We start from the raw sequence: 115,343 nt of genomic DNA on the forward strand, positions 1-115,343 counted from the left end.
GACGCTGGCTGCCGGTGGGCGGTATGCGCCGCTGCGGTGGACCTCACCCCCTAGCCCCCTTTCCAAAAGAGAGGGAGAACCAGCTCTAGCTGTAGATGAGAATACTAGCTCTAGTTCTACCAAGTCGTTAGGCTCCCCCCTCTCCCCCGGAGAGGGGGGCCGGGGGGGTGAGGCAACTACGACTAGCAAACCACAAACTAGTCCCTCTTCCCTTTTGGAGAGGGGGCCGGGGGGTGAGGTTTCACTGATTTCCGAATCCGCCGCTTTTCTCACCACCGACATCCTCAGCCAGCTCACCCGGCCCGACTTGCCCATCAACGCGGCCAGCAGTATGCGCCTGCCCAAGATTGCCTGGAAAACCGGCACCAGCTACGGCCGCCGCGACGCCTGGAGCATCGGCTACAACCGGCAGTACACCATTGGGGTGTGGGTGGGCAACTTCAGCGGCCGGGGCAGCCCGGCCCTGACGGGCGCCGACGTGGCCACGCCCCTGCTCTTCGACCTGTTTAACGCCTTGGCGTACAACTCGCCCAACGACTGGTTTGGGCCGCCCGCCGCCCTGGACTTCCGGCTCGTGTGCGCCGAAACGGGCTTGGTGCCAGGCGAAAACTGTCCCAACCAGCTCATCGACTACTTCCTGCCCGGCGTGAGCAGCGGGCGGCGCTGCCAGCACCTACGCCAGGTACTGGTGGCGGCCGACGGCAGCTTTGCCTACTGCCGGGCCTGCGCGCCGGCGGCGGGCTACCGCCAGGGGCTGTACCCAAATCTGCGGCCCGAGGTGGCGGCTTTCAAAGAAGCGCAGGGCCTGCCGTACCGCCGCCTGCCCCCGCACAACCCGCTCTGCCAGCTGGTGCAGGGTGGCGCCGAGCGGGCCCCCACCATCACCTCGCCCGCCGCCAACGCCGAGTACGTGCTCAGCCAGCGCGAAAACCAGCTGCTGCTGCTCAGCTGCACCACACCCAGCGAAGTGCGGCAGGTGTCGTGGTACGTCAACGACCAGTTCCTGAAGACGGTGCCGGCCACCGAGCGGGTATTTTTCAAGCCCGCGCCCGGCGCGCTCAAAATATCCTGCGCCGACGACCACGGCCGCAACACCGACGTGCTGGTGACAGTAGCGGAGCTGGACTGAGCACACCACAGCAGCGCGAAACCTGGTGCTGCCGCAACTCCAACAGCCGTAAAAGCTGAATCTGTTTTGACAGTCAAAGGCCCGTCATGCTGAGCCCCGCGAAGCATCTGGCGTGCTGAGGTTGTGGTGTGGTAGCTGTCCTGCTGAGCTTGCCGAAGCATCTCTACCCCTGACTAACTCCAATCGTGGGAACGAAGCGGGAGAGATGCTTCAACTGCGTTTAGCGTAATGGGCTTTTGACTGTCAAAACAGCTTTACTAAGATTCTTACTTTAGAGGAATTACCAGCCCGCGAGAAGACCAAAATAGTGCGCCTCTACGACGTGCTGGTAGCTCGACAACTAACTCAACCAGATTCCGGGCAGCACATCGGCTGCTTCTGCTGGCGCAGCCGTGCTGGCGCGTGTTTTTGCTTTGGCTGCCTAGCCCTTCCCGGCCAAGTTACGTATCGGAGTAGCTGCTTTGCTTCTGCGTATGAGACACTTAAACCAGGTTCTTTGGCTGCTGATGGGCCTGCTGCTGCCGGCGCGGCTGGGTGCCCAGCCTACGGCTCCGCCGCCGGGCACTCAGCCCCTCACCCTGCCGCAGTGCCTGCTGTTTGCCCTCCAGCACCAGCCCGCCGTGCGCCAGGCCCGCATCGATGAGTCGATTGGGGAGCGGAACATCCGGCTGGGCTTGGCCGAGTGGCTGCCCCAGCTGCGGGGCACGGGCGCTTACACCCGCAACATTCGGCTGCCGGTGGCCGTGCTGCCCAACTTCGCCGACCCCTCGGCGCCGGCTCAGGTGCGGCGCATCGGACTCAACAACACGTCGAACCTGGGGCTGGAGCTTAACCAGACCTTGTTCAGCAACGACGTGCTGCGGGCGGCCCGCGCGGGGCGCTACATCCGTCTGCAAGCCAGCCAGAACACCACCAGCACCCAGATTGACGTGGTGACGGACGTGAGCAAGGCCTTTTACGACATCCTGCTCACGGGCGAGCAGCTACGGGTGCTCGACGAAGCCATCCGGCGACAGCAGCGCCAGCACCAGGACGCCCGCGCCCAATATGAAGCAGGCCTGGTAGACAAAACCGACTACAAGCGCGCCTCCATTGCCCTGAACAATGCCGTAACGGAGCGCAAAGCCACGGCCGAGCTGCTGAAGGGCAAGTACGCCGTTCTGCGCCAGCTCATGGGCCTGCCCTCGGAAAGCCCGCTGAGCCTGACTTACGACACGCTGCAACTGGTGCGCGAAACTCAACTCGACACCCTGGAGCCCCTGGCTTTTGAGCGGCGCATCGAGCTGCAGCAGCTCCAGACCCAGCAGCAACTCCAGCGCCTCGACATCGACTACTTCCGGTTTGGGTTTCTGCCCTCGCTGGGCGGGTTTGCCACCTACAACAAGGTCTACCAGAACAATAACTTCTCTGAGCTGTACAACCGGGCCTTCCCCACTTCCCAGGCCGGGCTGCAGCTGGCTTTGCCCCTGTTCACGGGCACCCGCCGCCTCCAAAACCTGCGCATCGCCGAGCTGCGCAACGACCGGCTGGAGCTGGCCATCCTCAGCACCCGCAATCAAATCAACGCCGAATACCAGCAGGCCCTGGCCGCCTACAAGGGCGCCCTCGCCGACCTGAACGCCCAGCAAACCAACCGCCAGGACGCCCGCGAAATCTACACTATCATTCGCCTCCAATACCGGGAAGGCATCAAAACCTACCTGGAGGTCATCGTGGCTGAAAACGACCTGCGCACGGCCCAGCTCAACTACTTCAACGCCCTTTACAACGTGCTGGCCGCCAAGCTCGACGTGCAGCGCGCCATGGGCACGGTGCCGCTGACGTTTTAACTGTCATGCCAAGGCAGTCAGAACAACAACCCTGTACTCCTTTACCCTAAGCTGCTTTCTGTGTGGATATGAAGCATCCTATTCGGCTCCTGGCGTGCGCGCTGAGCCTGCTTTTCGGGGCCGGCTGCGCCAATAAAGACGCCGACCAGCCGGCTGGTCCGCCCCTGGCCACGCCCGTGACGCTGGTGGCGGCCCGCGTCACGGAGGCGGTGTACTACGACGAGTACCCGGCTACGGTGGTGGCCATCAACTCGGTGGAGCTGCGCAGCCAGGTGGCCGGCTTTATCACGGGCATCTTTTTCCGGGAGGGCGAGGTGGTGCCCAAGGGCAAAACCCTGTACGAGATTGACCGGCGCCGCTACCAGGCCGCCTACCAGCAGGCCCTGGCCGGCCTGCGCAGCACCCAGGCCACGGTCGAAAATGCCCGCATAAACCTCCAGCGCTACGAGCGCCTAGCCCAGCAGGACGCCATTGCCCGTCAGATTGTGGACAACGCCCGCACGGCCTACGCCACGGCCCAGAGCCAGGTGGCCGCTGCCCAGGCCGGCGTAGCTGCCGCCCGCACCGACCTCGACTATTCGTTGATTAAAGCGCCGTTTGCGGGGCGCATTGGCATTTCGCAGGTGCGGCTGGGTGCCCAGGTCAGTCCCGGCGCCACCCTGCTCAACACCCTCAGCGCCGAAAACCCCATGGGCGTGGACTTCGTGGTGCCGGAAACCGAGCTGGCCCGCTTCACCGACCTGCAGCGCCAGCCACCACCCCGCCCGGACTCCACCTTCCGGCTGGTGCTGCCCGGCGGCACGCCTTACCAGCAGCCCGGCCGCCTGCTGGCCATCGACCGGGCCATAAACCAGCAGACCGGCACCATCCAGATTCGGGTGCAATTTCTGAACCCGGAGCGCCGCCTCACCGATGGCATGAGCACCGTGCTGCGCGTGCTCAACCGGCAGTCGGGCCGCCGCGTGGTGGTGCCTTACAAGGCCGTGGTGGAGCAGATGGGAGAGAACTTCGTGTTCGTGGCCGGCGACAGCAGCAAGGCCTACCAGCGCCAGGTGCAGCTTGGCCCCCGCCTGCGCGACCAGGTAGTGGTGCTAGAAGGCCTGCGCGAAGGCGACCAGGTAGTAACCGAGGGCCTTCAGCGCCTGCGCGACGGCGGCCGCATCCAGACGGGCACCCCCGCCCAAGCCCAGGCTGCCGCCGGCGCGGCTCAGGGCGGCCGGTAGTGGCCGGTTCGCCAGGCTTGCTACCAGCAACTATCCGTATTCACCGACGAAAGCAACCCCAGCCAATCGTCAGGCTTCCCCTCTCTTGTGGAAAGGGGCCGGGGGGTGAGGTCCTTACCTTATGATTGCAGAAACCTTTATTCGGCGCCCGGTTACGGCCATTGTTACCTCCCTGGTGCTCGTGCTGGTAGGGGCGCTGGCCATCCTGAACCTGCCCGTGGGGCAATACCCCGAGATTACGCCGCCCACCGTGTCGGTGAGTGGTATCTACACCGGTGCCGACGCCCAAACCGTAGAGCAAACCGTGGCCACGCCGGTGGAGGTGCAGGTGAATGGCACGCCGGGCATGACCTACCTGCAAAGCAATAGCACCAGCAACGGGCAGATGAACATGACGGTGAACTTCGAGGTAGGCACCGACATCAACATCGCCGCCCTCGACGTGCAGAACCGCGTGGGCATTGCCCTGCCGGCCCTGCCCCAGGAGGTGCAGCGCCTGGGCCTTACGGTGCGCAAGCGCAACCCCAGCATTCTGATGCTGGTGGCCCTATACGCACCCCGCGGCACCCACCACACCACCTTCCTCGACAACTACGCCAACGTGTTCGTGCGCGACGCCCTGCTGCGCACCAAAGGCGTGGGCGACATTGTGAGCCGGGCCGACGACTTCTCGATGCGGGTGTGGCTCAACCCCGACAAACTCTCCCAGCTGGGCGTGACGGCCCAGGAAGTCACGGCCGCCATTCAGGAGCAGAACGCCCAGATTGCGGCCGGCTCCATTGGGGCCCCGCCCCAGCAAACGGGCCAGACCTTCGAGTACATCGTGTTTGTGAAAGGGCGCCTGAACAGCACCGAGGAGTTCGGCAACATCATCGTGCGCACCCGGCCCGACGATGGCTCGGTGGTGTACCTGCGCGACGTGGCCCGCCTGGAGCTAGGCAAGTTCAACTACGCCAACAACTCCTTCGTGGACGGCAAGCGCGCCGCCTACCTGCTGGTCTACCAGGCCCCCGGCGCCAACGCCCTCGAAACCTTCGAGAATGTAAACGCCACCATGGAGCAGCTCAAAAAGCAGTTCCCCACCGACCTCGAATACGTGGTGCCCTTTGAGGCGGCCACGGTGGTGCGGGTGTCCATTGAGGAGGTGCTGCACACGCTGGTGGAGGCCCTGGTGCTGGTGGTAGTGGTGGTATACCTGTTTTTGCAAAGCTGGCGCTCCACGCTCATTCCGGTGCTGGCCATTCCGGTGTCTATCATCGGCACGTTCATCCTGTTTATTCCGCTGGGCTTCACCATCAACACACTCACCATGTTCGGCTTTGTGCTGGCCATTGGCATTGTGGTGGATGATGCTATTGTGGTGGTGGAGGCCGTGGAGCACAACCTGAACGAGCGGGGCATGAACCCCACCGAGGCCACGCTGGCCGCCATGCGCGAAATTTCGGCGCCGGTTATTGCTATTGCCCTGATTCTGGCCGCCGTGTTCGTGCCGGTGGGCTTTATTCCGGGTATCACCGGGCGCCTGTACCAGCAGTTTGCCATTACCATTGCCATATCGGTGCTGATTTCGGCCTTTGTGGCCTTGTCTCTGACGCCGGCCCTGTGCACGCTGCTGCTCAAGCCCCACCAGCGCACCGCCGAGTCCAGGGGCCTGGACCGGCTGTTTTTCCGGTTCAACGCCTGGTTTGAGCGCGTCACGGAGCGGTACGGCCGGGGGGTGCAAACTGGTATCCGGCACGCCCGCCTGGTGGTTATCCTGCTGATTTGCCTGGTGGTGGGCACGGGCCTGCTGTTCCGCAACAAGCCGTCGGGCTTTATCCCCACCGAGGACGAAGGACGGATTATTATCACCTTCAACTTGCCCGAGGCGGCCTCCACCGAGCGCACCGTGAGCACGCTCCAGGAGATAATGAAGGAGCTGAGCCAGGTGAAGGGCATCCGCCACTACGCCGCCCTGGGCGGCCTCAACGCCGTGAACTTCTCTTCCAAGTCGAACAGCGGCACGGTGTTCTGCCAGCTCCAGCCCTGGGCCGAGCGCGAAGACAAAGAGTTGCAGCTGCAAGGGCTGATTGCCACTGTGCAGCGGCGCCTGAGCCGCCTCCGCGAAGCCAACATTGTGGTGCTCTCGCCCCCGGCCATTCCGGGCCTGGGCAACACGGGGGGCTTCTCGTTTGTGCTTCAGGAGCGCGAAGCCGGCGGCGACATCCGCGCCTTCGACACGGCCCTCCAGGGCTTTCTGGGAGCCCTGCGCCAGCGTCCCGAAATCACGGGGGCGTTTTCCTTTTTCACCGCCAACACGCCCGGCTACCAGCTCACCATCGACCGGGAAAAAGCCAAGAAGCTGGGCGTGTCCATTGCCGACATCGGCACGGCCCTGCGTACCTACCTGGGCTCAGCCTACGTCAACGACTTCACCCTCTACGGCCGCAACTTCCGCGTCGTCACCCAGGCCGATTCCCTGTACCGCGGCGACATCAGCAACCTGGGCCAATACTTTGTGCGCAATGCCACCGGCGGCATGGTGCCGCTAAGCACGCTCACCTCCTACCGGCGCACGGAGTCGGCCCCGCTTATCTCGCACTACAACCTGTTCCGCTCGGCCGAAATCAACGGCAGCGCCGCCCCCGGCTTCAGCTCCGGCGACGCCATCCGGGCCTTGCAGGAAACGGCGGCCCGCACCCTGCCCCAGGGCTACGGCTACGAGTTTTCGGGCCTGAGCCGGGAAGAGCTGCTGGCCGGCGACCAGACGGTGTACATCTTTGCCTTGTCCATCGTGTTTGTATTTCTATTCCTGGCGGCCCTGTACGAAAGCTGGTCGGTGCCGTTTTCGGTGCTGCTGGCCGTGCCAGTGGGCGCCTTCGGGGCCATTCTGGCCCTCACCTTCTTGCCCCGCCTCACCAACAACGTCTACGCCCAGATTGGCCTGATTACGCTCATCGGCTTGTCGGCCAAAAATGCCATTCTCATCATCGAATTCGCCAAGGAGCGGGTAGACAAAGGGCAGCCCCTGGTGGAAGCCACGCTGGAAGCCGTGCGCCTGCGCCTCCGGCCTATTGTGATGACCTCGCTGGCCTTTATTCTGGGCGTGCTGCCGCTGGTATTTGCCTCCGGGGCCGGGGCCCAGAGCCGCCAAACCATTGGCTGGACGGTGCTGGGCGGCATGTTGGCGGCCACCAGCCTGGCTATTTTCATCGTGCCGGTGCTCTACGTGCTCATCACCCGCGCGGCCTACGGCAAGCAGAAGCTGGCCGAGCTGGAAGCCAACTACCGCCCCGACGAAGAGCACCCCGCCCCGCCGCCCGCCGGCCCCGCGGCCCCGCGGCCGGTTTAGGTGCCTGCGTGTACTGGCTACTCCGCCGTTGACCCCACCTGCTTCCCATGCCGCTTGCGGCGTGGGAAGCAGGTGGGGTTTGAAGCATTGCTCTCAGACGATGCCGAAGAACTTCTGACGCTGCACCAGGCCGTGCTTCCTGGACCCTGTTTGCTGCTCAGCTGTTTTCGGGCGGATGGTGGGCCGCTGCGGGCCTGGTTGCACTTGGCACAGTGCTTGTACCCTGAGACATCAGCAAGTACAAGTGTCCTGAAATCTTACCATCGTAGCCATGAAAAATAGTAGTTGGATTTTGGTTGTGGCCCTGCTGTTGACGGCCGTCTTCTCGAATGCAGCCCGTGCGCAGGAGCGCAAAAAATGGAGCCCCCAGGCCAAGGGCGCCGTAATTGGTGGCCTTGGCGGCGCGGCAGCCGGCGCCATCATTCACAAGCGCAACCGCCCGGTGGGTGGCGTGGTGGGCGGCGTGGCGGGAGCCGGCGTCGGCTACGCCATCGGCAAGCGCACCGACAACAAGCGCAAAGCCGAAGCTGCCCGCGTAGCCGCTGCCAACCGCGCCGCCGCCCAACGAGCCGCCGCGTACCGGGCTGGCGTAGCCCGCGGCTCGGCTTCGGCAGCTAAGTCGAAAACGGAAGCTACTACGGCGCCGGTGGTGGCGTCGGCGCTGGCAGCCGGCACGGGCGCGGCCCTGCTCTACGATGCCAACGGCAACCCCATCACCTACGCCGCCAACGGCTCCGCTACGGGCGCGGCCTACCTGCCCAACCACGAGTACGGCAGCCGCGACGCCGCCTACCCCGAGTCGCAGGTGCGCCGCAAGAGCTGGTAAGCGGCCAGCCGTTTGCTCTCCGAAAACCCAGGCCCCGCGGGCTTGGGTTTTCTGGTTCTCTCCTCTTTCCTGTTTTCACTACACAACCTGTTTTATGATACGAGCTTCTGTGTTTGCCATGCTCGGAGTGGCTTTTTTCAGCTCCTGCACGCCGTCTGCCAAGAAAGACGAAGCGGCCGTGAACGTACACGCCCTAAACCAGCAGTTTATCACGGCCTGGAACAGCCGCAACACAACTCAGATTGACACCCTGCTGGCCGACGACGTGCAGTACGCGCAGGGCGAAGCGCACTACAGCGGCAAGCCGGAGGTGGCGGCTAAGTGGGTGCGCGAAACGGTAGGCACCATCCGCGACCTGCGCCTCACCCCTTCCAGCTTTGGCGCCGATAATAGCCTGGCCTATGAGGCCGGTACCTACGAGGTGGAGGTGCTGCCCGAGCAAGCCAATCAGCCCCGCGGGGAAGGTGAGGGCAATTTTATCCTGCTCTGGAAGAAAGACGCGAAAAACGCCTGGAAGCTCAGCTACGTTCAGCTGGAAGGCCTGCCGGTGCGCGTTAAGTAAGCTCTTCACCAGCGTCCGGGGGGAGGCAATACAGCAGCGTGCCTGCCGGTAACGGCCCGGCGCCTTCGTGCGTGAGCAGCAAGGCGCGGCCGGTACTGGCAGGTGCCCCGGCCGCGCCCGGCCGCGTTACCTCCTCCACACTGCCCAGGCCTGTTGCCTCCTCGCCGGAAGGCAGCACAAGCCGCACCGGTAGTGTGGTGTGCAGGCCGTACGCAGCCAAGGCGGGAGCGGGCGGCACCGGCAGCACCAGCACCCCCAGGCCCGTGAGCGGAAAGCTGGTTTCGACCTGCATCAGCAACTGATTCTGCATGGCAGGTAGTACGACAAAACGCCCTGCCAGGGCGTTTTTAGGGTTCAAGCTCCTCTCACCACCTGCTGCAACTGCCCGATGCGTACAGATTTGCGGACCCGCTTACTTCTGGCTTCCGCGCAAAAGCCACGTAGCAGCTCTGCAAGGTTGCTCAGGAAAGCCGGGCGGGCGGGAACTCACTGCCTGGCCAGCACCTCACTGCGAAACTCACACGTCTACCGGCGCCTGGGCCGGGTACGCTTCGCCATCGTACACCGGCGCTAAGTCCGTGGCCTCTTCCTCGGTGAACAGGCGGGAGCGAATCAGAAACCGTACGCCCAGCGGAATTTCGAGCGAGAAGCTGGCCCCGCGGCCCTTCGTAACATCTACCGTAAGCTGCGTGTGCTGCCAGTACTCAAACTGACTGGCACTCATGAAAAAGTCGCAGCCGTGAATGCAGCCCAGCCACACGTCGTTGCTGCCCACCCGAAACTCGCCGGCCGGAAAGCACATCGGCGACGACCCGTCGCAGCAGCCGCCACTCTGATGAAACATCAGCGGCCCGTGCTCCTGACGCAACACATCAATGGTGGCCTCGGCGGCAGCGGTAACCAGAACGCGGGGAGTGGGCATGGAGGAATGAGTGACTGAGCAAATGAGTGAATGAATGAAGGTAAAAGCCTGTCCTGCTCTATCTGGCGTCCGCTTGCCTGCGGCGACCTTGGGTTCGGCTGTGCGGACGCCAGATAGAGCAGGACGGGCTGGTGGCTTTCTGTTAGGGGCTTAGAAGAAGCCTAGCTTTTGCTGGCTGTAGCTGATGAGCATGTTTTTGTTCTGGCGGTAGTGGTTGAGCATCATCTTGTGATTCTCGCGCCCGAAGCCCGACTTGTGGTAGCCGCCGAAGGGAGCGTGGGCCGGGTAGTGGTGGTAGCAGTTCACCCACACGCGGCCGGCCTCGATGGCGCGGGGCACCTGGTACAGCTCGTGGGCGTCGCGGGTCCAGACGCCGGCACCCAGGCCGTAGAGCGTGTCGTTGGCAATGGCAATGGCCTCCTCGGTGGTGCGGAAGGTAGTCACGGACACCACCGGCCCGAAGATTTCCTCCTGGAAGATGCGCATCTTGTTGTGGCCGCGGAAAATGGTGGGCTGGATGTAGTAGCCCTCGGCCAGGGCCCCGTCTTCCTGCGAATACGCGTCGCCGCCGGTCAGCACCTCGGCACCCTCGGCTTTCCCGATTTCCAGGTAGCTCAGGATTTTCTCGAACTGGTCGTTGCTGGCCTGGGCGCCCATCATGGTTTCCATGTCGAGCGGATTGCCGAGCCTAATAGCCTTGGTGCGCTGGATGACGCGCTCCATGAACTCGTCGTAGATGTCTTCGTGCACCAGCATGCGCGAGGGGCAGGTGCACACCTCGCCTTGGTTTAGCGCAAACATGACGGCGCCCTCCACGGCCTTGTCGAGGAAATCGTCGTCGGCATCCAGCACGCTCTTAAAGAAGATGTTCGGCGACTTGCCGCCCAACTCCATCGTGACGGGGATGATGTTTTCGGAGGCGTACTGCATGATGAGGCGGCCGGTGGTGGTTTCGCCCGTGAAGGCCACCTTGTTCACGCGCGGCGACGAGGCCAGGGGCTTGCCGGCTTCCAGCCCAAAGCCGTTCACCACGTTCAGCACCCCGGCCGGCACTACATCCTGAATCAGCTCCATGAGCACCATAATGGAGGCCGGCGTCTGCTCGGCGGGCTTTACCACCACGCAGCATCCTGCCGCCAGGGCCGGGGCTATTTTCCAGGTGGCCATCAGCAGCGGAAAGTTCCAGGGGATAATCTGCCCCACTACCCCGATGGGCTCGTGCACGTTCATGCTCACGGTGGTTTCGTCCAGCTCCGAAACGGAGCCTTCTTCGGCCCGGATGGCGCCGGCAAAGTAGCGGAAGTGGTCCACGGCCAGGGGCAGGTCGGCGGCCAGGCACTCCCGGATGGCTTTGCCGTTTTCCACGCACTCCACGGCGGCCAGGTGCTCCAGGTTCCGCTCCATGATGTCGGCAATCTTGAGCAGGATGTTGCTGCGCGTAGTGGCCGAGGCGTGCTTCCAGGTTTTGAAGGCTTCGTGGGCGGCGTCCAGGGCCAGCTCAATGTCTTCCTTGGTGCTGCGGGCCACCTTGCAGAAGGCTTGCCCGTCGATGGGTGAAGGATTGTCGAAGTACTGCCCCTTCACCGGCGCGACCCACTTGCCGCCGATAAAGTTGTCGTAGTGGGACTTGAACTGGGGCCGGGCAACGAGGGTGGTAGGTTTTTCTAACGTTTCCATGCTGTGGGAGTTATGGAGTTGAACACTCTCACCAAGCTAGCTGGATAAACTCCGGAAATAGCTGTATTATTCTCTCAGAAATGCTGCCTATTGTCGCAGATTTTCTTTAGCTGCAAGCCGTACGCTTCGAGCTACAGGCTGCGAGCTTGCTCCACCATTGCTTGTAGCTTGAAGCGTACGGCTTGCAGCTTAACCACCGCCGCCATGCCTCACCTGCCCGCTCCGCTTGCCCTGCACCAGCCCGACCAGCTCACCACGCTGGTTGAGAACCGCACCGTGTACACGCTGGAGGCTTTTGAGCTGAACGTGTTTGAGACGCACCGCGCCGCCCACCGCGTGCCCCTGAGCCTGGGCCACGTGGTGCTGACTACCATGCTGCGGGGCAAGAAGGTAATGCACCTGCCCGGCCGCCCGGCCTTCGACTACTTGCCGGGCGAGTCGGTGGTGGTGGGCCAGGAAGAAACGATGGTTATTGACTTTCCGGAGGCCACCGAAGCCGCACCCACGCAGTGCCTGGCCGTGGCCATTCCGCAGGAAACCATCCGCCAGACCGTGGACTTGCTCAATGAGCACCACCCCCGCGCCGAGGAGCACCTGCCCTGGCACCTCGACACCGATAACTACGCTCACTTCCAGAACACGCCCGAGCTGACCGGCACCCTGGAGCGCCTCGTGCAACTCTCGGCCCGCGACACCGGCCGCGTAAAAGATGTGCTGGCCGGCTTCACCATCCAGGAAATGCTGGTGCGCCTGATGCAGACCCAGGCCCGGCAGCTGCTCTTCCACAACTACCAGCAGCACACCACGTCCCACCGCTTTGCGGCCGTGGTGCAGTACATCAAGCAGCACCTCACCGAGCAGCTCACCGTGGACAAGCTCAGCGCCCTGGCCTGCATGAGCAAAGCCACGTTCTTCCGGGTGTTCAAGCGGGAGCTGGGCCTTACGCCGGTTGAGTACATCATCCAGGAACGCCTCACCGAAGCCAAGCGCCTGCTGCGCAACCCCCTGGTTTCGGTAGCCGACGTCTGTTTCCGGTCCGGCTTCAACAACACGGCCTACTTCCAGAAGCTGTTCAAGCAGTACGAAGGCGTGACGCCGGGCTTGTACAAGAAGCAGTGTGTGGCAGCGGGGTAGTATGTATTTTTGATTGCATGTCTACTCTGATTTCAGCTCTTCCTTTTCAGCATCAGGTTCTATTAGCCGCGCTGACTTGTGAGAAAATACTGCCTTTATATGCAGCTTTTACGGAAGCTGAATCGTGGGGTAGTTTCGGCGTACTTCAGCAAGCTACTTCTGCCTTATTTGATTTCGCTATCAATGATACACTTATTGATACCGATGCTATCCAGGGAAAACTAGCAGCAGTAGTACCTGATTTGGATGAGTGCTCCTCTGAATTGGCCTCCTACGCTCTTGACGCCTGCACAGCACTCAGCGAGGCTCTACTTTTCATAGAAACACGCAGCTATACATACTTACAGCAGCATCTCACAGCTGTTACAGACTGCATCGATATGTTTGTGCAGATGCACCGCGACCTAGATCCAAACCAACCAGATTTAGATGTTATTATTACCGCTGACCCGTACATGCAGCAGGAGTTGACTAGGCGCGAAACTTTAGTTGTAGCACTGCATCAAGTACCAACTCTGACGTCTGAGTTGCTGGAGCATCTCAGGCAACTAAACGGTACCGAGCCCCTCGTGCGACTTGAGATGTTACCGTTGAGTTGACACCCAATCCACTCGGTAGTTTGGACTACAACCTCTTTGCAGAGGCTAGTTTTTGAACCTAATCCTTTTCGCCGTGCTTTGTACGGCGTTTTTTATGCAAAAATCAGTTGTTGGAAGAGGTACAGTAGTAACCTCAGATGCAGCACGCCTCTCCCCTACCCTGGTGTGGCTTATGGCCATCAGCTGCGGGCTGGTGGTGGCCAATATCTACTACAACCAGCCCCTGCTCACCGAAATCGGTCGCACCTACGGGCAGCCTGATAAGCAGGTGAGCCTGGTGGCAACGATAACGCAGGTAGGCTACACGCTGGGCCTGCTGCTGCTAGTGCCGCTCGGCGACCAGCGGGAACGGAAAAGCCTGATTATTTCCCTGATTCTGTGCGCGGCCGCGTGCATGGTGGGCGCGGCTCTGGCGCCCACGTTTGGGGTGCTGGTGGCGGCTAGCCTGCTGCTGGGGCTGTTTTCGGCGGTGCCGCAGCTGCTGGTGCCGCTGGCTGCGTCGTTGGCGTCGGATGAGGAGCGGGGCCGGGTGGTGGGCAAGGTGATGAGCGGGCTGCTGATTGGGATTCTGCTTTCGCGCACCATCAGCGGCTACGTGGGGGCGCACTTTGGCTGGCGCACTATCTTCTGGGCTGGGGCTGGGGTGATGGTGGGGCTAGCGGCCGTGCTGGCCCGCATGCTGCCGCGTAACCAGCCGTCGTTTGCGGGTTCTTACGCCAGTCTGCTTCGCTCCCTGGGCACGCTCACGCGGGAGTTGCCGGTGCTGCGCCGCTCGGCTCTGGTGGGGGCCTGCATGTTCGGGGCCTTCAGCGCGTTCTGGACCACGCTGGTCTTCTTCCTCGACCAAGCCTACGGCTACCACAGCGACGTAGCCGGTCTGTTCGGCGTCATCGGAGCCAGTGGGGCCCTGGCTTCGCCCCTGGCCGGCCGCTCCGCCGACCGCCAAGGCGCCGACTACGCTCTTACCATCGGCATTCTGATATTTCTGGCTGGCTACGTATTGCTGCTGCTCGGGGGCACCCACCTGGCCCTGCTGGTGCTGGGCGTCATCATCCTCGACGTGGGCCAGCAGATGACCCACATTTCCAACCAGTCCCGCGTCTTCTCCCTGCGCCCCGAAGCCCGCAGCCGCCTCAACACCGTGTACATGACGTCCGCGTTTCTGGGCGCCGCCCTCGGCTCCCTGCTCGGCGCCCAGGCCTGGGCGCATTTCCAGTGGCCCGGCGTGTGTGGTGTAGGGCTAGTGTTTGCTGGCGCGGCGTATGGGGTGAATCGGTGGTACGGGCGGGGTGAGGTTGGTACAACTTAAACCAGTTGGTATTACTGCCATGAGGCGTGACAGCAGGTAAGCAATGTGCACTGCAAGCGCAATAGCCTACTGTGCCCATTGCTAGGCACTAGAAGAGATGTTACGCAGATTCGCAGGCTCTACGACCTAAGCGCCTCGGATAAGATACACCTGGCGGCAACCTATACCACCGGCGACCTACCCCTGCGCATCGTCTTAACTTAGTGATGCTAAATCTAAATATTACATAGGCCTCTTCTGTTTGTATTTCCCTTTACACTGAGCAAGAGTTTAGTTGGTTTGGCCCACCTGATTTATTCGAAAGAGATGGATAAGAACTGTTGTATGTGCTGTAAGACCATATCGCCCTCTTCTTCCTGCGGGACATGGCCGCACGTGGGTAGCTCCACTATAGTCGGCTGGCGGAAAGCAGTGGCAAACCGCCGCAAATAAGCAGGGCCAAAAAACTTGTCTTGCATGCCCCAGAGTAGCAGCACTGGATGGTCACGCAGTTGAGGCAGTTGCTGCCAGAGCATGCCGAACCATGATTGCTCGTGGAGCAGCGCCTGCGCAAAGCCTACTGTCCCATTGCGCTCCTTGGCCTGGCTGAATGGCGCGGTGTAGTGTCGCCGTAACGCCGGCGTGAGACGCCGTGCTCCAAAGGAACTAGGCAACAAAAAAAGTGGGGAGAAATTAAACCACCGATACAGCCACGGTAAGAGTGGACTGGCCAGTACCGGACGCATCTTTACGAACTCTGGTGCTTCCGAAGCATCCCACAACCAAGAGTTGAGTATAACCAAACGGCGCACGTTGCGAGCTTGCTGCACCGCGTAAGCCAGCCCAATGGGCCCACCGAAATCATGGACGATAAGCGTGATGGCGCGCAAGCCCAGGTGCTCAATCAGGTGTTCCAGGTTGTGGGCGTGCTGTTGGGGCCGGTAGTCGTAGTGTTCGGGCTTGTCGGAGAGGCCAAAACCAATGTGGTCCAGGGCTACGCAGCGGTAAGAGCTTGCCAGCCCCTTGATTTGCTGCCGAAACTCGAAGGACCATGATGGGGTACCGTGCACAAACAGGAGCACTGGACCTTGGCCTTCGTCCACGTAGTGCAGGCGCTGCCCATCAGGCAAGGACAGGTAATGCGGGGCGAAGGGATACTCTTGCGTGTTAAGCCAGGGAAATAATGTAGCAGGCATGGGGCAGCGGAGTTAGAGAATGCTGCCGTAAAAGTGGTCCGGTATTGTTAGTCTAAAGTTGGTATAGACCAACATTCACAAGACCACGGAATTGTAGAGCTTACTGAAGTTGGTAGGGTTGATGTGTAGGTAACTTGCCAAGTATTTATGCGGCACGAGTTGAAATAAATGCGGGCTGCGGTGATAGAAGGCTCGCAACCGTTCGGCAATGGGCAAGGTGCGCAGCTCCAAATGGCGGTTGATGATACCAGCCAGTAGGTGTTCGGTCAACTTGCGAAAGATCCGCTCCAGGGCGTGGCTTTCGTCCAGCTGTTCCAACACATCGGCATAGGGAATGGCAAGAAACCGACTATCGGTGAGCGCCTGTAAGTGGTAGCGGGAGGGCTCCTGCAAGCAGAAGGACTCAGGAATGCCACTCAAAGACGGGGGATAGGTGAAGGCGATAACGTGCGGAGTGCCCTCATGATCCAGATACGACATCTGGACTCCCGCCTCGACAAGCAATAAATCGCGCTGCACCTGACCTTGCCTGGTAATCAACTCACCGCGGGCAACTACTTTCTCGCGCCCGGCACTAAGTAGCCGCTCGACTACCCTACGGTCAACGGGACTTACGGCGTTAAAGAAATCGAAGTATTCAACACATTCCATGTTACGCTTGAACCAAACCTGTAACCAAGGCCATTGTTCGACCCTACGCTTCCATCCGCTCCATGCACTGCTTCAGACTCTCCCGCCAGTGCGGAATGGCTATGCCTAGCTGGGTTTTGGCCTTGGTCTTATCCATCACTGAATAGGCCGGGCGGGTGGCTTTGGTAGGATACTCGGCGGTACGAATGGGCACAGTGCGAGTAGAAAGGCCGCCCAACTCAAAGATGGCCACCGCAAAGTCGTACCAAGAAGTAACGCCTTCGTTGCTATAGTGGTAGATGCCGTACTGCTGGTTTTGCGTCTCGATGATGTGCAGCAGGCAGGCGGCCAGGTCGATGGCGTAGGTGGGCGTGCCTACTTGGTCCCAGATAACGCGCAACTCGCCCCGCTCCCGGCCCAGCTTGAGCATGGTTTTCACGAAGTTGTTGGCGTACTCCGAGTACAGCCAGCTGGTACGCAGGATGAAATACCGCTCGGTGTGCACGGGAATTACCTGCTCACCTTCCAGCTTCGTGAGGCCGTACACGCTGATGGGCGCGGCTTCGTCGGTTTCGGTGAGGGGCTGGTTGCCGGTGCCGGCAAACACGAAATCGGTGGAAATATGCAGGAGCGTGGTGCCGTGCTGGGCGCACAGCCGAGCCAGGTTTTCCACTCCGTCCCGGTTCACGCGGCGGGCCGTTTCTACCTCATCTTCGGCCTTGTCCACGGCGGTGTAGGCGGCGCAGTTGATGACGTAGGCGGGCTGGTACTGGACAAACACGGCCTGCAAGCCTGCCACATTCAGGATGTTGGCTTCCTCTTCGGCCAGAAACTCCAGGTCGGTCATGCCCTTTGCCTGTGCCACGCGCTGCAAGCATTGCCCGAGTTGGCCGGCGCCGCCGAAAACCAGTGTTTTACCCATAAGTAGAGGTGAGAGGTAAGAAGTGAAAGCTTAGACTGCGCGCTGCCTGGCGAGAATCGGGCATCCAATATAACTTCTTGGTCCTCGGCTCTCGGCGCCAGCGGAGGCAGCTTCGCGCCGCAAACTTAGCTTTTTCCGCTCACGGGCCGCTTGTTTTTGATAGGCTCGAAACGCTGCTCTCGCGGTTGCTTCTCGCTCAGGTAGCGCCAGTAGCGCAGCGGAATGTGCCGCCGGTGCAGCTTCAGGTTTTTGCGCTCCGGGATGTTCACGTGGTCGAAGTACGACTGCCAGAGCACCTTGTACAGCGGCTCCCGCTCGTCGAGCACCGTAGCCGACACGCCGGCGCGGCGCGGCTGGGGCGTCTCCGTATCGAACTGCACTACGTCGGTGCGGTGCAGGTCGTAGTAGAGGCCGTAGCGGCGGCGCCGGTCAAAGATAAGCCAGCGCTGGTCGGCGTAGCGCTTGGTAAAGTGCGGCGCAATCAGCGGCAACACGTCAAAATCGGGGTCGATGGTGGCGTGGTAGAGTCCGTCGGTGGTTTTCTCAAACCGCACAAAAGCTTCCATGCGGTGCTTTTCGCGGTACATCTGCTGAGCCAGGTGCGCTATGCGGCGCACGGTGTCGTCGGCGTAGTTGTCGGAGATGTCGCGGCCGGCGCGCATGGCCTGGTCGGCGTAGCGAAACACGAGTAGCTCCCGGTCGGGGGCTTCACTCAGGAACGTGTGAAACAGCCGGGTGCGGGCCTCCGGGTCCATGTAGCGCAGCAGTCCCTCCCACACCCGCGCCGCGGTGGCCTCGTCGGTGTCAATCTGCACGGGCTGGGCAAACAGCCCGGCCTGCACCGCCCCCAGGGGCTGAATGCTATTGGGCGCGGCCTTCCGGTCGTACACGGCAAACAGCACCGACAGCAAGCCCTCAAACGAGCCGTCGTAGGCATAGTCTAGGGGTGGGTTGGTGAGCTGCGGAGCCTGGGAGCGGGCCACCGGGGCCGCCGGCCGAACTGCGGCCGCCGCGCGCTGGCGGCCAATGGGAGTAAGGGAACGACGCATAGGCAGATAACAAAAGCCAGGAAGCAGGAGTGCACCTGAGCAGGTAAAAATGCAAAAAAGCGCGGCCAAGGTGGCCGCGCTTTTGCGAGTACTGGCGGGTAGCCAGGTTCAGAGGATCAGGCCTACTGCAGCACCAGACGCTGGGTGCTGATCTGGCCTTCTACTTCTACTTTGGCCAGGTAGATGCCTTTGGGCAGCTTGCTAAAGTCCTGAGTCAGCTCCAGGCGACCAGTGGCCGTGGTCCGGAACACCTCCACGCCCATGCGGTCCAGCAGCACTAGGCTAATCTGGTCGTTCTTCTTAGCAGCATCCAGCACGAAGGTTACTGCCGAAGCCGAGGGGTTGGGGTACAGTTGCAGGTTCAGAACATTTTCCAGGTCGTTCAGCACCTGCGGATGCACCTTGGTATTCTCGATTATGCGGGCCAGCACGGCATCAGCCTGCACGAAGCCGTAACCGGTCTTGAAGTCGAAGCCTTGGTCGAACTCCGGCGTGAGCGGGCTGTTCATGTCCAGGGCCGTGCTCTGCAGATAGTCACGAATTTCGGCCGGCGTGATGTCGCCGTAGTTTTTCTTGTCGTGCTTGTCTTTCTTGTCCGAGTGCTTGTGGTACACGCTGGCCGTTTCTACCATCAGCGCGGCCACGGCGGCTACGTGCGGCGACGAAGCCGAGGTACCGAAGAAGTTCGGGAAACCGTCACGGTCGGCGTCGGCGTTGGGGCGAGCCGGGAAGAAGGTGTTGTTGGCGCCGTCGGGGCCGGTGATTTCCGGCTTGTTGAACACGCGCGGGCCAGCCAGCCGCTCACCCAGGTCGTTGAACAGGATGGGCGTACCACCCAGGGCCGAGAAGCCTTCCACGTCGAAGCGCGTGGCGCTGTAAGCGGGCGTAAAGGCGTAGGCGGCGGCACCTACGGCAATGGCGTTTTCGGCGTTGGCGTGGCCCACCAGCGTGGAGCTCTTGGTGTCGTACTGCACGGCCACCGGCGCGCTGCCGAAGTTCAGGTACTTGATAACGCTCGGGTCCGGACCAGCCGCTTTTACAATCAGCAGGCTCACGGTCAGCGGCACGTTGGAGTTGCTGACAATGTTCACAAACTCGAACGGGTCGCCGCCGATGTTGGCATTGCGCGAGAAGAAGGGCAGCAGACGGCCGTTGAACACGAGGTACATGTCCAGGTCGGTCTGGGCGCCGTTGACGCCGCTAGCCGAGAAGAACGGGTCATCCCACTGCAGGGCCAGGCGCAGGGTGCCGCGGGCCGGGATGGTGATTTCCTGCAGAATGTCGCCGCCGCCGAAATCGTGGGCTACGCCGGCCACGCCGGGGAAGCGCAGGCCCGAGTTCTTGAAGCCGGCCTGGTACGACTGCTGGGCGAAGTTGCCAGCCGCCGAGAAGTAGGTCGAGCCGTTTTTCACTACTTTTTCTGCGGCCTGGGCCACTACGCCGTTCTGGAAGAAGGGCTCGGCGAAGTAGAACACGTCGTCGACGATAACCTGGCAGCCGGCGGCTTGCAGAGCTTCGATGCCCTGGGCAAAAGCGGGCTGGCCCAGGAAGGCCGTGTAGAAGGCAATTTTAGAGCCGGGAGCCACGTCGTGCACGATTTCAGCCATGGCGCGGCCTTCGTCAGAGCCGCCGCTGGGCATGTCGGACAGCACTTCAACACCGGCGGGCAGGTCGCCGCTGGTTACGCCGGCAGCGGCGCCTTTCAGGTTGTCGTAGCTGTCAGACAGCACGCCTACTTTCACCCCGGCCCCGGTTACGCCGTACTTGCGGCGGGCAAAGCCGGCCCGCAAAGACGAGTCGCCCTGGCTGGTAACGCGGCCCACGTTGGTGATGGGCGCGTAAGCCGGCCGTACGTGTTGCAAAGAAGCTACGCCTTCCAGGGCAGGCACCGTTTCCAGCGGCAGCAAGCCCGACACCAGAGCGCCGTAGGCAGCACCGTTTCTCAAGCCCTTGGCTTGCAGGTCGGCCAGCAGCTCGGCGGCGTTGCCGGTGCGGGCAACGGCCTCGATAACCACGTAGCCATTGTAAATCTGGATGTCGGACCCAGCCGAGAAGCTGCTGTCTTCGTCCTCGCCGGTGGTTGTCGCGCTGCGCAGGTTGGCGCTGGTGGCAGCCACGCGCAGCAGGTCAGCCGAAATCTTGGACTTGGCGGCCTGCTCCGTGGTGGGCTGGCTTACCTGAGCGGCAACCGGAGCGGCGGTGGCCAGCAACAGGCCCAAAGCGGCCAGAGCCGCTTTCTTCGGATAGTTGTTTGTCATGAAGTTGACGTTGGGGGTGGTGGGTAAAAAAGGATACGCTGAAAAGCCTGATAGAAACGCTTAACGCAGCCAACCCCGCTAACTCAACTATAGAACGTGAAGCAGCACAAACATAGCATCAAAATTATATCGTCCGTCTAAATATTATATTTTTTTAAAACTTTTTTAGTACCGCTTCCGGCACTCGCCTAAAAGACAACTGCTTATGCCAGCCACCCGCCCCTACTGACCGGCTTAGTCGGCAGGTGCGGGTGGCTGGTGTAAGCAATTTACCGTACAGACCCGGCGTCAGTTGCGGCAGCTTACAGGAGTCTACTCCGCCATTAGCCTGGCCTGGGCTTATCGTAAAAAGTCAATCAGCAGCTGGTTAACCTTTTCGGCTTCCTCGTGCTGCACCCAGTGCGTGGCCGGCAGATAGGTTAGCTGGCCTTGCTCGCACCACGTGAGGCTTTGCTGAGCCAGCTCGGCGTTGAGGAAAGCGTCCTTCACTCCCCAGATAATGTGCACCGGAACCGTCACCTGCCTGGTCTGGCTGAGTTGCCGGGGCCGGCGCAGGGCGGCGCGGTACCAGTTAATCATGCTGGGCATGGCGCCGGGCCGCGCCCAGGCCGCGGCGTAGCGGTTCAGGTCGGCCTCCGAGAACGTGCCGCGCCGGCTGGTGCGGCGCAGGGTTTGGCGGCCGGCCCACCAGCCACGCAAGCTCACCAGCTGCTCGGGCAGCCAGGGCAGCTGAAAGAAAAACACGTACCAGCTTTTGCCGCGCTGCGAGGCGCTGCGGCGCAGCGCCTCCCCGAAAACGCGCGGGTGTGGTACGTTGAGAATGGCCGCGCGGCGTACCCGTTGCGGATGATGAGCGGCCAAATGCCAGGCCACGGCAGCTCCCCAGTCGTGGCCCACTACGGTTGCCGTTTCGGCGCCAGCGGCATCGAGCAAGCCGAGCACGTCGGCGGCCAGCTCATCGAGGCGGTAGTCGTCTGCGCGAGGTGGCTTGTCGCTGAGGTTGTAGCCGCGCTGGTCGGGGGCCCACACGCGGAAGCCGGCGGCAGCCAGGGCCGGAATCTGGTAGCGCCACGCATACCAGAACTCCGGAAAACCGTGCAGCAATACTACCAAAGGCCCATCCAGGGGGCCACACTGCACCACATGCAGGCGGATGCCATTGGTGGGCACATCGTGATGTTCTAGCTCATACGTCATACCCACGCTTACCACAACCCCGCCCGCAAAGTTATAGACGAGTAGCAGCAGTCAGTACCGCAAATCAATGGAAGGCGCAGCCAGGCCCGGCTGCGGGGAACGTGCACGTTACGCGGCTTTCGACTCCGGCTGCTGAGCAGCGGCGCGGGCGGCGTCGCGGTGCATCTGCTGCACCAGTGGAAGCAGGTCGGCGAGCTTGCAGCAGCAGGCCATGCGCGCCACTTTCACGGGTTGGGAAGCTTCGATCAGCGTAGCCGACACATCGGCGGAGGCGCGGTGAGAGACGGTCATGGATTGGAGCTTGGTTTTTGGTTGGTGGTGTTTGGCTGCTGGTGAAAGATGATTTCTGACGCCCGGCCAAAAACCACCAACCAAAAACCAGATTAGGAGGCTTGGGCGAATAGATCGAGTTGTTGGGTAACGAGGGCTGAGCGCACCGACCCAGCCCCGAACAGAATCTGGCGACGGATGGTCTGCTCGTCGTAGTCACGCTTCTCCAGAGCTTGGCCGCGGCAGGTCAGGAAGAACTTGGCCCGCTTCAGCACCACCCCAAATTTGTGCAGGTGGTCGAGGGTGAGGGGCGCGAAACGACGGGCGGCCACAATGCGCTTGGCCGAGCGTGCCCCCACGCCGGGAATACGCAAAATCATTTCGTAGTCGGCCGTATTCACGTCGACCGGGAACACGTGGCGGTTGCGCAGGGCCCAGGCCAGCTTGGGGTCAATTTCGAGGTCGAGGAAGGGGTGCGCAGGGTCCAGGATTTCGTCGGCCTGGAAGCCGTAGAAGCGCATCAGCCAGTCGGTCTGGTAGAGGCGGTGCTCCCGGATCAGGGGCGGCTGCGTGACCTGGGGCAGGCGGGCATCGTCGGTGACGGGCACGTAGCCAGAGTAGTACACACGCTTCAGCCCGTAGCCTTTGTAAAGCGAGTCCGAGAGGTTGATGATTTGCAGGTCGTTTTCCTGCGAAGCGCCCACGATGAGCTGAGTGCTCTGGCCGGCCGTGGCAAACTGCGGCACCTTTTTGAACAGGGCCTTTTCCTCCTTGTTCTGGGTAATGCCGTCCCGAATCTGGGCCATGGGCGTCAGAATCTCCTCGTAGTTTTTCTCCGGCGCCAGGGTTTGCAGGCTCATTTCGGAGGGCAGCTCGATGTTCACGCTCAGGCGGTCGGCGTACAGGCCAGCCTCCTGAATCAGCTCCTCCGAAGCGCCCGGAATGGCCTTCACGTGGATGTAGCCGTTGAACTTGTGCTCGGTGCGCAGCTTCTTGATGATGCGCACCAACCGCTCCATGGTGTAGTCGGGCGAGGAAAAAATGCCGCTGCTCAGAAACAGCCCCTCGATGTAATTGCGGCGGTAGAAGTTCATGGTCAGGTCCACGACTTCCTCCACCGTAAAGGCAGCCCGCTTCACGTCGTTGGAGCGGCGCGACACGCAGTAGGCGCAGTCGAAGATGCAGTGGTTGGTGAGCAGAATCTTCAGCAGGCTCACGCAGCGGCCGTCTTCGGTGTAGGAATGGCAGATGCCCATGCCCTCGGCGTTGCCCAGGCCTTTGTTCTCGTTTTTGCGCTTACCTCCGCTGCTGGAGCACGATACGTCGTACTTCGCGGCGTCTGCCAAAATGCTTAGCTTTTCCTGGATGCGCTGGTCGTTCATCGGGGCGTTTTGTCGGCTTAAAAATAGAAGCTTGCGCGTGAATACGCAACATCTTACAAGGCTAATTTCATTGGAAATGTTCCGGGAATCTGGAGTATTTACTGAGGAGTAGAAGCTGTAGCGCGGAGCTGTCATTCTTCGCTCTTCGCAAACTCTGTTTCGGCCCGTACCTTGCAGGGCCGAATGAATCGACATGAAGAAGAGGGTGTGTTTGGTGGCGCTGCTGTGGCTGGGGGCTCTGCCCGCGCTGGCCCAGATTCCCGCGTCCGCGCCCGACTCGGCCCGCCCCGCCCCTCCCCGCCCCGACTCCCTGCGCCGCCGCTTCGACCAGGAGCGCCTGCTCAACGGGCTCAAAGCCTACACCAAGCGCAAAACCATTGCCGGCAAGGCCGCCGCGGCCCTGTTCAACTTCACCGAGCGGCGCGAAGACCGGGCCGGCCTCGATGCCGTGCTGCTCGATAGGCAGTTTGACCAGCACAACTACAAGGTGGTGCGCCGCATCGACATCCGCACCCTCGACGCCTTCGGGTTTAGCATTTCGGACTCGACGCGGGTGCCGCGCAACATTCTGGAGAAAACCGGCAACACCCTGCACATCAAAACCAGCCGGGCGCGGGTGCGGCAGCTGCTGCTGTTTCGGGTGGGCCAGGAGCTGGAGCCCCAGGACCTGGCCGAGTCGGAGCGCCTGTTGCGCCAGACGCCCGAGCTGCTCGACGCCCGCGTGTTCGTGAATGAGCGCACCTCCACGGCCGACAGCGTGGACGTGCAGGTGATTACCAAGGACGTGTTCAGCATCAGCGGCTCGTTTCAGCTGCGCGACGTGGGCGCGGGCATCGTCGGGCTGCGCGACGTCAACTTCCTGGGCCTGGGCCACCAGCTGCGCAACCGCCTTGAGTACGGCCGCGGCCTGCCCCAGACCTGGCGCTACGAGGGCAGCTACGTGGTACCTTTCCGCAACTTCGTGTACGGGCAGGCCCGCTACCTCAACGAGTACCTGAACCGCGAAATGGGCCTGCGCTTCTCGCGCGACTTTGCCTCGGTAAACACCCGCTACGCCGGGGCCCTGAGCTACGATTTCGTGGACCGGCAGGTGGCCGTGAGCGGCATCGGCACCCTGGAGGACCCGTACGTGTTTCGGGCGCTGCGCTACAACGTGCAGGATGCCTGGCTGGGCCGGGCCCTGCGCCTGCGCAGCTACGATTTAGGGTTTGAAAACCCCGGCCGCATCATCGTGTCGGGCCGGATGATTCGCACCAGCTTCGCCCGCAAGCCCACCGAAGACTACCTCAACGCCAACTTGCTGCTGGGCACGGTGGGCTACAGCGTGCGGCGCTACTACAAAGACAAGTACCTGTTTGGCTTCGGGCGCACCGAGGACGTACCCACGGGCACGCTGGTGAGCCTGACCAGCGGCTACGAGCTGAACGAGCAAGCCGACCGCCACTACTACGGCCTGCGCCTGAGCTACGCCGGCTACCACCCGCGCCGGGGCTACCTCTACCTTAACGGCGAGTACGGCAGCTACCTGCGCCGCCGCGGCAACGACTGGCAGCAGGGCTTGCTTAGCGGCGAGGCCTTGTACTTCACCCGCCTCTACCACACCGGCAACTTGCAATGGCGCCATTTCTTGTGGCACCGGGGCAGCCTGGGCCTCAACCGCCGCCCCGGCGAGCAGCTTCTCAGCATCGAGGGCGACCGGGGTTTGCGCGGGTTCCGGCCCGAAGGCCAGCTGCGCGGCACCAGCCGGTTTGTGGTCAATTACGAGGCCACCATGTTCACGCCCCTGTCGTTTCTGGGCTTTCGGATGGCGGCCATTGCCTTTGCCGATGTGGCCTGGCTGAACGCCCGCTCCCCCAGCCGCGTGCTGCCCTTCTACGAAACGCCCTACACGGGCTTTGGGGTGGGCCTGCGCTTCCGCAACGAGTACGCCGCCCTGCGCACTTTCCAACTCACGTTTGGCTACTACCCCCGCGGCCTGGGCTCGGCAGGCGGCTTCCGCATCTTCGAAAACTCCCGCCCCTACTACGACTTCAGCGACTTCAGCTTCGGCCAGCCCGGCGTGGTGCGGTATGAGTGAGAGGAGCCTGAACTGATGGCGTAATGAAAGGCGTGCTGCCAGCAGCTTGGCCGGTGTCAGGCACTGGGTGGCGCCGCTGGCAGCACGGTATCCAAAATGCCCTTGTAGGTTTTGCCCACCGGAATGCTTTTGCGCTTGATTAGCACAGCCTGCCGGGTTAGCGTCTCTATCTTGTTTATGGCCACAATAAACGACTTGTGCACTCTGATAAATGAGGCGGCGGGCAGTGCTTGTTCAAAGTATTTCATGCTTTCCAGCGTAATCAGCGTCTTTTCCAGAGTCACTATTTTCACGTATTGCTTCAGGCCCTCGATGTAGAGAATATCGTCGAAGTTCAGCCGCACCATTTTATAATCGGCCTTTATGTACAGGTGGCTAGGCGCGGGCGGCGCTTCGGTTCCGGCGGTGCAGAGCAGGGTTTGCTTTTTGTTGGAAATGTGTTCTTTGGCCCGCTGCATGGCCTCCGTAAAACGCTCGAAGCTGAAGGGCTTCAGCAGATAATCCACCACGTCGAATCGGTAGCCCTCAATGGCATATTCGGCATAGGCTGACACCACAATGACGGCTGGACGCTTCTCTAGTTTCTCCAGCAGTTCCAGGCCTGTCAGGTGGGGCATCTGGATATCCAGCAGCACGAGGTCAATTTCCTGACGCTGCAACAGCTCGTACGCCTCCAGCCCATTATCGGCCTGGGCTACTACCTCGCAACCCGGCGTCTTCCGTACAAAATCCTCCAGCAAGCGCACGGCTAAGTCCTCGTCGTCAATTACCAAGCATTTGATGGGTGTGCTCATGGGGCCAGGGAACAGGGTGTGAAAGAATGCCGCACGGCAAGATGCCCGGAAAACAAGCAGCGCCCGGCCAGAAGCCTGCTTTTGTGCAATCTACTTACTTGCCCCGACGGGCGGCTTCGGTCACGGCCGGCAGGTGGCGGAGCGCAAGCACCACTTTGTACACTCCTGCATCGGTGGAGATGGAGAGCGTGTGGCTTGTGGGGTAGAGCAGGGCCAGCCGCTGCCGGATGTTCGCCAGCCCAATGCCCGGCGTAGCATCTTTTTTACTGCTGGGGCGAAACGTGTTTTCAGCCTCGAACTGCAGGCCCTGCTCGTTGTGCACCAGCCGCACTTTCAGCCAGGCCCCGTCCTCGGTCAGGTTGCCGTGCTTGAAGGCATTTTCCACGAAGTTGATGAGCAGCATGGGCTCCACCAGAAAATTGGGCGCCCCCACGGCAGCCTGGATTTCCAACGACGACTTCTCCCGCCACTTTTTGTTGAGGTGCTGCAAGGCCACGTACTGCTCCAGGTACAGCAGTTCCTTGCTGATGGGCACCTGCTGGCGGGTTCCGTCGTGCAGCAGGTAGCGCATCATCTCGGCCAGGCCCAGCAGGGAGGGGCCGGCCTTGGCGGAGTTGAAGTGAATGAGGCTGTAGATGTTGTGCAGGGTGTTGAACAGGAAATGCGGATTAATCTGGGCGCGCAGCCACCGCAGCTCGGCTTCGGCCTTGGCTTTTTCGAGCTGCTCGGTGCGCACTTGCCGGCGCGCAAACTCCTCCATGATCCGCTCCCAGGAAGCCAGAATCAGAAACGTGAGCAGGAAAGGCAGGGGCGTGAGGTAGTGGCCAAAGCTGAAGAGCAGGGGAAAGCTGGCGGGCAGAAACAGGCCGTCCAATTGCACCTTCAGGCAGCAGGTAAGCACTACCGCTGCGAGCAGCAGCAGGAAGTAAGCGCCGTAGCGCCGGTTGAAATACAACCGCGGCAGCAGGTACAACGAATTGCCGTAGGTGGCGGCCATGAGCAGCAGCGCGTGCGCCAGGGCAAAAGCCCAGATTGCCCCCAGGTGGGCGGGCAGCTTATTGGCCGGCAGCCAGTTGCGCAGATACTGCACATTCAGATACACAAACGTCGTCCACACGGCCAGGTGCACCAGGGCCCGGTACCAAGCCAGCTGGTTGCGCTTGGGAGGAGACGAGCGGAGTGGGCTGGCCTTGTCCATTTTGCCAAAGTAGTGGTTGCCGCTGCAACATACTGAGCAAACGATACTTCGGGTGGCGTAGAGTGCCGCTCGGGTGGCATTGGTTCAGCATATCTGGCCGTTGGTTCAATTTTTTTGCCCGCTATACTCCAATCCTGCATGTTCGGAGCACCGTTGCCCGTGGGCGTTTGCCGGCGGGCCTCTCCAACCCCATTCCTTACCGCTATGAAACACAGCGTACTATGGCGCCTGGGCCTCGGCGTGAGCCTTCACCTGACGGGCTGCATCATCCCCGACCCGGAGAAGTACCCGTTTGAAGACCCCGCCCAGGTGCAGCAGGAGGCCCAGACTCTTTCCGACAGCTTGCAGGCCTACATCATGAAGTGGGCCGACGGCAAGGCGCCCAGCCGCATTCCGGACCGGCTCATTCCCCAGGGCGTCACCGACCACAAAGACTTCTACCTGAAGAATCCCGACGAGGTAAGCCCCGAGGAAGCGTGGATCCGGCGCTATGCCAAGCCAGTCAACCTAGACTCGACCTACAACGGCAACCCCGACCCGCACGTGACCTACTACCTGCTGGCTACTTCGCTGGCGCCCATGGGCAGCAAGCTGGTAATTGAGGGCGAGTTTCCGTACGCCCGCTTTTTCAGCTTGCAGGTCACGCCCCCACTCAACGGCAAGGAGTACTACTCCGGCGTGTTTGGCACCACCGAAGTGTCCATTGTGGATGCCGACATTGAGCCGCTGCCGGGCAACGTGAACCCCTACCGCGCGGGCGCCAACCGCCGGGCCAAGAACCGCAAGTACCGGATGGAGTTTGACTTGCAAACCGGCGACCCGGTAAGCCTCAACGATAAGGCGCACATCCCCTTATACCGGCAGAAAAGCAACCGGCGCACGGCGGCCATGATGGTGTACCAGGGGCCGTACGGCTTCAAAAACTTCCTGGGCTTGCCCGTAGCCAACCCCGGCAAGTGGAACCTGGGCAACGTGTGGGTGCGCATCTACGCCCCCGACAAGGACAAAGGCCGCCTGGGCGGGGTGCCCATTCCCAAAGTGTGGTTTGAGCTGCCGAACGGCAAAAAGTATTTCGTGGGCTCGGAAAACGCGCCGTACCGCAACTACGCCAACGCCACCGTGCCGGCCCGCACCATTCCGGCCGTGGTGGACCCGAAGGCGGCCGTGGTGGGCTGGAGCAAGGGCTGGGGCATCTTCCGCAGCATCCTGTCGGGCATTGGGGCGGCCAACGGCTGGAACAGCCCCGAGTTCAAAGCCAAAGTGCGGGCCGTGGACCTGGGCGCCAGCGGGCGGGGCGAGTTTCAGCCCGCCCCCGGCAACTACGAAGGCAGCGCCACGGTCAACAACTACGCCACCTACGTGGGCCGCGACTTGTCGGTGGAGCCCGGCATGGTGGCCGTGCTGACGGGCCGCATGCCCACCTTCCCGAACACCCGCAACGGCACCTCCCGGATGGAGCGCGGGCAGCTGCGCTACTGGTCTATCGGCGGCTACGACAACGACCCGCTGGCCCCGCTGCCCGGCGCCGCCCTGCACTCTGTGATGGACGACGAAGTGGCCCTGGACCGGCAGCGGCGCTACATGATTGCCTATTCCAGCCCCGCCGACCGGCCCCGCAATGCCACCGCCGCCAATGGCGTGACCTGGGTAAACTGGGGCCCCACCGGCAAGCAGGGCCTGATTATGCGCTACGTGGCCGTGGCCCCGGAGTGGAACTTCGACAAAGCCCCCCACGAGCTGAACCTGGGCCGCAACACCGACTGGGCCTCGGCTTCCTACGACAGCACGGTTATCGGCCTCAACACCCACCAGGGCTTTATGCAGTGCTACCAGCCCCGCGTGCACTATATGACCCGGATCGAGTTTGAAGCCCTGGGCAGCAACTTCAGCGTGGAGGACATTCCGATCTGGGCCGACACCCAGAACCACATCGGCCTGAGCGACGCCAAGAAGCGGCCGGCCACAGCCTCGTCCATTGCCGACAACAACCCCGCCAGCGCCGCCAGCCAGGCCTTCGACGGCAAGCTGGACACCAAGTGGGCGTCGTCCTGGTCTTGGGCGCGGGAGCCGCAGTGGCTGACGGTGGATTTGGGCAGCAAGAAGAAAATATCGGCCGTCAAGCTGTTCTGGGAGTTTTCCCTGCTCGCCTCGGACTACCAAATCCAGGTGTCCGACGACCAAGCCACCTGGCAAACCGTGCACACCACCACCGGCGGCGACGGCGGCATTGACCTGATCAAGAACCTCCGGGCTTCGGGCCGCTACGTGCGCATGTACGCCACCAAAGGTCCCTGGCCACTGTTTGCCCTGCACGAAATGGAGGTCTACACCCCGCAGCTGGAGTGCGGCGCCAGTACCACAAGCTGGATGCCGGCGAAGCTGCCGGAAAAACCAGGTAGCACGCGCACCCTCTCGTTTGCGGCTTTCCCCAACCCCAGCCAGGAAAAGCTTTCCCTAGACCTGCATGAGGTGCTGCCCAAGGATGGCCGCAGCAAGGCCGAACTCACCGTGTATAACTCCCAGGGCCGCGTAGTATACCGCACCGTTATCACCCAATCGACTTCCGTCGTTACGGTGCGCGACTGGCAGGAAGACACCTACCACCTCGTGGTCCAGGCCGGCCAGCAGCAGCTAACCGGCAAGTTTGTCAAGCGAAACTAGGCCGCGGCCTAGCCAGCCCCTCTTACCCGGTGGCTTCACGGCCGGCGCAGGTTCATTGCCTGCGCCAGCCGTGAAGCCACCGGTTTGTTTGTTGTAGTAGATGGGCGGCATGAAAGTGCGTACCAGCTTGCTGGAGCTAGCTTGGGCCGTGGTGCGCGCCGACCTTGGGCTTTGGATGCACGTATCTTTGCCTACTCCCAGGGGTTTCTCTTTCTCCTGCGTCACCTTTATCCCCGCCCCACCACTCATGCTCCTCGGCGATTTTAACGAACTGGAAGTAGCCCGCGAAGTTGACTTTGGCCTATACCTGACCTCGGACGACGGCGACCTGCTGCTGCCGCGCAAGTACGTGCCGCTGGGCACGGGCGTGGGCGACCGGCTGCGCGTGTTCGTGTACCGCGACTCCGAGGACCGCCTGATTGCCACGACGCTGGAGCCCTTCGTGCGCGTGGGCCAGTTTGCGGCCCTCACCGTGCGCGACGTGACGCCCGCCGGCGCTTTTCTGGACTGGGGCCTGGAGAAAGACCTGTTTCTGCCCTACCGCAACCAGCGCCGCAACCTGCGCCCCGGCGAGCGGGTAACGGTGTTTGTGTACCTGGACGAGACGACGGACCGCATCGTGGCCTCTGCTAAGTGGGAGTGGTTTCTGAGCGACAAGCCCTACCCCGGCAAGGAAGGCGACGCTGCCGAGCTGTTCATTGCCGAAGAAACCGACCTGGGCTACAAGGCCATTGTGGATGGCACCCACCAGGGCCTGCTCTACCACAATGAGGTGTTCAAGCCCCTGCGCCTGGGCAACGTGCACCCCGGCTACGTGCGCCAGGTGCGCCCCGACGGCAAGCTCGACCTCACCCTCCAGCGCCCCGGCTACGGCGAAGCCCTGGCCGCCGCCGAAACCCTGCTCACCGCTCTGCGCAACGCCCCAAACGGCCAGCTGCCCCTCGGCGACAAAAGCGAGCCGGACGACATCTACCGCCGCCTGGGCATGAGCAAAAAAGTATTCAAGAAAGCCCTCGGCGCCCTCTACAAGCAAAGCCTCGTGGACCTGGCTCCCGAGCACACCCGCCTACGGGAGTCGGCGCTGGAGTAATTACTGTCTGGCGCGAGGTTAGCGCAGCGTACCTCGTGCCCAGTTATGAGGTGGAGGCTGCGCCTCCACTGCCGCGCAGCGGCAAGGCGGGACTGAGTTGTGCGGGCGAGTATCGTTCTGGCGGGGGAGGCGCAGCCTCCCGGCATATTGGGCACGAGTTACGCTGCGCTAAACTCGCGCCAGTGGAGAAAAGCAACTATGTAACGATTCATCATTTCACTAGCATGAGTGAGAAGTATAAAATCAGAGATTCACAGCAGCTGTATTTCGTTTCCTTTGCCACAGTCAACTGGATTGATGTATTCACGCGGCGCCTCTACAATGACATCTTCGTGGATAGTTTACGCTACTGCCAGCAGCACAAAGGGCTGGAGTTGTATGCTTGGTGCCTTATGACAAATCATGCACATGTAATCATCAGCAGCGCCACCCAGCATCTTCCTTCCATTCTGCGGGATTTAAAGCGGCACACTGCCAAGTCCATTTTACGAGCCATCGAAGAAAACACGCAGGAGAGCCGACGTGACTGGATGCTCTGGATGTTTAAACGTGCCGGACAACACAATGCCCACAACGAACAATATCAATTCTGGCAGCAAAACAACCACCCGGTAGAGTTGTATTCTTACGAACTACAGCAACAGCGCTTAGCTTATGTGCACCGCAACCCAGTGGTAGCGGGCTTTGTAGACGCTCCCGAGGATTTCCTGTATAGTAGCGCCCGTAACTACGCCGGCCAAGCAGGTCTGCTGGAAGTGCTTTTCATTGGCTGACGTTTAATCTAACTCCACTGGCCTCCACTGGCGCGAGGTTAGCGCAGCGTAACTCGTGCCGACTATGCCGGGAGGCTGCGCCTCCCCACGTCAGAACGACCCACGCCTGCTCCTGGTGGCCCGGTGCCGACTTGCCGCTGCCGCGGCAGTGGAGGCGCAGCCTCCACCTCATGCGCCGGCACGAGGTACGCTGCGCTAACCTCGCGCCAGACGGTGCCAGCTGGTCAAGCAACGTTGCTGGGGAAAGCAACATCTGATGAAACGGACGCAGCGTTTCGACGGCAGCTTGCGTACCAGGTTCGTCTCTCCCCTTCGTTTGCTCTATGACCAAAACCGCACTTATTGCCGGGGCCAGTGGCCTCGTGGGTAGCCAGTTGCTGCCGTTACTACTCGCTTCGGAGCGGTACAACCGCGTTATTGCCGTGGGGCGGCGGCCGCTGCCGCTGGTGCATCCCAAGCTGGAGCAGCGCGTTGTCGACTTCGATAGGCTGGAGGAACACCGCTTGCAGCTTATTGCCGACGACGTGTTTTGCTGCCTGGGCACCACCATGCGCCAGGCCGGCTCCCGGGAGGCTTTTTACCGGGTAGATTATGACTACGTGGTGAAGCTGGCCGCCCTTACGGCCGGCAATTTCGCAGGCCAGTTTTTGGTGGTGTCGGCTATGGGCGCCGACCCGGCTTCCCGCATCTACTACAACCGCGTGAAGGGCGAAATGGAAGAGGCCGTGCGGCAGACGACGTTTCGGGCGGTGCACATCTTCCGGCCCTCCCTGCTGCTGGGGCCGCGCGCTGCAAAGCGCCTGGGCGAGCAATTGGGCGCTGTGCTACTGCGCCTGGCCACCCCGCTGCTACGCGGCCGGTGGCAGCACTACCGCGCCATCGGGGCCGATACCGTGGCGCGGGCCATGCTGCGCGCCGCTGAAGATGACGGGGGCGGGGTGCGGGTGCACCTCTCCGCCGCCATTGCGCGGGGGGGGCAAGCTACCCGGTAGTATTCCGGGTCAATTTGTACTTTTGCCAGACATTCACCTTTTGACTTACTGAAGCAGTACATGAATCGTCTGGTTATTGGCTTGCTGACCCTGGGCTTGCTGACGGGTACGGAAACAGCCTGGGCCCAAAGCAGAAAGAAGAGCGGCAGCGGCAGCAGTGGGGCCGGCTACCAAACCGGCCTGGGCCTGCGCGGCGGAGGTTGGTCGTCGGGGCTTACGTTCAAGCACTTCCTGAGCGGCAAAAACAACGTGGCCTTCGAGGGTCTCGTCACCCGGGAGTACGCCGCCCGCGGTGCCCGCGTCACGCTGCTGCTGGAAAAGCACAAGCCTGTTTCCGACTTCAAAGGCCTGCAATTCTACTACGGCGCCGGGGCGCACGTGGGGTCGTACCGCCGCTACTACTATTACTACGACGGACGCTACGGCCGGGGCAAGAACAAGCGCTACTACACGGTGTACCGAGTAGACGAGGACCCGTACCTGGCCGCCGGCGCCGACCTTATCCTCGGCCTCGAATACAAGATGGAAGACCTGCCCTTCGTGGTGGGCGTCGATTATAAGCCCTTCTTTGAAGTGTTCGACGGCTACACCGGCTTCTACAACGATGCCGCGCTAAGCCTGCGCTTCACGTTCTAGCTTCCGGCAGCCCCCCCCACGGCCCTCGCCTTCAGCCCGACCCCGGTTTGTTCCGGGGTCGGGCTTTTACATTCCCCGTACGGCCGCTCAGCTGGCGTGCGTACAGACTTTTTGCAGAAGCGGTTGGCGTAAGCTACAAGTAGGTCAGTCCGCTATAGAGACGCGACCCGCAGCAACCCTGCTACAGCCGAACCCGGTACCGGGTGCTGGCCGCGCCCCCGAAGATGCCGTAGCCCGTGCGAATATTGGAGTGCAGCGGCGCCGGCTCGGCGAAGGGATTTTCCTGGGTTTCCTCGTAGCGGCGCTGCGACTGGATGAAGCGGTACAGGTCGGGGGTGAGGCTGAGCACGGTAACCTGCACGTAGGCCGGCGGCGCGCAGGTGCTGCCGAAGCAGCTGTAGTAGCTGCTCACGTTGGAGCTGAGCGTGAAGCGCCGGCCGTTGACGTCGGTGTCGGCGTAAGGGTTCAAATCGTAGACATTCCGCCCCAGGTTCGACAGCTGAAACGCGCCCACCCGGAAGTCTGCGTCGTCTTCATCGGCGTAGAGGGTGGTGATGCGCTGGCCCTGGGCATCGAGCAGCTCGGCTTGCACCAGGTAGTAATCGGTGGAGGCGGCCGGGTCGGTGAGCGTCAGCGCCAGGCGGCCCCGCACCTCATCGGGGTCGTTGGGGTCAGGAGCCCGCCGGGTAAAGGTGACGCTTTCCAGCTGGGGCTGAGCGGGCAGTGTGAGGGTGCTTGCCACCGACTCCAGGCCCGGCAGGCTGGCGCGCAGGGTATAAGTCTGGCCCGGCTGACCGGCAAAGTTCAGGGTGGGCTCGTAGTTGCCGGGCTGAGTGTCGAAGCCGCTGAAGGGGCGCGGAGAGCCGGGTGAGTGCCGGGCCGGCTTAAACCGCTCCACCACCGTGCCGGCCGCGTCGAGCACTTCCACGGTAGCATCGGGGCGCCCGGTTAGCTCGCGCGTGTCGAACATGCGCTGGCTGTTGCTCACGTAGAGCTGCCCGAAACGCACTTCCTGCTCGCCTTGCTGCTGCGGAGCGGTGGTACTCAGCACGTAGCGCAAGGCAATGCGGGGCGTGTGCTTAGGCTCGGGAAGGTTGACGTCGTTGGTGCAGCCAGCCAGCAGCAGAGCCACGGGCAGCGCAGAAAGTATCTTTTTCACCTTGGTATAGAAATGAGAAGTGAGAAATCAGAGGTGAGAGGCGAGAAGTGACAGGTGACAAGTAGAACGGTCATGCTGAGCTTGTTGAAGCATCTCTCCCGCTGGCTAACTTCAATCGTGCAAACGAAGCGGGAGAGATGCTTCGCGGGGCGGACGCCAGATGAAGCAGGACGGGCTGATAGCGCCGCTGCTGAACGACAAACCAGGCAGCCTAGAACCGGAAGGCTTTGCTGAAGGAGGGCAGAACCGGGAACAGCGACACCTGGCGGTAGCTGGGCTTGCGGGTCACGTTGCCGTTCGGGTCTTGCCGGCCCCCCCGGAAGTAGATGTAGTAGGGGTTGCGGCGGCTGTAGGCGTTGTAGAGCGAGAAGCTGTTCACCACTTCGCCCCAGCGCTTCTTCTTGGTTTTGCTCAGGTCCAGGTCGAGGCGGTGGTAGGCGGCCATGCGGTAGGAGTTCCGCTCGCCGTAGTCCTCCAGCACCTCATAGTCGCCCAGGTTGAAGCGGCCCTGGCCCAGTGTCACGGCGTTGCCGGTGCCGTACACCCACGTGCCCGACAGGGTGAACGTGGGGCTGAAGTGGTGAATGACCACCAGCGAGGCATTGTGGCGCCGGTCGTACTTGTAGGGGAAGATGCGGCCTTGGTTGAGGTCGGGGAAGCGGCGCCGGCTCCAGGCCAGCGTGTAGCCCAGCCAGCCGGTGGTGCGGCCCGTCTTCTTCTGCACAAACAGCTCCCCGCCGTAAGCCCAGCCGTTGCCGCTGGTTACTTTGTCCTGCCAGTTGTTGTCGGTGGTGCCCAGGAAACTGGCGCCCTCGCGGTACTCAATCAGGTTGCGCATGGGTTTGTAGTAGCTTTCCAGGCTGAGCTCATACTCCTGGCCCCCCAGGCGCAGGGTGCGGGCCGCCCCCAGGCTCAGCTGCTGGGCCCGCTGGGGCTTGACCCTGGGCGTGGCCGGCACCCACAGGTCGGTGGGCAGGCCGATGCCGCTGTTGGTGAGCAGGTGAATGTACTGCGTGGTGCGGGCGTAGGCGGCTTTCAGGGCCCAGTCTTCGGTGAGCAGGAAGCGCGCCGCCACCCGCGGCTCCAGCGACGGATACAGCTGCCCGTTCACCAGAAACGCGTTCAGCCGCACGCCCCCATTCACCTTCAGCCGCTCCGACACCCGAAAGTCGTCTTCGGCGTAGAGTGAGGCCTCACTGGCCAGGGTACGGGAGGCCGAGTTCAGGCGGGAGCCTATGTCCGAGGAGTTGTTTTTGACCTGCAAGGCTCCCGGCCGGAACGAGTGCAGAATATACTGCCCGCCGAAGCGGATGTAGTGGTCGGGCAGCGGGGTGTAGTCGAAGTCGGTTTTCAGGCTCAGGTCCCGGATGTTGGACAGGTACTTCAGCGCAACCTTGTCGGTTCGGGTTTCGCCGTTGCCGTCGGCATAGCGGTTTTCCTGCTCAACGCCCACATCAAACTGGTAGCGGCTGAAGGTGAGGTGGGTGTTCATGAATAGCTGGTCGTGCAGCACCCGGTTCCAGCGCAGGGCCGCCGTCAGGTTGCCCCAGCCCAGCCCCGATTTAGTCTGGTCGTACTCGGCCCCGTTTTCGTCGCGGGTGCGGGCGTAAAACTTGTCGTAGCCGGTGTAGGCGCTCAGGTAGAGCCGGTCGCGGCGGCTGAGCTTCCAGTTGAGCTTGCCGTTGAGGTCGTGGAAGAAGTAGCCAAACGTGCCTTTCGTGCCCTCAGCCGCCAGCGCCATCCTGATCAGGGGCTGAGCCAGCAGGTCGATGTAGGTGCGGCGGGCCGAGAAGATAAAGGAGGCGGTGTCTTTCTTGATGGGCCCTTCCAGCGTGAGGCGGGAGGCAATCAGCCCAATGGCGCCCTCGCCCCGGAACTGCTGCATGTTGCCCTCCTTCATGGAAATATCCAGCACCGACGACAGCCGCCCGCCGTAGCGGGCCGGGAAGCCGCCCTTAATCAGCTCCACGTTATTCAGAGCGTCGGCGTTGAAGACGGAGAAGAACCCGAACAGGTGAGCGGCATTGTACACGGGCGTGCCATCCAGCAGAATCAGGTTCTGGTCGGGGGAGCCGCCGCGCACGTACAGGCCCGAGGTGCCTTCGCTGCCGCTTTGCACGCCGGGCAGCAGTTGCAGCACCTTTAGCACGTCCCGCTCCCCAAACAAGGCCGGCACGGCTTTAATCTGCGCAATCGGGATGTTGACCGTGCCCATGCGGGTGCTCTGGGCTATTTTCTCTTCCCGCGTGCCGATTACCTGCACGTCGGCCAGCTGGTTGCCGGCCGGCCGTAGCCCGAAATCACGCGTGAGGTTACGGGTGGCCGGCGCCGCCCAGCGCTCCTTCTCAAAGCCCAGGTAGCTCACCAGCAGGCGCACCGAGTCCTGGGCCGGGAGGGTGAGCGAGTAAAACCCGTAGGTGTTGGTGGCCGTGCCTTGCCCCGTGCTCGGGCTGACCACCGCTACGCCAATCAGGTTTTCGCCGGTGGCGGCGTCGCGCACGTAGCCGCTGATGGTGATGCGCGTAGGCGGAGCGGCCTGCTGAGCCCAGGCGGGCAGGGCCGCTCCCGCCAGCCCACCAAGCACGATACTGAAACGAAGAAGTTGAATCATAAAAGGAATAGATTGTACAAATATGACATGCAAGCCGGGCTTCAACGCCTCACTGCGGGTTTTGGTATAGCTGAGGCTGCCTGAGGACATATGGTTGGTTGAGGCAGATAAAAAAGATGCGTAACCCACGTTACCGGGGCGCCGGAACAAGAAAACGCCGGCCTCCCTGACGGAAGACCGGCGTTTACACGCGTAAGTGACTGTTCAAAAACCTGGTTCTCAGGCCTCGTTAAGCATGTCGTGTGCTGACGCCAAAAGCTCAGCAGGACGGTGATTATCCCAACGTCGGCAGGCGGCACGTGGGGTTACTTCTTGCCCCCGCGGTACTCGTCGTTGAGGTGCTTGATTACCTGGTTGGTGATGTCCATGTCTTTGCGGCCGTAGGCAATAGTGCCGCTGGGAGCCGCAATCAGGATAAGACGGTAGCCGTTCTGCTTGCCGTAACGCTCAATCTGCTTGTTAATGCGCTCCAGTACCTGCTGAGTCATCTTGGCTTCCTCCTCGGCAGCCGTGCGCTGAAGCTTTTCCTGCTCCTGAGCTACCTGCATCTGGCGGGCTTGCAGCTGCTGCTCGGTGGCGGCCCGCTGCTCTTGGGTCATGCCCTCGGCCTTCTGCTGATACTGCTGCACGGCCGTCTGGAAGCCCTGCACCAGGGTTTTGTTCTGGGATTCCCAGCGGCGGGCCTTGGCCTCGAAATTCTTGCGGGCATCCTTCATGCCCTGGTAGCCATCGAGCAGCTTACCCGACTCCACGTAAGCCACTTTGTTGGTGTCGGCTACGGCGGCGGGTTCGGCCTCGGCGGGCTCGTCGTTGTCGGGAGTGGCGGCGGGAGCGGCCGATGCAGCGGCTGGCGCGGCGGCGGTGGCAGCAGCGGCTTTTTTGGGGGTAGCGGCGGGCTTGCCGGCAAAGTGCAGGTAGAACAACACCGCCACGGCTAGGCCCAGCACAATGTTAATGATGAGTTGAAGCGAATTTTTCATCTAGAAGAAACAAGAAAGCGAAACTGCCCACGCGAAGGCTGCTCAAAGAAACGGAAAAAGGCGGGGGCTCTTGTGGCACCAGTCAAATTCTAGCCTGAACCCTATTCTATATGGGCTAACTTATATTATCTTCCCGTAGCTGTGGTGTGCAGCCCGCGCGTGCGTTTTCTCACCTAACTCCCATCAGCTCATGAAAAAGTGGACTTTGTATCTCGTGGCCGTGCTGCTGGCGCTGGCCGCTTTTGCCACGCCGGGCCAAGCCCAACTGCCGCCCCTTATCGACCGGGAGCTGCTGTTCGGCGACCCTGAAATTTCAGGCGCCCAGCTTTCCCCCGACGGCAAGTTCATGTCGTTTATCAAGCCCTACAAAGGCACGCGCAACATCTGGGTGAAGCGCGCCGCCGAGCCTTTCGACGCGGCCCGGCCCATGACGGCCGACCTGGCCCGCCCCGTGCGCAGCTACTTCTGGAGCCGCGACGGCAAGTACCTGCTCTACGCCCAGGACAAAGGCGGCGACGAAAATTTCAACGTGTACGCCGTGAACCCCACCGAGGCGCCCGCCGCGGGCCAGGATGTGCCCGCCGCCCGCGACCTGACCGGCCTGAAGGGGGTGCGCGTGCAGCTCTACCACGTACCCAAAACCGACCCAAACGCCCTGTACGTGGGGCTCAACGACCGGGACAAAGCCTGGCACGACCTGTACAAGCTGAACCTGGCCACCGGCCAAAAAACGCTGGTGCGCCAAAACAATGACCGGATTACGGGCTGGGTGTTCGACTGGAACGACCAGCTGCGGCTGGCCTCCCGCTCGGCCCCGGATGGCAGCACCGAGTGGCTGCGCGTGGAGGCCGACAAGCTGACGCCCATCTACCAAACCACGCTGGAAGAGCAAAGCGCCGTGGTGGGCTTTCACAAGGATAACCAGCGCGTGTACCTCATCACCAACTGCGGCGCCGCCCGCGACCTGAGCGAGGTGGTGCTGTTCAACGTGGCCACGCAGAAGGAAGAACCCCTGGATGCCGACCCGCTCAAGCGCGTGGACGTAGGCGGCCTCATGCTATCGGAGAAGACGCACGAGCCGATTTTCGTGGCGTACCAGGACGACCGGCTGCGGCGGGTGTGGAAAGACAAATCCTATGAGCAGGACTTCCGGAAAATCCAGGCCCAGGTGCCCGGCGCCGACCTCTACCCGGTGTCGTCGACGGAGGACGAGCGGCTGTGGCTGATTTCGGCCACCAGTGCTACCCTGCCCGGCACCACGTACCTGTTCGACCGTCAAAGCAAGCAGCTCACCAAGCAGTTTGACCTGCGCCCCAAGCTGCGCGCCGCCGACCTGGCCGACATGAAAACCGTGCGCTACAAGTCGTCGGACGGGCTGGAGATTCCAGCCTACCTGACCTTACCAAAGGGCGCGGCGGCCAAGAATCTGCCCGTCATCATCTTGCCCCACGGCGGCCCCTGGGCCCGCGACCAGTACGGCTTCAACTCCCTGCACCAGCTGCTGGCCAACCGCGGCTACGCGGTGTTGTCGCCCAACTTCCGGGCCAGCACCGGCTACGGCAAGAAGTTCCTGAACGCCGGCAACAACGAGTGGGGCCAGAAAATGCAGGACGACCTGACCTGGGGCGTGAAGTACCTGGTGGCCCAGGGCATTGCCGACCCCAAGCGCGTAGGCATCATGGGCGGCTCCTACGGCGGCTACGCCGCGCTGGCCGGCGTCACGTTCACCCCCGACCTGTACGCGGCGGCTGTGGCCATTGTGGCACCCTCCAACCTGCTCACCCTGCTCACTACCATTCCGCCGTACTGGGAGTCCATCCGTCAGCAGTTCTACCGCCGCATGGGTGACCCCAGCACGCCCGCCGGCAAAACCCAGCTGGAGCGCCAGTCGCCCCTGAACTCAGCCGACAAAATCAAAACGCCCCTGCTGGTGGTGCAAGGTGCCAACGACCCGCGCGTGAACAAAGCCGAGTCGGACCAGATTGTGGTGGCGTTGCGGGAGCGGAACTACCCCGTGCAGTACCTCTGCGCCCCCGACGAAGGCCACGGCTTCGCCCGCCCCGTCAACAATATGGCCATGCTAGCGGCGGCCGAGAAGTTTCTGGCCCAGCACCTGAAAGGCCGCTACCAGGAGTCGATGACGCCCGCCGTAGCCCAGCGCCTCCAGGAAATCACCGTAGACCCCAAAACGGTGGTGCTGGCAACGAAGAAGTAGGTTGTTCCTGGCGGCAGACGATAACTAAAAGCTACTTCAACTCCTCACCTGCTATTTCTTCATCGTCCTCTTCGTGCAGGTCGGTTGCCGGGAGGCGGGGCTTTTCCTCGAAGGGCGCGGCGTGGTCGAGGCGGCTGGGGGCGGCATCGGTGCGGCCCAGGTGCACCAGCGCGTCGCCCTGGTTGACGACGGGCATGTGGTTGAGGCCGATGATATAGCCGGCCACCGGCGCTTCGAGGCGCACGGCGGTTTCGCCGTAGGGGTCGGCCACGGAACCGTACACCTGGCCTTTCTCGACGTACTGGCCCAGCTGCACCAGGCTGCGGAACAAGCCCGCAAACCGGGCCCGCAGCCACGTGGAGCGCATGCACACGACGCTAGGCGTGAGTGTCGGCGCAGCTGCCGGCGCCATGCCCAAATGGTGCAGCAGCCGGAACGTGCCGGCTATGGCTAGGTCAATGCCGCCCTCATCAAGCCGCAGCGACTCCCCGGTTTCATACACAATAATGCGGCGGCCCTGCTGCATGGCCGCCTCGCGCAGGGAGCCGGGCCGCAGGGCCGCGTGCAGGGTAAACGGCGCCCCGAAAGCGGCGGCCAGCGCGTCGGTTTCGGCGTCCTGGTGCAGCAGGCAGCGAATCTGCGGGATGTTGGCGCGGGCCGCTCCGCCCGTGTGGAAATCAATGCCGTAGTCAATCAGGGGCATGATTTCGCGCATGAAGCGGTGGGCCACGCGGCTGGCCAGGGAGCCGCGCGGGTTGCCGGGAAAGGAGCGGTTCACGTCCTTGCCGTCGGGCACTTCGCGCGAGAAGTTTAGGAAGCCGTAGATGTTGAGGATGGGTACGGCAATGATGGTGCCCCGCAACGGTTGCAGCAGGTCGCGCCGAATCATGCGTCGGATGGTTTCAATGCCGTTTACCTCGTCGCCGTGCATACCGGCCATGAGCAGCACCGTAGGCCCCGGCTCCCCGGACCGAAACACGTGCACCGGAATGTCGATAACCGTACCCGAGGGCAGGCGCGAAATGACGAGCCGCGTCAGCACCCGCTCGCCGGGCTTGATAACCAGGCCGTTGAGGCAGAGGTTGGTGGGAACGGCGGGGTGCGGCAAGGCAGAACGGAAAGCACGACGCACCTCAGGTACTTGCTGCGCAGCCCGGCCCCGAGGTGCATCCGCCGCCCGCGCCACGGAAGATAGGCAACCCGGCGGGATTTTGCGGCGCGGTGCCACCTGCTGCCGGCCTCACAGTGCCAGTACCATCAAACGGAAATCAGCGTCGAGCACCTGTCCGGGCGTCCATCACTGCTGCAGTGGCCGCACACCATGGTGGCAACTCCTGTGCCCACCGCTGCCCACAGCCCGAGGCTACAGCGCCTCGTCAACGGGTGGCTCCGACACGGGCCGGGGTTTGGCCTTGGTTTTCTTCTTGTGGGCTACTGCGGCGGTGTACTCGATGATTTTGCCGGCTATGTCGAGGCCGGTGGCTTTTTCGATGCCTTCGAGGCCGGGCGAGGAGTTGACTTCCAGCACCAGCGGGCCCCGCTTGCTTTGCAGCATGTCGACGCCGGCCACGCCCAGGCCCAGGGCTTTGGTAGCCAGCAGGGCGGCGGCCTTCTCGGCCCGGCTGAGCTTGACGAGGGTGCCCGAGCCGCCGCGGTGCAGGTTGGAGCGGAACTCGCCCTCCTTGCCCTGGCGCTTCATGGCGCCCACCACCTCGCCGTTCACGACGAAGGCGCGCAGGTCGGCGCCCTTGCTTTCGGCAATAAACTCCTGCACGATGATGCGGGCCTTGAGGTTGTGAAACGCCTCAATCACCGACTGGGCGGCTTTTTCGGTTTCGGCCAGCACCACGCCCAGGCCCTGGGTGCCTTCCAGCAGCTTAATAATCACCGGTGCCCCGCCTACTTGGCTAATCATGGCGGCCACATCGTCGGAGTAGTTGGTGAAGGCGGTTTTGGGCATGCCTACCCCGGCGCGGCTCAGAATCTGCATGGACCGCAGCTTGTCGCGGCTGCGCACAATGGCCTGGCTTTCCACGGCCGTGCGCACCTTCATCATCTCAAACTGCCGCACCACGGCGCAACCATAAAACGTGACCGAAGCCCCAATGCGCGGAATGATGGCGTCGAAGCCCTCCAGCTTTTGGCCTTCGTAGATGATGCCCGGCTTCCCCTTCTCCAGCACCAGGTTGCAGTGCAGGTGGTCAATAACCACGGCTTCGTACCCGCGCTGCCGCGCGGCTTCTACCAGCCGGGTGGTCGAGTACAGCTTCGGCTCACGCGACAGAATCGCCAGTTTCATCGGATACAAGAGGTGCTTGGGGAAAGAATAGATACAGAGCAGAAGCGCCCAAAGATACGGGCCGGGTGTTAGACCCCGCTAGGAGCGGCCGGCCGTGAGCTGGCTTTTGTACGACAGGTTCAGGCGGGCCACATCCACCACCAGCCGGGCCTGGCGCAGCAGCACCCGCCCAATCAGCACCGGGTAGCGCATGTCGCTGCGGTCCGACAAGGAAAACTCGGTGTCAAAATCTTCCCCAAACAGCCGAATAGCCATCTGAATAACATACCGCTCTTGCACCTCGCCATTGGACGACCGAATGTCGCGCAGCTTAAACCGCTCAAACTGCATGGGCGTGCCGTCGAAGTTGGGGTGCGAGGGGTCCAGCAGCTGCACGTGCAGCACTGGGCGCCCGCCGGGCTGGGTTTCCACGTGAATGTTGGAGCAGTGAATAGCCGCCGTGTAGGCCCCGGTATCCACCTTGGCCTCCACACCCCACAGCTGAAACTGCGGAAAATCAACCAGCTCCCGCCGGCCCACTGTCCGCTTCGGTCCACGTTGTGTTTTCATGAACGGCAAGATAGGGGCTGATGAGATGACAGGTGAGATGAGGTGACAGGTGAATAGTGACAGGTAACAGGTGACAGGTGACAAGTAAGAAAGAACGTCATGCTGAGCGAAGCCGGAGGCGCAGTCGAAGCATCTCTCCCGCGGGCTAACTTCCTGCTAACTCCTGACGCTTGTTCAACGAAGCAGTAGAGATGCTTCGACTTCGCTTCGCTACGCTCAGCATGACCGTTCATCCTGTCACTTGTTACCTGTTACCTGTCACTATTCACCTGTCACCTCATAACCATTCACCCCATTACCCCTTATAGCTAATCCGGTACACGGCGTCGTTCTGGTCGTCGGAGACGAGCAGGGAGCCGTCGGGGTGGACGAGCAGGCACACGGGGCGGCCCCAGCTCTGCTGGCCTTGTAGCCAGCCGTCGGCGAAGGTTTCGTAGCTCTGGGCCTGCTTGCCGCTAGCGTCGAGGCGCACGAGCATGATGCGGTAGCCAAGTTTCTGGCGGCGGTTCCAGGAGCCGTGCTCCGGAACGAAAATCTGGTTGCGGTACTGAGCCGGGAACTGCTGGCCGGTGTAAAACTTCATGCCCAGGGCCGCCACGTGCGGCCCCAGCTTGCGGGCCGGCTTAACGTAGGTGTCGGCCGACTTGCCGCGGCTAAACTCCGGGTCGGGTACGTCGCCGGCGAAGAAGTAGGGAAAGCCGAAGTGCAGGCCCGGTGCGGGGGCGCGGTTCAGCTCATCGGGGGGCAGGTTGTCGCCCAGCATGTCGCGGCCGTTGTCGGTAAACCACAGGGACCGGTCCTGGGGGCTCCAGTCGAAGCCCACTGTGTTGCGCACGCCGTAGGCAAACACTTCCAGGCCGGTGCCATTGGGGTTGAGGCGGTTGATGGTGGCGTAGATGGGCCGCTCGGGCAGGCAGGAGTTGCAGGGCGCGCCCACCGGCACGTATAGCTTGCCGTCGGGCCCGAAGGCAATGTAGCGGTAGCCGTGCCATTCTTTGTTGGGCAGCTGCCCGTACACCACGGCCGGCTGGGGCTTCTGGCGCAGGCGCTGGGCAATGTTGTCGTAGCGTAGAATGCGGTGGATTTCGGCCACGTACAGGGCGCCGTCGTGCACGGCCACGCCGTTGGGGGCGTTCAGGCCAGTGGCAATGGTCACTACCTCATCGGCGCGGCCGTCCTTGTTCCGGTCGGGCAGGGCGTACACTTTGTCGGTTTTGGTGCCCACGTACACCGTGCCATCGGGGCCCAGCGTAATCTGGCGGGCATCTTTTACGCCCTGGGCAAAGTAGCTGATGCGGAAGCCCGCCGGCAGCTTAATCTTGCTCAGGTTGGCATCGGGGGCGGCCGACAGGGCGGCCCGCTCCAGGGGTTCGGTGGAAGAAGTCAGGGCCAGCGGAGCCAGCAACAACAATGGAAGGAAGCGGCGCGTTTTCATACTTGCCCAAACCCAAGCGGGCGGCGGAAGGTTGCGGAAGCTTCGCAGTACTTTGCTGCTCGTAAGCACCCCTTCCCCATGACGACCACCCCCCCCCTCCCCTGCCTGGCGCGACCAGGCCCAGCGTTTCGGCCGCCTGCTGCTGTACCGCGGCGACATCACCCGCCTCGACACCGACGCCATCGTGAATGCCGCCAACTCCGGCCTGCTCGGCGGCGGTGGCGTAGACGGGGCCATTCACCGCGCCGGCGGCCCCGAAATCCTGGAAGCCTGCCGCCGCTTGCGGGCCACTTCGCTACCCGATGGCCTGCCCACGGGCGAAGCCGTCATCACCACCGGCGGGCGGCTGCCGGCCCGCTACGTCATTCACACGGTGGGTCCGGTCTGGAACGGAGGCCACAGGCAGGAGCCCGCGTTGCTGGCTAGCTGCTACCAGAACAGCCTGCGCCTAGCCGCCGAAAACAATCTGCGCAGCGTGGCCTTCCCCGGCATCAGCACCGGCATCTACGGCTACCCCAAGCCCGAAGCCGCCCGCATTGCCGTGCGCGAAATACGGGCATTTCTGGAGCAGCACGAGCAGCCGCAGGAAGTGGTGCTGGTGGCCTTCGACGAAGAAGCTTACCGGCTGCTGGAGCATACAGCACGGTAGCCCTAGTTATGTTGCGTCTCGTCGTTGAACGACTCCGCCGACAATCGTGCAGACGGCCGGCTCGGACGACGAGACTCCAACTATTGCGTCTCTACAGGCAGGCAAATCGTTCTGGCGGGGGCGGCTGGAGCCTCCCGCATAGCCAGCACGGGGTGCCGCCCCGCCCCATCAGCATAGCTGTACTTCCGGGTGGCGGCGCAGGTAGGCAGCCACTTCCCAGATGAGGCCGGCGTGGCCGGCGTCGAGCAGCACGGTGCGGGCGGCTTGCAGGGAGCTGATAAACTTTTGCAGCCCTGCGTGCGGAATCACCCGGTCGTGGCGGCCCAGGAAGAAAGTGACGGGCGTGGGCCGGCGGTTTAGCTGGGCGGCCAGCTGTTTCAGGTCGAAGGTGAGGTTGCGGAAGCCGACCCAGCTGCGGTACACGCGCAGGCGCTTTTCGCGGCTGTCGAGCTGCCACTGGGCGAAGCGCACCAGGTTGGCATTCACGAGGCGGCTCTGGTGCAGCGTGTCGAGTAGGCGCAGCAGGCCCTGGGGGCGCAGCACGGCCCGGCCCAGCACCCCGCGCATCCAGGGCGGATAGGTAGCCAGCGCGTACCAGAACTGCCGCTGCAACCCATCAGGAGCCAACAGCCATATCTGCTCCACGCGCTCCGGCAGCCGCTCGGCGGCCGTGAGGGCAAACTTGGCGCCCATGCTAAACGCCAGCAGGCTGAACCGCTCAACCCCCTGCTCGCGCAGAAACTCTTCCAGCAGCTCACCCAGGCGCCGTTTGCTCAGCGGCGCGTCGGCCTTGGCCAGGCGGCTACGGCCGTGGTAAAACAGGTCGAAGGCGTACACCGTCACGTCGGGGCCCAGTACCGGCAGCATGGTGCGCCAGTGCCCTTCGCTCTGCCCGTAGCCGTGAAACGCCAGCACCACCCGCGCCCCGGAGCCGTATTTCTGGTAGTGCAGGCGAGTCTTCATAAAGTTGAGAAGGTAGAAAGTGAGTACCTACGGAACGGCAGCTTCAGCGGAGCGGCATGTCGGTAGCAAGACCCGTTCTCAGGAAATGTTAAAGCCCCCGCGGGGCGGCACCTATCGTTTGCGGACGTCAAGTGTCGCCCCGCGGGGGCTTTGCACGTTCATACACATGATTTTCTACCAACATGCCGCCCCGCGGGGGCTGCCGTTCCGTAGGTACTCACTTTCTACCTTCTCAACTTTCTACCTTCCAAACTACCCCAGCCTCGACACGCCGCCGGAGACGATGAACTTCATGACTTCAGAGCTGGGCAGGTCGAGGTAGGTAAGGCGGTCCAGGGGCACGAGCACCAGCTCGCCGGAGAAGTTGTAGGAGTGCGGGAAGTAAACGGCCACCAGGTCGTCGCGGAGCACGGCCGTCATGGCGGCCTGGGTCACGAAGCCCATCTTGTAGGTTTGCTCCTGGACGTTGAGCTGCACCAGCACCGGCCGGTTGAACTTCTGCTCGTCGCCCACGAAGGCGTCGAACAGGTCTTTGAGGCTGGAGTAGATGATGCTGACCAGGGGCGTGCGGTGCAGCACCCGCTCGGTGATGATGACGAAGGGCCGCACCAGAAACGACTTCGCCACGAAGCCCACGCCCGTAATCAGCACCACGGCCAGCAGCAGCCCCAGCCCCGGCACATCGAAGCTCAGGCCGGCAAACAGGTCGTTGAGCCAGCGCAGCAGCGCAAACAGGATGTAGACAGTCAGCCCAATGGGCGCGACAATCAGAAAGCCATTGAGAAAGTAATTGAGCAGACGACGCATGGCAGTATGACAAGAGGCAGCAAGTTATACAAACGAGTGCCTCCCCACCTGTCATTCCTCGCTTTGCTCAGAATGACAGGTGGGGAGGCATTCATGCGGGCCGCGCTTTAAGCCACGGCTGCTGCTACTTCCTCAATCCGGTCTTTCACGCGCTGCATCAGCCACATGGGCGTGCTGGTGGCCCCGCAGATGCCCACCGTTTCGGCCCCGATAAACCACTCGTCTTGCAGCTCCTGCTCGTTTTCCACGAAGTAACTGCGCGGGTTGGTCTGGTTCACCACCGAAAACAGGGCCTTGCCGTTAGAGCTTTTCCGCCCGCTCACAAACACAATGACGTCGTGCTGGGTGGCGAACTTTTTCAGGGCCGGCTCCCGGTTGCTCACCTGCCGGCAGATGCTGTCGTTGGCGTCGAAAGCCTCCAGGGAGCCGCCGGCCGCCGCAATGCGCTGCTCTATCACCTCTTTCATGTGGTAGAAGCCAGCCGTGCTCTTGGTGGTCTGGCTAAACAGCGTCACGGGCCGCGAAAAGTCAATCTGGTCCAGGTCGGCTTCGGTCATGACGATGATGGCCTGATTGCCGGTCTGGCCCGTGAGGCCGGTTACCTCGGCGTGGCCGGGCTGCCCGTAGATGACGATTTGGCCGTTTTGGCGGGTGGTGGCGTCGTAGGCGTGCTTCACGCGGTTTTGCAGCTTCAGCACCACGGGGCAGGAAGCGTCAATCAGTTCGATGTTGTTGCGCAACGCCAACTGGTAGGTTTCCGGCGGCTCGCCGTGGGCCCGAATCAGCACCTTGGCATCGTGCAGGCCCGCCAGTTGCTCCCGGTCGATGATGCGCAGGCCCAGGGCGTGCAGGCGCTCCACTTCCATGCGGTTGTGCACGATGTCGCCCAGGCAGTACAGCGTCTGGTCCTGGGCCAGCTCGTCCTCGGCCATCTGAATGGCAAACTCGACGCCGAAGCAGTACCCGGAATTCTTATCGATAGTGACGTTCATAGCTTCTCTACAGTAAACTTCGGGAGGGCGCGGCAAGAAGCAATGCATCCTACAGCACAAGGTAAACAACCGAACTTCGGTTTCGGTGACGCGCAGGCCGACAAATACCGGGCCTCACTCGCTACTTCTTAGCTGCAACCCCAGCCTGACCCAGTACACCCCCGTTACTTTTCGGCTGCGGCCAAGGACAGCAAAGCCGCCGACACGCGCTCCAGCACGAAATCCACTTGCTCGTCGACGGTAATGTGGGTGGTGTCGAGCAGGATGGCGTCGGGGGCGCGGCGCAGGGGGCTTTCGGCGCGGGTAGAGTCGAGGTGGTCCCGCTTGCGCAGGTTTTCCACGATGTCTTCCACCGGCACGTGCTCGTCTTTCTGGGCTAGCTCCTCCTGGCGGCGCAGGGCCCGCGTAAGCACGTCGGCGGTCATAAACACCTTTACCTCGGCATCCGGAAACACGGTAGTGCCGATGTCGCGCCCGTCCATCACCACGCCGCGCTTGCGGCCCATGCGCTGCTGCTGGCGCACCATGGCGTGGCGCACGGCCGGAATGCCCGATACCTCGCTCACGGAGTTGGAAATGCGCATCTGCCGGATTTCGTCTTCCCGGATTTCGCCGTCGATGCACACTTCGTTGCGGCCGGTGCTGCGGTTGCGCTTGAAGGTGATATGCAACTCGTGCAGGGCCTGCTCGATGCGGGGCAGGTCGTCGAAGGCAATGTTGTGCTCCAGCAGGTACAAGGTCACGGCCCGGTACATAGCCCCGGTGTCGATGTAGGCGTAGCCCAGCTCGGCGGCCACGGCTTTGGCCGTGGTGCTTTTGCCACACGAAGAGTAGCCATCAATGGCAATGACAATTTTTCGCATGGCGAAGTCGCTTGAGGCAGAACAGCTGGCAGGACTCACTACATCCAGGATTTACGGCCCGGCTTGGTGGCCAGGCGCTGGGGTACATCCGCAAAAAACAGGGCCACCGACTGGGCCAGGCCCTTGGTGAGCTGCTCACTTACGCGGTAGAAGGGGTTGAAAAAATGGTGGTCGTTGATACCCACGCCCGTGGTACCGTCGCGCCCGGTGGCCCACTCGCCCCGGTAGGTTTCCACCAGGCACTGCCCCAGGAAGCACCCCAGCGCCGTGACAACGCCCGGCCGGTCGGCTTCCTTGATGATGGGCCGCTGAGTTTCAATGAACTCGGCCAGGCGTTGCACGGCCTCCGCATCAAACTGATTGACGCGCAGCTGCTGGCGCACGGCCTCGGCGGCAGCTAGCAGAGAAGTAAGCGGGTTGGTTTCGGGCATAAAGCGGCGGCGGAGGAAAGCAGAAGCTATAACTGAGATGGTGGGGCTGACTCAATTAGGCGCGTCGGTACTGGCCGCACTGTGATTGGGTACGGGAGGCACCGGGCACTTAGTGACTGTCGCAGGGGCAAGGGGTTTTTCCGCTTTTGGCTTTGCGCTTGAAGGCGGCCGTTTTCTTCTGCTGAGGGGTGCGGCTGGCGCAGCCCGCGGCCACCAGGCCCGAGCCTCCAATTAGGGCGGCCAGCAGCAAAGTCACAATCTTTCTCACGGCGCGGATTTTCGGCAAATATACGCTTCTTTACCCGTTAGCCGCCCCGCAACCTCAACTTTCCCGCGGCGGCGCCCCGTTGCTATGCCCGCCGAATTTCGCCTCCTGGCCAACGTCATCGACCTGTTTCAGAACACCATCCGGCCCGCCACGGTGCACGTGGCCGAGGGGCGCATCAGGAGCATCGAGCCCACCGGCGCCGCCCCGCCCGACCCGGCCCTGCCCTACGCCTTGCCAGGCTTCGTGGATGCCCACGTGCACGTGGAAAGCTCCTTGCTGGTGCCGGCGGAGTTTGCCCGCCTGGCCGTGGTGCACGGCACGGTGGCCACGGTATCGGACCCCCACGAAATCGGCAATGTGCTGGGCGTGGCTGGGGTGGACTACATGCTCCGCAGCGCCCGGCAGGTGCCGTTCAAGTTCTGCTTCGGGGCGCCCTCCTGTGTGCCGGCCACCCCGTTTGAAACGGCCGGTGCCGAAATTACCGCCTTAGACATTGAACAGCTGTTTCAGAACCCCGAAATCGGCTACCTGGCCGAGATGATGAACTGGCCCGGCGTGCTGCACCGGGACGAGCTGGTGATGGAGAAAATCCGCCTGGCCCGGCAGTACGGCCGCCCTGTGGACGGGCACGCGCCCGGCTTGCGCGGCCCCGATGCCCTGCGCTACGCCCAGGCCGGCATCAGCACCGACCACGAATGCTTTACGCGGGAAGAGGCCCTGGATAAGCTGGTCGCCGGCATGAAGGTGCTGATTCGGGAAGGCTCGGCGGCCCGCAACTTCGAGGCCCTGATTGACCTGCTGCCCGAACACTACGAGCACCTCATGTTCTGCTCCGACGACAAGCACCCCGACACCCTGGTGCTGGGCCACATCAACCAGCTGGTGCAGCGCGCCGTAGCCCGCGGCCTCGACGTGCTGCAAGTGCTGCGCGTGGCCTGCCGCAACCCCGTGGAGCACTACCGCCTGCCCGTGGGCCTGCTCCGCCCCGGCGACCCGGCCGACTTTATCGTGGTCGGCAGCCTCACCGATTTCGACGTGCGGCAAACCTACCTCGACGGCGAGGTGGTAGCCGAAAACGGCCGCAGCCTGCTGCCCGCCGCGCCCGTGGAAGTCGTCAACAACTTCACGGCGTATGCTGTCCGCCCCGAGGAGTTCCAGGTTCCTGCCCCTACTCCCGGTAACGGATACCCAGCACCCAGCACCCACCAGCCACCACCCAACAACGAGCCGCCAACCATGCGCGTCATCGAGTGCTTCGACGGCCAGCTCATTACTGCCCGCCACGATTTGCCCGCCCGCGTCGAAAACGGCCTGGTAGTGCCCGATGTAAGCCGAGACATTCTCAAGCTCACGGTGGTGAACCGCTACCAGCAGGCGCCACCCGCCGTGGCCTTCATCCAGGGCTTCGGCCTGCGGCGTGGTGCCCTGGCCAGCAGCGTGGGCCACGACTCGCACAACATCACCGCCGTGGGCTGCGACGACGCGAGCCTGGCGCGGGCCGTGAACCTGGTCATGCAGGCCCGTGGCGGCCTGGCCGCCGTGGGTCCCGGCGGCCAGGAGTTGCTGCTGCCCCTGCCCGTAGCCGGGCTGATGTCGGCCCAGGAGGGGCCGGCCGTGGCCGCCGCCTACACGGCCGTCGATGCGCTGGCCAAGCAGCTGGGCTCCCCGCTCCAAGCACCCTTCATGACGCTTTCCTTTATGGCCCTGCTCGTCATTCCCAGCCTTAAGCTCAGCGACCAGGGCCTGTTCGATGGCGAAGCCTTCCGGTTTGTGGAGGCGGTGGTGTAGCAGCCCCCGGAAAGCCCCACGAAAAAACGCCCGGAGCCGCATGGCTCCGGGCGTTTGCTGTCGTTCCTAGTTACTAATTGATAACCGGCACACCTGCCAGCTACTGCTGCAAGATACCCACGAACCGCTTTTGCAGCAGCTTCTGCATTTTTTCTTCGGTCAGCGGCTTGGCCAGGTACTCCACGCCTTCGTACTGGGCCACGCGGGCCGTGTCGGCGGCGTGCATGGAGGTGGTCAGCACGGCCATGACGGTTTTTTCGCGTACGGCTTCGGGCAGGGCGCTGTACAGCTTCAGAAACTCGAACCCATCCATGCCCGGCATCTTCAGGTCCACGAAGATCAGGTCGGGGGCTTCCTCGCTGGGCTGCTCTCCTTTGGCGCCGCCCCAAATCTGGTGGTAGGCCTGCTCCGCCTTGGAGAAAGTATCCACCCGTTCGGCCACGTCGAGGCGGCTGAGCAGGCGGTTGTTCAGGAAACTGGTGGTTTCGTTGTCGTCCACCAATACCACGTTGCGCAACTTCTTAGACATGCACCGGAAACTTGGGTTACGTAGTTGAAAAGAGTCGGAAGTCAGCCGCTGGGCTAGAGCCAGCCCTGGGCCCGCATCCAGTCGTCGTTGTAGATTTTGCCCAGGTAGCGTGTGCCGTGGTCGGGCAGCACAATCACCATCACATCATCTTCCTGCAAGTGCTCTTTGGCGTATTCCAAGGCGCCGTATACGGCCGAGCCGCACGACCACCCCACAAACAAACCTTCTTCCTTAGCCAGCCGCCGCGTCATTAGGGCAGCATCCTTGTCCGTTACTTTGATGAATAAATCAATCAAGTCAAAGTTAACATTCTTGGGCAGAATATCTTCGCCGATGCCTTCGGTTTTGTAGGGGTAGATTTCGTTTTCGTCGAAGATGCCCGTCTCCTTGTACTTTTTGAACACCGAGCCGTACGTGTCCAGCCCAATCGATACGAGATTGGGATTCTGCTCCTTCAGGTACTGGGCCGTGCCGCAGATGGTGCCGCCCGTGCCCACGCCGCAGGCGTAGTGCGTAATGCGGCCTTCAGTTTGCTGCCACAGCTCGGGGCCGGTGGTGTCGTAGTGGGCGGCCGAGTTGGAGAGGTTGTCGTACTGGTTGGGGTAGAAGGAATTGGGGATTTCGGCGTTGAGCTTGCGGGCCACCGAGTAGTAGCTCCGTGGGTCGTCGGGGGCTACGTTGGTAGGGCACACAATGACTTCAGCGCCCACGGCTTTCAGAATGTCCTGCTTTTCCTTGCCCTGCTTGTCGCTCATCGTGAAGATGCACTTGTAGCCCTTGGCAATGGCGGCCAGGGCCAGGCCCATGCCGGTGTTGCCGGAGGTGCCCTCGATGATGGTGCCGCCGGGCTTCAGCAGGCCGGCCTTTTCGGCGTCCTCAATCATGCGCAGGGCCATGCGGTCCTTCACGGAGTTGCCGGGGTTGAAGTATTCTACTTTGGCCAGAATGGTGCCTTTGACACCTTCTGTCACGTTGTTGAGGCGCACCAGCGGCGTGTTGCCGATGGCCTCAACGATGTTATTCAGATACATGCAGAGAGAATTGCAGTGGGTGGAGAGAGAGGCCGCAAAGGTACGGATTTCGGCTGGGAGGGGCTTGCTGCCGCCCCAAAAAAGCCTACTTTTGCCGCGTCGTCGGCCAGGCCTGGCGGCCACCGTTCCCACCCTAACCCGCATTTCCCGCTAACCCCACTTCGTATGAGTGTTCTGGTCAACAAGGATTCTAAAGTGATTGTGCAGGGCTTCACCGGCTCCGAGGGCTCGTTTCATGCCCAGCAGATGATTGAGTACGGCACCAACGTGGTGGGTGGCGTAACGCCCGGCAAGGGCGGCAGCCAGCACCTCGGCCGGCCCGTGTTCAACACCGTGGCCGACGCCGTGCGCGAAACCGGCGCCGACACCAGCATCATCTTCGTGCCCCCGGCCTTTGCCGCCGACGCCATCATGGAAGCTGCCGACGCGGGCATCAAGGTCATCGTCACCATCACCGAAGGCATCCCCACCAAGGACATGATTGCCGTAAAGGAATACCTAAAAAACCGCCAGGGCCTGCGCATGATCGGGCCCAACTGCCCCGGCGTAATGACGGCCGGCGAGTGCAAAGTGGGTATTATGCCCGGCTTCATCTTCCAGAAAGGCCGCGTGGGCATCGTGTCGAAGTCGGGCACGCTGACGTATGAGGCCGTAGACCAGCTCACCAAAGCTGGCCTGGGCCAGACCACGGCCATCGGCATCGGCGGCGACCCCATCATCGGCACCACCACCAAGGAAGCCGTGGAGCTGCTCATGAACGACCCCGAAACCGAGGGCATCGTGATGATTGGCGAAATCGGGGGCGGCATGGAAGCCGAAGCTGCCCGCTGGATCAAGGAAACCGGCAACCAGAAGCCCGTCGTGGGCTTCATTGCCGGCCAGACCGCGCCGCCCGGCCGCCGCATGGGCCACGCTGGCGCCATCGTCGGCGGCGCCGACGACACCGCCGCCGCGAAAATGGCCATCATGCGCGAGTGCGGCATCCACGTGGTAGATTCCCCCGCCGAAATCGGCGACACCATGCTGCGCGTGCTGGGCGGGAAGTAGAAACGCCTTTCCTGGACTTTATGCTATGTCTAAAATCCCTGACCGTGCCGGTCAGGGATTTTTGTTGCCCTCTGTTGCAACGTAGTACAGTATTTAGCCACTCTTCTTTGAGTAGTTTACGCACAATTCTTTCAACCTCTTCATCTATGATTCAAAAACTTCTACTCGCATCTTGCTTACTGTGGGCAGAAAACGTGGCAGCAACTTCCCTGTCTGCGCCCGAGCCGCCAAGCGCCGAAACGAACAGGCCGTTTTCAACTACTGCCTGGCTGGCCGGCGACTTGGTTGTTTCCCCCGCAACGCTGCCGGCCTTCACTACGGCTGCCGGTACCCCTTCGGCGTATCAGACCATTTTAATCAACGGCACTGGCCTAACGGGTGATGTCACGGTTACAGCTTCAGCGGGCTTTGAAATTGCCTGGTTGGAAAATGGGCCCTATGGCTCAAGCCAAGTCCTGACTCAACTGGGTGGTACGGTTACCAACGTGCCGCTCTACGTGCGCTTGGCCGGAAACACGCTGGGCAGCTTTACTGGCACCGTAACGGTAGCCAACACTGGCAGCGCTTCCCGGACCGTAGCCGTCAGCGGCACCGTTACGGCGGCTCCAACTCCTAACCCAGTGCCGGTGCTCACCAGCATTTCACCCTCGTCGGGCGGCCACGGCCCGCCCATTGTTATGGACTTAAATGGCAGCGGATTTGTGCCCGGCGCTACCGTTAGTATGGACTTAACTCGAATCATCAGCACTACTTACGTATCATCGACACATCTGCGGGCTTTGGTTCAACTTCCGTCCCGCGCTACTTCCGTTCAGGCCAGGGTAATCGTTAAGAATCCTCTGCCCGGTGGCGGTGACTCCGCCCCGCAAATGTTTAATATACTGGCTACGGCTCCAATCATTACCAGTTTTTCGCCTAGCAGTGGGCCGGTTGGCACCGCAGTTACCATCCAAGGCTATAACCTTTACCTCTTCAGCGGTGGCGCCACTGTTTCTTTTAATGGTACACAGGCCATATTGATACCTCCAACACCTAGCGGAGAACAAATTACAGCCGTCGTGCCGGCCGGTGCTACCACAGGGCTCATCACGCTAGCCAATAAGAATGGAGCGGCCGTTAGTGCTACTCCTTTTGTGGTTACGGCTTCTCCTCCGCCCTTCTTTGAAAATTTCGAACAAGGAACCAAGACGAGCTACACTCCCGCCTCCGTGGCGCTGGCTAGTGGGGGCTGGACGTTTGGCGAAGCCCTGATAGGCACCACGGCTGGGGCCGACAAGTTTAACGGCAGCAAGTCGGCGCGCCTGCGTGGGGGTGGATTCGTGGAAATGGACGTTGACAAGCCCAACGGAGCCGGTGTAGTGACAGTAAGCGCGGCCACGTATAGCACCGAAACGGGCGTATCATTCTTGCCGGAAATTTCTACTGACGGCGGCGTGACGTACACCAGCTTGCTGACTGGCCCGGCGCCGGTGCTGACTCCCAACCTCACCACCTACTCTTTCACGGCCAACCGGGGCGGCAACGTACGTCTGCGCTTCAGCAGCTCCAATTTGAACGCCAGCACCAATCCGCGAATCAATATCGATGACGTCGGTATTACGAACTTCACCGTCACGTCAAGCCAGCGTAAGCAAGGATTGCCCCAGCTAGTCGTTTATCCGAACCCGGCTCAGAACTATCTGACTGTAGCCACTGGTTCTTCCCGCCCTACTCAGGTCACGCTACACGATTTAACAGGCCGCGTAGTACTGCCCCAAGTGACACTACCCGCTAGCCAACGCTTGACATTGCCCGCCTCCTTGCCACAAGGCAGCTATTTGCTGCAAGTAAACAGCCAGGGGGAACAGCGCATGATTCGATTCTTGAAGCAGTAGCTTTCCTATCCATCGTAAAGTAATGTTGCTTCGGCGCCATAGTCGCCAGAATGGCCATCATGCGCGAATACGGCATTCACGTGGTAGATTTCCCCGCCAAAATCGGCGACACTGTGCTGCGCGTGCTGGGCGGCAAGTAGTTTCACCGCGAATAGGACAGTGAGAAAGCTCCGGTACTTACCGGAGCTTTTTTATTGTATAACTATTTTCTTACCTAGCTGATACATTTTCAATAACTATGCATATAAACAGTAGAATAACTCTGGTGGCCATCGGCTTGCTGATGGCAACGGCCTGCACCAAGGAGGTTGAGAGAATTGTGGTACAGGATAAAACCTACAGCTGGGCCGAGGTAAAGCAGCTCACTGGCAGCCAGAAGATTATCGTGCAGATGACGCAGGATGCGGCCTCGCTGTACTTGCAGCAGCTGGGGTATCTGGGGCGGCTTACGCCACTACCGGGCGCCGTAGGCCCAGAAGGACCAGGTTACTACGGAGCGGTTCGTCAACTATTTGAGCCCCTACCGTATGACTTGAAAAACCGCATTCCGATGAATGCAGCATTCTATTTGAAGCCGGTACCGGGCAACAACCTAGTGCTACGGGCATACCCGACTACCTATATACCTCCCAGCAACATGCCCGCCGATATTGACTTGCGCCGCCTTGACCCGTCGGCTGTGGAGTTCAGTAACCTTTGGGCAAGCCCATACTTTGCATTCGGCGCTATCAGCCGTAATAATTACGCCCTGGTGGGCTATACAACAGCAACTCCTGCTGACCGGGTTATGCGTTTGGTGTTGAGCCGGCTTTCCCTGGATCCAAATTGGCCAAGAGGCCGAGGCCCCGTTACGGTTACGTCCCGGATTCTTACCGTGCCTCTGTCCAATGGTTACTCCTACTCGATTGCCGCCATCGACGATTATTTTCTGGTGAATGTCATAAACCAGGGCATTTACAAAATAACTGAACAAGGGGTAGTGAAGCAGGTGGTATCTGCTCCGGGAACCGGCATTCGCTCCTACTTTAAACACCAAGGCATACTATACGCCATGAACGACGACAGTCAGAACGGCGTCTATATTTCTGCCGACAATGGTGAAACCTGACAGCTGCGCAACGGCATACCAGATTTCTTTGTTTTCAGCACTTTTCATCCGGTTGGCGATAGTATCGTGGGTATTACACACGGCATTCAGGAAAACGCGTTGTATACGCTTCGCTGGCAGGGCAATACGTACCGCGTGCGTCTGCTCAAGAATGATGGATTGAACCAAGCCGATTTTACGGACTTGGCCCAGCTCGGCGATACGGTATATCTGGGCACGACAGGCGGCCTTTTCAAACGCCCCCTCACTACCTTCTTCGAGAGCCGCTAGCTGCACTTTCCAGAACCCCGCTGCCACCAGTGGTGGTACCATGCCGTGCGTGCTGGCGGGGTATGGGTACTGCCGGGGCTGTATTCCATGTAGTATTGCAGCTCCTCTTGACAGGCTGCCTTCTACCTACGAGGCGGCCTGTCACTATGCTGCTGTTTCCTCTGCGTGCTGCGTGCGCCTGTAGCCTATTTCCTGCTTCTCATGCCTGCTATTTTCTATTAGGGCCTAGGTGGCAGCGCCTGCCGGATTTCTACGCCTCGATGCGCCAGCACAATCCGTCCAGCACGATGCCTGACTACAACTACGAGCTGGAGCTGAAGGTCGAAGAGCTATAGCCGTTGCTGGCCAGAGTGCGTTCCATCACTCCCCGCTTCCGCAAGTGCGTTCCGTGACTACCTCACAACAGTAGCTTCCAGCTCAACTTTCAGCGTCTCGAAGAGGCTTTTCACTTCGAGTAAGGTAGTGGCCTGTTTTATTCCGTGCCTGGCTACCCAAGCGGTAAGGGTGTCGAAGCACGTGAACAATTCCGCTGATGAGGTGGTGTAGATATTCAGGCGCACGATATTCTTCGGCTCGTACCCGGCGGCACTAATGACCTGTTCCAGGTTTTGCAGGGTCAGAATTAATTGGGTTTTCATGTCGGCGGTGCTTGGCTGGCCGTCCGCGCTTATGGCAGTCTGGCCGGAGCAGTACAGGGTGCCCGCCGCCTGCGTTACCTCAACGGCTTGCACATAGCTGCGCTCGTCCTGCCATTGCCACGGGTTGATTACTCGCTTTTCCATTTGTTTCGCTTTGCTGGTTAGGTTTGCCATGCAAAGCTGCCAGAATGAAACAGCGCCGGGTGTGCTCTACCTCACTAATATCGTGTGCTGTAAGTCACCTTAAGGAGCGAGCCGGCTTAGGGTCTCGCGCGACACACCCAGGTAGGAAGCCAGCAGGGTTTTGGAAACCCGCTGCACTAGCGCGGGCTGCTGCTTCAGTAGCTGCTCATAGCGCTGCTTGGCCGTGGTGGTCAGCAGCAGCAACAGGCGCTGCTGCGCGGCAATGGAGCCCAGGATTGACTTTTCGAGGAAGAAACGCTCCATCTTGGGCAGGCCAGCACAGAGCGCGCGGTAGCTGGCCAGCGACAAACACAAAACTTCCGTATCCTCCAGGCATTCCAGCGAAAATACAGCGGCCGTTTGCGTGTAGTACGCCTGAAAGTCACTTTCCCACCAGTCCTCCATTGCAAATGAAAGCAGGTGCGGCTTGCCTGCATCATCGGTGTACACCAGCTTCAGCAACCCCGACACCACAAAGTATACGTACTGCACCGGGGCATTTTCCTGGATAAGGAACTGGTGTTTTTTATACCTTTTGCTTACAAAATGGGTGCACACGAATGCAAATTCAGCGTCCGTCAGCGGGACTATCTTTTCTAGATGCTCTCGTAGCCGATGCTGCATAATGTTCCGCTGGTTTTGCAAACGGCTTACGCGGCCCCGGTTTTCCCAGGCCCAAAGCCTTCTGCCTACTTCCCGCCTTTCTCCCCACCCACGTTCACCACCAGCCCGAATTGAAACACGGAGTTGGCGGCTTTCAGGAACTTGCGGTGCTTGAGGCCGAAGTTGCTGCCGCTAATAAGCTGAAAATCAATGGGGCCCAGCAGGCCGATGCGGGTGTAGGTGATGGGCTCCAGAAAGATGTTGTCTTCGGCGGGGGCGGGCAGCCCGTCGCGGCGGAAGTTGGTGAGCGTGACGTAGCTGGCGCGCAGGGCCGTGCCGTAGCTTACAGGCCAGTCGCGGCCCAGCACGTGGTAGGTTTTCTTATCCTTGGAAGTGTAGTTGACCTGCACGAAGTACTTGTTCAGGGTGCCTTCCAGGGCCAGGGTATTCACGCGGGTTTCGCGGCTGAACTCGGTGCGCTTGCTGCGGCCGCCGCCATAGCCGCCGTACACCTCCAGCACCCGCTTGTCACGGATGCGGGTGTAGTAGCCCAGGCCCAGCTCGCCAAAGTCGTGGTCTACGGCTTCCCGGTTGTTGCGGGAGCCAAAAAAGGACTGCTTCTTGTCGGAATGCAGAAACGACACCGAGCCCATCACGCCCAGGTGGTCGGTGAAGGCGTAGGCGCCCTGGGCACTGGTGTTCTGGCTGAAGTTGGTTTGCAGGGAGCCGCTCCACTCCCCTTTCTGCGTGAGCAGCGGCACTTGGGGCGGCGGCGGAAAGTACAAGGACGAGCAGCTGGCCAGCACGGGCAGCAGCAACAGGCATACGTAGCGCAACAGCAGCATAAACAACGAAAAGAAGGCCAGTCGGGCTGAAAACGACAGCCGAGCCGTTTCGTTGTGTAAGTTGACCCTGGCGCGAGTTTAGCGCAGCGTAACTCGTGCCGAAAATGACGTGGAGGCTGCGCCTCCACTGCCGCGCCAGCGGCAAGCCGGGACTGGGCCATGTGGTGCCAGGCGTGGATCGTTCTGGCGGGGGAGGCACAGCCTCCCGTCATTTTCGGCACGAGTTACGCTGCGCTAAACTCGCGCCAGCCAAGTCTGAAAAGCCAACCGCCCCCGCAACTTTCGTTGCGGGGGCGGTTGGCCTTTCGGGCACAAGCTGAAGCGTGTGCTACCGGTTACTTGGCGTAGGCCACGGCGCGCATCTCCCGGATAACCGTGATTTTGATTTGGCCGGGGTATTGCATCTCCTTTTCGATTTTTTGGGAGATTTCGTAGCTCAGCTCGGCGGCCCGCTCGTCGGTCACGTTCTCGGCGTCTACCATCACGCGCAGCTCACGGCCGGCCTGGATGGCGAAGCACTGGTTGACGCCCTTGAACGAGCTGGCCGTTTCCTCCAGCTGCTTCAGGCGCTTGATGTAGCTTTCCATCATCTCGCGGCGGGCGCCGGGGCGGGAACCGCTGATGGCGTCGCAGGCCTGCACGAGCGGCGAAATCATGGCCGTCATCTCGATTTCGTCGTGGTGGGCGCCGATGGCATTTACTACGTCGGGGTGCTCCTTATACTTCTTAGCCATTTCCATGCCCAGGATGGCGTGGGGCAGCTCGGGCTCCTCGGTGGTCACCTTGCCAATGTCGTGCAACAGGCCGGCCCGCTTGGCGTGCTTCACGTTCAGGCCCAGCTCGGCGGCCATGGTGGCGCACAGGTTGGCTACTTCGCGGGAGTGCTGGAGCAGGTTTTGGCCGTAGCTGCTGCGGAAGCGCATCCGGCCCACCATCTTAATCAGCTCGGGGTGCAGGCCGTGGATGCCCAGGTCGATGATGGTTTTCTCACCGATTTCGACGATTTCCTCCTCGATGTTCTTCCGGGTCTTGGCTACGATTTCCTCGATGCGGGCCGGGTGGATGCGGCCGTCTTTCACCAGCAGGTGCAGGCTTAGGCGGGCCACCTCGCGGCGCACCGGGTCGAAGCCCGAAATGATGATGGCCTCGGGCGTGTCGTCCACAATGATTTCGACGCCGGTAGCGGCTTCCAGGGCCCGGATGTTGCGCCCCTCGCGGCCGATGATTTTGCCTTTTACGTCATCGGACTCGATGTTGAACACCGACACGCAGTTCTCGATGGCATGTTCGGCGGCGGTGCGCTGAATAGTTTCCAGCACCACTTTCTTGGCGTCCTTGGTGGCCGTAAGCTTGGCCTGGGCTACCACGTCCTTGATGTAGGAGCTGGCCTGAATCTGGGCCTCGTTTTTCAGAGACTCTACCAGCTGCTCACGGGCTTCGGCGGCCGTCAGGCCCGAAATATTTTCCAGCTGCTGCAACACGCGCTGCTGCTGCTCGGTAAGTTCCTGCTCCCGCTGGCGCAGCTCTTCTTCCACTTCCTGCTCGCGCTGCTCTAGCTTGGCAAGTTGGGTTTCTACGGCCTGGCGGCGCTTTTCTTCCTGGGCTTCCAGCTTTTCGCGCTGCTGCTGGGCCTGGGTTTCCAGCCGTTCGCGGGTGGCTTCCAGCTCCTTTTCCTTGCGCTGAATCTGCTCCAGCTGCTTCTGGGTGGTCAGGGTCAGCTGCTTGATGCTCTGCTCCTGCTCTACCACGGTGGCCCGACGCTCGGCCAGCTCCTGCTCCAGCACTTGCTTTTGGCGGCGGCTTTCCTGCTCAAACTCCTGCTTGAGGGTGCGAAACTTGTCTTTGGACTGCTGAATCCGCTCGTCGCGGAGGCGGGTGGCCTGCTGCTCGGCTTCGGCCAGCAGCTGCTGGGCGCGGTTTTTGGCGTCGGCTTCGTGGTTTTGCCGGGCCTTACCGGCCAGCAAGCGTCCTACTACCACGCCAACCACCAAGGCCAGCACGGCGGCAAAAACGATATACAAGGTTATAGATGAGGACATGGGGCTATGGGGTTGAAAGAAAGGAACTCCCATAGCACAGAGGCTCTGCAACAACGCCCGCGCGGCCGGCAGAACCGATTGTTCTGCCCCGCAACGGGCTGCCGTACTCGCATCATCCGGCCCAGCCGGAACCCCCATATTAGGGGCTCAGACCAGCACCACTCCGGAGAGCAGCTCGTCCAGGCGCGTGAGGCGCTCGGTCAGGGCTGCATCGGTTCCGTCCTTTTCCTTGCTGACCTTCAGGCGGTCGGCCATGGTGGAAAGGGCAATCATGGCCAGCAGGTCCTGCTTGTCCTGAATGCCGTATTGCTCCCGAAACTCCTTGATCCGCTCGTTGAGAAGGCGGCCCGCCAGGCGCAGGCGCTCCTCGTCCTGGGGGCTTACCCGCATGGGGTAGTCCCGGTCGGCAACGCGGATTTTGATGGATAGTTCGCTCATGGAGCTGCAGTAGGTGGGGTTGGATGATTGTCGTTACTCCCTCAAATAGGCAAGGCACTTATCTATTTCGCGGATGTATTCGTTGAGGCGAAGTTTCAGCTCGTTGGCGTTGGCAGGTTCTCCTGCTATGGTATTGACAAGTTTAACAATATTCTCCTGATTCTGGAAGTCTTTCAGCTGCCGCTCCCGGTCGCGCACGTCGGCCCGCAGCTGCTGAATGGTGGTGTGGGCATCGGCCAGCTCCTCGCGCAACTGCTGATAGGCAGCCACTAAGGTGGTCACCTGCCGCTCCAGGCGGTCGAGTTGGGCAAGCTGCTGGGAGGAAGCCATTTTTTTGGTTTTTGGTTGACGATTTTTGGTTGGTGGCTTTTGCTTTTCCGTTTTCTGTTAGGTTGTCGCACCAAAGCTCGGCAATACGGTCACTAGTTGCTTAACCAGCCCAATAACCAAAAACCACCCACTAAAAACCAATTTACTTCCGAATCAGGGCCCCGGCTTGCTGCTCAAACTGCTGGATGAGGCGTTGCATGACGGCGTCGATGGCCTGGTCGGTGAGGGTTTGGGTGGGGTCCTGGAGCAGGAAGCTCACGGAGTACGACTTCTTGCCAGCGCCCAGGTTCTCGCCTTCGTACACGTCGAACACATTGATGTGCTGAAGCAGCTTCTTTTCGGTGCGGCGGGCAATAAGCTGAAGCTGGTCGAAGGTCACGGTTTTGTCGACTACCAGGCTCAGGTCGCGGCGCACCTCCGGGAACTTGGGCAACTCACGGGCCACCAGCGTGTTGCGGTACTTGCGCATCAGCCAGTCCCAGTCCAGCTCGGCGTACCACACGGGCTGGCTGACGTCGAGGCGCTTGAGCATGGGTCCGGCTACGGCACCCACGTGGGCTACCGGCTGGTTCTGGGCCAGCAGGGTGAGCCCGCCCGCCAGGTAGGGGTGCTGCACGGGCTGGGAGGTGGGCTGCGGAAAGCCCAGCGAAGCCAGCACCTGCTGCACAGCTCCGGCCAGCTGGTGGAAGGTGGTTTTTTCGGTTTTGTGCTGCCAGGTTTCGGCGGTGGCGTTGCCGGTCAGGTACAGGGCCAGTACATTCTTCTCCTGAAACTGGCCGTCGGGCTGCTGGTGGTAGGTTTTGCCGAACTCATAAAGCTTCAGGTCGCGCTGGCGGCGGTTCACGTTATGGCGTACCACTTCCAGGCCGCTGGGCAGCAGCGCAGGGCGCATCACGTTCAGCTCGGCGCTGTTGTAGTTCAGGATGCGCACCAGCGTCTGGTCCCGTTGGCCTTCCGTCTCGAAGTAGGCCGAGTTGGTGAGCGAGTTGGTAATGATTTCGGAGTAGCCCTGGCCACTGAGCAGGCGGGCCGTGTTCTGGCGCACCACCTCGGGGTCGGGGTTGGGGAAGCGGGCCAGGAAGGAGGCCGAGTTGTGGGGGCGCAGGGCCACGTGGTTGTAGCCGTAGATGCGCAGGATTTCCTCAATCACGTCGGCCTCGCGGGTCACGTCCACCTTGTGCGGAGGCACCGACAGAATCCATTCCTGGGAGAGGTGAGAGGTGAGAGGTGAGAAGTGAGAAATATCATTCACTTCATTGGTCTCACTTCTCACTCCTGACTTGTCACCTCTCTCTTCGGCAATGAGAATGTCGATGTCGGTGAGAATCTGGCGGATACGCTCCGGGGCAATGTACTGGCCCACCAGCTTTTCTACCCGCGTCAGGCGCAGGCGCACCGGCGTGTGGGCAATGTGCACCGGGTACTCGTCGACGATGGGCGCGGCCACGGTGGCGCCGGCCACTTCTTGCAGCAGCAGGGCCGCCCGCTTCAGGGCTACGGGCACCATGTGCGGGTCGGTGCCCCGCTCGAAGCGGAAAGAGGCGTCGGTTTTGAGCTGGTGGGTTTGGGAGGAGCGGCGCACGGCGGCCGGCTGGAAGTAGGCACTTTCCAGAAACACGCGCGTGGTGCCCGGCGTCACCCCCGACACCTGGCCCCCGAATATCCCGGCCAGGGCCATGGGCGTGCCAGTAGCGTCGGCAATAACCAGGTCACCGGTTTGCAAGGTGCGCTCCGTGCCGTCCAGGGTCGTGAACTTCTCGCCGGCTGCGGCCCGCTTTACGCGCACCTGGCCGCCGCGTATCTGGTCGGCGTCGAAGGCGTGCAGGGGCTGGCCCAGCTCGTGCAGCACGAAGTTGGTGACGTCCACCACGTTGTTGATGGGCGAAAGGCCAATGCTGCGCAGGCGGCGCTGCAGCCACTCCGGCGAGGGACCCACCCGCACGCCAGTCAGCAGCAGGCCGGCATAGCGCGGGTTAGCCTCCGGGTCTTCGATGGTGACGTGGATGTTCTCAGCGGCTTCGGCCGGGGCGTGGAAGCCGCTGATGTCGGGCAAGTGGCAGGGCTGGTGTAGCAGGGCGCGCAGCTCCCGGGCCACGCCGTAGTGGGAAGCCGCGTCGGCGCGGTTCGGAGTCAGGCCGATTTCAAACACCGAGTCGGAGCCCAGGCCGAAGTACTCGGCGGCGGGCGTGCCGTTGGGCAAGTCAGTATCCAGCACCATAATGCCGGCGTGGCTGGTGCCCAGGCCGATTTCGTCCTCGGCGCAAATCATGCCTTCGGAGGCTGCGCCGCGGATTTTGGACTTCTTGATTTTGAATGGTTCGCCTTCGGTGGGGTGCAGCGTGGCACCTTCCAGGGCTACTACCACGCGCTGCCCGGCCGCCACGTTGGGGGCGCCGCACACAATCTGGCGGGACTGGCCGTCGCCCACGTCCACGGTGGTGAGGCTGAGCTTGTCGGCGTCGGGGTGTTTCTGGCAGGTGAGCACCGTGCCCAGCACCACCCCGCGCAGGCCGCCCGGCACGCTTTCCAGCTCCTCAATGCCTTCCACCTCCAGCCCCGAGCCCGTAAGCAGTTGCCCGATTTCGGCAGCGGGTTTGTCGGTGGGGATAAGCGTGCGGAGCCAGTCGAGGGATATTTTCATGAGTTACGCAAAACAAATAAGAGGGGCGGGCCCCAGGCCCACGGTAAGCAAAGGTACAGATTTGGGCCAGCGGCTCGAAACAGGGCTTCAGTAGAAGATGTAACGCGAAGCTGAGCTTCGCGAGGCGGCAGAACGCCTGGTACCACATCGTCCTGACGACCTGTGAAGCTCAACTCCGCGTTACATCCTTTTTAGCCAGCCCAAGCGTGAACTACAACCGAAGGCCAGCGCAGCTACAGTCGTGCTCCAGCCATCAGTCCTTATAGCTCTTCTCCCCCACCGGCACTTCAATGGCCAAGGCATTCTCGCGCGGGGGCATGGGGCAGGCGAAGGCGGCACCGTAGGCGCAGTACGGGTTATAAGTCAGGTTGAAATCAAGCGTTACCTCGTCGTCGTTGGGGCCGGGGGTGGCTATGTCGAGGTAGCGGCCACCGCCGTAGGTGGTGCGGCCGTTGGTGCGGTCGGTGAAGGGCACAAACAGCGTGGAATCGGTCTTGCTCACGCGGCGCAGCAAGGTGAGCTGCTGAGGCTGGCCCCGCCACTCAAAGGTGGCGCGGGCAAAGCGCGTGTATTTATCGGCGCCGCCTTCGGTGAGCGGCAGGCTGAGGGTGTCGCCGGGGGGCAGGCGCTGGAGCGTGGCGTGCAGGCGCCACTGCGGATCGGGGGCGAAGTAACGCAGGCTGTCGAAGGTTTCGTGCAGCTCCTCGGGCAGCGGCGACGAGTCGTGGCGGCGAAACTGCTCGTTTTTCTGCTGGCGCTCTTTCTTGAGGCGCAGGGCGTACTGGTCATCACTCAGCACGAGGTCTTGCAGGAAATACGCCAGCACGGCCAGCAAGCCCAGGCCAATGAACAGTTTGGGGTTGATACGCATGTATCAATTAAAAATTGAGAATTAAAGATTGCGGTGCAAAGGTACGTTCGTGGGGGCAAGCGTTACTTTCAATAGAAGGCCTCACTAATCCGCGTCCACGCGCCTTTGTGAATTCTTACAACACCAGAACTGCCATGCAGCCCGTCCTGCTGAGCTGGCCGAAACATCTCTCCCGCTGGCTAACTTCTGACGTGAGGATGAAGCGGGAGAGATGCTTCGACTCCGGCTGCGCCTACGCTCAGCATGACGGGCTGCATGACCGCCTAATTCTCAATTTTTAATTGACTTTCACAGCATTCCCTCGTCGGCGAAGCTGAAGTAGCCGTGGTCGGTGTAGATGAGGTGGTCGAGCACGGGCAGGTCGAGCAGGTGGCCGGCTTCCTTGAGCTTGCGGGTGAGGGCAATGTCGGCGGCGGAAGGGTTCTTGTTGCCGCTGGGGTGGTTGTGCACCAGAATAATGCTGCTGGCCAGCTGCTCCAGGGCTTCCTTGAAGATAAGCTTGGGGTCGGCGACGGTGCCGGCCACGCCGCCGCGGCTAATGCTGACGGTGCGCATCACCACGTTGGCCCGGTTCAGGAGCACCACCCAAAACTCCTCGTGGGGCAGGTCCTGCAAGTGGGGGCGCATGACGCGGTAGATGTCGCGGGAGGAGCCGATGCTGGGGCGGGCGGGCGTATCGGTTTCCTTGCGGCGGCGCCCCAGTTCCAGGGCGGCCACGATGGTTATGGCCTTGGCTTCGCCAATGCCCTTTTGGCGCATCAGCTCCTTCACCGAGAAGCGGGCCAGCGTGTTCAGGTCGTTGTCGGCGGCACGCAGCACCAGCTTGGCTACGTCCACGGCCGAGAGCTTGGTGGTGCCCGAGCCCAGCAGAATGGCCAGCAGCTCGGCGTCGGAAAGGGCGGCACGGCCTTTTTGGAGCAGTTTTTCGCGGGGTCGGTCTTCCTCGGCCCAGCTCTTGATACCTAACGTAGTAGCGGCTTCGTACGGAACGGGCGCGGCTTCGGCAGCGGCGGGACTGGGTAGGTTTTCGGTCAGATTGTCAAACTCTTGCATGGGGCACCGTTGTTGTAGGCCCCAAAATCTAAAATAAAAACCCCGCATCTGCGTCAGCTGGGGGGCTGCCGCGCTTTACCTGCACCTCTCGGCGGGGCTTTGCTTTTCCTCTATGTATCGACTTTTCATGACTTTTCTGTTTGTCGGCTTGCTGGTGCTGGCCGAATGGTACGGCTTTCAGGCGGTGCGTACGGCCCTGACCGGGGCCTCGCCCGTGGTGCGCCGGGTAGCCGGCATTCTGTACTGGCTGATTACGGTGGCCGTATGGGCGCTGGGCATCTGGGCCATCAGTACCCGCCGCTCCGACCCCGCCACCTACAAAGCCTACCTGGGCAGCCTGCCGCTGATATTTGTGGCCGCCAAGCTGGTGGTGCTCTTGTTTCTGCTACCCGAGGACCTGGTGCGCGCCGGCCGCTGGGCGCTGGCCCGCTTCACCACGCCCGCCGCATCGGCGGCCACGGCCGGCGCGGGCATCACGCGCAGCGAGTTTCTGAGTCGCCTGGCTCTGCTGGCCGGAGCCGTGCCATTCGTAGCTCTGATTTGGGGCATGTTCAAGGGCGGCACCGACTACACCGTGAAGCGCGTGACCCTGCGCTTCCCTAACCTGCCGCCCGCCTTCGACGGCTTCAAGGTGCTACAGATTTCGGACCTGCACACGGGTTCCTTCCAGAGCCGGGAGCCGCTGCAACGGGCCGTGCAGCTCATCAACCAGCAAGCCGCCGACTTGGTGTTTATGACCGGCGACCTGGTAAACGACCTCGCCACCGAGGTAGAGCCCCACATCGACACGCTGGCCGGCATCAAATCAACCTACCCCATTTACTCCGTGCTCGGCAACCACGATTACGCCGACTACGTGCAGTGGCCGTCCCGCGAGGCCAAGGAGGCCAACCTGGAGCGGCTCAAGCAAAACCACGCCAAAATAGGCTGGGAGCTGCTCCTGGACGAGGCCCGCACCGTGGAGCGCAACGGCGAGAAGATTGCCGTGCTGGGCGTGCAGAACTGGGGCGCGCAGATGCGCTTCCCTAAGTACGGCAACCTGGCCAAAGCCCACGCCGCCGCCGACCCCGCCGCCCCGTTCAAGATTCTGCTCTCCCACGACCCGTCGCACTGGGACGCCCAGGTGCAAAACTACCCCGACATCGACTTGATGCTGGCCGGCCACACCCACGGCATGCAGTTTGGCGTCAACCTGCCCTTTTTCAAGTGGAGCCCCGTGCAATACGCCTACAAGCAGTGGGCCGGGCTGTATGAGAAAGGCAAGCAGCTGCTCTACGTCAACGCCGGCCTGGGCTACATTGGCTACCCCGGCCGCGTCGGCTTCCTCCCCGAAATCACCGTGTTCGAGCTGCGCAGAGCGTAATTATAGCTGTAGAAGTGAGAGAGGTGAGACCTGAGAAGTGAGACTTCGGGCTGACGTCAGCGCCAGCGGAACAGAGTCTCACCTCTCATGTCTCACCTTCTCATTTCTAATCCAACAACCACAACAGTAGGCGGTGCGTATACGCGCCATTCCCGGTTCTGGGACTCTCTCCATTTCTCTCTCAAGCCTACTGTACCCATGAAAAAGACCTTGCTGCTGCTCTCTGCCGCCGCTGCTTTCACCGTAGCCTCGTGCTCCGACAACAAGACGGCCGAAACCACTACGACCACCACAACTACCGAATCGTCCTCGTCGACCAACGCCTCGGCCGGTGACATGGATGTGGAGTACCGCAACCGGGCCGGCCGCATTGCCGACCAGATGGCCTCGGATATGAAAATCACGGACACGGCCGTGGTGTCGCGCATCCGGACTACCTACTACAACCGCGCCCGCCGCATGGGTGAGCTGCGCACCAAGTACACGGCCGACACGGCCGGCATGGCCGCCGAAATGCGCACGGTGTACGCCGAAACCGACAGCGAATTCAAAGGCTACCTGCCCGCCGAATCGTATACGACTTACGAGTCGAGCCGTACCAATTACTATGATGAGCGTTTCATGGACGGCAGCGACATGAGCTCGTCTTCGTCGTCTTCGATGGACAACTCGGGTAGCACTCCTACTTCTGCCATGGAACCCGGCTCGAAGATGAAAAACGACGACGGCTCGAAAGTGAAAATAAAAGCCGACGGCGACGTGAAAATCAAAGACGCCGAGGGCAACAAGATGAAGATGGACGGTGACGACGGCACCGTGAAGATGAAGCCCGAAGAAGGCGACAAAACTAAAATCAAGTAAGCCTGCCCGTTGGCTGCTTTTTTGCCTGTCCTGAAGCCCGCACCTGCAACGGTGCGGGCTTTTTCTTTCTCCCTCTTGCGACACTACCGCCCCGGTGTGCGTTAGTTTGCAGTTGATGACACGGTTTCTGGTACAGATACGCAACGCCTTGGGGCCGCGGTGGCGCGGCGGGCTGCTGCTAGCCTTGCTGCTATGGGCAGGCGGAGCAGCAGCGCAAGTGCGCGTTACGGGCTCGGTGTCGGAAGCGGCGACGCGCCGGCCGGTGCCGGGGGCCTCGGTGGTGGTGCAGCGCACGGGCCGCGGCGTGGTGGCCTCGCCGGAAGGCGAGTTCGACGTGACGGCCGCCTCTACCGACACGCTGCTGTTTCGGGCCGTGGGCTTCAAGGCGCAGCGCCTGCCGCTGGGCGGCACCGGTCTTTCCCAGCTTATCGTGCAGATTCGCCTGCAGCCTGACACCGTGCGCCTAAGCGAAGTGCGGGTGCAGGAGGGCCGCCCCGACCGTGCCACTATCAACCGGGCCTTGCGCAACATCAAGCGCCCCAGCACCGCCCCGGCCAGCGCCGCCAAGCGCCCCCCGGCCCCCAAACCTCTGTTCCCCGTCGACTCAACGGCGCCCAAGGCTCCCACGCCTACCCTGCAAAGCCCTGTGAGCCTGCTCTACGACCAGTTCTCGCGCGAAGGCAAAGAGCGCCGCAAGATGGAGGAAATCCGCGCCCAGGAAGCCGCCGAAAAAGCCCGCCAGGCCCGCCAGCGCTACAACAAGAACTTCAAGGACAACCGCGGGTATGAGTGAAGCTAGGGTCTTGGGGACTTAAGAACGGCTTTTGGCCAAAGTGGCTTCTGGCCGAAGTCTTAGCCGCCGCAGGCGGCGTGACTTCGAGCCATAGCAATGGGGCAAGTCTCCCGACTTGCGGCCGCGCAGCGGCCATGCGGAACTGCGCCACGTGAACGGTGGATAAGAAGATGTAACGCGAAGTTTCACTTCGCGAGGCGTCAGAACAAAATCGTGTGGTAACGCCCTAACGCGTCGCGAAGTGAAACTTCGCGTTACATCTTCTTATCCACCGTTCACGTGGCGCGGTACCGAATGGCCGCTGCGCGGCCGCAAGTCGGGAGACTTGCCCCATTCGTCGGCGGGCAGACGCCTCGCCTCCGGCGAGAAGTCTGCCGCCAGGAACAACCTACTTCCTACTGCTTTGCGTAAGCTGAGGTATGCGAATTGGATATCCTTGTGTGAATGAATCGTTGGACTGCACGTCCACGAGTACCTTTCGGCTGGCTTCTTACTCCGACGAGCGGGTGGAGCAGGCCGTGGCCAATAACCTGGCTTGCTTGCAGCGCATTCTGGAGTATAATGTGGAGCACGGGCTGCTGTTCTTCCGGATTGGGTCGGGCATTGTGCCGTTTGGCTCCCACCCTATCAACACCTACCCCTGGCAAACCCGCTTTGCGGCCGAGTTCCGGGCCATTGGCGACTATATCAAAGCCCACGACATGCGCGTGTCGTTCCACCCCGATCAGTTCGTGGTGCTCAACTCGCCCAACCCCGACATTGTGCAGCGCAGCATCGAGGAGTTGGTGTACCAGGGCTCCATGCTGGATTTGATGGGCCTCGACAGCACTGCCAAGCTGCAAATTCACCTGGGCGGCCTCTACGGCGACCGGGACGCGGCCATTGAGCGGTTTATCAGCGTGTGGCACACCTTGCCGGAGGCCGTGCAGGTGCGGCTGGTGGTCGAAAATGACGACCGGCTGTTTAGCCTCCAGGACTGCCTACGCCTGCACGCGGCCACGGGCACGCCCATCTTGTTCGACAATTTCCACCACGAATGCCTGAACAACGGAGAGCCTATGCCCGAGGCTTTGCGCCTAGCCGCCGCCACCTGGCACCCCACCCGCGACGGCGTGATGATGATGGACTACAGCTCCCAGTCGCCGGGTGAGCGTCGGGGCAAGCATGTGGCTTCGATTGAGGAAGACCTGTTTCGCAGCTTTTTGCAAGATCTGGGCGACCTGGACGCTGACATCATGCTTGAAATCAAGGACAAGGAAGTTAGCGCCCATAAGGCTTGCGGCATCATGCGGGAGCTGGCTCTCCTGCCGCCCGCTCGCCCTGGCTACGCGCCGCCCACGCCCAAAGAAGTGCTGGCTGCTACTGAGGGTCCGGCCCCCAAAAAGCCGCGCCGCAAAACTGCCAAAGTCGCAGAAGCTTCCGCTGCCACCCAACCCGCCGACGAAGCCGCTGCCTCCTAAGTGGGCGCCGGCTTACCGGCCCTGCATACGCTTACCTCCTTTTTATGCCAACCGACCAACTCACCACCACCCTCACTGCCCTGCAAGGCGGCCTGACGAGCATTCCGCTCAGCACTGCCCACACCACCATCGACCAATGGCAGCAAACTCTGCAACAAAGCGGGGAGCCAGCCCTTCAGGATATTGACCGGGAGCTAGGCAATCTGCAATCCATGCTGAGTATGAAGAACGGGCTGGATGGCCCGGCCATTGGCCGCTCGCTAAGTATGCTGGGTGCCCAGACGTCGCAGGTGGCTGCCAAAGCTCCGCAGGACATTCGCCCCTCGCTCACCCAACTGGCAGATTGGCTGCTCCGCGCCGGCGGGCAGCTGGAGCAGGATGGGGACAAGTCTTAGGAGTTGACTGAGCTATTGGTCGGAATGCCAGCTCGATAATGCAGCCTGCTTCCTGGAATGTTGGCTTTATTCTTACCTCGTGTATAGTCGTTGCCAGTAAGCAGCACCGCCCCAACGCTTACCTGCTACATCAGCCAACCAAGCCCGTGAGTGTGCGCAGCGGCCTCTAGCCCAAGTAAAGCCGGAAAATGGTGCCCGTTCCCAATTCGCTGGTTACGTCGATGTGGCCGCCGTGGGCCTCTACCAGACGGTTCACCAGAAACAACCCCACCCCGGTGCCCGAGGCAGCCTGGGTATGGAAGCGGCGAAACAGCTGAAACAGCTCGGCGCCGTGCCGGTCCAGGTCGATGCCCAGGCCGTTGTCCTGCACCTCCAGTACGGGGCGCCCCGCTTCGCAGCAGGCCCGCAGCTGCACGTGCGGCGGGCGGTCCGGGTGCCGGTACTTCAAGGCGTTGCCGAGCAGATTGAGCAGGATGGTGCGCAAGTGTATGCGCACGTACGTGAGTTCGGGCAGGGCCGTGAAGTCAGTGCGCACCTGCGCCTGCGTGGCTTCTACCTGCGGCCCCAGCACCGCCAGTATTTCGGCCACCAGGTCGGCCAGCAGCACCGGCTCGGGAGCAGGGCCGTTCACGGACCGGTCGGCTGCCACCACGGCCGCCAGGTCGTTGATGGTGGTGCTCAGGTCCCGCAACGACGTGTCGACCAGCCCAAACACGTAGGCAGCATCCGGGTCGTGGATAATGGCGGTGCGGCGCAATTCCTCAAACAAGCCTTGCAGGTTGTTAACCGGCTGCTTCAGGTCGTGCGAGGCCGCGTACACAAAGTTGTCCAGGTCGAGGTTGGTGCGCGCCAGCTGGGCGTTGGTGCGGGCCAGCTCGGCGTTGGCCGCCGTAAGCTGGTTGTTTTTGTGGTCGACTTCCTGGCGCGCTTCCGTCAGCTTCTCCAGCGAGTCGCGCAGCTGCTGGTTTACACCCCGCAGCTTTTCGTGGTAAGACGCGACGTACTGCCGCCACTCGTTTTTTTCGATGGCGTGCCACACGGTTTTAAACAGCAGCTCGTGGTCGAACTGCTGCTTTACCAGGTAGTCCAGGGCCCCGCTGTTGAGGGCCCGCACGGCCAGCACCTCACTGCCCGCCCCCGTAATCATGACGGCGCACAGGCTGTCAGGGGGGGCCAGCTTGAGCAGCTCGGCCAGCAGGTGCAGGCCGTCCGTGTCGGGCAGGTTGTAGTCGAGCAGCACGCAGTCGGGGCGCAACACCGCAAACTGCGCGCAAGCCTCGGCGCCCGAGCTGGCTTCGCTGATTTCGAGGCGCTCAAATCCGGTGTGTTTGCTTAGATAACGCCGGTACAACGCCCGGTCATGCTCGCTGTCGTCAACGAGTAGTATCTTTTTCACCAGCCTGTCGCTAATTCACCTTGGGTAGTTCGGAAGTCTCCAGCCAGTACTGAATGGCAAGCCGGATTTTCTCTTCCAGGGCGGCATATTCCAGGGGCTTGGTGAGGTAGCTGTTCGCGCCCAGTTGGTAGCAATCCTGAATGTCCTGCTCGCTGGAGGAAGTGCTGAAGATAATAACCGGAATAGACAGCAGCTCCGGGTCGTTTTTGAGTGCCTCCAGCACCATGCGGCCATCGGTGCCGGGCATGTTGAGGTCGAGCAGCACCAGCGCCGGCAAGACCGAAGGCCACCCCACGGCTTTGCCGTGCCCTTGCAGGTACTGCAGGGCCTGGTCGCCGTTTTCGCAGCGCAGCACGGGGTTTTGCAGCGCATGCTTGCGGAAGGCCCGGCCCAGGGCCGTGAAATCTTCTATACTGTCTTCTACCACCAATATTGGTTTGAGCGGATGGGTTGTCATAGCGGGGCTAGAGTCTAGCGTTTGGGAAGCGTGAAGTAAAAGGTGGTGCCCTGCCCAGGAGTGGATTTCACCCATAAGCTGCCACCGTGTTTCTCAACCATTTTTTTGGCAATGGCCAGGCCGGCGCCGGTTCCGCCGCCGTATTTGTCCTGGGCGTGCAGGCGCTTGAACAGCTTGAAGATGATGGCGTGGTGCTTCGGGTCGATGCCGATACCGTTGTCCTGCACGTAGAACACGTAAAACTCGTCCAGGTTCACGGGCTGCCCCAGCTGGCCGGCGCTGTCACCGGAAACCTGGCCCACCGTAATGGTCGGCGCGGGCCGGTCGGTGTACTTGATGGCGTTGGTGAGCAGGTTGAGCAGCACCTCGTGCAGGCTGGTGCGGTCGGCCCGCACGGTGGGCAGGGAACCGGCTACGGTCAAGTTGGCTTGGGTTTCCTTGAGGCGCAGCTGCAGCAGGTCGGTCACGTCGGCCAGCACGTCGTTCAGGTCCACGTCGGCCAGCTCCAGTTCGGTGCGGCCCACCCGCGAAAGGTGCAGCAGCGACTCAATCAGGCCTTCCATGCGCTGGCTCAGGCGCGTCAGGGTTTGCAGCATGTGCACGCCCTCGGCGTCGAGACGGGAGGCGTAGTCTTCAAGCAAAAACAGGGAGTAGTTGTGAATGCCGCGCAAGGGTTCCTTGAGGTCGTGCGAGGCCACGTAGGCAAACGAGTCCAGCTCGTCATTGCTGCGCTCCAGCTCGGCGTTGAGGTGGCTCAGGCTCTGGGCGCGGGCCTGCAATTCGTTGAATGCCTTAAGCCGCAGGTCGGAAATATGCCGGCGGATTTCCCGAACGGTCTCCAGCTCGGCGGGCTGCCAGGGCGCGGCCGTGTTTTCCACCAGCTGCTTCCAGGCCTCAAACGACTGGCGGGGCGACAGAAACAGTTGCCCGTCGGCCAGCACCTGGGGCTTTTCGTGCTGGCCGGCCCACGTTACCGTTTGCACCACTTCGGGCCGGAACCAGAGCAGGTAGTTGCCGGGCGCATCGGCCAGGGAGGCGGCCACTATGCCGCTGGCCGTGCTGCGCAGCGCCAGCCCCGCCGGATTGAGGCTGCCGTAAGACGTGGTGTGAAACACTTCCTCCTGCGGGGCGTGCTCCTGCAACCAGGCCAGCAGCTCTTGAATCTGGGGCTCAGTTGGCGTCGTCCCCAGGGTCACGATTTCGCCAGCAAAGCAGATGGCCGCTCCGCCGCAGTCGAACACGTCCTGCATGGTAGGCCGGTGCTGGTAGAGGCCTTCCACGAAATTAGCGTGGGCCGCCACGTGCTCAAATAGTCGGGCCTGCCGCTCCCGGATGCGCAGCCGGTATCCGCTTTCGTCCTGCTGCTCTTTGCCGGGCAGCAGCGCCGAAAAGGTTTTGCCGATAAACTGGCACAGCTCGCGCAGCTCGTAGCTCACCAGGCGGGGCGTGAGGTGGTGGCAGGTAATCATGCCCCAGAGCCGCCCGTCCCGAATCAGCGAAATGGTCATGGTGGCCGCCGAGCCCAGGTTGTGCAAGTACTCCAAATGGATGGGCGACACGCTGCGCAGCACGGCGTAGGTCATGTCGGGCGGGCGGTTCGTGGCGGGGGTGTGCACTGGCACCAGCGGCACGGGCGTGTAGTGGGCATCGGGAATGAAGCGGAGCCAGTTTTTGAGGTACATGGCCCGGGCCTGCTGCGGAATGTCGGAGGCCGGGTAGTGCAGCCCCAGCCAGGGCGGCAGGTCAGGGCGCGTGGCTTCGGCAATGATTTCGCCGCTTTCGTCGGGCGCGAAGCGGTAGATGGCTACCCGGTCGAAGCCCGTGATGGCGCGCACCTGGTGCACGGCGTGCTGGCAAAGCTCCAGCACGCTACCGGCTCCCAGCAGCTGCCCCACCGCCGCGTTCAGCGAGGGCAGGTCGAGGGGTGCCGCGGCCGTGTCGCTCACCGGCTCAAACTCCGCCCACAGCAGCTGGTCGTGGCGGTGCAAAATGAGCTTGTAGTACGGCTGGCCGGCTACCCGGTCGAGGCGGGCGCCCAGCAGCTGCGCGGTGCTGCTGAGTGTGCCCAGCCGCTCCTCGATTTCAGCCAGCCGGTCGGGGCCCAGCAGGCAGTCCAGGCCCTGACCCAGCAGGTCAGCGGCTTCGAGGCCGATGAGTGGCCCGGTGTTGGCGCTGGCCTGCACAATGCGCCGGGTGGCCTCATCGAGGCACAGCAGGAAGCCGTAGGGCTGAATGGCGCCGGGCAGGTGAATTGGCTCCCGGTCACAGTTGGTCAGCGTAACGGGGGCCTGAAACCCGGAATGGTGGGGGAAACTCACGGTTGCTTGATCCACGCGGCGAGGTGTTGAAAGGTATGACTGGCCGAGGCCACAATGTCGTCCGGGCTGGTGGTGGCCGCCTCGGCGGTGAGCAGCTGGCAAAAGGTCTTCCACCGGGGCCCGGTTTGCTCCCCGTAGCCCGCGAAATAGCGGCGCAGCGGAATGCCAGCCTGGATTAGCTGGCGCGTAATTACCTGTCCGCCCAGCGTGGAGCCTTCTACCACGTACATGGCCCCCAGCAGCTGGGCCCGGCTGTGCAGCGGCGGCATGGCCGGGCACAGCGGCAGGCCAGGAGCCGCGGCGGGTCGTTGCAAATCCTCCAGAATCAGGTGGGCGCGGTAGCGTGCCGGCAGCTCCCAGGCCCCGGAAAAAGCCGGAACCTGCTGCCGCAAGGCCGTTTCGTAGGGCTGCAGGAAGCCGTAGAGCTTGGCCAGAAACCACGCCGTGCCTTCGGCGGTGGGGGCGCCGGCTACCAGAGCCTGGTTGAAGGCGTTTTGCTCCAGCGCATCGTGGTACGGGCGGGTTTCGCGGCGCAACCGCAGCAGCAACGACGGCGCTTCAACAACACTAGGCATCGGGGAACAGGAAAAGTTGCTGACTGGTAAGCAGACAAAGATAACCGGCCGCCCGCCCGGAAAGTCACCCACTGGCCCCGAAAAATTACCCGCCCCGTCGTTCGGAAGAAAATCTTGTCAGCTGAAAGCAGCAGGCCCGCCGCGAAGACGAGGCGGCGCTGCCCCACCGCTGCTGAGTGATTCTGCGGATCAGCTCTGACGACGGAGCAGCAGTTGGCGGTAGTTGTTGCAGCGTCTGGCCGCTGCAAGGACGCGCCCCTTGGCTCCGCCGACCGGCGGTTCGCGTCTCTACTCTTCACACCGTGCCACTACCCTGGGGGCGTAAGGCAAACCGCTTCTGAGGCGGAAAAATCGGTGCTGCTGGCCCAGCCGTGACGCCTGGGGCCGGCCACCCACGCCAGCCCCGACGTACTGCGGCCTTCACCAGGGCGGCACCGGCGCAGCCAGATGTAAATCTGCTTCAGATGATTGACTCGCTTCCGGTAGAAAACCGGGAGCGTAAGAATGCTGGCCAACCTAAACAGGCGCGAAATAGATGGCTGGCGGCAGTCTTTATCACTATTCGGACATTGCCTTGTACAAACTTGGCTGACAGTGCGTAGCTTTACTACAATCAGCTCACAGTGCTTTTTCAGCAATAGTTGGTTATCAAGCTCCGTTTTTGAGGGCGGCGAGCGGCACTTTTCTTTTCAAGTAACGCTTACCTGTCCGCCCCCTTACCTGTCCCACCATGCCCACAGAGCTATTTACTACCCTTATTCCTTCCCTGCATATTTCCAAGTCCGGCCACTTGGCTGGCGTCAACGGCCGGCGCCTGGTTAGGCGGGTGCGGCCGGCGGCCAGCTGGCTGCTGACGCTGCTGCTCCTGCTGCTGAGCGGCGCGGCCACCACTGCCCTGGCGCAGGCGACACCGCCCCCGGAGTGCAGCCAGGACGAGAAGTTTATCAACAACTGGTATTTCGGCTACCGGGCGGGGCTGGACTTCAACCAGGCCACCGACTCCATTCCGCCCGCGGTACTGACTAACGGGCGGATGGTGGCGCCGGCCGGCTCCGGGGTAATGTCGGACGGCAATGGCAGCCTGCTCTTCTACAGCAACGGCGACACCGTGTGGAGCCGCAACCACAGCATTATGCCCAACGGCACCGGCCTGGGCGGCAACCGCCTCGCCACCGACGGTCCTTTGGCCATCCGGAAGCCGGGCAGCCCCACCACGCCGGGCGGGCCGACGAGCTATTACCTTTTCACCCAGGACGCGCAAGGTGGCCCCAAAGGCCTGAGCTACTCGGAAATCGTTATTCCGGCCGGGGGCCAGGGCGAGGTGGTGGCTACTGCCAAGAACGTGCCCCTCGCCCGCGGCACAACCGAGAAAATGACGGGTGTGCTGCACAAAAACGGCTGCGACATCTGGATTATCGTGCACGGCTGGGGCACTGCGACCAGCGGCACCGACAACCGCGGCGACTCTTTTCTGGCCTACCGCGTGACGCCGGCCGGCGTACAGACCACGCCGGTGATTTCAACCATTGGCTCCCTGCACGCGCCGAGCATTGCAGCCCAGGGCTACCGCGGCCAGATGAAAGTGTCGCCCGACGGCGAGCAGTTGGCCGTGGCCCGCTTCAGCGAAACCGCCGCCACCGACAGCAGCAGCACCGTCGAGCTGTTTGCTTTTGATGCCGCCACGGGCGCAGTCAGCAACCGCCGGGCCATCGACAGCGGGGCGGGCGGCTACTACGGCGTTGAGTTTTCGCCCGGCCGCAGCCGGCTCTACGCTACGGTGCTGAGCCCGCCCCAGCTGCTTCAGTTTGACTTGACTGCCGCCAACGTGCCGGCCAGCCGGCAGGTTATTCCGCTCAACCAAACTACGCCGGTCGGTCTGGGCTCCATGCAGGCCGCCCCCGATGGCAAGATTTACGTGGCCCGCGACAACCAGCCGGCCCTGGGCTTTATCACCTACCCCGACTCGCTGGGGGCGGCCGTGGCCTACGCCGACGACAGCCTACAGCTGGGCGGGCGCCGTAGCGGGCTGGGCTTGCCCAACTTCAACCAAAGCTCCCTGCTCCGAGTGGGCTTCGGGGCCCAGTCTACGGCGTGTTTGGAAATAACCTTTCGGGCTGGTTCTCCTATTCCTAACCCGGAGCGCTACGAGTGGGACTTTGGCGACGGTACTAAGTCGACGGTAGCCAACCCCGTTCATACCTTCCCCCGGCCCGGCGACTATGTTGTGACGCTGCGCATTACTAATTTTTGCTTTTGCCGCGAAACCCAAGCCCTTATCCGGGTACCCGGCCCGCCCACGCCGGGCAGCATCGCCGACAGTCAGACGCTGTGCGCCGGGGCCACGCCGGCTCCGCTCACCAGTGCCGCCCCGGCTGGTGCCGGCACCGGGCAGTTCAGCTATCAGTGGCAATCGTCGCCGGACAACACCACCTGGACCGACATTGGCGGCGCTACTGCCGAAACCTTCACGCCCCCCGCGCTAAGCACTACTACCTATTTCCGGCGGCTGGTAACGTCGGGCTTCTGCGAGCCGCGCACGCCAACGGCATCCGTCCGCATCACCGTGCTACCGGCCCTGGTGGCTGGCAGCATTGCCGCCGACCAAACCGTGTGCGCCGGCACCACCCCCGCGCCGCTGACGAGCAGCGCCCCGGCTACGGGCGGTACGGGCACGTTTGCGTATCAGTGGGAGTCGTCCACGGATAACACCACCTGGACTGCCATCAGCGGGGCCACCGGCGAAACGCTGGCGCCCGGCCCGCTTACGGTTACCACCTACTTCCGCCGCCAAGTGCGCTCCGGGGCCTGCACCACCGGGCCTTCCAACACCGTTACAGTAACTGTAGCGCCGGCCCTAACGGCCGGTAGCATTGCCGCAAGCCAAACTGTGTGCGCCGGCGGCACGCCTGCTGCCCTTACCAGCGAAACTCCGGCCACGGGCGGTACGGGCAGTATCGACTATCAATGGGAATCATCGACAGACAATACTACCTGGACGCCCATTAGCGGGGCCACCGGGCCGACGTATGCACCGGGTGCGCTGACGGCTACTACGTACTTCCGGCGCCGGGCAAGCTCGGGCAGCGCCTGCGCCCCGGCTTTGTCCAATGTCGTCACCATTACCGTAGCGCCGGCGCTGGTAGCCGGCACCATCGGCACGAGCCAGACGCTGTGCCCCGGCGCTACCCCCGCCCCCCTTACCAGCACGGCCGGGGCCAGCGGTGGCACGGGCACGCCTGTGTACCAGTGGGAATCTTCTCCCGACAACTCGACCTGGACCGCCATAGCCGGGGCCACGGGCGAGACCTTCACGCCCGGTCCGCTGTTTGTTACCACTTATTTCCGGCGCCGGGTGACGGCGGGGCCCTGCGGCCCGGAGTATTCGGCCCCGGTTGCCTTGACGGTGCTGCCGCCGCTGAGCGCGGGTAGCATTGCGGCCGACCAGACCATCTGTGCGGGGGCTGCGCCGGCTCCGCTTACCAGCACCAGCGAGGCCGGCGGCGGCACGGGCACGTTTGCGTATCAGTGGGAGTCTTCAGTGGATAATGTGAACTGGACGGCCGTTGCTGGCGCTACCGGCGCGACTTTCACGCCCGGCCCGCTGGCAGCTACCACCTATTTCCGCCGTCAGGTAAGCTCCGGGGCCTGCACTACCACGCCATCCAACGTGGTGACGATAACCGTGGTACCGGCCCTGACGGCCGGCAGCATTGCCGCAAACCAAACTGTGTGCACCGGCGGTATCCCGGCTGCCCTCACTAGTGAGACACCAGCCGCGGGCGGTACGGGCACGGTTGCGTACCAGTGGGAATCTTCTCCGGATAACTCGACCTGGACGGCCATTGGCGGAGCCACGGGGCCGACGTATGCGCCGGGTGCGCTGACGGTTACCACGTACTTCCGGCGCCGGGCAAGCTCGGGACCTTGCGGGCCGGCTTTGTCTAATGTCGTTACCATCACCGTGGCGCCGGCCCTGGCCGCTGGTACCATCGGTGCCAGCCAGGCCCTGTGCCCTGACGCTGTGCCCGCACCGCTTACCAGCACGGCCGGAGCTAGTGGCGGCACGGGTAGCTACAGCTACCAGTGGGAATCCTCGGCGGATAACTCGACCTGGACGCCGATTGCCGGTGCCACCGGGGCCGACTATGCGCCGGGTCCGCTCGTAGCCACTACCTACTACCGGCGGCGGGTAACGTCGGGGCCCTGCGGCCCGGAGTATTCGGCTCCCGTTGCCCTGACGGTGCTGCCCAGCCTGGTTGCGGGCAACATCAGCGCCGACCAGGACATCTGCGCGGGCACCGCGCCGGCTGCGCTTAGCGGCGGCGGGGCCAGCGGGGGCACCGGCACGTTTGCGTACCAGTGGGAGTCTTCGGCGGATAATGTGAACTGGACGGCCGTTGCCGGCGCCACCGGGCCCACTTTCGCACCCGGCCCGCTCACGGCTACCACGTACTTCCGGCGCCGCGTAACGTCGGGCACCGGTACCTGCGCCTCGGCAGTTTCCAACGTGGTGACAATACGGGTGCAGCCGGCCGTGACGCCCACGGTAAGCGTGGCGCCGCCGCCCGTGCAGTGCCCCGGCACGCCGCTCACCTTCACGGCGGTGGTTGCCAACGCGGGCCCGGCGCCTATAATCCGGTGGTTTGTCAACAACGTGGGCATAACCAGTGGGCCGACGTTTACCAGCAGCACGCTGGCTTCCGGCGACCAGGTGCGGGTGGAGGTGACGCCCACGGCCGGGCTATGCAGCACGGGCCCGGCCGTGGCCACCGTTACAGTAACCCGCACGCCGACGCCGCTGCCCACGCTTACCATTGCCGTGCAGCCGGGCGGGCCCGCTTGCCTGGGTGCCCCGCTTACCTTCAGCATTGCCTCCGTAACGGAGCCCGGCCCGGCCCCCGAGTACCAGTGGCAGGTCAACGGCGGCGACGTGGTCGGGGCTACGGGCCCGGTCTTCACCAGCACAACGCTGCGCGAGGGCCAGATCGTGACGCTGCGCCTGCGCACGACCAACGTGTGCGGACAGCCCGTTACGGCCGTTTCCAATGGCGTGCCCGTGCGGATTCAGCCGCCGGTTGACGTGGATGCCGGCCCCGACAAGGAAATTCTGGCTGGCTCCTCCGTGACGCTGGAAGGCCGCGCCGACGGCACCTACCCCGTGCGGTGGGCGCCGGCCGCAGGGCTGACGTTCCGGGGCGACTCGCTCCGGCCCGTGGCCTCGCCCACGGTAACCACAACTTACACGCTCTCGGCCGGAACCGGCGGCTGCGCCGACTCCGACCAGGTGACGGTGACCGTGCGCCCGGCTATCCGCATTCCCAACGCCTTCACGCCCAACAATGATGGCCGCGACGACACCTGGCAGATTGAATTCATCGAGCAATTCCCCGACAATACGGTGAGCGTGTTCAACCGCTGGGGCAACCGGGTTTTCTCGGTTAACAACTACAGCCGGGCCAATGAGTGGCGCGGCGACATCAACGGCCAGCCGGCACCGGTCGGCACCTACTACTACGTCGTCGTCACGAAGGGCCCGCTAGGCAGGTCCTACAGCGGGTCAATTACGATTCTGTATTAAGGTCTTGGGGTCTTAGGGTCTTGGTCTCTGAACCAGCCTTTCGTTACCAATTAAATCTAAGACCCCAAGACCCCCAACAAGCCAAGTCCCCAAGACCCCTACGGTTATGAAAAGAGCTTTAACTCTACTGCTGCTGCTGCTGGCCGCCGCGCCCGCCTGGGCCCAGCAGCAGGCGCAGTACAGCCAGTACATGAACAACAACTACATCCTGAACCCCGGCACCACGGGCGTGGAGGACTACATCGACATCAAGTTCAGCTACCGCACCCAGTGGACGGGCCTGGAGGGGGCGCCCAAGACCTACTACGTCAGTGGCAGCTCCTCGCTGGGCAAGTGGCGCACCACCAGCAAGCGCACCCTGCGCGACCGGCGCCGGCCGTTTCACGCCCTGGGGGGCCTCGTGTACAACGACGTGACTGGCCCTACGAGCCGCACCGGCGCCTACGTTTCCTACGCCTACAATCTGGTGCTCCGGCCCAACCTCCGGGCGTCGCTGGGCGTGTCGGTGGGCATGCAGCAGTTTGCCGTGGACGGGGAAAAGCTGCGCTTCTTCGACCCCACCACCCGCGCCGCCAGCGACGCCTCCCGGGTGCTGGATGGGTCGGTGGGCCTGTGGGTATACAGCTCCGATTTCTACGTGGGTGTGTCGGGGGCGCAGCTGCTGGCCAACAAGCTCGACTTCTCCTATGGCCCCAACACGCTGGAGGCCGGCATGGGCAACTCCCTGAAGCGGCACTACTTTGCCACGGCCGGCGTGCGGGTGCCGCTCAGCAACGACTGGTCGCTGGTGCCGTCGGTGCTGATTAAGGCCGTGAATCCGGCCCCGCTCTCGCTCGACCTCAACGCCAAGCTCAAGTACCAGGACCTGCTGTGGGCCGGCGTATCCTGGCGGGCCTTCGACTCGTTCGTGGCGCTGGCAGGCCTGAGCTACGAGCAGTTTACGCTGGGTTATTCCTACGATGCCGGCCTCTCCGAGCTGGCCGGCTACCACGGCGGCAGCCACGAGGTGCTCCTGGGGCTGCGGCTCAAGAAGAAAACCCAAGTAGTGTGCACCAACCGGTTCTGGTAGGGCCGGCCCGCGCACATTCCGCGTCAGGTGTGGGATACTAGGTAGATGAAGACCAGCCGCGGCAAAAGAAAAAGCCCTTCCCGGCATCGGGAAGGGCTTTTCAGTGGAGCTGCAGGGATTCGAACCCTGGTCCAGACAAGGAAGCCGTCGAGCTTTCTACGTGCGTATCTATGCTTGGATTTTCGAGGAAGCCCAGGCGCATATCAGGCCCTTAGTCTCCCCGTATCTGCTTGAGTTTCGCCCTGGCGTCGCAGCGCCACCAAGACTATCCTACTGCTTACGACGCCCCGAACTCACCCGTGAGAAGGAAGACGGGTGCGGGACGATGGCGTTTACCTAATACCTAGATTAGGCAGCCATGGCGTAGCTATACTCGCCGGTTGTTTTTTGAATGACTTTTTAACGGGAGATTCATTCAACTCCCGGCACGCTTACTCGCGACCTGCGCAAGCTGTCAATTCCGGTCAGCCCCAACTGGTAAAGAACGAGACCCGCCCAAAAGGCGGGGTGCGAATGTACGCACGCCGGAGAGAAAACGTTGGCCCAGGCTGAAAATGTTCCGGGCATTGTCATTCCGAGCCCAGCGAGGAATCTGGGTAAACGTATCGAGAAACAAATCCAGATTCCTTGCTGGGCTCGGAATGGCAATGCCTACTTCACCGCCGCGGTTTTCGGCTGAAACGCCGGGGCGCCCGTTTGCCACAGCCCGAAGGCCACGAGGTCGGCAATGCCTTCAAACTGCTTGAGGCGCGAGTCGCCCATGCCGTGGCCGGCGTCGTAGTCGGTGAAGAAGAGAACGGGCTTGCTGCCGGTGTGGCTGGCTTGCAGGCGGGCGGCAAACTTGGCTGGCTGCCAGGCAATAACGCGCGGGTCGTTCATGCCGGCCGTCACGAGCGTGGCCGGGTACTGGGTGCCGGGCTTCAGGTGGTGGTAGGCATCCATTTCGAGCAGGGCCTTGGCTTCGTCTTCCTTGGCCATGGTGCCGAACTCGGGCGTATTGACCGGTCCGTTGGGCGAGTTTTCCATACGCACGGCGTTCATACAACCCACTTCCGGCATAGCCACGGCAAACAGGTCGGGCCGTTCGGTCATGGCCCGGCCGATGAGGATGCCGCCGGCGCTGCCGCCGTTGATGGCAATCTTGCTGGGAGCAGTGTAATTGTTTTTAGTGAGGTATTCAGCGCAGGCAATCAGGTCTTTCCAGGTGTTGGGTTTGGTGGTTTTCTGACCGGCTTTGTGCCAGGCCTCACCCAGCTCGCCGCCCCCGCGCACGTGCGGGCAGGCCAGAATGCCACCCTGCTGGGTCCAGAGCAGGTAAGGCGGCATAAACGTGGGGCTCATCGAAATGGAATAGGCTCCGTAGCCTACCATGAGCGTGGGCGCGGTGCCGTCGCGCTTCAGGCCTTTCTTATACACGATGGATAGCGGCACCAGCACGCCATCGTGCGAGGGCACCATAATCTCTTCTACCACCAAATCAGCAAATTCCGGATACTGCGCTTCCGACGAAAGCGGCTCCGGAGTGAACTGCCTGCTGGCCACGTTATAACGGTAGCGTTTGCGGTCCATGGTCCAGCCGCCCATCGTGGCCCATAGGTCCGACGACTGCACGTTTTTGCTGACCAGCTCGATGCGGCCGGCAGCTTGCGGCAGCTTCAGCTCTTGCACCGTGCCGGAGTTCTTGGGCACGAAGTAGAGCTTGGCCTGCACCCCATTTTTCACCCGCACGAAGTAGAGGCCATCCTTGGTGGTTTTCAGCTGCTCGTCGTTGATGGCCTCGTCGGGGCTTTCGGGCACCAGCACTTGGGCCGCAGCCACGCTGGGCCGGGCGGCGGGCATGCGCATAATCTTCTGGCGCGGCGTGTTTTTGGACGTGACAAAGTAGATGTACTGGTCATCCGTCACGAAGTTGGTGACTTCGTCGGCAGGCTTGAACAGCGGTTGCCAGGGCACGTTGGGCTTGCTCAGGGCCGCGGCGGGCGCGTAGTAGCCGTGCAGGTAGCGGTCCACGGAGTACATAAAGCCGTAAGCCAGCCGGGTGTCACGGTCGATGACGGCATAGGGCCAATCGGAGGGCCGGATGCCCAGCTTGGGGTAGAGCTGAGCCGACAGCAGCACTTGGTCCTGGCTCTGCGGGGTGCCCACGCGGTGCAGGCGGCACTGCAAGTTCTGGCGGGCGGCCATGTCCTTCACGTCGTCGCTGTTGAAGGGCACGTACACCAGACTTTGATTGTCGGGCAGCCACTCGCCGCCGCCCCGGTTGCGCTGGAGCTGCTCGGGGTATAGCTTCCTGGTTTTCACGTCCAGAATGAGCGTGCGGCCCAGCTCCGAGCCCTTCTCGCTGATACCAAACGATACCTTGGACCCATCGTAGCTGGGTGCGAAGCCGTTGATGTTGAATACGGTGCCCTTTTCAAAGGTTTCCGGGTCGAAAAGCAGCACTTCCTGGCCCTGGTACCCGTCGCGGCAATACAGCTTGGGCTGCTGGTCCTGAGGCCTGGACTTAAGGTAGAAGTACCGGTCGTTGTCGGCCACTTTCAGGTCGGTTACCCGCGAGGCTTTGCGCTTGTCGAACTCCACCATCTTATCAATCAGCGCCTGGCGGCCCGGAATGGCATCGAGGGTGCGGCGGGCATGGTCGCTCTGGGCCTTCATCCACGCCAGCACGGCCGGGTCCTGGAGGTTTTCCAGGTTGCGGTAGGGGTCCTCGACTTTGATGCCGAAGTAGGTGTCGGTGGCCGGCACCGACGGGGCGGCCGGCGGCGAGGGTTGAGCCAGGGCGGCTACGGAGGCCAGCAAACCGGTCAGCAAGCAAGCTGTTTTCATAGGTCAGCAGTGGTAAGTGAAAGAAAAACGTGCCATAATCATAAGGTAAGTACATCACCTCTACTGCCGCATACAATCACATAAACATGTGATACCCAGGCCCGCTCCTCTCGCGCCGCCGTAGCGGTTGTCTTCTGTCGCGCAGCTCGGCCGCAGCGCTACACCTGCCCTTTTGCGGCCTTGCTTACCTTCTGGCCGGGGCGGCGCGTCTCAGCGCCGGCCAGCGCGCGCCGCCCGGCAAATGGCCGGCAGCCGGCTTTCTAAACCCCGGCTTTTCGGGGTATCTTTGTGGCTAGTCGTATGGAGAATTTCGTTGTATCCGCCCGCAAGTACCGCCCGGCCACGTTCAGAAGCGTGGTGGGGCAGCAGCACGTTACTACCACCCTGCAAAACGCCATTGCCTCCCAGCACCTGGCCCAGGCGTTTCTGTTTTGCGGGCCGCGGGGCGTGGGCAAAACCACCTGCGCCCGGATTCTGGCCAAAACCATCAACTGCGAGTTTATCGAGGAGCACGTGCGCCGGGGCCGCCCGGTGTCGGAGCTGGTGCGGCAGCAGCCCGCCATCGTGCCCGACGCCCTGCTGAAGGCTGCGGACCCCGACAACACGCCCTTTGAGCTAGAGGCGTGCGGTAAGTGCGCCTCGTGCCGGGCGTTTCAGGAAAGCGCCTCGTTCAACGTGCACGAGCTGGACGCGGCTTCCAACAACTCCGTGGAGGACATCCGCAGCCTGGTGGAGCAGGTGCGCTACGCCCCGCAGCAGGGCCGCTTCAAGGTCTACATCATCGACGAGGTGCACATGCTCTCGAATGCGGCCTTCAATGCCTTTCTGAAGACCTTGGAAGAGCCGCCAAGCTACGCCATCTTCATCCTGGCCACCACCGAGCGGCACAAGATTATTCCTACCATTCTGTCGCGCTGCCAGATTTTCGACTTCAACCGGATTCGGGTCGAGGACATCCGCGGGCACCTGCGCCACGTGGCCCAGCAGGAGCACATCGAGGCCGAAGACGACGCCCTGCACCTGCTGGCCCAAAAAGCCGACGGCGGCCTGCGCGACGCCCTGAGCATGTTCGACCAGATGGTGACGTTCTCGGGCCACCACCTGCGCTACCAGGACGTGGTGCAAAACCTGCACATCCTCGACTACGAGTACTATTTCCGGCTGGTCGATGCCCTGCTGACGGAGAACTTGTCGGGCACGCTGCTGCTGCTGGACGAGGTGATGCAGAACGGCTTCGACCTGCACAACTTTGTGGTGGGCGCGGCCGAGCACCTGCGCGGGCTGCTGGTGTGCAAAGACCCCGTAACGGTGCAGCTGCTGGAAGTGTCGGAGGGCATCCGGAGCCGCTACGTGCAGCAGGCCCAGGCCGCGCCCCTACCCTGGGTGCTGTCGGCGCTGAACCTGGTGAGTTTGTGCGACCGGGAGTTCAAGCAGGCCAAAAACCAGCGCCTGCACGTGGAGCTGGCCCTGATGAAGCTGGCCTACCTGAACAGCGCCGTGCAGTTTGCCCGCGACCTGACTGCCGGCACCGCCCCCGCTTCCAACGGCGAGGCGAAAAAAAAAAGTAGCGTAGCTCTCCCTGCCGCTACTCCTCCTGCCCCCGCTTCGCCGGCTTCTACCGGCCAGCTCGTCGCCGACGGCACCGCGGAAGTGGCCGCTCCGTACGGCGCCCCGAATGGAAAAGCGCCGCTGAACGGCACGCCAGCCAGCCCTCAAGTACCAGTCGTCAACCCTCAGCCCGTCCACGCCCCCGCCGACCCCGAGCCGGTGGTGCCGGTGGACAGCGGCGTGGAGGAGCTGCACGACACGCCCAGCATCGAGGACGAAGCGGCTACTGAGGTACCGCCTACCCGGCTCGTGCGCGACACCGTGCCACACGTGGAGATTGGCAAGCCCAGCGTGGCCGGGCACGAGCCGGGCCACCTGCCCGTAACGGCCGCCTCGCTGCCCCCGCCCCGCCCCGGCCTGCCCACGGGCAAGCCGCTGGGCCTGGGCAACAAGCTGCCCGGCCTGGGCAGCCTCAAGGAAATGAAGGCCCAGCTGGCTCAGCAGGCCGCAGCCGACAAGGCCGTGACCGAAGCTGAGCCCACGGCCCCCGTTGCCGGCCTGGCACCCGTGGACGACGCCCGCCTACAGCAGGTGTGGAACGAGCTGAAGGAGGAGCGTAAGCAGCACAGCATGAGCGAGTACAGCGTGCTGAACCGCCCCGTGCAGGCCAACGAGCAGCACGTGATTCTGCTGCGCGTCGACAACCCCGTGCAGGAAGACCAGTTCAACGAGTTTCGGGCCGACTTTCTGGCCCAGCTGCGCCAGCGCACCGGCTACCCCCGCCTCAACGTGCAGGTAGAGGTAGCCGCCCAGCAGAACACCGGCCGCAAGCTCTACACCTCCTCCGACAAGCTGGAGTACCTGATGGAGAAATACCCCATGCTCACGGCCATGAAGCAGCGCCTGGGCCTGGACGCTGATTTCTAAATCACGGATTGTGCAGATTGGCTGGATTGCGCTGATTTTTACCCTTCTGGCTGCATAAGGAGCCAGGAGGCGGAAGCGTGCAGCCGCTCCCAGCCTACTACCGTGCCCCGCAGCGAATACTCGGCCCGCTGCTGGCTTCACTTTACAGTACGCATGAGTTACCCAACGATTATACCAAGTAATATCTTCGGTTGATGCAGTTTTTTAGGCGGCTCACGGACAGAAGGTTCCGTGTTCAATACACTGTTACGGGCGCTTTCTTTGGCCTGCTCCTGCTGATGGGGCTTCTGCTGCACCGTGATTATGGGGTTTCGGCCGACGAGCCCAACAACCACCTCAACGGTTTGGTCAGCGCCAAGTATCTGGCGCAGCTGGTGAAGCCGGACCTAGTGGCTCAGCAGCCCAACCAGCACCTGATTCCGGATATCCGCCGCTTCCGCGACGCCGACCACGGGGTTGCCTTCGAGCTGCCGGCCGCCGCCCTCAGCTACGTGCTTACGCGTCACGACTCGCAGGCCTTCTATTACCTTCGCCACCTGCTCACGTTTCTGGTTTTTGTGCTTGGCGTGGGGGCTCTGTACCGGCTGGCAGCTCTGCGGTTTGGGCACTGGGGCTGGGGACTGTTGGCGGCCGGACTGCTTGTGTTGTCTCCCCGGTTTTTCGCCGAGGCTTTCTACAACAGCAAGGATAGTATTTACATGGCCCTGTTCACGGTAGCCATCTACACGCTCGTGCGCTTGCTGGACCAGCCTACTCCGGGGCGGGCCGTGTGGCACGGCGTGGCCACGGCCCTGGCCGTCGATTTGCGCGTGCAGGGCTTGCTGCTGCTGCTGCTTACCGTGGTTATGCTGAGCCTGGAAGTAGCAACGCGCCCATCTGGCGAGGCACCCCGGCGCCGGGTAGTGCGCGTGGGCTTGCTGTATGTGGCAACGGCTCTGGCCTGCACCTACATCGGCTGGCCGTACCTGTGGGCCATGTCGTGGACTGACCTGCTGACGGCTTCCCAGCGTCTTAACCGTTTTCCCTGGGCAGGAGTGGTATTGTACTGGGGACACGTGTACCACATTCCTGCCGAGCGTCTGCCCTGGCACTACATTCCCGGCTGGATACTAGTTACTACCCCGGTGGCGTACACCCTGGCGGCCATGGGGGGCTTGGTGCTCACGCTGCGTGCTCTGTGGCGCCCCAGGGCCGAGGGGGCGCCCCCGGTGGCTCAGCGCTGCGACGTGCTGGTGGTGCTGTGGCTGCTGGTGCCGTTGCTGCTGCTGGTGGGGCTGAACATGACGGTGTACAACGGGTGGCGGCATCTGTACTTCATCTACCCGGCTGTGCTCATGCTCACCGTCCGGGGGGTGCATTTTCTCTGGACCAGGGCCCACCGGCACTCCACTTCCTGGGCGCTGGCCGCCCGGCTGCTGCTGGTTGCGGGTGGCCTGGAGGCGGCCTACACGGCCGGGCGGATGGTTGAGGCCCACCCCAATCAGCACGTTTTTTTCAGCTTCCTGCCGCCGAGTGCGGCCGAGCGGCTGTTTGAGCTTGACTACTGGGGCCTGTCGTACCGGCAGGGGCTGGAATGGGTGCTGGCCCACGATGCCAGTCCTCACGTAGTGCTGACGGGCAATCCGGGCTACATCGACAACAATATGCTGGTGCTGCCCCCGGAGCAGCGGGCGCGCATCCGCTACGTCTACCGCCCCACCCCCACTACCCTGCCCGCCGAAGCCCGCTACTACCTCACCGCGTACCACTACTACAACGGCCGTCCGCAACAGTATCCGGACAGTACGAGCCTGGGAGGAGAGGTATATACCATTCGCGCCAACGGGCTCCGCATCTTCTCCGTGTTCAAGCGCTGGTGATGCTACGTAGCTAGGGTGTGTGGACAGTTGATGCAAGACCGTCCTGCTTTATCTGGCGCCCGCGCAGCCGAAGCATATCTACCGCTGACTAACTCAATCGTTCAACGAAGCGGGAGAGATGCTTCGACTGCGCTGCGCTCAGCATGACGGTCTTTTTGCTGTTTTTAGACAACTGTCCACTGACCCTAGGCTGCGGTAGAAATTGGCTGGGTCTTTTTTGCTGGTAACAAAGCAACTGCAAAACAGGCACGTTTCAGGGCCCCCGGTCTTGCTGAGCCGCGGCGGCAGGGTGAATCGGCGCAATCCAACCCATCTGCACAATCTGCGATTCTCATACGCATTTTTTCGCACTTCGCGGCGGAGTGGGCGCGGCGGAGCTTTTTATTCCCAGGGGGGCCGCCTATCTTTGACTCCTTATTGCGCTCTTTTTCCTTCCCTGCTCTGCTATCCGCGCCAAACATCCTGTGAAAAAACCCTTTCTGCTTTTGATTCCGGCCCTGGCCACACTGGGTCTAACCCAATGCCAGACCGGTAAGCCGGCTGCCTCGGCAACTGCCCCTCCGGCCCCGGCTGCCGCTACTACCGCCCCGGCCCCGCAGAAAGAATACCGCTACCAGACCGTGGAGGGCGACCCGCTCAAGGCCCGCATCTACACCCTCGCCAACGGCCTGACCGTTTACTTGTCCGACTATAAAGACGCGCCTCGCATTCAGACTTACCTGGCCGTGCGGGCCGGCTCCAAAAACGACCCCCACGACGCTACCGGCCTGGCCCACTACCTGGAGCACATGGTGTTCAAGGGCACTTCCCGGCTGGGTACGCAGAACTGGGCGGCCGAAAAAGCCGAGCTGGACAAGATTGAGGCCCTGTACGAGCAGTACCGCAGCCAGCGCAACGACCCGGCTGCCCGCAAGCGCACCTACCACCAGATTGACTCGATTTCGAGCGTGGCGGCCAAGTACGCCGTGGCCAACGAGTACGACAAGGTAATGGGCGCCATCGGCTCCAAGGGCTCCAACGCCTACACCTCGGTGGAGCAGACGGTGTACCAGGAAGATATTCCGAGTAACCAGCTGGAAAAGTGGGCTGCCGTGCAGGCTGAGCGCCTGGGCGAGATGGTGCCCCGCCTGTTCCACACCGAGCTGGAAGCCGTGTACGAGGAGAAGAACCGCACCCTCGACAACGACTTCAGCAAGGAGTTTCAAGCCCTAAACCGCAGCCTCTACCCCAGGCACGAGTACGGCACCCAGACTACCATCGGGACGATTGAACACCTGCAAAACCCGTCCATCACCGAAATCAAGAAATACTTTGGGCAGTACTACGTACCCAACAACGTAGCCCTGTGCCTGAGCGGCGACCTGGACTACGACCAGACCATCCGGCTGATTGACCGGTACTTCGGGCAATTACCCACCAAGCCGGTGCCGGCCTACGCGCCCGCCCAGGAGGCCCCGCTCACGGCACCCGTGAAAACGGAAATCCTCGGGCCCGATGCCGAAAACGTGATGCTGGGCTTCCGCTTCCCCGGCACCGCTACGCGCGAGGCCCTGGTGCTGCGCATGATTGACAAGATTCTGACCAACGGGCAGGCCGGCCTCGTAGACCTCAACCTAAACCAGCAGCAGAAGGTGTTGCAGGCCGCCACGTTCACGGATCTTAACAACGACTATTCCAGCCACATCCTCTACGCCACCCCGCGCCAGGGCCAGAAGCTGGAAGAAGTGCGCGACCTGCTCCTGGCCCAGCTCAACAAGGTAAAGCAGGGCGACTTCCCGGAGTGGCTGATTCCGGCCATCATCAACAACGAGCAGCTCCAGCGCACCCGCAGCTACGAAAGCAACGAGGCCCGCGCCGGTGCCTTCGTAGCGGCTTTCGTGGCCCGCCAGTCTTGGAAAGACTACCTCAAGCAGATTGACGACTTCTCGACCGTCACCAAGGAAGAGGTGATGCGCGTGGCCCGGCAGTACTACGGCCCCGGCTACGCCCTGGTGTACAAGCGCACCGGCAAAGACCCCAACTCGGTGAAGGTGGTGAAACCCGCCATTACTCCCGTGCCCGTGAACCGGGAGGCCGCGTCGGGCTTCTACAAGGAAGTTACCAGTATGCCCACGCCGGAATTGCAGCCGGTGTTCGTAGACTACAAGAAGGATATTCAGGAGGTGAAGCTGACCTCGGGCGTGCCGGTGTACTATACCCGCAACGGGGAAAACAACCTGTTCAGCCTCTACTATGTGCTCGACCTGGGCACCAACAACGACCCCAGGCTGGGCCTGGCCACCGACTACCTCCAGTACCTGGGCACCGACAAGTACACTGCCGCCCAGCTTCAGCAGGAGTTCTACAAGCTGGGCTGCTCCTTCTCAGTGCAGAGCGGGCAGGACCGCACCTTCGTCAGCCTCTCCGGCCTCGACAGCAACTTCGAGGCGGCCCTCCAACTGTTTGAGAGCCTGCTCCACGCCCCCAAGCCCGATGCCGCCGCCCTCAAGAACATGGTGGCTGGGGTGCTGAAAGCCCGCCAGGATGCCAAGCTCAATAAGAGCGTTATTCTGAGCCAGGCTTTAGTGAACTACGCCAAGCACGGCGCCAAAAACCCTTTCACTACCCAGCTGAACGAGAAGGAGCTACGCGCCCTGAAACCCGAGCAGCTGACGGCCCTTATCCAGAAGCTGCCGACCTACCAGCACCGGGTGCTGTACTACGGCCCGCGCAAAGCTGATGGCCTTGTCAGTACGCTCACCACCAACCACCGCACGCCGGCCAAGCTCACCCCTACACCACCAGTGAAGGAGTTTGCCGAGCTGCCCATGACGGACCGGAAGGTGTACTGGGTGGACTACAACATGGTGCAGGCCGAAATCCTGTTCCTGAGCAAAGGCCCCGTCTACGACAAAGCCCTGGTGCCTACCGCCAGCCTCTACAACGAATACTTCGGGGGTAGTATGGGCAGCATCGTGTTTCAGGAGCTGCGCGAGTCCAAGGCCCTGGCCTACTCCGCGTCCTCGCGCTTCGCCAATGCCGACAAGCTCGGCCGTAGCTCCTACAACCTCTCCTACATCGGCACCCAGAGCGACAAGCTGCCCGAGGCCATGGCCGGCATGAGCACCCTGCTCAACGACATGCCCGTGGCCGAAGCCAACCTCCAGATTGCCAAGCAGAGCATCCGCAACAGCATTGCCACGGAGCGCATCACCAAGTCCGACATTCTCTTCAGCTACGAGCGCGCCAAGCGCCTCGGCCTCGACTACGACCTGCGCCGCGACGTGTACGAGCAAACCCAGAACATGAGCTTCGACGACTTGCGCAAGTTTCAGCAGGCCCGCGTCAAAGGTCAGCCCCAAACCATCCTCGTCATCGGCTCCAAAGACCGCCTCAACTTTAAGGAGCTGGCCAAATACGGCCAGGTCCAGCAACTCACACTGAAAGAGATTTTCGGCTATTAACCTCACCCCCGGCCCCCGTGGCCTCACCCCCTAGCCCCCTCTCCGATGGAGAAGGGGAACTAGCTCTAAAAAATTAAGCTAAGAAATAAGCTAACAATTAGAACTAGAGCCCCTCTCCTTTTTCGGAGAGGGGTTGGGGTGAGGCCACTACGGCTAGGGAGTGAGGTCCTCACCAGAACAACCTACAATTCCAAAGTACCTTTTCAACAATGGCAGAACAGAAAATCACCATTAAAAACGGCAAGCTGAATGTGCCCGACCAACCCACCATCCCGTTCATCGAAGGCGACGGCACGGGGCCGGATATCTGGGCGGCTTCCGTGAAAGTGTTTGATGCGGCAGTGGCAAAAGCCTACGGCGGCTCGCGCAAGCTCGTGTGGAAAGAGGTGATGGCCGGCGAAAAATCGTTCAAGCAAACCGGCAACTGGCTGCCCAACGAAACCCTCGACGCCTTCCGCGACTACCTGGTGGGCATCAAAGGCCCCCTCACGACGCCCGTGGGCGGCGGCATTCGCTCCCTCAACGTGGCCCTGCGCCAGGAGCTGGACCTCTACGCCTGCGTGCGCCCCGTGCGCTGGTTTGATGGCGTGCCCTCGCCCGTGAAGCACCCCGAACTGACCGACATGGTTATCTTCCGCGAAAACACCGAGGATATCTACGCCGGCATCGAATACATGAACGGCACGCCCCAGGCCCAGAAAATGCTGGAATTCCTGCAGGACGAGATGGGCGTGAAGAAAATTCGCTTCCCCGAAAGCTCTTCCTTCGGTATCAAGCCGGTGTCGAAAGAGGGCACCGAGCGACTGGTGCGCGCCGCCATCGAGTACGCCATTAGCCACAAGAAGCCCTCGGTGACCATCGTGCACAAGGGCAACATCATGAAGTTCACGGAAGGCGCATTCAAAACCTGGGGCTACGAGCTGGCCGAAAAGGAATTCGGCGACAAGGTGTACACCTGGGCTCAGTACGACCGGGTGGCCGCCAAGCAGGGCCAGGAAGTAGCTGACGCCCACCAGAAAGCCGCCCAGGAAGCCGGCAAGATCATCATCAAGGACAGCATTGCCGATGCCTTCTTGCAGCAGATTCTGCTCCGCCCCGCCGACTACTCCGTTATTGCAACCCTGAACCTGAACGGCGACTACATCTCCGACGCCCTGGCCGCCATCGTGGGCGGCATCGGCATTGCGCCGGGCGCCAACATCAACTACCTCACCGGCCACGCCATCTTTGAGGCCACCCACGGCACCGCACCCAAGTACGCCGGCCAGGACAAGGTAAACCCCGGCTCGGTTATTCTCTCCGGCGCCCTCATGCTGGAGCACCTGGGCTGGCAGGAAGCCGCCGACCTCATCTACAAAGGCCTCGAAGCCGCCATCAGCAACAAGCGCGTCACCTACGACTTCGAGCGCCTGATGGAAGGCGCCACCCTGCTCAAATGCAGCGAATTCGGCGAGGAGATTGTGAAGAATATGTAGTAGTTTGGCGTTAGGCCAAGTAACACTAAACCCCGCGTTGGCTTCGGCTGGCGCGGGGTTTAGTGCTTATGAAAGCGCCGCCCTTATGGGTAAACTTTTGTATTCAAGTACGGTCACGTATTCTTAAACATCTATTTTCCGTGAACTAAAACCTTGTACCTTTTTCTACATGGTCATTATTAAGCTTCAGCCCTTGCGTGAGTTTATACAGTTACACCCGGATGCCCGACCCAGCTTGAGCCAATGGATAAAGACGGTTGAGCAAGCCGATTGGGGAACACCAAATGAGTTGAAAGCTGTTTATCCATCAGCGTCACTGGTCGCAAATGATCGGGTGGTGTTTAATATTGGTGGCAACAAGTATCGTTTAGTGGTTCTTGTAATCTACGGCATTCGCACGGTGTTCATTCGGTTTATTGGCACGCACAGCGCCTATGACCAGCTTGACGTTTCAACTGTTTAACCTTTTTCTTATGCTTAGCCTCCAGACTATCACCACTGTCTCTCCCATTCGCTCCGATGAAGAGTTGGCCCAGGCTCATCAACGCCTTGATGAATTGATAGCCAGCCAGGCGTATAGCTCTTCCTCACAGGAAGTGCGTGATGAATTTGAGGTGCTTACGGCGCTTATCTTCTATTATGAGCAGCGCACCAAACGTGCTGGAGAATTCGATGCCGCCTCGGCATCATAGGAAACCGTTTCTCCAGCTTCCTATATTTGCAACGCGCTGACAGACAGCCGGTCTATCGGACGAACGATGGCCATGGTCGAAACCCAGACCGCCGTCCAAACTGCTCCTCCTAGGGCTGCTTTACACAATTCCAGAGAAGTGTGAAGCCAATTCGCTTTGCAAACCAGATTGGTTTCTTTTTCGCGCGTTTACCCACTATCTGCTTGGATATAGGGTGCGCAATCCACCCACTTCCTAAAGCCCCGGCTGTGTCACCAGCTGGGGCTTCGCTTTTTCACAGACGACACGTTGGTGGGGTGACAACCGTGCGGATAGCGCGAAGACAAGCAACCTTGCCTGAGGCAGGCGCATACGTATCCGACTCCTCTCCTGCCGTTACCTGCGCTTCGGTGGCTGTGGAGTGTAGGGCGTATTGGCAGCAGGGCTGATGCAGGCAGGTACGGGAGGTGCCACCAGCCTGTGCCTCTGTGGGTTTACTATCGGTTACAGCTAGCGTGGGTTCAGCGCCTTCCGAAATCCAGCATTTTTTGTTTAAAATATTGTATAACAGTTAGTTATTGCTTTGTACACCGTTTGTAATGGTAGTGAAATTGGTAGTTGCGGGCGGGTTATTTCTCTTTGGTCTCAGCAACCCAGCAGGGGGCAGAGCACTGCCCGCACAGCAATTCTACCATCCAACCACATACGTGTATGAACAAACTGCATCTACTGTATTCCGCTGCTCTGGCCAGCACACTGCTGGCATGCAGCTCGCCCGATTCTGCTACTACGAATGCTGCCGCCCCGGCTAGTGGGAGTGAGGCGGCTGCCCCGGCTGCGGGTACTGCCCCGCTGGACGTAAGCACCTGGCAGCCTACTGATTTAAGCAAGCTAGTGCCCGAACTGCCCATCACGCTGAACCTGCCGGCCGGGGTGAAGATGGAGAAGAACGGCAACGGCGGGATAGACATTCAGCTAAGCGACAAGAGCCTACTCACGGCCTCCTTCCCGGCTGTTTCGTCGGTGAAGGAAGCCATGGCTACCGACGAAGACTATTACATCAAAAACGACATGTACCAGGACGCCCGCAAGGTCGTCGACGAGCCCCACGGCTTTGTGTACACGCGCCGGATGAAGCCGGAGCAAAACGGCACCACCTACGAGCCCGAAAGCCACTTTGTGTACTACCTGGAGGGCAAGGATGGCGCCATCTACCAGCTGGCTGAAGACCGCACGATGGATGGCATGAGCAATGCCAAGGGCTCCGATTACCCCGAAAGACGCGCCAAGGAGCTGTATGAAGCCGTGAAGAAGTCGGCCAAGCTCACCAAGTAAGCCAGTTAGCGCGCTGGCTCTTCGCCTCCGGAGCCCTTTCCTCCTCCACGCGCAGGCGCACTCACCTACAGGCCGCCAGGCACCAACGAATTCAGCGTTTCCGGGCTAGTACGGCTGGTTGGGCGCGTACGAAACCAGGGTTTTGGATGAGCGGCTTGCCTCCTGTAGAGTAGCTTGTGTACTGACAGTAATTTTTCTTTTCCATCTTCTTACCTCCTTCCACTATGTTCGCTTGCACCTTCCCTACCAACTGCGTGAAGCACGCCCGCGCCGTACGGGCCGCCCTGCGCGTGAATCCCACGCTTCCGCCCGGCCTGTTCTCCCTCGAAAACAAAAAGAACATCATCGACGAGTCGCGCCCCCGGCCACGGGTGGGCAGCGTAGCCGTCATGCACAACTCCGTAGTGCCTAGCGACGGGCACGTGGCTGTGGTCTATAAGATTCAGGGTGACACGGTATACTTGGCTGAGGCTAACTACGGTGGCAAAATGTGCCGCACCGACCGCAAAATGGCGTATAACAGCAAAGAAATTTACGGCTACTTCTACTAGCCAAGTCACCCCAGCAGAGCACCTAGCTGATTGGCCAACGAGCCATGTAATGTGCTTGGCAGGACCTCCTTGTGGGGTCCTGCTTTTTTTATTGTTCAGTATTCGTTTTTGCTTTTCCTAGTAGTCTATATATAAAATTATATGTACAAAATTCAGGCTTTTATCCTCTTTTGTTGAAATAATACCTAGTATTGAACCCTGTTTTTATCATTTCCACAACCAAACCCCATGTTTACCATGAAAAAACACAGCATTTTCCTGAGCACCTTTTGCGCTGGTCTTGGTATTATTTCGTTACTGGCTAGCTGCAGCAAAGAGCAGGAGTCAGCACCAGCGCATGTGGCTACTGCTCAGGATGCTAAGGTAGAAGAAGCCTATCCTAACCAGACGGGCCAGCGCCAAACCGGTCACTTCAGCGGCCAGCCCATCGAGTACCGCAAAATCAACGGCGACAATGTGTATGAGGGCGACATCCTGCTCACCGACGAGCAGCTGGCTACCGGCAAGGCCCAAACCGAAAGCGCCGGCCGTACCACGGGCAAGTGGCCCTCCGGCATCGTCTATTACACCATCGACTCCAACCTGCCCAGCCAGAACCGCGTAACCGACGCCATTGCGCACTGGGAGGCCAACACGTCTATTCGCTTCGTGCGCCGCACCACGCAGTCTAACTTCGTGACCTTCCGCGTGGGCTCGGGCTGCTCCTCCAACATTGGCATGACGGGCAGCCGGCAGTACATTAACCTGGCTTCGGGCTGCTCGACCGGCAACACCATCCACGAAATCGGCCACGCCCTGGGTTTGTTCCACGAGCAAACCCGCAACGACCGGGATACCTTCGTAAACATCCTGACCCAGAACATCCAGTCGGGCTACGAAAACAACTTCGCCAAGTATAGCGCCCTGGGCTATAGCGGCTCCGACTTTGGTGCTCTTGACTTCGGCTCCATCATGATGTACGGCTCGTACTCCTTCTCCTCGAACGGCCAGCCCACCATCACCAAGAAGGACGGCTCCACGTTCAACATCCAGCGCAGCGGCCTCTCCGCCGGCGACAAGAGCGGCATCGACATCATGTACTAGCTTAGACATGAGATGGTGAGACATGAGAAGTGAGACTATGTTCTACCTGTAGCAGGCAGTAAGTCATTACCATATTCTCTGACTCTTCTCCTACTCTCAGGAATAAAAAAGGACGCTCATTGGAGCGTCCTTTTTTATTGTAGAGAGGTTATCAACACGAAGTCTCACTTCTCAGGTCTAACCTCTCACTTCTAAAAGTTATGTATTGAGAATCTCGCCGCCGTTGGGGTGCAGGGCCTGGCCAGTGATGTAGGAGGCGTCTTCGGAGGCCAGGAATACGTAGCAGGGGCCTACTTCGGAAGGCTGGCCGGCCCGCTTCATGGTGGTGTCTTTGCCGAACTCGGCTACCTTTTCGGCGGGAAAGCTGGCCGGGATGAGGGGCGTCCAGATGGGGCCCGGCGCCACGGCGTTGACGCGAATCTTCTTTTCGGCTAGCTGCTGGGCCATGGAGCGGGTGAAAGCCGTGATGGCACCCTTGGTGGACGTGTAATCGACGAGCTGCTGGTTGCCGCGGTAGGCGTTGATGGAGGAAGTGTTGATGATGGAGTCGCCCTCCTGCAAGTGCTGCAAGGCCGCCCGCGTCACGCGCACAAAGGAAAAGAAGTTCACCTGGAACGTGTCGAGCCACTGCTCGTCGTCCACCTCCTGCAAGTCCTGGCTGGGAAACTGCTCGGCGGCGTTATTGACGAGGATGTTGAGCCGGCCCAGCTCCTGCACGGTCTGGTCGACGATGGACTGGCAGAACTGCGGGTCGCGCAGGTCGCCGGCCAGCGTGAGGCAGCGGCGGCCTTCCTGCTCCACCAGCTGGCGGGTTTCATAAGCATCTTGTTCCTCCTCGGGCAGATACGTGAAGGCCACATCGGCCCCTTCGCGGGCAAAATGCACGGCCACCGACCGACCAATGCCGGAGTCGCCGCCGGTGATGAGGGCTACTTTGCCCAGCAGCTTGTCGCCGCCCTTGTAGCCTTGCCGGATGTACTCGGGCCGGGGCGTCATTTCCTGTTCGATGCCCGGTTGCTGGTCCTGGTGTTGGGGAGGTTGAGACGTGGGTTTGTTTTCCATGATGATAGTGGTTAGCAGATGCTCTTTCCAACGGCTGCGGCTGGTGCAGGTTATTGAGGAGTTACCTGTCATTCCGACTGAAGAGAGAAATCAGAATCACGGAGTAAGCAGATGGTAAATAGATGACGCAGAAGCGGACTTCAGCCAATCGGTGAAATCAGCTCAACATCCGCGTCATCTGTGATTCAGATTCCTTGTCCCGCTCAGAATGATACTATCCTGCACCACGCGGGCCGTGACGAGCAGCTGGCCCAGGTGGCGGGTGGTGTGCTCGGCGGCGTGCACCAGCAGGCCCATGACGGTGCTGGGCAACCCGGCCCGCCCCACCGGCCGAAACTCCGGCAGCACCGCTTCGGGCGTGGCGCGCAGGAAAGCTAGCATCAGCTCTACCTGCTCGTGGAAGGCCTGAACCAGGGCGGCCGTGGTGCCGGGCGTGGTGGGCACGTCGTTTTCGGCGGCCAGGTAGGCAAGCTGGGCGGCCGTGAGAGGTTGGTGGCGGGCGTAGGTCTGCATTCGGTCGAGCACGCCGGTGAGGTGGCGCAGGTGAAACCCCACCGACGCCACCCCAGCCGGCCGGGCAGTGAGCAATTCGTCGGGGAAGCCTGCCAGGGCGGCGGGCAGCTCCTCGCGGGCCTGAAGCAGGGCGTGAGCTACGGGCTGGAGCAGGGGCGGCACATCGGGCAGCGGGCCGCGCAGCCATACTTCGGGCTGGGATGTCATGTGGTGAGAAGTGAGAAGTGAGAAGTGAGAAGGCGTACGCCGGGGGTGGCGGCTGGGGTTGCGGACGGGCTTTTTAGCTAAAATCGGTAACTTCCTCTCTGTCTTCTTCACCGCCTTTTCTCCATCCTTCTTCCTACCGCTATGGCTCTTGACTTACTAACCGACGCCGTTATTGACACTATTTCGCTGCCCGATACCAATGCCCGGCTGCGGCGCTCCGGTATTCCCGATTCCAAGACGGTAACCGGACTGGAAGTGCGCCTGTCGCGGGTGCTCGTCAAAAACAACCGCACGCCGCAGGTGTGGCCGTTTCCGGGCTTCGCCGATGTGTACCTGCTGCTGGTGGTGTTCGACAACGTGCGGCCCGAGCCCCAGACGATTACCCTGTCCGGCTTTGCCCGCATCGACGACAACGAGGACCTGCCCGTCGACAAAACGGCTTACTACTGGAAGCGCGACGAGGCGGCCCCCGACGCCCGCGTGCCCGGCCAGATTCACGTGCTGCTGTCGGTGCTGAAAAGCAAAAAGCGCCTGCGCGACACGGCCGAAGTGCTGACCAAGGCCCAAAGCTCCGACGACTACCGCACGCTGGTGGGCCAGGTGGTAGGCGCTATTGCCGGCGCCCCGGCCCAAACCGCCGAAACCCTGCTCCGCTTGGCCGCCGTGGTGGGCAATCTGCTGCAAGACGTGGAAGACAAACCCCTGTTTACGCAAGTCGTCACCTTCACCGACATCAACGGCGACTTCGATAACCTGGGCAAAACGCCCATCGTGAAGATGAATGACCACGTGCAAACCACCCTCACGCTCATCGTGCGCGACCCTGCCCGCGAGCCGGTGGTGTAAAAGCTGTTCAGGAAGTGCTGGTAAGTCACCTAGACGTCCTGCTTCGACTTCGCCTCCGACTCCACTCAGCGTGACGTCTAGTTGACTTTCTATAACAATTTCGTAGTACTGCGAAGCTTGGCTACGTCTTTCTTCGCAGTACAGGGCTTATCTTTAAAGCCATGTTGCACGTTTCTCAGCGCGGAGCGGCTATGCCGCTTTCTCCCTACCGCAAGCTCACTCCCTTCGCCGACGCCGCCAAGCAGCGCGGCGTGCACGTTCATCACCTCAACATTGGGCAGCCCGACATGGAAACGCCGCCCGCCATGCTGGCCGCTGTGCAGCAGGCCGACCTGCGGGTGCTGGAGTACAGCCATGCCGCCGGCCACGCCAGCTACCGCCAGAAGCTGGCCCGCTACTACCGGCAAGCCGGTATCGGAGTCGAAGCCGAGGACATTCTGGTAACTACCGGAGGCAGCGAGGCCATTCTGTTTGCCCTGCTGAGTTGCCTCAACCCCGGCGACGAGCTGATTGTACCGGAGCCGTTCTACGGGGCTTACACCGCCTTCGCCGTGGCCGCCGACGTGCGCATCGTGCCCGTTACTTCCACCCTGGAAGAGGGGTTTGCCTTGCCGCCGGTGGCCGCGTTTGAGCAGCGCATCACGCCGCGCACCCGCGCCATTTTGCTCTGCAACCCCAACAACCCCACGGGCCACGTGTACAGCCGCGCCGAGCTGGAGCAGCTGCTGGGCCTGTGCCAGCGCCACCACCTCTACCTGCTTTCCGACGAAGCCTACCGGGAGTTCTGCTACGACGGTGCCTACGTGAGTGCCCTGCACCTGCCCGGCGCCGAGGAGCACGTGGTCATTCTGGACACCATTTCGAAGCGCTACAGCGCCTGCGGAGCCCGCCTCGGCGCCTTCGTCACCAAAAACAAAGCTGTGCTGGGCGCTGCCTTCCGGTTTGCGCAAATGCGCATTAGTCCGCCTGGCCTGGCCCAGCTGCTGGGCGAAGCTGCCGCCGATCTGCCCGCCGACTATTTTCAGCACACCAAAGCCGAGTACCAGGCCCGCCGCGACTTACTGGTGAACCGCCTGCGTGAGCTGCCCGGCGTGCGGTGCCCCGTGCCGGGCGGGGCCTTCTACGTCATGGCTCACTTGCCCATCGACGATGCCGAGCGGTTTGCGCAGTGGCTGCTGGAAGACTTCGAGTATCAGGGCCAAACGGTGATGGTGTCGCCGGCCGCGGGCTTCTATGCCACACCCGGCCTGGGCCGCCAGCAGGTGCGCCTGGCCTACGTCATCAACCAGCATGATTTGGAACAAGCCATCAACTGCCTGGCCGCCGCCCTGCACGTGTACCCCGGCCGCAAAAGACCACAGATGGAACGGATTCTCAACGGATGAAACGGAGTGGATTTTTAACGGTCAAACGAAGAGGCTGTTTAGGAAGTCGTCTAAAACATATCGGACCGTCATGCTGAGCCTGTCGAAGCATCTCTACGGCTTCGTTGAACGAACACAGACGAAGCGGTAGAGATGCTTCGACAGGCTCAGCATGACGGTCTATCAACTTCCTGAACAACTTTGGTCAAACGAATGCTGGCATCTGCTTTTGCTTCTGCGTCATCTGTTAGAATCTGTTTTATCCGTTAAAATATCCGTTTTATCTGCGGTATGGCTTCTGGGCTGATTATTGCCGTGCTGCCGCCCATGAAACACCTTGTTCCACTCTTGTTTCTTCTGCTCCTGCTGGCGGTTGCGTCGGAAGCTGTGGGTCAGGAGTCATCCTCAGCCCGGCTGCTTACGCTGCGCATCAACGGCCAGCCCGTCGCTACTGACACTACCAGCTCCCGCTTCTTTCTGGACAACAACCGTACGCTGCGCCTCAACATTGTGCGGGCCGATGACCCCGATGGCGAAGGGCTTACCATCATCATCGACCGGTTTCCCATCCAAACCGGCACCTACAGCTTCCAGGAGATTCTGAGTGGCCGCAACCGTGACGCTTCCTACCGTTACGGCACCACGGCCGCCTACTCCAAGTCCTGCTCCAATAACTCCGGCTCGGTTACCATCACGGGCGTAAACGCGGCTCGGCATTGGCTCATGGGCACCTACCGGTGCCAGGTCTGCGAATCGGGCCGCGGCGGCCGGCGCCTCACCCTGGAAGGCACCTTCCGGTACCCGGTGGAGAAAGAGTAGCGGTAGTTAGAAAGTTAAAAAGTTGAGGAGTTAGAAAGTGAAGAGGTACTCAACCTCACTTTCTAACTCCTCAACTTTTTAACTTTCTAATTTACAGTGTTGCCAGATCAATCACGAAGCGGTACTTCACGTCGGACTTAATCATCCGCTCGTAGGCTTCGTTGATGTAGTCCATGCGAATCACCTCGACGTCGCTCATCACGTTGTGCTCGGCGCAGAAATCCAGCATTTCCTGGGTTTCCTGAATGCCGCCGATGAGGGAGCCGGCAATGCGGCGGCGCTTGGCAATGAGGTTGAAGGCGTGGAGCTGCGGCGCTTCGGGCGGCACGCCCAGCAGCACCATGGTGCCGTCGAGACGCAGAGTGCCAATGTAGGGCGTCAGGTCCATGGGCGCCGATACGGTGTTGATGATGAGGTCGAAGTAACTGCGCACTTCGCGCATAGCAGCCTCGTCTTTGGTCACCACAAACTTATGAGCTCCCAGGGCGCGGGCATCGGCTTCCTTGCCGGGAGAGGTGCTGAGCACGGTGACTTCGCAGCCCATGGCGGCGGCAAACTTCACGGCCATGTGGCCCAGTCCGCCCAGGCCCATGACGGCCACCCGGTCGCCGGCCTTAGCGTTCCACTGCCGCAGCGGCGACCAGGTGGTGATGCCGGCGCACAGCAGGGGCGCCACGCGGGCCAGGTCGAGCTTTTCGGACACGCGCAGCACAAACTTCTCGGTTACGACAATCTGCTTGGAGTAGCCGCCGTACGTGGGCGTGCCATCCTTTTCGCGGGCGTTATAGGTGCCCACAAAGCCATTGTCGCAGTACTGCTCCAGGCCCTCGGCGCACTCGGGGCAGCTCTGGCAAGAATCGACCATGCAGCCCACGCCGGCCAGGTCGCCGGGCTTGAAGTTCTGCACGTGGGCACCCACCTCCGTCACGCGGCCCACAATCTCGTGGCCGGGCACCATAGGGAAGATGGAGCCGCCCCATTCGTCGCGGACTTGGTGCACATCGGAGTGGCACACACCGCAGAACAGGATTTCGATGCGCACATCGTGCGGGCCAACGTCGCGACGCTGGAAGTCGAAAGGAGCTAGAGGAGCATGGGCAGCCGGGGCTGCGTAAGCTTTGGTTTCTATCATGAGGGTAGTGGTTGTAAAGTAGGGGCGCGTCGCACGCGCCCGGCTGTTTGGCTGGTGGTTTGGCTGGTTAGTAAGAGGCGGGGCAGAACTGAGCCTCCAAACGAAATGCTCAGGCGTTTGTTTGGCCGAGCTTACCGCGTAGCTGGGCGCCTGAGCAGCATGAAGCAAGCCTTACGGCAACTTGTCGAGCTGCTGCTGGGCCGCTTCGTTGTGGGCCGCGGCCTGCACGGGCGGTGCTTCAGCGGCCGGGGGCACGGTCCAGCCTTGGCGCAGCATTTCCGCCACCTGCTCCCGCAGGCGCCGCATCGACTCGCGTGAAAACCGCTTCTGCAACATGCGGCCAAACAGCCGAAAGCCCAGCCAGTAGAAGGGGTTGCGGATGCGGCCGGTTTGCGAAAAGGCGTGGATGCGGAACAGGACCCGGCCCGTAGCCAGATGCTTGTGCACGGTGAAATCAATCTGCCCCCGCTCAAAATGACCTTCCAGGGTGCGGTAGTTATAGCCCCACACCTGCTCCTCGCCGCTGCCGTCGGGCAGGGTCCGCCGCTCGTCCGTGACACCCCCGATGCGCACCCCAAACCAGAAGGTAAAAAACAAAAACTGCCCCCGCAGCACCATGACGCGCTGCTCCAGGGGCTGGTCGGGCAGGAAGATGCCGGTAATGAGGTCGGGCGGCGGAAAGGTGTAGCGGCGCAGTACCTCCCGCGCGGCAGCCCAGGAGCCTTGCGGCGCGGGCGGTCCGGGCGCCTCGGTGGGTAGCTCGGTTTCGTAGTCGTCCACGTTCCAGCCGTTGGCGGCCGTGTACTCGTGGGTGCGGGTCAGGTCGAAGTTGTAGCCGGCGTCGCGGTAGGCGTCGAGGCGAGCCCGGTGCCGCGCCAGCAGGTCGTGTGGCTCAGGCATTGTGCTCCATGTGAGTTTCGACGCTGCTCTGCTTCACGGTTTCGACGTGCACCGGGCCCAGCAACAGGCCCCGGCTGTGGTCGGCCACGCGCAGGCAGAAGGCCTCCCAGGTTTGCTGCTGAATACGCTTGCCCAGGCCCAGCGTGTCGTAGGTAAAGGCCACCAGCCCGTCGCGGGAGCGGGCCCAGGAGTGAATCTGGAAGCGCACCGTGTCGGGCAGCGTGGCATGGGGCCGCAGCGAAAACCGGATGCGGCCTGCCTCGGGGTGGCTTTCCAGCGTCACCAGCTCGAAGTAGTCGGCGCCGATTTCCGATACGCGCACGTCGCCGTTCCAGGGGCCCAGAATCTTGATGCGGAACTCGTCGCCCTTGCGCAGGGTGTGCGGCTCCCCTTTGGCCTTCTCGAAGTCGGCCAGCAGGTCGGGGGAGAAGTCAGGCAGGTTGCATTTGATGTGCTCCAGCAGCTCCGGGACCGACTGGCGCGGGTGCTGCACATCAATCCAGTAGCGCCGCTCAAACAGCGGCCCGCTGCCGCTGTGGGCGGGTTGTTCGGCTTTGTCGGGCATGGAACAGGGCGTGTACGAGCCGGGAGTGGCCCCGGCCTCAGCAGCATAACGCAACCCGCCGGGCCGGGGTTGACGCCGCTGGCCTCGGCGGGGCCAGCAGTTTCTGCGTATGAGGCTCACAGCACCAAGCTCGGCATCACCAGCTACTCTTCGCCTCCTCCCCTACCGCCTTATGGCCTACTACCGCCCACCCGGCCCGCCCGCCGACCCCGCCCTGGTCCGCGACCTGACCCAGCAGCAACACGACATGCGCACCCGCGTGCGGCTAGAGCCCCTGCTCCAGGAGCCCCGCCTCATTGCCGGCTGCGACTCGTCTTTCCCAACTCCCGACACGATTTTGTCGGTGTTTGTGCTGCTGCGCTTTCCGTCCCTGGATGTGGTGGAAAAGGTGTACCACACCAGCACCGTGACGCTGCCCTACATTCCGGGGCTGCTCTCGTTCCGGGAGGCGCCCAACGTGCTGCTGGCCTACCAAAAGCTCCAGCAGCAGCCCGACGTGATTATGGTGGACGGGCACGGCATTGCTCACCCGCGCCGCATGGGCATTGCGGCCCACTTGGGCGTGCTGCTGGATAAGCCCACTTTCGGCGTAGCCAAGCAGAAGCTCACCGGCGAATACCAGGAGCCCGGCCCCCAGCGGGGCAGCACTTCCCCGCTCCTGGACCGCAGCGGCGAGCTGCTGGGTGAGGTCATCAGGTCCAAAGACAAGGTGCAGCCCCTATTCGTCAGCCCCGGCCACCGCTGCGACCAAGCCACCGCCACCCGCCTCACCCTGGCCTGCCTGCGCGGCTACAAGCTTCCCGAGCCCACCCGCCTCGCCGACCACTGGGCCGAGGAGTTTAAGAAGGAGTTAAGATAGGGACTTAGGGATTTGGGGGCTTAGGGTCTTAGATGACAGCAGAACTACATCTAAGATCCTAAGTCCCCAAGTCCCTAAGTCCCTAACAAACTATCCAACGATTCACCCGCTTGCTCGGGCAGACCGAGCAGCCGAGCTACAGCCCGGTACACGACGCGGGGCGAGGTGGCTTCGGCCAGGATGCCGCGCTGCTGGCCGGTTTGGGTGGACTTGGATAGTTTTTGGCCGTGCACATCTAGCAGCAGGCCGTGGTGCAGAAACTGCGTGCGGCCGAAGTTGGCGGCACCGGGCAGCCCATCGGTCAGCCACAGCTGGGCCGCTGTGCTGGCCAGTAAGTCCAGCCCACGCACGATGAGCGTGACACCCAGGCGTACATCGTCCAGCACGGAGGCTACCTGGTAGGCAGCCGTGCCGTCCTTTTTGCGCACTACAAAGTCGCTCATTTCCAGGGCCAGGTCGAGCTGCACGGAGCCTTGGGCCAGGTCGGGGAAGGTGACGAGTGTGGGGGCCGGCACATGGGCCCGCCAGGCCACTTCAGGCGTATCCAGGGACAAAACCAGGGGCCGGCACGTGCCGGGGTAGTGGCCGGCGGGCACCGCCAGGCGAGCCAGCTCGGTGCGGGAGCAGCGGCAGGCATAGAACAAGCCAGGGTGAGCGTGGCGGGCGGCTTGCAGGACGCTTTCGTACTCGCTTAAGCGGTGGCGCTGGGAGAAATTTCGCTCGAAGTCATCGGGGCCGCTGGGGCCGTAGTCGTAGTCGAGGCCCAGCCACTCGAGGGTGCGGAAGATGTTGTCGAGGTAGGCGGGGCGGAACCGGGCTCGGTCCAGGTCGTCGATGCGCAGGTGCAGGGTGCCGCCGGCCCGGCGCGTGAGCAGCCAGGTGAGCGTAAAGTTGACGGCGTTGCCCAGGTGCAGAAAGCCGCTGGGCGTAGGCGCCAGGCGCGAAACAACGGGCACTCCGGAAACGGGCAAAGCAAACATTGCGGAAATGTACACGGGCCTTGCCAGTAAACCAGCAGCCCCTTAGGGCGTCTATAGATTATTCACTATCCTTAGCTTCCCATGAAACACCTGTTCCGTCTGCTTCTAGTGGTATTGCTGCTTTCCGGCCCGGCCGGCTATGCCCAGCAAAGCCTGTACTTCCCACCAAATCCACCTGGCACCTGGGCCACCACGCCGCCGCAGAGCCTGGGGTGGTGCCAGCCCCAGCTCGATTCCCTGCTCAGCTTTCTGGGCCGCAAGGGCACCAAGGCGTTTGTGGTGCTGAAGGATGGACGGCTGGTAGTGGAGCGGTACTACGGCACGTTCACGGAGGACTCGGTGTGGTACTGGGCCTCGGCGGGCAAGGCCCTGACGGCGGCGCTGGTGGGCCAGGCCCAGCACGAGGGCCTGCTGCGGGAGCAGGACAGCGTAAGCCGCTGGCTGGGCCGGGGCTGGTCGGGGGCGCCGGCCGCGCAGGAGCGGCAGATTACCCTGCGCCACCTGCTCGCCATGACCTCGGGCCTCGACGACACGCCGCCTGCGCCCTGCGACAACGAAAGCAGCACGGTGGCCTGCCTGCTGTACCACAGCCTCGCCGGCACGCGCTGGGCCTACCACACCGGCGCCTACCGCCAGCTCCAAACCGCCCTGACCCGCGCCAGCGGCCTTACGCTCAACCAGTACACCAATCAAAAGCTGGCCTCCCGCATTGGTATGAGCGGACGGTGGGTGCAGGAAGTGTACTACAGCCGGGCCCGCGACATGGCCCGGTTTGGGCTGCTGATGCTGGCCCGCGGCACCTGGAACGGCACGGCCGTCCTGCCCGACACGGCCTACCTGCGCCGCATGACCCGGCCCTCCCAGGCCTTCAACCGTAGCTACGGCTACCTTTGGTGGCTCAACGGCCAAGCGTCCTACCTGCTGCCGGGCCCTCAGCAAGCCGTGTTCAGTGGCCCTCTCGTGCCCACCGCCCCCGCCGACATGGTGGCCGCGCTGGGCAAGAACGACCAGAAAATCTACGTGGTGCCCAGCCGGGGACTGGTAGTGGTGCGCCAGGGCAAGTCAGCCGACAGCCCCCGGCTGGCCGCGTCTTCGTTTGATACGGAGCTGTGGCGCTACCTCACGGCGGCCATGCAGTGCCGCACGCTTGCCGCGGCACCAGGCGCCACCCGTGCCGCCGCCCGGCTCTATCCTAATCCGGCGGCTGAAGTTGTTACCGGCTCGGTGGTGCCGGGGGCCACCCGCCTGCGCGTGCTGGACGTGCTAGGGCGGGAGCGGCTTACGGTATCCGCCGGTTCCTCCGAACCAACCCGGTTTTCAGTGGCCGCCCTACCGGCCGGCTGGTACGCCGTGCAATGGCTGACATCGGACGGCCAGGTGCTGGCCTCGCGCCGCCTGCTACGGTAGGGGCGCGCTGCACGCGCCCGGTCGCCAGAACGGTTTTTAATAGTAGTAAAATAGCACAGCCCGCATACCGCAGCAAGGCGCACCCAGGCCGCGGAGCCCCCTCAACCCCGGAGGGGCGGCATATCGGTAGCAAACCGGAGCTAGAGAAACACGAAAACCCCAGTGGGGCGACACTCAGTGTCCGTAGATGGCCGGTGTTGCCCCGCTGGGGCTTGGTGGACGGGATGGGCGTTGTGTTTACCGACAGGCCGCCTCTACGGGGCTGAAGGGGGCTCCGCAATAGGAAGTATTTGTGAACAATTTTACCATAACATATGTACATACATACAATAGCACAATTAGTATGCTTTTCTCATGAACACGACTCTGCACACGGCCAGCTCCCGCGGCCACGCCAACCACGGCTGGCTCAACTCCTACCACACGTTCAGCTTCGCAGGCTACCACAACCCCAACCGGATCCATTTCGGGGTGCTGCGCGTGCTGAACGATGATACCGTGGCCGGCGGCATGGGCTTCGGCACCCACCCGCACGACAACATGGAAATCATCAGCATTCCGCTGGCGGGGACCCTGGAGCACCGCGACAACACCGGCAACCACGGCGTTATCCGGCCCGGCGACGTGCAGGTGATGAGTGCCGGCACGGGCATTGCCCACAGCGAGAAAAACCACAGCCGCAGTGAGGAAGTCAAGTTCTTGCAGATCTGGGTGTTTCCGAACCAGCGCAACGTGCCGCCCCGCTACGACCAGCAGAGCTTCCGGGCCGAAGACCGCCACAACCAGTTTCAGCAGGTTTTGTCGCCCAGCCCCGACGATGCCGGCGTGTGGATTCACCAGGATGCCTGGTTTCACCTGGCCGATTTCGACGCCGGCTTTACAGCCGAATACACCCTGAAAAAATCGGGCAACGGCGTCTACGTGTTTGTACTGGAGGGCGACGCTGCCGTGGCCGGCCAAGCCCTGCACCGCCGCGACGGGCTGGGCATCTGGGACGCCGCATCCTTCCCGGTACAGGCCACTTCCGATACCCGCCTGCTGCTGATGGAAGTGCCTATGAGCCTGTAAGCTAGAAACCATTCGGGCTGTAGGCGGCCTTTCATCGTCTAAAACCCACTGTCTGCCGACTTTGTGTCCCATGGTGGGACATCTTTCACCACCTTTCGTTTTGCACTGCCAGTTGCTCTGCCTGTCCGCGCCAGTTACGCCCGAGCCAGCCGGCTTTCCACCCATATGAAACACGCCACCACTTCCTACCCTGTGCACGAGCTGATTCGCCAGCGCTGGAGCCCCCGCGCCTTTGCTAACCAGCCCGTGACGCCCGACACCCTGAACCAGCTGTTTGAAGCCGCTTCGTGGGCGGCCAGCGCCATGAACGAGCAGCCCTGGCGCTACATCTACGCCCACCGCACCGATGGAGAAGCATTCCAGAAGATGGTAGACTGCCTGCTGCCCGGCAACCAGCCCTGGGCCCGCCACGCCCCCGTGCTGGTGCTGGCCCTGGCCAAAACCCACTACGACAACGGCAACCATAACGGCGCCGCCCTGCACGACCTAGGCCTGGCCAACGGCAACCTGCTGCTGGAAGCCACGGCCCTGAGCCTGCACGCCCACTTTATGGGCGGCTTCGACGTGGCCAGAACCCGCGAAGCCTTTCAGCTGCCCGCCACCTTGCAGCCCGTGGTGTTTATTGCCCTGGGCTACCTCGGCGAGGCCGAGCAGCTGGAAGAGCCCTTCCTGAGCCGCGAAAAGGCCGCGCGCCAGCGAAAGTCTCTCACCGACTTCGCCTTTCACCAACACTTACCTGCCTAAGCCATGCCGTCCCGCATTATCCGCGCCGCCGACCGGGGGCTGAAAGACGCCGGCTGGCTGCAAAGCCACTTCTCTCTAAGCTTCGGGCCCTACGCCAACCCGGAACGGTCGGGGTTTGGGCTGCTGCGCGTGTTCAACGACGATTTTGTACAGCCCGGCCGCGGCTTCGGCCTGCACGCCCACAGCAACATGGAAATCATTTCGGTGATGCTGGCCGGGCGCATGAACCACAAGGACACGCTGGGCTACAGTGAGGAGGTGGGCCCCGACTGGGTGCAGATTATGAGTGCCGGCAGCGGCCTGCGCCACGAGGAGCACAACATCGGCGACGATGAGGTGAACTTCCTGCAAATCTGGATTGAGCCCAAGCTTCAGAACATCGGCCCCCGCTACCAGCGCCGTCACTTTCCGCGCGAGCAGCGCCGCAACCGCCTCACCACCATCGTGAGCAACGAGGAAGGCACGGCTCACTGCTGGATCAACCAGAACGCCCGGCTCAGCCTGGGCTACTTTGAGGCAGGCCAGACGGTGGAGTATACTCTGAACCCGCTCAACAAGTGCGTGTGGGTGTTTGGGCTGGAAGGCGAGCTGCGCGTGAACGGCGAAACCCTGGCCCGGCGCGACAGTCTGGGGCTGTGGGAAACGGCCACGGTGCACATCGACTGCTCTACCGAAGTGCAGTTTCTGCTGATTGAAGCTCCCATCAACCACTAACGGCCACGGGTCCGCCCGGCTCCTTTGGGGGCCGGGCGGGCTTGTTTCGCGCCGCGCGCAAACGACGCAACTGCTTGATTGGTTGCGCGTCCTCTAGAATTTCTGCGGGAATGTACCGTCCTTTGTAGCTACCCATGTTGGTTAACCCTGTTCTATGAAAATACTTCGACTCACCCTGGCGCTGTGCTTGGGGGTAGTAGGCTCGGCTGCCGCGCAGGAGCTTCCCTACCAGACGCCGCCCCGAGCCATTGTCGCCCTGGCCGATGCCCCGCCTACGCCCCGCGTCAGCTTTGCCTCCAACGGCCAGTGGATGCTGCTTATGGATGTGCAGGACATGCCTTCCATTGCGGAAGTGAGCCAGCCCGAGCTGCGCCTGGCGGGCCTGCGCATCAACCCGCGCACCAACGGGCCCAGCCGCACCAGCTACGCCACCTCCCTGCGCCTGCGCCGCCTGCCCGAGGGCAAGGAGCTACTGATTCAGGGCTTGCCCGGCAAGCCGTTGATTAGCGACGTGCAATGGTCGCCGGACAACACCAAAATTGCCTTCACCCATACCACCAAAAACCACGTGGAGCTGTGGCTGGTGGACGTGGCGTCGGCCTCGGCCCGGCTGGTGCCCAATCTGTTTCTGAATGCCATTTTCGGCACGCCCTACGAGTGGCTTTCTGACAGTAAGACCATCATTGCCCGCGCCGTGGTGGGCGGCCGGGGCGAAGCGCCCAATACGCTGCTGCCGCCCACGGGGCCCATTATCCAGGAAAACGTGGGCCGCACCGCCGCCGCCCGCACCTACCAGGACCTGCTGAAAAACCCCACCGACGAGCGGCTGTTCGACTACTACGGCCTGACGCAGATTGTGAAAGTGGGCCTCGACGGGCGCATGGCTCCGCTGGGCCAGCCCGGCCTGATTCAGCAGGCTTCGCCCTCGCCCAGCGGCAAGTACGTGCTGGTGCGCCGCCGCCACCGCCCCTACTCCTACACCCTGCCCGTGAGCAGCTTCCCGCAGCGGGTGGAGGTGCTGAACCTGGAAGGGCTGGTGGTGAAAGAGGTGGCCGACCTGCCCCTGGCCGACAACGTGCCCACCAGCTTCGACGCCGTGCCCACCGGCCCGCGCTACCACGGCTGGCGCGAAGATGCCCCCAACACCCTGTACTGGGTGGAGGCCCAGGACGGCGGCGACCCCAAAACGGAAGCCGCCGTGCGCGACAAAATCTTTGCTTTGCCGGCGCCTTTTGAAGGGCAGCCCCAGGAGCTGGCGGCCCTGCCCCTGCGCTTCCGCAGCATCCGGTGGGCTACCGACAAGCTGGCGCTGGTGGAAGGCTACCGCTGGGCCGACCGCCGCGAAACCATGTGGACCCTGGATTTGGCCACCAAAACCTCGCTCACGCCCTTGTTTGAGCGCTCCTCCCAGGACACCTACACCGACCCCGGCACGCCCTTTATGCAGCGCAACGCCCTGGGCCGCTACGTGCTGGCCACCGATGGCGCCGGCGACGTGGTGTACCTGATCGGGGCCGGTGCTTCGCCGGAGGGCGACCGACCGTTTGTGGACGAGCTGAACGTGCGCACCAAGAAAGGCCAGCGCTGGTGGCGCAGCGAGGCGCCCTACTACGAAGTGCCCGTTACCATTCTGGACGCCGGCAAGCGCATCTTCGTAACCCGCCGCGAGTCGGCGCAGGAGGTGCCCAACTATTTCCTGCGCGACGCGCCCAGCCTCAAGCTTACGCCTCTCACCAAGTTCACGAACCCCTACGCCAGCATCGGCAACCTGCAAAAGCAGGTGCTCAAGTACAAGCGCAATGATGGCGTGGAGCTGACGGCCAACCTCTACCTGCCGCCCAACTACAAAAAGGAGGACGGCCCGCTGCCCACCTTGCTGGAGGCGTATCCGGTGGAGTTTAAAGACAAGAAAGAAGCCGGCCAGGTGAAAGGCTCGCCCTACACGTTTACGCGCTTGTCGTGGGGCTCGCCGGTGTTCTGGGTAACGCAGGGCTACGCCGTGCTGCAAGGCACCAGCATCCCGATTGTGGGCGAGGGCAAGAAAGAGCCCAACGACACCTACGTGCAGCAGCTCACGGCTTCGGCCAAGGCTGCTATTGAGGAAGGCAAGCGCCTGGGCGTCGTCGACCCCAGCCGGGTGGCCGTGATGGGCCACAGCTATGGTGCCTTCATGACGGCCAACCTGCTGGCCCACACCAATTTGTTCCGGGCTGGCATTGCCCGCAGCGGCGCCTACAACCGCACGCTCACGCCGTTTGGCTTCCAGGGCGAGGAGCGCACCTACTGGCAGGCCCCGGAGGTGTACAACACTATGTCGCCGTTCAACTACGCCGACAAAATCAAGACGCCCCTGCTGCTCATCCACGGCGAGGCCGACAACAACTCCGGCACTTTTCCCATCCAGAGTGAGCGGTTCTACAACGCCCTGAAAGGCCACGGCGCCACGGTGCGCTACGTGGTGCTGCCCGCTGAGAGCCACGGCTACGCGGCCCGCGAGTCCATTATGCACATGCTCTGGGAGATGAACACCTGGCTGGACACCTACGTGAAGAAAGCCGCCTCCGCCCCTGCCGACAACGCCAAAGCTGAGGCCAAGTAATTCGTTTTTCGCTGCTCGTTTTTCGTCACAGCCCCGGACTTTTGTTCGGGGCTGTTTTTTGTGCCTGACCTAGGCGTGGAGAAGATGTTGCAGAGGATGCGGACGGGAGCAAGCTGAAGCTTGTTTTACAGGCTACTATAACCCTGATTTTTTGGTCTGCGTAAGAAGGCGCAGTACCATTTTTCTTTCCTAAAGGCAAGCGTCATGAAAATGTTCAAGATATATGCGGCCATGCTTTCGGCCCTGTTTGTAGTAGAAAGCACTGTACTGACCTCAGAAGCTGCTGCGCAGGAACGTCCGCGCAAGCCCTGGAGCCGGAAGGCCAAAGGCGCCGCCATTGGTGGCGGGGCAGGGGCCGTAACGGGTGCCGTGGTGGGCGGCGGTAAAGGTGCCGTAATCGGTACCGTAGCCGGAGCCGCCGCCGGGG

Annotated in this window: 94 protein-coding genes, 1 other RNA gene and 2 pseudogenes (2 of these 97 cut by a window edge); 48 read left to right on the forward strand and 49 right to left on the reverse strand. The window is 62.0% G+C overall.

Annotation, left to right across the window (positions count from 1 at the left end; genetic code table 11):
- The 6 genes from pbpC to OIS53_RS10820 form a co-directional block, all read left to right on the forward strand.
- Positions 1-1,129: the end of a penicillin-binding protein 1C gene (gene pbpC / locus OIS53_RS10795; RefSeq protein ID WP_264678582.1), read on the forward strand. Its footprint begins 1,349 nt before the window's first position; only the last 1,129 of its 2,478 coding nucleotides appear in the window; its start codon lies off the left edge, out of view; the stop codon is at positions 1,127-1,129.
- Positions 1,130-1,602: 473 nt separating this feature from the next.
- Positions 1,603-2,958, forward strand: a complete 1,356-nt coding sequence (locus OIS53_RS10800) for a TolC family protein (protein ID WP_264678583.1) — start codon at positions 1,603-1,605, stop codon at positions 2,956-2,958.
- Between the two features lie 68 nt (positions 2,959-3,026).
- Positions 3,027-4,181 carry an efflux RND transporter periplasmic adaptor subunit gene (locus OIS53_RS10805; protein WP_264678584.1) on the forward strand — a complete coding sequence of 385 codons (1,155 nt, stop codon included), beginning with the start codon at positions 3,027-3,029 and terminating at the stop codon, positions 4,179-4,181.
- Positions 4,182-4,302: 121 nt separating this feature from the next.
- Positions 4,303-7,512 (forward strand): efflux RND transporter permease subunit, encoded by a 3,210-nt coding sequence (locus OIS53_RS10810; protein ID WP_264678585.1) that lies wholly within the window; start codon positions 4,303-4,305, stop codon positions 7,510-7,512.
- 271 nt (positions 7,513-7,783) lie between these two features.
- Positions 7,784-8,338, forward strand: coding sequence for a YMGG-like glycine zipper-containing protein (locus tag OIS53_RS10815; protein WP_264678586.1), 555 nt, complete (start codon positions 7,784-7,786; stop codon positions 8,336-8,338).
- Positions 8,339-8,432: 94 nt separating this feature from the next.
- The gene (locus tag OIS53_RS10820) at positions 8,433-8,900 is read left to right on the forward strand and encodes a YybH family protein (RefSeq protein ID WP_264678587.1); all 468 of its coding nucleotides are present in this window, start codon (positions 8,433-8,435) and stop codon (positions 8,898-8,900) included.
- Here the strand turns inward: OIS53_RS10820 and OIS53_RS10825 are convergent.
- The 3 genes from OIS53_RS10825 to OIS53_RS10835 all read right to left on the reverse strand — a co-directional run bounded on the left by OIS53_RS10825 (position 8,893) and on the right by OIS53_RS10835 (position 11,499).
- Positions 8,893-9,210 carry a hypothetical protein gene (locus OIS53_RS10825; protein ID WP_264678588.1) on the reverse strand — a complete coding sequence of 106 codons (318 nt, stop codon included), beginning with the start codon at positions 9,208-9,210 and terminating at the stop codon, positions 8,893-8,895. The two genes, OIS53_RS10820 and OIS53_RS10825, sit on opposite strands and share 8 nt — an antisense overlap.
- 207 nt (positions 9,211-9,417) lie before the next feature.
- Positions 9,418-9,822, reverse strand: a complete 405-nt coding sequence (locus OIS53_RS10830; RefSeq protein WP_264678589.1) for a DUF779 domain-containing protein — start codon at positions 9,820-9,822, stop codon at positions 9,418-9,420.
- Between the two features lie 150 nt (positions 9,823-9,972).
- On the reverse strand, positions 9,973-11,499 hold the full coding sequence (locus tag OIS53_RS10835; protein WP_264678590.1) for an aldehyde dehydrogenase family protein: 1,527 nt from the start codon (positions 11,497-11,499) through the stop codon (positions 9,973-9,975).
- A 204-nt stretch (positions 11,500-11,703) separates the two neighbouring features.
- Here OIS53_RS10835 and OIS53_RS10840 point away from each other — a divergent pair, with 204 nt between their 5' ends.
- From OIS53_RS10840 to OIS53_RS10850, 3 genes are all read left to right on the forward strand, one after another.
- On the forward strand, positions 11,704-12,633 hold the full coding sequence (locus tag OIS53_RS10840) for an AraC family transcriptional regulator (protein ID WP_264678591.1): 930 nt from the start codon (positions 11,704-11,706) through the stop codon (positions 12,631-12,633).
- Between the two features lie 17 nt (positions 12,634-12,650).
- The gene (locus tag OIS53_RS10845; protein ID WP_264678592.1) at positions 12,651-13,232 is read left to right on the forward strand and encodes a YjaG family protein; all 582 of its coding nucleotides are present in this window, start codon (positions 12,651-12,653) and stop codon (positions 13,230-13,232) included.
- Positions 13,233-13,404: 172 nt separating this feature from the next.
- Positions 13,405-14,541 carry an MFS transporter gene (locus tag OIS53_RS10850; protein ID WP_264678593.1) on the forward strand — a complete coding sequence of 379 codons (1,137 nt, stop codon included), beginning with the start codon at positions 13,405-13,407 and terminating at the stop codon, positions 14,539-14,541.
- A 293-nt stretch (positions 14,542-14,834) separates the two neighbouring features.
- Here OIS53_RS10850 and OIS53_RS10855 read toward each other — a convergent pair whose 3' ends face one another.
- From OIS53_RS10855 to OIS53_RS10890, 8 genes are all read right to left on the reverse strand, one after another.
- A complete protein-coding gene (locus OIS53_RS10855) occupies positions 14,835-15,716 on the reverse strand; it encodes an alpha/beta fold hydrolase (RefSeq protein WP_264678594.1) in 882 nt (293 codons plus the stop codon).
- A gap of 75 nt (positions 15,717-15,791) precedes the next feature.
- Entirely contained in the window at positions 15,792-16,367 is a 576-nt protein-coding gene (locus tag OIS53_RS10860) for a Crp/Fnr family transcriptional regulator (RefSeq protein WP_264678595.1), read from the reverse strand.
- Between the two features lie 43 nt (positions 16,368-16,410).
- A complete protein-coding gene (gene rfbD / locus OIS53_RS10865; protein ID WP_264678596.1) occupies positions 16,411-17,268 on the reverse strand; it encodes a dTDP-4-dehydrorhamnose reductase in 858 nt (285 codons plus the stop codon).
- A gap of 125 nt (positions 17,269-17,393) precedes the next feature.
- Positions 17,394-18,317: a TIGR03915 family putative DNA repair protein gene (locus OIS53_RS10870; RefSeq protein ID WP_264678597.1), complete on the reverse strand. Its 924-nt coding sequence runs from the start codon at positions 18,315-18,317 to the stop codon at positions 17,394-17,396.
- 122 nt (positions 18,318-18,439) lie between these two features.
- Positions 18,440-20,575 (reverse strand): S8 family serine peptidase, encoded by a 2,136-nt coding sequence (locus OIS53_RS10875; RefSeq protein ID WP_264678598.1) that lies wholly within the window; start codon positions 20,573-20,575, stop codon positions 18,440-18,442.
- Positions 20,576-20,914: 339 nt separating this feature from the next.
- On the reverse strand, positions 20,915-21,772 hold the full coding sequence (locus tag OIS53_RS10880; protein WP_264678599.1) for an alpha/beta fold hydrolase: 858 nt from the start codon (positions 21,770-21,772) through the stop codon (positions 20,915-20,917).
- 108 nt (positions 21,773-21,880) lie between these two features.
- The gene (locus tag OIS53_RS10885) at positions 21,881-22,063 is read right to left on the reverse strand and encodes a hypothetical protein (protein ID WP_264678600.1); all 183 of its coding nucleotides are present in this window, start codon (positions 22,061-22,063) and stop codon (positions 21,881-21,883) included.
- Between the two features lie 92 nt (positions 22,064-22,155).
- The gene (locus OIS53_RS10890) at positions 22,156-23,424 is read right to left on the reverse strand and encodes a putative DNA modification/repair radical SAM protein (RefSeq protein WP_264678601.1); all 1,269 of its coding nucleotides are present in this window, start codon (positions 23,422-23,424) and stop codon (positions 22,156-22,158) included.
- 193 nt (positions 23,425-23,617) lie between these two features.
- On the opposite strand from OIS53_RS10890, the gene OIS53_RS10895 reads away from it, so the two are divergent.
- Positions 23,618-25,501, forward strand: coding sequence for a BamA/TamA family outer membrane protein (locus OIS53_RS10895; RefSeq protein WP_264678602.1), 1,884 nt, complete (start codon positions 23,618-23,620; stop codon positions 25,499-25,501).
- Between the two features lie 56 nt (positions 25,502-25,557).
- Here the strand turns inward: OIS53_RS10895 and OIS53_RS10900 are convergent, their stop codons facing one another.
- Positions 25,558-26,295, reverse strand: coding sequence for a LytR/AlgR family response regulator transcription factor (locus OIS53_RS10900; protein ID WP_264678603.1), 738 nt, complete (start codon positions 26,293-26,295; stop codon positions 25,558-25,560).
- 94 nt (positions 26,296-26,389) lie between these two features.
- Entirely contained in the window at positions 26,390-27,493 is a 1,104-nt protein-coding gene (locus OIS53_RS10905; protein WP_264678604.1) for a sensor histidine kinase, read from the reverse strand.
- A 204-nt stretch (positions 27,494-27,697) separates the two neighbouring features.
- On the opposite strand from OIS53_RS10905, the gene OIS53_RS10910 reads away from it, so the two are divergent.
- From OIS53_RS10910 to OIS53_RS10930, 5 genes are all read left to right on the forward strand, one after another.
- Entirely contained in the window at positions 27,698-30,154 is a 2,457-nt protein-coding gene (locus OIS53_RS10910) for a discoidin domain-containing protein (RefSeq protein WP_264678605.1), read from the forward strand.
- Between the two features lie 247 nt (positions 30,155-30,401).
- Positions 30,402-31,244: a CvfB family protein gene (locus tag OIS53_RS10915; protein ID WP_264678606.1), complete on the forward strand. Its 843-nt coding sequence runs from the start codon at positions 30,402-30,404 to the stop codon at positions 31,242-31,244.
- 35 nt (positions 31,245-31,279) lie between these two features.
- The gene (locus OIS53_RS10920; RefSeq protein WP_319805454.1) at positions 31,280-32,017 is read left to right on the forward strand and encodes an REP-associated tyrosine transposase; all 738 of its coding nucleotides are present in this window, start codon (positions 31,280-31,282) and stop codon (positions 32,015-32,017) included.
- 323 nt (positions 32,018-32,340) lie between these two features.
- Positions 32,341-33,009: an oxidoreductase gene (locus tag OIS53_RS10925; protein WP_264678607.1), complete on the forward strand. Its 669-nt coding sequence runs from the start codon at positions 32,341-32,343 to the stop codon at positions 33,007-33,009.
- Between the two features lie 60 nt (positions 33,010-33,069).
- Positions 33,070-33,645: a hypothetical protein gene (locus tag OIS53_RS10930; protein ID WP_264678608.1), complete on the forward strand. Its 576-nt coding sequence runs from the start codon at positions 33,070-33,072 to the stop codon at positions 33,643-33,645.
- 181 nt (positions 33,646-33,826) lie between these two features.
- Here OIS53_RS10930 and OIS53_RS10935 read toward each other — a convergent pair whose 3' ends face one another.
- The 3 genes from OIS53_RS10935 to OIS53_RS10945 form a co-directional block, all read right to left on the reverse strand.
- Positions 33,827-34,804 carry a DUF4249 domain-containing protein gene (locus OIS53_RS10935; RefSeq protein ID WP_264678609.1) on the reverse strand — a complete coding sequence of 326 codons (978 nt, stop codon included), beginning with the start codon at positions 34,802-34,804 and terminating at the stop codon, positions 33,827-33,829.
- 211 nt (positions 34,805-35,015) lie between these two features.
- A complete protein-coding gene (locus tag OIS53_RS10940; protein WP_264678610.1) occupies positions 35,016-37,415 on the reverse strand; it encodes a TonB-dependent receptor in 2,400 nt (799 codons plus the stop codon).
- A 305-nt stretch (positions 37,416-37,720) separates the two neighbouring features.
- On the reverse strand, positions 37,721-38,395 hold the full coding sequence (locus OIS53_RS10945; RefSeq protein ID WP_264678611.1) for an OmpH/Skp family outer membrane protein: 675 nt from the start codon (positions 38,393-38,395) through the stop codon (positions 37,721-37,723).
- Positions 38,396-38,585: 190 nt separating this feature from the next.
- Here OIS53_RS10945 and OIS53_RS10950 point away from each other — a divergent pair, with 190 nt between their 5' ends.
- Positions 38,586-40,610 carry a S9 family peptidase gene (locus OIS53_RS10950; protein ID WP_264678612.1) on the forward strand — a complete coding sequence of 675 codons (2,025 nt, stop codon included), beginning with the start codon at positions 38,586-38,588 and terminating at the stop codon, positions 40,608-40,610.
- Positions 40,611-40,641: 31 nt separating this feature from the next.
- Here OIS53_RS10950 and OIS53_RS10955 read toward each other — a convergent pair whose 3' ends face one another.
- From OIS53_RS10955 to OIS53_RS10970, 4 genes are all read right to left on the reverse strand, one after another.
- Positions 40,642-41,718 carry a succinylglutamate desuccinylase/aspartoacylase family protein gene (locus tag OIS53_RS10955; RefSeq protein WP_264678613.1) on the reverse strand — a complete coding sequence of 359 codons (1,077 nt, stop codon included), beginning with the start codon at positions 41,716-41,718 and terminating at the stop codon, positions 40,642-40,644.
- Between the two features lie 255 nt (positions 41,719-41,973).
- The gene (gene rimK, locus OIS53_RS10960; RefSeq protein WP_264678614.1) at positions 41,974-42,909 is read right to left on the reverse strand and encodes a 30S ribosomal protein S6--L-glutamate ligase; all 936 of its coding nucleotides are present in this window, start codon (positions 42,907-42,909) and stop codon (positions 41,974-41,976) included.
- 78 nt (positions 42,910-42,987) lie between these two features.
- Positions 42,988-43,458, reverse strand: coding sequence for an ATP-dependent zinc protease family protein (locus OIS53_RS10965; RefSeq protein WP_264678615.1), 471 nt, complete (start codon positions 43,456-43,458; stop codon positions 42,988-42,990).
- A 295-nt stretch (positions 43,459-43,753) separates the two neighbouring features.
- On the reverse strand, positions 43,754-44,893 hold the full coding sequence (locus tag OIS53_RS10970; RefSeq protein WP_264678616.1) for a PQQ-dependent sugar dehydrogenase: 1,140 nt from the start codon (positions 44,891-44,893) through the stop codon (positions 43,754-43,756).
- Positions 44,894-45,035: 142 nt separating this feature from the next.
- Between OIS53_RS10970 and OIS53_RS10975 the strand changes: the two genes are divergently transcribed.
- Positions 45,036-45,542 carry an O-acetyl-ADP-ribose deacetylase gene (locus OIS53_RS10975; RefSeq protein ID WP_319805493.1) on the forward strand — a complete coding sequence of 169 codons (507 nt, stop codon included), beginning with the start codon at positions 45,036-45,038 and terminating at the stop codon, positions 45,540-45,542.
- A 168-nt stretch (positions 45,543-45,710) separates the two neighbouring features.
- Here OIS53_RS10975 and OIS53_RS10980 read toward each other — a convergent pair whose 3' ends face one another.
- From OIS53_RS10980 to OIS53_RS11000, 5 genes are all read right to left on the reverse strand, one after another.
- Positions 45,711-46,505 carry an alpha/beta fold hydrolase gene (locus tag OIS53_RS10980; protein WP_264678617.1) on the reverse strand — a complete coding sequence of 265 codons (795 nt, stop codon included), beginning with the start codon at positions 46,503-46,505 and terminating at the stop codon, positions 45,711-45,713.
- Positions 46,506-46,757: 252 nt separating this feature from the next.
- Positions 46,758-47,312 carry a DUF502 domain-containing protein gene (locus OIS53_RS10985; protein WP_264678618.1) on the reverse strand — a complete coding sequence of 185 codons (555 nt, stop codon included), beginning with the start codon at positions 47,310-47,312 and terminating at the stop codon, positions 46,758-46,760.
- Between the two features lie 107 nt (positions 47,313-47,419).
- Complete coding sequence (locus tag OIS53_RS10990) at positions 47,420-48,304, reverse strand: 4-hydroxy-3-methylbut-2-enyl diphosphate reductase (protein WP_264678619.1); 885 nt, start codon at positions 48,302-48,304, stop codon at positions 47,420-47,422.
- A 164-nt stretch (positions 48,305-48,468) separates the two neighbouring features.
- Entirely contained in the window at positions 48,469-49,167 is a 699-nt protein-coding gene (gene cmk / locus OIS53_RS10995; protein WP_264678620.1) for a (d)CMP kinase, read from the reverse strand.
- Between the two features lie 38 nt (positions 49,168-49,205).
- Positions 49,206-49,598, reverse strand: coding sequence for a hypothetical protein (locus OIS53_RS11000; RefSeq protein ID WP_264678621.1), 393 nt, complete (start codon positions 49,596-49,598; stop codon positions 49,206-49,208).
- A 352-nt stretch (positions 49,599-49,950) separates the two neighbouring features.
- Here OIS53_RS11000 and ade point away from each other — a divergent pair, with 352 nt between their 5' ends.
- Complete coding sequence (ade, locus tag OIS53_RS11005; RefSeq protein ID WP_264678622.1) at positions 49,951-51,654, forward strand: adenine deaminase; 1,704 nt, start codon at positions 49,951-49,953, stop codon at positions 51,652-51,654.
- Positions 51,655-51,754: 100 nt separating this feature from the next.
- Here the strand turns inward: ade and OIS53_RS11010 are convergent, their stop codons facing one another.
- Complete coding sequence (locus OIS53_RS11010) at positions 51,755-52,183, reverse strand: response regulator (protein ID WP_264678623.1); 429 nt, start codon at positions 52,181-52,183, stop codon at positions 51,755-51,757.
- 56 nt (positions 52,184-52,239) lie between these two features.
- Positions 52,240-53,214, reverse strand: a pseudogene (locus OIS53_RS11015) (PLP-dependent cysteine synthase family protein); the annotation flags it as partial.
- Between the two features lie 165 nt (positions 53,215-53,379).
- On the opposite strand from OIS53_RS11015, the gene sucD reads away from it, so the two are divergent.
- From sucD to OIS53_RS11030, 4 genes and pseudogenes are all read left to right on the forward strand, one after another.
- Positions 53,380-54,261 carry a succinate--CoA ligase subunit alpha gene (sucD, locus tag OIS53_RS11020; RefSeq protein WP_264678624.1) on the forward strand — a complete coding sequence of 294 codons (882 nt, stop codon included), beginning with the start codon at positions 53,380-53,382 and terminating at the stop codon, positions 54,259-54,261.
- A 146-nt stretch (positions 54,262-54,407) separates the two neighbouring features.
- Positions 54,408-56,135 (forward strand): IPT/TIG domain-containing protein, encoded by a 1,728-nt coding sequence (locus OIS53_RS11025; protein ID WP_264678625.1) that lies wholly within the window; start codon positions 54,408-54,410, stop codon positions 56,133-56,135.
- Between the two features lie 44 nt (positions 56,136-56,179).
- Positions 56,180-56,275: pseudogene (locus OIS53_RS20495) on the forward strand (succinate--CoA ligase subunit alpha); the annotation flags it as partial.
- Between the two features lie 125 nt (positions 56,276-56,400).
- Positions 56,401-57,243, forward strand: coding sequence for a hypothetical protein (locus OIS53_RS11030; RefSeq protein WP_264678626.1), 843 nt, complete (start codon positions 56,401-56,403; stop codon positions 57,241-57,243).
- Here the strand turns inward: OIS53_RS11030 and OIS53_RS11035 are convergent.
- The 10 genes from OIS53_RS11035 to radC form a co-directional block, all read right to left on the reverse strand.
- Positions 57,178-57,555: a hypothetical protein gene (locus tag OIS53_RS11035; RefSeq protein ID WP_264678627.1), complete on the reverse strand. Its 378-nt coding sequence runs from the start codon at positions 57,553-57,555 to the stop codon at positions 57,178-57,180. The genes OIS53_RS11030 and OIS53_RS11035 overlap by 66 nt on opposite strands.
- A 350-nt stretch (positions 57,556-57,905) precedes the next feature.
- The gene (locus OIS53_RS11040; protein ID WP_264678628.1) at positions 57,906-58,325 is read right to left on the reverse strand and encodes a RidA family protein; all 420 of its coding nucleotides are present in this window, start codon (positions 58,323-58,325) and stop codon (positions 57,906-57,908) included.
- Between the two features lie 69 nt (positions 58,326-58,394).
- Positions 58,395-58,958: a Crp/Fnr family transcriptional regulator gene (locus OIS53_RS11045; protein ID WP_264678629.1), complete on the reverse strand. Its 564-nt coding sequence runs from the start codon at positions 58,956-58,958 to the stop codon at positions 58,395-58,397.
- Between the two features lie 65 nt (positions 58,959-59,023).
- The gene (locus OIS53_RS11050) at positions 59,024-59,782 is read right to left on the reverse strand and encodes an outer membrane beta-barrel protein (RefSeq protein WP_264678630.1); all 759 of its coding nucleotides are present in this window, start codon (positions 59,780-59,782) and stop codon (positions 59,024-59,026) included.
- Positions 59,783-60,117: 335 nt separating this feature from the next.
- Positions 60,118-61,821, reverse strand: coding sequence for a ribonuclease Y (rny, locus tag OIS53_RS11055; protein ID WP_264678631.1), 1,704 nt, complete (start codon positions 61,819-61,821; stop codon positions 60,118-60,120).
- 147 nt (positions 61,822-61,968) lie between these two features.
- Positions 61,969-62,259: a cell division protein ZapA gene (locus tag OIS53_RS11060; protein WP_264678632.1), complete on the reverse strand. Its 291-nt coding sequence runs from the start codon at positions 62,257-62,259 to the stop codon at positions 61,969-61,971.
- A 33-nt stretch (positions 62,260-62,292) separates the two neighbouring features.
- The gene (locus tag OIS53_RS11065; protein WP_264678633.1) at positions 62,293-62,589 is read right to left on the reverse strand and encodes a hypothetical protein; all 297 of its coding nucleotides are present in this window, start codon (positions 62,587-62,589) and stop codon (positions 62,293-62,295) included.
- A 142-nt stretch (positions 62,590-62,731) separates the two neighbouring features.
- Positions 62,732-65,230, reverse strand: coding sequence for a phenylalanine--tRNA ligase subunit beta (gene pheT, locus OIS53_RS11070; protein WP_264678634.1), 2,499 nt, complete (start codon positions 65,228-65,230; stop codon positions 62,732-62,734).
- A 253-nt stretch (positions 65,231-65,483) separates the two neighbouring features.
- Positions 65,484-66,101 carry a DUF1684 domain-containing protein gene (locus tag OIS53_RS11075; protein WP_264678635.1) on the reverse strand — a complete coding sequence of 206 codons (618 nt, stop codon included), beginning with the start codon at positions 66,099-66,101 and terminating at the stop codon, positions 65,484-65,486.
- Positions 66,102-66,389: 288 nt separating this feature from the next.
- Complete coding sequence (gene radC, locus OIS53_RS11080) at positions 66,390-67,154, reverse strand: RadC family protein (RefSeq protein WP_264678636.1); 765 nt, start codon at positions 67,152-67,154, stop codon at positions 66,390-66,392.
- Positions 67,155-67,266: 112 nt separating this feature from the next.
- On the opposite strand from radC, the gene OIS53_RS11085 reads away from it, so the two are divergent.
- The 5 genes from OIS53_RS11085 (at position 67,267) to OIS53_RS11105 (ending at position 72,026) form a co-directional block, all read left to right on the forward strand.
- Positions 67,267-68,517 (forward strand): metallophosphoesterase, encoded by a 1,251-nt coding sequence (locus OIS53_RS11085; RefSeq protein WP_264678637.1) that lies wholly within the window; start codon positions 67,267-67,269, stop codon positions 68,515-68,517.
- Between the two features lie 198 nt (positions 68,518-68,715).
- Positions 68,716-69,378 (forward strand): hypothetical protein, encoded by a 663-nt coding sequence (locus OIS53_RS11090; protein ID WP_264678638.1) that lies wholly within the window; start codon positions 68,716-68,718, stop codon positions 69,376-69,378.
- 115 nt (positions 69,379-69,493) lie between these two features.
- Positions 69,494-70,171 (forward strand): carboxypeptidase-like regulatory domain-containing protein, encoded by a 678-nt coding sequence (locus tag OIS53_RS11095; protein ID WP_264678639.1) that lies wholly within the window; start codon positions 69,494-69,496, stop codon positions 70,169-70,171.
- A gap of 419 nt (positions 70,172-70,590) precedes the next feature.
- Entirely contained in the window at positions 70,591-71,631 is a 1,041-nt protein-coding gene (uvsE, locus tag OIS53_RS11100; protein ID WP_264678640.1) for a UV DNA damage repair endonuclease UvsE, read from the forward strand.
- A gap of 44 nt (positions 71,632-71,675) precedes the next feature.
- Positions 71,676-72,026, forward strand: coding sequence for a hypothetical protein (locus OIS53_RS11105; protein WP_264678641.1), 351 nt, complete (start codon positions 71,676-71,678; stop codon positions 72,024-72,026).
- Between the two features lie 166 nt (positions 72,027-72,192).
- On the opposite strand, the gene OIS53_RS11110 is transcribed toward OIS53_RS11105, so the two are convergent.
- Genes OIS53_RS11110 through OIS53_RS11125 form a run of 4 tightly spaced genes read right to left on the reverse strand, consistent with a single transcriptional unit; the run spans position 72,193 to position 76,772 of the window.
- Entirely contained in the window at positions 72,193-73,422 is a 1,230-nt protein-coding gene (locus OIS53_RS11110; RefSeq protein ID WP_264678642.1) for a sensor histidine kinase, read from the reverse strand.
- Between the two features lie 10 nt (positions 73,423-73,432).
- Complete coding sequence (locus OIS53_RS11115) at positions 73,433-73,879, reverse strand: response regulator (protein WP_264678643.1); 447 nt, start codon at positions 73,877-73,879, stop codon at positions 73,433-73,435.
- Positions 73,880-73,893: 14 nt separating this feature from the next.
- Entirely contained in the window at positions 73,894-76,212 is a 2,319-nt protein-coding gene (locus OIS53_RS11120; RefSeq protein WP_264678644.1) for an ATP-binding protein, read from the reverse strand.
- Positions 76,194-76,772 carry a biliverdin-producing heme oxygenase gene (locus tag OIS53_RS11125; RefSeq protein ID WP_264678645.1) on the reverse strand — a complete coding sequence of 193 codons (579 nt, stop codon included), beginning with the start codon at positions 76,770-76,772 and terminating at the stop codon, positions 76,194-76,196. Before OIS53_RS11125 ends, OIS53_RS11120 begins: the two co-directional genes overlap by 19 nt.
- 730 nt (positions 76,773-77,502) lie before the next feature.
- On the opposite strand from OIS53_RS11125, the gene OIS53_RS11130 reads away from it, so the two are divergent.
- Both OIS53_RS11130 and OIS53_RS11135 read left to right on the forward strand, forming a co-directional pair.
- On the forward strand, positions 77,503-82,350 hold the full coding sequence (locus OIS53_RS11130; protein ID WP_264678646.1) for a T9SS type B sorting domain-containing protein: 4,848 nt from the start codon (positions 77,503-77,505) through the stop codon (positions 82,348-82,350).
- 106 nt (positions 82,351-82,456) lie between these two features.
- A complete protein-coding gene (locus OIS53_RS11135) occupies positions 82,457-83,419 on the forward strand; it encodes a PorP/SprF family type IX secretion system membrane protein (protein WP_264678647.1) in 963 nt (320 codons plus the stop codon).
- Positions 83,420-83,520: 101 nt separating this feature from the next.
- Here the strand turns inward: OIS53_RS11135 and ssrA are convergent.
- Positions 83,521-83,891, reverse strand: a transfer-messenger RNA (tmRNA) gene (gene ssrA, locus OIS53_RS11140).
- A gap of 179 nt (positions 83,892-84,070) precedes the next feature.
- Entirely contained in the window at positions 84,071-86,245 is a 2,175-nt protein-coding gene (locus OIS53_RS11145; RefSeq protein WP_264678648.1) for a prolyl oligopeptidase family serine peptidase, read from the reverse strand.
- 300 nt (positions 86,246-86,545) lie between these two features.
- On the opposite strand from OIS53_RS11145, the gene dnaX reads away from it, so the two are divergent.
- The 9 genes from dnaX (at position 86,546) to OIS53_RS11190 (ending at position 99,137) form a co-directional block, all read left to right on the forward strand.
- Entirely contained in the window at positions 86,546-88,720 is a 2,175-nt protein-coding gene (gene dnaX, locus OIS53_RS11150) for a DNA polymerase III subunit gamma/tau (RefSeq protein ID WP_264678649.1), read from the forward strand.
- 278 nt (positions 88,721-88,998) lie between these two features.
- The gene (locus tag OIS53_RS11155) at positions 88,999-90,579 is read left to right on the forward strand and encodes a hypothetical protein (RefSeq protein WP_264678650.1); all 1,581 of its coding nucleotides are present in this window, start codon (positions 88,999-89,001) and stop codon (positions 90,577-90,579) included.
- A 464-nt stretch (positions 90,580-91,043) separates the two neighbouring features.
- Positions 91,044-94,022, forward strand: coding sequence for a M16 family metallopeptidase (locus OIS53_RS11160; protein ID WP_264678651.1), 2,979 nt, complete (start codon positions 91,044-91,046; stop codon positions 94,020-94,022).
- 209 nt (positions 94,023-94,231) lie between these two features.
- Entirely contained in the window at positions 94,232-95,497 is a 1,266-nt protein-coding gene (gene icd, locus OIS53_RS11165; RefSeq protein ID WP_264678652.1) for an NADP-dependent isocitrate dehydrogenase, read from the forward strand.
- Between the two features lie 169 nt (positions 95,498-95,666).
- Positions 95,667-95,960: a type II toxin-antitoxin system HigB family toxin gene (locus tag OIS53_RS11170; protein WP_264678653.1), complete on the forward strand. Its 294-nt coding sequence runs from the start codon at positions 95,667-95,669 to the stop codon at positions 95,958-95,960.
- A 10-nt stretch (positions 95,961-95,970) separates the two neighbouring features.
- The gene (locus OIS53_RS11175; RefSeq protein WP_264678654.1) at positions 95,971-96,189 is read left to right on the forward strand and encodes a hypothetical protein; all 219 of its coding nucleotides are present in this window, start codon (positions 95,971-95,973) and stop codon (positions 96,187-96,189) included.
- 690 nt (positions 96,190-96,879) lie between these two features.
- Positions 96,880-97,503 (forward strand): hypothetical protein, encoded by a 624-nt coding sequence (locus tag OIS53_RS11180; protein WP_264678655.1) that lies wholly within the window; start codon positions 96,880-96,882, stop codon positions 97,501-97,503.
- Positions 97,504-97,727: 224 nt separating this feature from the next.
- Positions 97,728-98,054, forward strand: a complete 327-nt coding sequence (locus OIS53_RS11185; RefSeq protein ID WP_264678656.1) for a CHAP domain-containing protein — start codon at positions 97,728-97,730, stop codon at positions 98,052-98,054.
- A gap of 339 nt (positions 98,055-98,393) precedes the next feature.
- Positions 98,394-99,137 carry a M12 family metallopeptidase gene (locus OIS53_RS11190; RefSeq protein WP_264678657.1) on the forward strand — a complete coding sequence of 248 codons (744 nt, stop codon included), beginning with the start codon at positions 98,394-98,396 and terminating at the stop codon, positions 99,135-99,137.
- Between the two features lie 198 nt (positions 99,138-99,335).
- Here the strand turns inward: OIS53_RS11190 and OIS53_RS11195 are convergent, their stop codons facing one another.
- Together OIS53_RS11195 and OIS53_RS11200 are read right to left on the reverse strand one after the other, a co-directional pair.
- A complete protein-coding gene (locus OIS53_RS11195; protein WP_264678658.1) occupies positions 99,336-100,199 on the reverse strand; it encodes an SDR family oxidoreductase in 864 nt (287 codons plus the stop codon).
- Positions 100,200-100,373: 174 nt separating this feature from the next.
- Positions 100,374-100,919 carry a DinB family protein gene (locus tag OIS53_RS11200; RefSeq protein ID WP_264678659.1) on the reverse strand — a complete coding sequence of 182 codons (546 nt, stop codon included), beginning with the start codon at positions 100,917-100,919 and terminating at the stop codon, positions 100,374-100,376.
- Between the two features lie 141 nt (positions 100,920-101,060).
- Here OIS53_RS11200 and OIS53_RS11205 point away from each other — a divergent pair, with 141 nt between their 5' ends.
- The 3 genes from OIS53_RS11205 (at position 101,061) to OIS53_RS11215 (ending at position 103,948) form a co-directional block, all read left to right on the forward strand.
- On the forward strand, positions 101,061-101,765 hold the full coding sequence (locus OIS53_RS11205) for a hypothetical protein (RefSeq protein WP_264678660.1): 705 nt from the start codon (positions 101,061-101,063) through the stop codon (positions 101,763-101,765).
- A 161-nt stretch (positions 101,766-101,926) separates the two neighbouring features.
- Entirely contained in the window at positions 101,927-103,150 is a 1,224-nt protein-coding gene (locus tag OIS53_RS11210) for a pyridoxal phosphate-dependent aminotransferase (protein ID WP_264678661.1), read from the forward strand.
- A gap of 306 nt (positions 103,151-103,456) precedes the next feature.
- Positions 103,457-103,948 (forward strand): hypothetical protein, encoded by a 492-nt coding sequence (locus OIS53_RS11215; protein WP_264678662.1) that lies wholly within the window; start codon positions 103,457-103,459, stop codon positions 103,946-103,948.
- 91 nt (positions 103,949-104,039) lie between these two features.
- Here OIS53_RS11215 and OIS53_RS11220 read toward each other — a convergent pair whose 3' ends face one another.
- The 3 genes from OIS53_RS11220 to OIS53_RS11230 form a co-directional block, all read right to left on the reverse strand.
- Positions 104,040-105,080: an NAD(P)-dependent alcohol dehydrogenase gene (locus OIS53_RS11220; protein WP_264678663.1), complete on the reverse strand. Its 1,041-nt coding sequence runs from the start codon at positions 105,078-105,080 to the stop codon at positions 104,040-104,042.
- A 171-nt stretch (positions 105,081-105,251) separates the two neighbouring features.
- On the reverse strand, positions 105,252-105,980 hold the full coding sequence (locus tag OIS53_RS11225; RefSeq protein WP_264678664.1) for a DUF1990 domain-containing protein: 729 nt from the start codon (positions 105,978-105,980) through the stop codon (positions 105,252-105,254).
- Entirely contained in the window at positions 105,973-106,599 is a 627-nt protein-coding gene (locus tag OIS53_RS11230; RefSeq protein WP_264678665.1) for a DUF1990 domain-containing protein, read from the reverse strand. Before OIS53_RS11230 ends, OIS53_RS11225 begins: the two co-directional genes overlap by 8 nt.
- 118 nt (positions 106,600-106,717) lie before the next feature.
- Between OIS53_RS11230 and nfi the strand changes: the two genes are divergently transcribed.
- Positions 106,718-107,404 (forward strand): deoxyribonuclease V, encoded by a 687-nt coding sequence (gene nfi, locus OIS53_RS11235; protein WP_264678666.1) that lies wholly within the window; start codon positions 106,718-106,720, stop codon positions 107,402-107,404.
- A gap of 74 nt (positions 107,405-107,478) precedes the next feature.
- Here nfi and OIS53_RS11240 read toward each other — a convergent pair whose 3' ends face one another.
- On the reverse strand, positions 107,479-108,399 hold the full coding sequence (locus tag OIS53_RS11240) for a glutamate--tRNA ligase family protein (RefSeq protein ID WP_264678667.1): 921 nt from the start codon (positions 108,397-108,399) through the stop codon (positions 107,479-107,481).
- A gap of 66 nt (positions 108,400-108,465) precedes the next feature.
- Between OIS53_RS11240 and OIS53_RS11245 the strand changes: the two genes are divergently transcribed.
- From OIS53_RS11245 to OIS53_RS11270, 6 genes are all read left to right on the forward strand, one after another.
- Positions 108,466-109,791 (forward strand): serine hydrolase, encoded by a 1,326-nt coding sequence (locus OIS53_RS11245; protein ID WP_264678668.1) that lies wholly within the window; start codon positions 108,466-108,468, stop codon positions 109,789-109,791.
- Between the two features lie 354 nt (positions 109,792-110,145).
- On the forward strand, positions 110,146-110,859 hold the full coding sequence (locus OIS53_RS11250) for a pirin family protein (RefSeq protein WP_264678669.1): 714 nt from the start codon (positions 110,146-110,148) through the stop codon (positions 110,857-110,859).
- Positions 110,860-111,024: 165 nt separating this feature from the next.
- On the forward strand, positions 111,025-111,603 hold the full coding sequence (locus OIS53_RS11255; RefSeq protein ID WP_264678670.1) for a nitroreductase family protein: 579 nt from the start codon (positions 111,025-111,027) through the stop codon (positions 111,601-111,603).
- A 3-nt stretch (positions 111,604-111,606) separates the two neighbouring features.
- Positions 111,607-112,317, forward strand: coding sequence for a pirin family protein (locus OIS53_RS11260; RefSeq protein WP_264678671.1), 711 nt, complete (start codon positions 111,607-111,609; stop codon positions 112,315-112,317).
- Positions 112,318-112,471: 154 nt separating this feature from the next.
- Positions 112,472-114,916: a S9 family peptidase gene (locus tag OIS53_RS11265; RefSeq protein ID WP_264678672.1), complete on the forward strand. Its 2,445-nt coding sequence runs from the start codon at positions 112,472-112,474 to the stop codon at positions 114,914-114,916.
- A 210-nt stretch (positions 114,917-115,126) separates the two neighbouring features.
- Positions 115,127-115,343: the 5' portion of a YMGG-like glycine zipper-containing protein gene (locus OIS53_RS11270; protein WP_264678673.1), read on the forward strand. Its footprint extends 71 nt past the window's final position; only the first 217 of its 288 coding nucleotides appear in the window; the start codon lies at positions 115,127-115,129; the stop codon falls past the right edge of the window.

Source organism: Hymenobacter sp. YIM 151500-1 (assembly GCF_025979885.1).
Taxonomy (GTDB): domain Bacteria; phylum Bacteroidota; class Bacteroidia; order Cytophagales; family Hymenobacteraceae; genus Hymenobacter.

Bases quoted from the DNA above. Each gene is read 5' to 3' on its own strand.
- OIS53_RS10800 (WP_264678583.1), top strand. From the start codon at position 1,603: ATGAGACACTTAAACCAGGTTCTTTGGCTGCTGATGGGCCTGCTGCTG.
- OIS53_RS10805 (WP_264678584.1), top strand. From the start codon at position 3,027: ATGAAGCATCCTATTCGGCTCCTGGCGTGCGCGCTGAGCCTGCTTTTC.
- OIS53_RS10810 (WP_264678585.1), top strand. From the start codon at position 4,303: ATGATTGCAGAAACCTTTATTCGGCGCCCGGTTACGGCCATTGTTACC.
- OIS53_RS10815 (WP_264678586.1), top strand. From the start codon at position 7,784: ATGAAAAATAGTAGTTGGATTTTGGTTGTGGCCCTGCTGTTGACGGCC.
- OIS53_RS10820 (WP_264678587.1), top strand. From the start codon at position 8,433: ATGATACGAGCTTCTGTGTTTGCCATGCTCGGAGTGGCTTTTTTCAGC.
- OIS53_RS10825 (WP_264678588.1), bottom strand. From the start codon at position 9,210: ATGCAGAATCAGTTGCTGATGCAGGTCGAAACCAGCTTTCCGCTCACG.
- OIS53_RS10830 (WP_264678589.1), bottom strand. From the start codon at position 9,822: ATGCCCACTCCCCGCGTTCTGGTTACCGCTGCCGCCGAGGCCACCATT.
- OIS53_RS10835 (WP_264678590.1), bottom strand. From the start codon at position 11,499: ATGGAAACGTTAGAAAAACCTACCACCCTCGTTGCCCGGCCCCAGTTC.
- OIS53_RS10840 (WP_264678591.1), top strand. From the start codon at position 11,704: ATGCCTCACCTGCCCGCTCCGCTTGCCCTGCACCAGCCCGACCAGCTC.
- OIS53_RS10845 (WP_264678592.1), top strand. From the start codon at position 12,651: ATGTCTACTCTGATTTCAGCTCTTCCTTTTCAGCATCAGGTTCTATTA.
- OIS53_RS10850 (WP_264678593.1), top strand. From the start codon at position 13,405: ATGGCCATCAGCTGCGGGCTGGTGGTGGCCAATATCTACTACAACCAG.
- OIS53_RS10855 (WP_264678594.1), bottom strand. From the start codon at position 15,716: ATGCCTGCTACATTATTTCCCTGGCTTAACACGCAAGAGTATCCCTTC.
- OIS53_RS10860 (WP_264678595.1), bottom strand. From the start codon at position 16,367: ATGGAATGTGTTGAATACTTCGATTTCTTTAACGCCGTAAGTCCCGTT.
- rfbD (WP_264678596.1), bottom strand. From the start codon at position 17,268: ATGGGTAAAACACTGGTTTTCGGCGGCGCCGGCCAACTCGGGCAATGC.
- OIS53_RS10870 (WP_264678597.1), bottom strand. From the start codon at position 18,317: ATGCGTCGTTCCCTTACTCCCATTGGCCGCCAGCGCGCGGCGGCCGCA.
- OIS53_RS10875 (WP_264678598.1), bottom strand. From the start codon at position 20,575: ATGACAAACAACTATCCGAAGAAAGCGGCTCTGGCCGCTTTGGGCCTG.
- OIS53_RS10880 (WP_264678599.1), bottom strand. From the start codon at position 21,772: ATGACGTATGAGCTAGAACATCACGATGTGCCCACCAATGGCATCCGC.
- OIS53_RS10885 (WP_264678600.1), bottom strand. From the start codon at position 22,063: ATGACCGTCTCTCACCGCGCCTCCGCCGATGTGTCGGCTACGCTGATC.
- OIS53_RS10890 (WP_264678601.1), bottom strand. From the start codon at position 23,424: ATGAACGACCAGCGCATCCAGGAAAAGCTAAGCATTTTGGCAGACGCC.
- OIS53_RS10895 (WP_264678602.1), top strand. From the start codon at position 23,618: ATGAAGAAGAGGGTGTGTTTGGTGGCGCTGCTGTGGCTGGGGGCTCTG.
- OIS53_RS10900 (WP_264678603.1), bottom strand. From the start codon at position 26,295: ATGAGCACACCCATCAAATGCTTGGTAATTGACGACGAGGACTTAGCC.
- OIS53_RS10905 (WP_264678604.1), bottom strand. From the start codon at position 27,493: ATGGACAAGGCCAGCCCACTCCGCTCGTCTCCTCCCAAGCGCAACCAG.
- OIS53_RS10910 (WP_264678605.1), top strand. From the start codon at position 27,698: ATGAAACACAGCGTACTATGGCGCCTGGGCCTCGGCGTGAGCCTTCAC.
- OIS53_RS10915 (WP_264678606.1), top strand. From the start codon at position 30,402: ATGCTCCTCGGCGATTTTAACGAACTGGAAGTAGCCCGCGAAGTTGAC.
- OIS53_RS10925 (WP_264678607.1), top strand. From the start codon at position 32,341: ATGACCAAAACCGCACTTATTGCCGGGGCCAGTGGCCTCGTGGGTAGC.
- OIS53_RS10930 (WP_264678608.1), top strand. From the start codon at position 33,070: ATGAATCGTCTGGTTATTGGCTTGCTGACCCTGGGCTTGCTGACGGGT.
- OIS53_RS10940 (WP_264678610.1), bottom strand. From the start codon at position 37,415: ATGATTCAACTTCTTCGTTTCAGTATCGTGCTTGGTGGGCTGGCGGGA.
- OIS53_RS10945 (WP_264678611.1), bottom strand. From the start codon at position 38,395: ATGAAAAATTCGCTTCAACTCATCATTAACATTGTGCTGGGCCTAGCC.
- OIS53_RS10950 (WP_264678612.1), top strand. From the start codon at position 38,586: ATGAAAAAGTGGACTTTGTATCTCGTGGCCGTGCTGCTGGCGCTGGCC.
- rimK (WP_264678614.1), bottom strand. From the start codon at position 42,909: ATGAAACTGGCGATTCTGTCGCGTGAGCCGAAGCTGTACTCGACCACC.
- OIS53_RS10965 (WP_264678615.1), bottom strand. From the start codon at position 43,458: ATGAAAACACAACGTGGACCGAAGCGGACAGTGGGCCGGCGGGAGCTG.
- OIS53_RS10970 (WP_264678616.1), bottom strand. From the start codon at position 44,893: ATGAAAACGCGCCGCTTCCTTCCATTGTTGTTGCTGGCTCCGCTGGCC.
- OIS53_RS10980 (WP_264678617.1), bottom strand. From the start codon at position 46,505: ATGAAGACTCGCCTGCACTACCAGAAATACGGCTCCGGGGCGCGGGTG.
- OIS53_RS10985 (WP_264678618.1), bottom strand. From the start codon at position 47,312: ATGCGTCGTCTGCTCAATTACTTTCTCAATGGCTTTCTGATTGTCGCG.
- OIS53_RS10990 (WP_264678619.1), bottom strand. From the start codon at position 48,304: ATGAACGTCACTATCGATAAGAATTCCGGGTACTGCTTCGGCGTCGAG.
- cmk (WP_264678620.1), bottom strand. From the start codon at position 49,167: ATGCGAAAAATTGTCATTGCCATTGATGGCTACTCTTCGTGTGGCAAA.
- OIS53_RS11000 (WP_264678621.1), bottom strand. From the start codon at position 49,598: ATGCCCGAAACCAACCCGCTTACTTCTCTGCTAGCTGCCGCCGAGGCC.
- ade (WP_264678622.1), top strand. From the start codon at position 49,951: ATGCCCGCCGAATTTCGCCTCCTGGCCAACGTCATCGACCTGTTTCAG.
- OIS53_RS11010 (WP_264678623.1), bottom strand. From the start codon at position 52,183: ATGTCTAAGAAGTTGCGCAACGTGGTATTGGTGGACGACAACGAAACC.
- sucD (WP_264678624.1), top strand. From the start codon at position 53,380: ATGAGTGTTCTGGTCAACAAGGATTCTAAAGTGATTGTGCAGGGCTTC.
- OIS53_RS11025 (WP_264678625.1), top strand. From the start codon at position 54,408: ATGATTCAAAAACTTCTACTCGCATCTTGCTTACTGTGGGCAGAAAAC.
- OIS53_RS11035 (WP_264678627.1), bottom strand. From the start codon at position 57,555: ATGGTACCACCACTGGTGGCAGCGGGGTTCTGGAAAGTGCAGCTAGCG.
- OIS53_RS11040 (WP_264678628.1), bottom strand. From the start codon at position 58,325: ATGGCAAACCTAACCAGCAAAGCGAAACAAATGGAAAAGCGAGTAATC.
- OIS53_RS11045 (WP_264678629.1), bottom strand. From the start codon at position 58,958: ATGCAGCATCGGCTACGAGAGCATCTAGAAAAGATAGTCCCGCTGACG.
- OIS53_RS11050 (WP_264678630.1), bottom strand. From the start codon at position 59,782: ATGCTGCTGTTGCGCTACGTATGCCTGTTGCTGCTGCCCGTGCTGGCC.
- rny (WP_264678631.1), bottom strand. From the start codon at position 61,821: ATGTCCTCATCTATAACCTTGTATATCGTTTTTGCCGCCGTGCTGGCC.
- OIS53_RS11060 (WP_264678632.1), bottom strand. From the start codon at position 62,259: ATGAGCGAACTATCCATCAAAATCCGCGTTGCCGACCGGGACTACCCC.
- OIS53_RS11065 (WP_264678633.1), bottom strand. From the start codon at position 62,589: ATGGCTTCCTCCCAGCAGCTTGCCCAACTCGACCGCCTGGAGCGGCAG.
- pheT (WP_264678634.1), bottom strand. From the start codon at position 65,230: ATGAAAATATCCCTCGACTGGCTCCGCACGCTTATCCCCACCGACAAA.
- OIS53_RS11075 (WP_264678635.1), bottom strand. From the start codon at position 66,101: ATGCGTATCAACCCCAAACTGTTCATTGGCCTGGGCTTGCTGGCCGTG.
- radC (WP_264678636.1), bottom strand. From the start codon at position 67,154: ATGCAAGAGTTTGACAATCTGACCGAAAACCTACCCAGTCCCGCCGCT.
- OIS53_RS11085 (WP_264678637.1), top strand. From the start codon at position 67,267: ATGTATCGACTTTTCATGACTTTTCTGTTTGTCGGCTTGCTGGTGCTG.
- OIS53_RS11090 (WP_264678638.1), top strand. From the start codon at position 68,716: ATGAAAAAGACCTTGCTGCTGCTCTCTGCCGCCGCTGCTTTCACCGTA.
- OIS53_RS11095 (WP_264678639.1), top strand. From the start codon at position 69,494: ATGACACGGTTTCTGGTACAGATACGCAACGCCTTGGGGCCGCGGTGG.
- uvsE (WP_264678640.1), top strand. From the start codon at position 70,591: ATGCGAATTGGATATCCTTGTGTGAATGAATCGTTGGACTGCACGTCC.
- OIS53_RS11105 (WP_264678641.1), top strand. From the start codon at position 71,676: ATGCCAACCGACCAACTCACCACCACCCTCACTGCCCTGCAAGGCGGC.
- OIS53_RS11115 (WP_264678643.1), bottom strand. From the start codon at position 73,879: ATGACAACCCATCCGCTCAAACCAATATTGGTGGTAGAAGACAGTATA.
- OIS53_RS11125 (WP_264678645.1), bottom strand. From the start codon at position 76,772: ATGCCTAGTGTTGTTGAAGCGCCGTCGTTGCTGCTGCGGTTGCGCCGC.
- OIS53_RS11130 (WP_264678646.1), top strand. From the start codon at position 77,503: ATGCCCACAGAGCTATTTACTACCCTTATTCCTTCCCTGCATATTTCC.
- OIS53_RS11135 (WP_264678647.1), top strand. From the start codon at position 82,457: ATGAAAAGAGCTTTAACTCTACTGCTGCTGCTGCTGGCCGCCGCGCCC.
- OIS53_RS11145 (WP_264678648.1), bottom strand. From the start codon at position 86,245: ATGAAAACAGCTTGCTTGCTGACCGGTTTGCTGGCCTCCGTAGCCGCC.
- dnaX (WP_264678649.1), top strand. From the start codon at position 86,546: ATGGAGAATTTCGTTGTATCCGCCCGCAAGTACCGCCCGGCCACGTTC.
- OIS53_RS11155 (WP_264678650.1), top strand. From the start codon at position 88,999: ATGGGGCTTCTGCTGCACCGTGATTATGGGGTTTCGGCCGACGAGCCC.
- icd (WP_264678652.1), top strand. From the start codon at position 94,232: ATGGCAGAACAGAAAATCACCATTAAAAACGGCAAGCTGAATGTGCCC.
- OIS53_RS11170 (WP_264678653.1), top strand. From the start codon at position 95,667: ATGGTCATTATTAAGCTTCAGCCCTTGCGTGAGTTTATACAGTTACAC.
- OIS53_RS11175 (WP_264678654.1), top strand. From the start codon at position 95,971: ATGCTTAGCCTCCAGACTATCACCACTGTCTCTCCCATTCGCTCCGAT.
- OIS53_RS11180 (WP_264678655.1), top strand. From the start codon at position 96,880: ATGAACAAACTGCATCTACTGTATTCCGCTGCTCTGGCCAGCACACTG.
- OIS53_RS11185 (WP_264678656.1), top strand. From the start codon at position 97,728: ATGTTCGCTTGCACCTTCCCTACCAACTGCGTGAAGCACGCCCGCGCC.
- OIS53_RS11195 (WP_264678658.1), bottom strand. From the start codon at position 100,199: ATGGAAAACAAACCCACGTCTCAACCTCCCCAACACCAGGACCAGCAA.
- OIS53_RS11200 (WP_264678659.1), bottom strand. From the start codon at position 100,919: ATGACATCCCAGCCCGAAGTATGGCTGCGCGGCCCGCTGCCCGATGTG.
- OIS53_RS11205 (WP_264678660.1), top strand. From the start codon at position 101,061: ATGGCTCTTGACTTACTAACCGACGCCGTTATTGACACTATTTCGCTG.
- OIS53_RS11210 (WP_264678661.1), top strand. From the start codon at position 101,927: ATGTTGCACGTTTCTCAGCGCGGAGCGGCTATGCCGCTTTCTCCCTAC.
- OIS53_RS11215 (WP_264678662.1), top strand. From the start codon at position 103,457: ATGAAACACCTTGTTCCACTCTTGTTTCTTCTGCTCCTGCTGGCGGTT.
- OIS53_RS11220 (WP_264678663.1), bottom strand. From the start codon at position 105,080: ATGATAGAAACCAAAGCTTACGCAGCCCCGGCTGCCCATGCTCCTCTA.
- OIS53_RS11225 (WP_264678664.1), bottom strand. From the start codon at position 105,980: ATGCCTGAGCCACACGACCTGCTGGCGCGGCACCGGGCTCGCCTCGAC.
- nfi (WP_264678666.1), top strand. From the start codon at position 106,718: ATGGCCTACTACCGCCCACCCGGCCCGCCCGCCGACCCCGCCCTGGTC.
- OIS53_RS11245 (WP_264678668.1), top strand. From the start codon at position 108,466: ATGAAACACCTGTTCCGTCTGCTTCTAGTGGTATTGCTGCTTTCCGGC.
- OIS53_RS11250 (WP_264678669.1), top strand. From the start codon at position 110,146: ATGAACACGACTCTGCACACGGCCAGCTCCCGCGGCCACGCCAACCAC.
- OIS53_RS11255 (WP_264678670.1), top strand. From the start codon at position 111,025: ATGAAACACGCCACCACTTCCTACCCTGTGCACGAGCTGATTCGCCAG.
- OIS53_RS11260 (WP_264678671.1), top strand. From the start codon at position 111,607: ATGCCGTCCCGCATTATCCGCGCCGCCGACCGGGGGCTGAAAGACGCC.
- OIS53_RS11265 (WP_264678672.1), top strand. From the start codon at position 112,472: ATGAAAATACTTCGACTCACCCTGGCGCTGTGCTTGGGGGTAGTAGGC.